The 114,448-nt window shown below is 59.8% G+C and carries 101 protein-coding genes, 1 tRNA gene and 1 pseudogene (2 of these 103 only partly in view); 53 read left to right on the top strand and 50 right to left on the bottom strand.

Annotated elements, in window-relative coordinates; translation table 11 throughout:
* The 6 genes from AC0Z4S_RS04495 to AC0Z4S_RS04470 all read left to right on the top strand — a co-directional run.
* Positions 1–155, top strand: the final stretch of a protein-coding gene (locus AC0Z4S_RS04495) for an ABC transporter substrate-binding protein (protein WP_485622212.1). It extends 598 nt beyond the left edge of the window; 155 of the gene's 753 nt are visible here — the last part of the coding sequence; its start codon lies beyond the left edge, outside the window; its stop codon occupies positions 153–155.
* A gap of 77 nt (positions 156–232) precedes the next feature.
* On the top strand, positions 233–925 hold the full coding sequence (locus tag AC0Z4S_RS04490; RefSeq protein ID WP_329513909.1) for an ABC transporter permease: 693 nt from the start codon (positions 233–235) through the stop codon (positions 923–925).
* Positions 925–1,614: an ABC transporter permease gene (locus tag AC0Z4S_RS04485; RefSeq protein ID WP_485622211.1), complete on the top strand. Its 690-nt coding sequence runs from the start codon at positions 925–927 to the stop codon at positions 1,612–1,614. Before AC0Z4S_RS04490 ends, AC0Z4S_RS04485 begins: the two co-directional genes overlap by 1 nt.
* Positions 1,595–2,830, top strand: coding sequence for a methyltransferase (locus AC0Z4S_RS04480; protein ID WP_485622210.1), 1,236 nt, complete (start codon positions 1,595–1,597; stop codon positions 2,828–2,830). The genes AC0Z4S_RS04485 and AC0Z4S_RS04480 overlap by 20 nt, the downstream gene beginning before the upstream one ends.
* A gap of 343 nt (positions 2,831–3,173) precedes the next feature.
* Positions 3,174–4,010, top strand: coding sequence for an FkbM family methyltransferase (locus tag AC0Z4S_RS04475; RefSeq protein WP_485622209.1), 837 nt, complete (start codon positions 3,174–3,176; stop codon positions 4,008–4,010).
* A gap of 75 nt (positions 4,011–4,085) precedes the next feature.
* A tRNA-Thr gene (locus AC0Z4S_RS04470) sits at positions 4,086–4,161 on the top strand.
* Positions 4,162–4,311: 150 nt separating this feature from the next.
* On the opposite strand, the pseudogene AC0Z4S_RS04465 reads toward AC0Z4S_RS04470, so the two are convergent.
* The 5 genes and pseudogenes from AC0Z4S_RS04465 to AC0Z4S_RS04445 form a co-directional block, all read right to left on the bottom strand.
* Positions 4,312–4,887: pseudogene (locus AC0Z4S_RS04465) on the bottom strand (hypothetical protein); the annotation flags it as partial.
* A 193-nt stretch (positions 4,888–5,080) separates the two neighbouring features.
* Positions 5,081–5,506 carry a type II toxin-antitoxin system HicB family antitoxin gene (locus AC0Z4S_RS04460; RefSeq protein WP_485622208.1) on the bottom strand — a complete coding sequence of 142 codons (426 nt, stop codon included), beginning with the start codon at positions 5,504–5,506 and terminating at the stop codon, positions 5,081–5,083.
* A gap of 31 nt (positions 5,507–5,537) precedes the next feature.
* Complete coding sequence (locus AC0Z4S_RS04455) at positions 5,538–5,720, bottom strand: type II toxin-antitoxin system HicA family toxin (RefSeq protein ID WP_485622207.1); 183 nt, start codon at positions 5,718–5,720, stop codon at positions 5,538–5,540.
* 149 nt (positions 5,721–5,869) lie between these two features.
* Positions 5,870–6,535: an RES family NAD+ phosphorylase gene (locus AC0Z4S_RS04450; protein ID WP_485622435.1), complete on the bottom strand. Its 666-nt coding sequence runs from the start codon at positions 6,533–6,535 to the stop codon at positions 5,870–5,872.
* An 11-nt stretch (positions 6,536–6,546) separates the two neighbouring features.
* A complete protein-coding gene (locus AC0Z4S_RS04445) occupies positions 6,547–6,954 on the bottom strand; it encodes an MbcA/ParS/Xre antitoxin family protein (RefSeq protein WP_253498020.1) in 408 nt (135 codons plus the stop codon).
* Positions 6,955–7,275: 321 nt separating this feature from the next.
* Between AC0Z4S_RS04445 and AC0Z4S_RS04440 the strand changes: the two genes are divergently transcribed.
* A complete protein-coding gene (locus AC0Z4S_RS04440; RefSeq protein ID WP_016772151.1) occupies positions 7,276–8,202 on the top strand; it encodes a LysR family transcriptional regulator in 927 nt (308 codons plus the stop codon).
* Here the strand turns inward: AC0Z4S_RS04440 and AC0Z4S_RS04435 are convergent.
* From AC0Z4S_RS04435 to AC0Z4S_RS04395, 9 genes are all read right to left on the bottom strand, one after another.
* On the bottom strand, positions 8,119–8,436 hold the full coding sequence (locus AC0Z4S_RS04435; protein ID WP_024011198.1) for an AzlD domain-containing protein: 318 nt from the start codon (positions 8,434–8,436) through the stop codon (positions 8,119–8,121). The genes AC0Z4S_RS04440 and AC0Z4S_RS04435 overlap by 84 nt on opposite strands.
* Complete coding sequence (locus tag AC0Z4S_RS04430) at positions 8,415–9,131, bottom strand: AzlC family ABC transporter permease (protein WP_485622205.1); 717 nt, start codon at positions 9,129–9,131, stop codon at positions 8,415–8,417. Before AC0Z4S_RS04430 ends, AC0Z4S_RS04435 begins: the two co-directional genes overlap by 22 nt.
* Positions 9,128–9,505 (bottom strand): GNAT family N-acetyltransferase, encoded by a 378-nt coding sequence (locus AC0Z4S_RS04425; protein ID WP_042608609.1) that lies wholly within the window; start codon positions 9,503–9,505, stop codon positions 9,128–9,130. Before AC0Z4S_RS04425 ends, AC0Z4S_RS04430 begins: the two co-directional genes overlap by 4 nt.
* A gap of 79 nt (positions 9,506–9,584) precedes the next feature.
* The gene (locus tag AC0Z4S_RS04420; protein ID WP_485622204.1) at positions 9,585–10,331 is read right to left on the bottom strand and encodes a 2OG-Fe dioxygenase family protein; all 747 of its coding nucleotides are present in this window, start codon (positions 10,329–10,331) and stop codon (positions 9,585–9,587) included.
* Positions 10,332–10,562: 231 nt separating this feature from the next.
* Entirely contained in the window at positions 10,563–11,849 is a 1,287-nt protein-coding gene (locus AC0Z4S_RS04415) for an OprD family porin (protein ID WP_485622203.1), read from the bottom strand.
* A 458-nt stretch (positions 11,850–12,307) separates the two neighbouring features.
* On the bottom strand, positions 12,308–12,520 hold the full coding sequence (locus tag AC0Z4S_RS04410) for a hypothetical protein (RefSeq protein WP_253498010.1): 213 nt from the start codon (positions 12,518–12,520) through the stop codon (positions 12,308–12,310).
* Between the two features lie 244 nt (positions 12,521–12,764).
* Positions 12,765–13,871 (bottom strand): agmatine deiminase, encoded by a 1,107-nt coding sequence (gene aguA, locus AC0Z4S_RS04405; protein WP_042608605.1) that lies wholly within the window; start codon positions 13,869–13,871, stop codon positions 12,765–12,767.
* Complete coding sequence (gene aguB / locus AC0Z4S_RS04400; protein ID WP_429507219.1) at positions 13,871–14,749, bottom strand: N-carbamoylputrescine amidase; 879 nt, start codon at positions 14,747–14,749, stop codon at positions 13,871–13,873. The genes aguA and aguB overlap by 1 nt, the downstream gene beginning before the upstream one ends.
* Positions 14,750–15,055: 306 nt before the next feature.
* Positions 15,056–17,968: an aminotransferase gene (locus tag AC0Z4S_RS04395; protein WP_485622202.1), complete on the bottom strand. Its 2,913-nt coding sequence runs from the start codon at positions 17,966–17,968 to the stop codon at positions 15,056–15,058.
* A gap of 211 nt (positions 17,969–18,179) precedes the next feature.
* On the opposite strand from AC0Z4S_RS04395, the gene AC0Z4S_RS04390 reads away from it, so the two are divergent.
* From AC0Z4S_RS04390 to AC0Z4S_RS04370, 5 genes are all read left to right on the top strand, one after another.
* Positions 18,180–18,704 (top strand): DUF3916 domain-containing protein, encoded by a 525-nt coding sequence (locus tag AC0Z4S_RS04390; RefSeq protein ID WP_485622201.1) that lies wholly within the window; start codon positions 18,180–18,182, stop codon positions 18,702–18,704.
* An 82-nt stretch (positions 18,705–18,786) separates the two neighbouring features.
* The gene (gene rfbC, locus AC0Z4S_RS04385) at positions 18,787–19,332 is read left to right on the top strand and encodes a dTDP-4-dehydrorhamnose 3,5-epimerase (RefSeq protein ID WP_471878310.1); all 546 of its coding nucleotides are present in this window, start codon (positions 18,787–18,789) and stop codon (positions 19,330–19,332) included.
* A 42-nt stretch (positions 19,333–19,374) separates the two neighbouring features.
* Positions 19,375–21,183, top strand: coding sequence for a sensor histidine kinase (locus AC0Z4S_RS04380; RefSeq protein ID WP_485622200.1), 1,809 nt, complete (start codon positions 19,375–19,377; stop codon positions 21,181–21,183).
* On the top strand, positions 21,180–22,562 hold the full coding sequence (locus tag AC0Z4S_RS04375; protein ID WP_485622199.1) for a sigma-54-dependent transcriptional regulator: 1,383 nt from the start codon (positions 21,180–21,182) through the stop codon (positions 22,560–22,562). The genes AC0Z4S_RS04380 and AC0Z4S_RS04375 overlap by 4 nt, the downstream gene beginning before the upstream one ends.
* A complete protein-coding gene (locus AC0Z4S_RS04370) occupies positions 22,559–23,014 on the top strand; it encodes a YiiD C-terminal domain-containing protein (RefSeq protein WP_485622197.1) in 456 nt (151 codons plus the stop codon). Before AC0Z4S_RS04375 ends, AC0Z4S_RS04370 begins: the two co-directional genes overlap by 4 nt.
* Before the next feature lie 204 nt (positions 23,015–23,218).
* Here AC0Z4S_RS04370 and cysQ read toward each other — a convergent pair whose 3' ends face one another.
* Positions 23,219–24,046 (bottom strand): 3'(2'),5'-bisphosphate nucleotidase CysQ, encoded by an 828-nt coding sequence (gene cysQ / locus AC0Z4S_RS04365; RefSeq protein WP_485622434.1) that lies wholly within the window; start codon positions 24,044–24,046, stop codon positions 23,219–23,221.
* Between the two features lie 7 nt (positions 24,047–24,053).
* The gene (gene nudE, locus AC0Z4S_RS04360; RefSeq protein WP_253497988.1) at positions 24,054–24,623 is read right to left on the bottom strand and encodes an ADP compounds hydrolase NudE; all 570 of its coding nucleotides are present in this window, start codon (positions 24,621–24,623) and stop codon (positions 24,054–24,056) included.
* An 88-nt stretch (positions 24,624–24,711) separates the two neighbouring features.
* Here nudE and yrfG point away from each other — a divergent pair, with 88 nt between their 5' ends.
* On the top strand, positions 24,712–25,374 hold the full coding sequence (gene yrfG, locus AC0Z4S_RS04355; protein ID WP_071174081.1) for a GMP/IMP nucleotidase: 663 nt from the start codon (positions 24,712–24,714) through the stop codon (positions 25,372–25,374).
* A gap of 97 nt (positions 25,375–25,471) precedes the next feature.
* Here yrfG and lysM read toward each other — a convergent pair whose 3' ends face one another.
* The gene (lysM, locus tag AC0Z4S_RS04350; RefSeq protein WP_471878315.1) at positions 25,472–25,912 is read right to left on the bottom strand and encodes a peptidoglycan-binding protein LysM; all 441 of its coding nucleotides are present in this window, start codon (positions 25,910–25,912) and stop codon (positions 25,472–25,474) included.
* Between the two features lie 137 nt (positions 25,913–26,049).
* Between lysM and AC0Z4S_RS04345 the strand changes: the two genes are divergently transcribed.
* The 4 genes from AC0Z4S_RS04345 (at position 26,050) to AC0Z4S_RS04330 (ending at position 31,028) form a co-directional block, all read left to right on the top strand.
* On the top strand, positions 26,050–26,928 hold the full coding sequence (locus tag AC0Z4S_RS04345) for a LysR family transcriptional regulator (protein ID WP_253497984.1): 879 nt from the start codon (positions 26,050–26,052) through the stop codon (positions 26,926–26,928).
* 101 nt (positions 26,929–27,029) lie between these two features.
* Entirely contained in the window at positions 27,030–27,869 is an 840-nt protein-coding gene (gene fdhD / locus AC0Z4S_RS04340; protein ID WP_485622196.1) for a formate dehydrogenase accessory sulfurtransferase FdhD, read from the top strand.
* Positions 27,866–30,214, top strand: coding sequence for an FdhF/YdeP family oxidoreductase (locus tag AC0Z4S_RS04335; RefSeq protein WP_485622194.1), 2,349 nt, complete (start codon positions 27,866–27,868; stop codon positions 30,212–30,214). The genes fdhD and AC0Z4S_RS04335 overlap by 4 nt, the downstream gene beginning before the upstream one ends.
* A gap of 331 nt (positions 30,215–30,545) precedes the next feature.
* Complete coding sequence (locus tag AC0Z4S_RS04330) at positions 30,546–31,028, top strand: glycine zipper domain-containing protein (RefSeq protein ID WP_471878319.1); 483 nt, start codon at positions 30,546–30,548, stop codon at positions 31,026–31,028.
* A gap of 55 nt (positions 31,029–31,083) precedes the next feature.
* Here the strand turns inward: AC0Z4S_RS04330 and AC0Z4S_RS04325 are convergent, their stop codons facing one another.
* From AC0Z4S_RS04325 to AC0Z4S_RS04315, 3 genes are all read right to left on the bottom strand, one after another.
* On the bottom strand, positions 31,084–31,515 hold the full coding sequence (locus AC0Z4S_RS04325) for an acyl-CoA thioesterase (RefSeq protein ID WP_485622193.1): 432 nt from the start codon (positions 31,513–31,515) through the stop codon (positions 31,084–31,086).
* A 144-nt stretch (positions 31,516–31,659) separates the two neighbouring features.
* Positions 31,660–32,886 (bottom strand): 3-hydroxyacyl-CoA dehydrogenase, encoded by a 1,227-nt coding sequence (locus AC0Z4S_RS04320; protein ID WP_485622192.1) that lies wholly within the window; start codon positions 32,884–32,886, stop codon positions 31,660–31,662.
* A 208-nt stretch (positions 32,887–33,094) separates the two neighbouring features.
* Complete coding sequence (locus tag AC0Z4S_RS04315) at positions 33,095–35,023, bottom strand: RecQ family ATP-dependent DNA helicase (RefSeq protein ID WP_485622191.1); 1,929 nt, start codon at positions 35,021–35,023, stop codon at positions 33,095–33,097.
* Between the two features lie 272 nt (positions 35,024–35,295).
* Between AC0Z4S_RS04315 and AC0Z4S_RS04310 the strand changes: the two genes are divergently transcribed.
* The 4 genes from AC0Z4S_RS04310 (at position 35,296) to nadS (ending at position 37,796) form a co-directional block, all read left to right on the top strand.
* A complete protein-coding gene (locus tag AC0Z4S_RS04310; RefSeq protein WP_485622190.1) occupies positions 35,296–36,438 on the top strand; it encodes a hypothetical protein in 1,143 nt (380 codons plus the stop codon).
* Positions 36,439–36,785: 347 nt separating this feature from the next.
* Entirely contained in the window at positions 36,786–37,085 is a 300-nt protein-coding gene (locus tag AC0Z4S_RS04305; RefSeq protein WP_485622189.1) for a hypothetical protein, read from the top strand.
* 106 nt (positions 37,086–37,191) lie between these two features.
* Complete coding sequence (locus tag AC0Z4S_RS04300) at positions 37,192–37,506, top strand: type II toxin-antitoxin system RelE/ParE family toxin (protein WP_065615365.1); 315 nt, start codon at positions 37,192–37,194, stop codon at positions 37,504–37,506.
* A gap of 2 nt (positions 37,507–37,508) precedes the next feature.
* Positions 37,509–37,796, top strand: a complete 288-nt coding sequence (nadS, locus tag AC0Z4S_RS04295; protein ID WP_016772178.1) for a NadS family protein — start codon at positions 37,509–37,511, stop codon at positions 37,794–37,796.
* A gap of 114 nt (positions 37,797–37,910) precedes the next feature.
* On the opposite strand, the gene AC0Z4S_RS04290 is transcribed toward nadS, so the two are convergent.
* Positions 37,911–39,452 (bottom strand): phosphoenolpyruvate carboxykinase, encoded by a 1,542-nt coding sequence (locus AC0Z4S_RS04290; RefSeq protein ID WP_485622188.1) that lies wholly within the window; start codon positions 39,450–39,452, stop codon positions 37,911–37,913.
* A gap of 181 nt (positions 39,453–39,633) precedes the next feature.
* Positions 39,634–40,536 (bottom strand): Hsp33 family molecular chaperone HslO, encoded by a 903-nt coding sequence (gene hslO, locus AC0Z4S_RS04285; RefSeq protein WP_042608585.1) that lies wholly within the window; start codon positions 40,534–40,536, stop codon positions 39,634–39,636.
* Between the two features lie 106 nt (positions 40,537–40,642).
* Between hslO and AC0Z4S_RS04280 the strand changes: the two genes are divergently transcribed.
* Positions 40,643–41,443 carry a phosphatase PAP2 family protein gene (locus AC0Z4S_RS04280; protein WP_253497952.1) on the top strand — a complete coding sequence of 267 codons (801 nt, stop codon included), beginning with the start codon at positions 40,643–40,645 and terminating at the stop codon, positions 41,441–41,443.
* 89 nt (positions 41,444–41,532) lie between these two features.
* On the opposite strand, the gene AC0Z4S_RS04275 is transcribed toward AC0Z4S_RS04280, so the two are convergent.
* Complete coding sequence (locus AC0Z4S_RS04275) at positions 41,533–41,937, bottom strand: RNA-binding S4 domain-containing protein (protein WP_253497949.1); 405 nt, start codon at positions 41,935–41,937, stop codon at positions 41,533–41,535.
* Between the two features lie 116 nt (positions 41,938–42,053).
* On the opposite strand from AC0Z4S_RS04275, the gene rimA reads away from it, so the two are divergent.
* The 3 genes from rimA to rimK are packed head-to-tail and all read left to right on the top strand — an operon-like array spanning position 42,054 to position 44,232.
* The gene (rimA, locus tag AC0Z4S_RS04270) at positions 42,054–42,833 is read left to right on the top strand and encodes a S6 modification regulatory phosphodiesterase RimA (RefSeq protein WP_471878325.1); all 780 of its coding nucleotides are present in this window, start codon (positions 42,054–42,056) and stop codon (positions 42,831–42,833) included.
* A 17-nt stretch (positions 42,834–42,850) separates the two neighbouring features.
* Positions 42,851–43,330 (top strand): retropepsin-like aspartic endopeptidase RimB, encoded by a 480-nt coding sequence (gene rimB / locus AC0Z4S_RS04265; protein WP_485622186.1) that lies wholly within the window; start codon positions 42,851–42,853, stop codon positions 43,328–43,330.
* Entirely contained in the window at positions 43,327–44,232 is a 906-nt protein-coding gene (gene rimK / locus AC0Z4S_RS04260) for a 30S ribosomal protein S6--L-glutamate ligase (RefSeq protein ID WP_024011184.1), read from the top strand. The genes rimB and rimK overlap by 4 nt, the downstream gene beginning before the upstream one ends.
* 88 nt (positions 44,233–44,320) lie before the next feature.
* On the opposite strand, the gene AC0Z4S_RS04255 is transcribed toward rimK, so the two are convergent.
* Both AC0Z4S_RS04255 and ompR read right to left on the bottom strand, forming a co-directional pair.
* The gene (locus AC0Z4S_RS04255) at positions 44,321–45,634 is read right to left on the bottom strand and encodes an ATP-binding protein (RefSeq protein ID WP_253497944.1); all 1,314 of its coding nucleotides are present in this window, start codon (positions 45,632–45,634) and stop codon (positions 44,321–44,323) included.
* A gap of 113 nt (positions 45,635–45,747) precedes the next feature.
* Positions 45,748–46,488 carry an osmolarity response regulator transcription factor OmpR gene (gene ompR, locus AC0Z4S_RS04250; protein ID WP_253497942.1) on the bottom strand — a complete coding sequence of 247 codons (741 nt, stop codon included), beginning with the start codon at positions 46,486–46,488 and terminating at the stop codon, positions 45,748–45,750.
* A 359-nt stretch (positions 46,489–46,847) separates the two neighbouring features.
* On the opposite strand from ompR, the gene AC0Z4S_RS04245 reads away from it, so the two are divergent.
* The 7 genes from AC0Z4S_RS04245 to tauD all read left to right on the top strand — a co-directional run bounded on the left by AC0Z4S_RS04245 (position 46,848) and on the right by tauD (position 55,251).
* Positions 46,848–49,172, top strand: a complete 2,325-nt coding sequence (locus AC0Z4S_RS04245; protein WP_485622184.1) for a Tex family protein — start codon at positions 46,848–46,850, stop codon at positions 49,170–49,172.
* Positions 49,172–49,555, top strand: coding sequence for a PaaI family thioesterase (locus tag AC0Z4S_RS04240; protein ID WP_485622183.1), 384 nt, complete (start codon positions 49,172–49,174; stop codon positions 49,553–49,555). Before AC0Z4S_RS04245 ends, AC0Z4S_RS04240 begins: the two co-directional genes overlap by 1 nt.
* Positions 49,556–49,801: 246 nt before the next feature.
* Positions 49,802–51,385 carry a glutamate--cysteine ligase gene (gshA, locus tag AC0Z4S_RS04235; RefSeq protein ID WP_485622182.1) on the top strand — a complete coding sequence of 528 codons (1,584 nt, stop codon included), beginning with the start codon at positions 49,802–49,804 and terminating at the stop codon, positions 51,383–51,385.
* A 265-nt stretch (positions 51,386–51,650) separates the two neighbouring features.
* Positions 51,651–52,628 (top strand): taurine ABC transporter substrate-binding protein, encoded by a 978-nt coding sequence (gene tauA / locus AC0Z4S_RS04230; protein WP_485622181.1) that lies wholly within the window; start codon positions 51,651–51,653, stop codon positions 52,626–52,628.
* 16 nt (positions 52,629–52,644) lie between these two features.
* Entirely contained in the window at positions 52,645–53,439 is a 795-nt protein-coding gene (tauB, locus tag AC0Z4S_RS04225) for a taurine ABC transporter ATP-binding subunit (protein ID WP_485622180.1), read from the top strand.
* On the top strand, positions 53,436–54,269 hold the full coding sequence (gene tauC / locus AC0Z4S_RS04220; RefSeq protein ID WP_485622178.1) for a taurine ABC transporter permease TauC: 834 nt from the start codon (positions 53,436–53,438) through the stop codon (positions 54,267–54,269). The genes tauB and tauC overlap by 4 nt, the downstream gene beginning before the upstream one ends.
* A gap of 139 nt (positions 54,270–54,408) precedes the next feature.
* Positions 54,409–55,251 (top strand): taurine dioxygenase, encoded by an 843-nt coding sequence (tauD, locus tag AC0Z4S_RS04215; RefSeq protein WP_065615359.1) that lies wholly within the window; start codon positions 54,409–54,411, stop codon positions 55,249–55,251.
* A 115-nt stretch (positions 55,252–55,366) separates the two neighbouring features.
* Here tauD and mgrA read toward each other — a convergent pair whose 3' ends face one another.
* From mgrA to AC0Z4S_RS04200, 3 genes are all read right to left on the bottom strand, one after another.
* Entirely contained in the window at positions 55,367–56,404 is a 1,038-nt protein-coding gene (mgrA, locus tag AC0Z4S_RS04210; RefSeq protein WP_485622177.1) for an L-glyceraldehyde 3-phosphate reductase, read from the bottom strand.
* 72 nt (positions 56,405–56,476) lie between these two features.
* Positions 56,477–57,796 (bottom strand): LLM class flavin-dependent oxidoreductase, encoded by a 1,320-nt coding sequence (locus tag AC0Z4S_RS04205; RefSeq protein WP_485622176.1) that lies wholly within the window; start codon positions 57,794–57,796, stop codon positions 56,477–56,479.
* A gap of 1 nt (position 57,797) precedes the next feature.
* Positions 57,798–60,023 (bottom strand): TonB-dependent receptor, encoded by a 2,226-nt coding sequence (locus tag AC0Z4S_RS04200; RefSeq protein ID WP_485622175.1) that lies wholly within the window; start codon positions 60,021–60,023, stop codon positions 57,798–57,800.
* 202 nt (positions 60,024–60,225) lie between these two features.
* On the opposite strand from AC0Z4S_RS04200, the gene AC0Z4S_RS04195 reads away from it, so the two are divergent.
* Entirely contained in the window at positions 60,226–61,263 is a 1,038-nt protein-coding gene (locus tag AC0Z4S_RS04195) for a LacI family DNA-binding transcriptional regulator (RefSeq protein ID WP_485622174.1), read from the top strand.
* Positions 61,264–61,452: 189 nt separating this feature from the next.
* Positions 61,453–61,713: a hypothetical protein gene (locus AC0Z4S_RS04190; RefSeq protein ID WP_485622173.1), complete on the top strand. Its 261-nt coding sequence runs from the start codon at positions 61,453–61,455 to the stop codon at positions 61,711–61,713.
* Between the two features lie 24 nt (positions 61,714–61,737).
* On the opposite strand, the gene betT is transcribed toward AC0Z4S_RS04190, so the two are convergent.
* Positions 61,738–63,699 (bottom strand): choline transporter BetT, encoded by a 1,962-nt coding sequence (gene betT / locus AC0Z4S_RS04185; RefSeq protein WP_160768576.1) that lies wholly within the window; start codon positions 63,697–63,699, stop codon positions 61,738–61,740.
* Positions 63,700–64,093: 394 nt separating this feature from the next.
* Positions 64,094–65,020, bottom strand: coding sequence for a serine O-acetyltransferase EpsC (gene epsC / locus AC0Z4S_RS04180; protein ID WP_039756411.1), 927 nt, complete (start codon positions 65,018–65,020; stop codon positions 64,094–64,096).
* Between the two features lie 190 nt (positions 65,021–65,210).
* Here epsC and AC0Z4S_RS04175 point away from each other — a divergent pair, with 190 nt between their 5' ends.
* From AC0Z4S_RS04175 to AC0Z4S_RS04125, 11 genes are all read left to right on the top strand, one after another.
* Complete coding sequence (locus AC0Z4S_RS04175) at positions 65,211–66,203, top strand: D-cysteine desulfhydrase (protein WP_485622172.1); 993 nt, start codon at positions 65,211–65,213, stop codon at positions 66,201–66,203.
* A 283-nt stretch (positions 66,204–66,486) separates the two neighbouring features.
* Positions 66,487–67,287, top strand: coding sequence for a cystine ABC transporter substrate-binding protein (gene tcyJ / locus AC0Z4S_RS04170; RefSeq protein WP_485622171.1), 801 nt, complete (start codon positions 66,487–66,489; stop codon positions 67,285–67,287).
* Positions 67,287–67,952: a cystine ABC transporter permease gene (tcyL, locus tag AC0Z4S_RS04165; protein ID WP_485622170.1), complete on the top strand. Its 666-nt coding sequence runs from the start codon at positions 67,287–67,289 to the stop codon at positions 67,950–67,952. Before tcyJ ends, tcyL begins: the two co-directional genes overlap by 1 nt.
* Positions 67,953–67,956: 4 nt before the next feature.
* On the top strand, positions 67,957–68,706 hold the full coding sequence (gene tcyN, locus AC0Z4S_RS04160; protein ID WP_042608565.1) for an L-cystine ABC transporter ATP-binding protein TcyN: 750 nt from the start codon (positions 67,957–67,959) through the stop codon (positions 68,704–68,706).
* Between the two features lie 456 nt (positions 68,707–69,162).
* Positions 69,163–69,927: a hypothetical protein gene (locus tag AC0Z4S_RS04155; protein WP_485622169.1), complete on the top strand. Its 765-nt coding sequence runs from the start codon at positions 69,163–69,165 to the stop codon at positions 69,925–69,927.
* Between the two features lie 262 nt (positions 69,928–70,189).
* The gene (locus AC0Z4S_RS04150) at positions 70,190–71,431 is read left to right on the top strand and encodes an SfnB family sulfur acquisition oxidoreductase (RefSeq protein WP_485622168.1); all 1,242 of its coding nucleotides are present in this window, start codon (positions 70,190–70,192) and stop codon (positions 71,429–71,431) included.
* Between the two features lie 26 nt (positions 71,432–71,457).
* A complete protein-coding gene (locus AC0Z4S_RS04145; protein WP_485622167.1) occupies positions 71,458–72,651 on the top strand; it encodes an SfnB family sulfur acquisition oxidoreductase in 1,194 nt (397 codons plus the stop codon).
* The gene (locus AC0Z4S_RS04140; RefSeq protein WP_485622166.1) at positions 72,651–74,042 is read left to right on the top strand and encodes an LLM class flavin-dependent oxidoreductase; all 1,392 of its coding nucleotides are present in this window, start codon (positions 72,651–72,653) and stop codon (positions 74,040–74,042) included. The genes AC0Z4S_RS04145 and AC0Z4S_RS04140 overlap by 1 nt, the downstream gene beginning before the upstream one ends.
* Before the next feature lie 86 nt (positions 74,043–74,128).
* A complete protein-coding gene (locus AC0Z4S_RS04135; RefSeq protein WP_485622165.1) occupies positions 74,129–74,938 on the top strand; it encodes a MetQ/NlpA family ABC transporter substrate-binding protein in 810 nt (269 codons plus the stop codon).
* Positions 74,939–74,940: 2 nt separating this feature from the next.
* The gene (locus AC0Z4S_RS04130; protein ID WP_485622164.1) at positions 74,941–76,062 is read left to right on the top strand and encodes a methionine ABC transporter ATP-binding protein; all 1,122 of its coding nucleotides are present in this window, start codon (positions 74,941–74,943) and stop codon (positions 76,060–76,062) included.
* On the top strand, positions 76,052–76,696 hold the full coding sequence (locus tag AC0Z4S_RS04125) for a methionine ABC transporter permease (RefSeq protein WP_485622163.1): 645 nt from the start codon (positions 76,052–76,054) through the stop codon (positions 76,694–76,696). The genes AC0Z4S_RS04130 and AC0Z4S_RS04125 overlap by 11 nt, the downstream gene beginning before the upstream one ends.
* Before the next feature lie 109 nt (positions 76,697–76,805).
* On the opposite strand, the gene AC0Z4S_RS04120 is transcribed toward AC0Z4S_RS04125, so the two are convergent.
* The gene (locus tag AC0Z4S_RS04120) at positions 76,806–79,625 is read right to left on the bottom strand and encodes an RHS repeat domain-containing protein (protein ID WP_485622162.1); all 2,820 of its coding nucleotides are present in this window, start codon (positions 79,623–79,625) and stop codon (positions 76,806–76,808) included.
* A gap of 109 nt (positions 79,626–79,734) precedes the next feature.
* A complete protein-coding gene (locus AC0Z4S_RS04115) occupies positions 79,735–82,638 on the bottom strand; it encodes an RHS repeat-associated core domain-containing protein (RefSeq protein WP_485622161.1) in 2,904 nt (967 codons plus the stop codon).
* 601 nt (positions 82,639–83,239) lie between these two features.
* On the opposite strand from AC0Z4S_RS04115, the gene AC0Z4S_RS04110 reads away from it, so the two are divergent.
* Together AC0Z4S_RS04110 and AC0Z4S_RS04105 are read left to right on the top strand one after the other, a co-directional pair.
* Positions 83,240–83,596, top strand: coding sequence for a DUF6124 family protein (locus AC0Z4S_RS04110; RefSeq protein WP_485622160.1), 357 nt, complete (start codon positions 83,240–83,242; stop codon positions 83,594–83,596).
* 105 nt (positions 83,597–83,701) lie between these two features.
* On the top strand, positions 83,702–84,328 hold the full coding sequence (locus tag AC0Z4S_RS04105) for a class I SAM-dependent methyltransferase (RefSeq protein ID WP_485622159.1): 627 nt from the start codon (positions 83,702–83,704) through the stop codon (positions 84,326–84,328).
* A 1-nt stretch (position 84,329) separates the two neighbouring features.
* Here AC0Z4S_RS04105 and AC0Z4S_RS04100 read toward each other — a convergent pair whose 3' ends face one another.
* The 4 genes from AC0Z4S_RS04100 to AC0Z4S_RS04085 form a co-directional block, all read right to left on the bottom strand.
* Complete coding sequence (locus tag AC0Z4S_RS04100) at positions 84,330–86,582, bottom strand: glycoside hydrolase (RefSeq protein WP_485622158.1); 2,253 nt, start codon at positions 86,580–86,582, stop codon at positions 84,330–84,332.
* Between the two features lie 89 nt (positions 86,583–86,671).
* Complete coding sequence (locus AC0Z4S_RS04095; protein WP_253497875.1) at positions 86,672–89,734, bottom strand: efflux RND transporter permease subunit; 3,063 nt, start codon at positions 89,732–89,734, stop codon at positions 86,672–86,674.
* Complete coding sequence (locus AC0Z4S_RS04090) at positions 89,731–90,795, bottom strand: efflux RND transporter periplasmic adaptor subunit (RefSeq protein WP_485622157.1); 1,065 nt, start codon at positions 90,793–90,795, stop codon at positions 89,731–89,733. The genes AC0Z4S_RS04095 and AC0Z4S_RS04090 overlap by 4 nt, the downstream gene beginning before the upstream one ends.
* Complete coding sequence (locus tag AC0Z4S_RS04085) at positions 90,792–91,895, bottom strand: efflux RND transporter periplasmic adaptor subunit (RefSeq protein ID WP_485622156.1); 1,104 nt, start codon at positions 91,893–91,895, stop codon at positions 90,792–90,794. The genes AC0Z4S_RS04090 and AC0Z4S_RS04085 overlap by 4 nt, the downstream gene beginning before the upstream one ends.
* Positions 91,896–92,089: 194 nt before the next feature.
* Here AC0Z4S_RS04085 and AC0Z4S_RS04080 point away from each other — a divergent pair, with 194 nt between their 5' ends.
* A complete protein-coding gene (locus AC0Z4S_RS04080) occupies positions 92,090–93,250 on the top strand; it encodes an AAA family ATPase (protein ID WP_471878351.1) in 1,161 nt (386 codons plus the stop codon).
* Positions 93,251–93,361: 111 nt separating this feature from the next.
* Here the strand turns inward: AC0Z4S_RS04080 and AC0Z4S_RS04075 are convergent, their stop codons facing one another.
* From AC0Z4S_RS04075 to AC0Z4S_RS04020, 12 genes are all read right to left on the bottom strand, one after another.
* A complete protein-coding gene (locus AC0Z4S_RS04075; RefSeq protein ID WP_485622155.1) occupies positions 93,362–94,234 on the bottom strand; it encodes a transporter substrate-binding domain-containing protein in 873 nt (290 codons plus the stop codon).
* A complete protein-coding gene (locus AC0Z4S_RS04070; RefSeq protein WP_485622153.1) occupies positions 94,231–95,013 on the bottom strand; it encodes an amino acid ABC transporter ATP-binding protein in 783 nt (260 codons plus the stop codon). The genes AC0Z4S_RS04075 and AC0Z4S_RS04070 overlap by 4 nt, the downstream gene beginning before the upstream one ends.
* Positions 95,010–95,669 (bottom strand): amino acid ABC transporter permease, encoded by a 660-nt coding sequence (locus AC0Z4S_RS04065; protein WP_485622152.1) that lies wholly within the window; start codon positions 95,667–95,669, stop codon positions 95,010–95,012. The genes AC0Z4S_RS04070 and AC0Z4S_RS04065 overlap by 4 nt, the downstream gene beginning before the upstream one ends.
* Positions 95,650–96,315, bottom strand: coding sequence for an amino acid ABC transporter permease (locus tag AC0Z4S_RS04060; protein ID WP_485622150.1), 666 nt, complete (start codon positions 96,313–96,315; stop codon positions 95,650–95,652). Before AC0Z4S_RS04060 ends, AC0Z4S_RS04065 begins: the two co-directional genes overlap by 20 nt.
* A 535-nt stretch (positions 96,316–96,850) precedes the next feature.
* Positions 96,851–97,648 (bottom strand): MetQ/NlpA family ABC transporter substrate-binding protein, encoded by a 798-nt coding sequence (locus AC0Z4S_RS04055; protein ID WP_471878356.1) that lies wholly within the window; start codon positions 97,646–97,648, stop codon positions 96,851–96,853.
* Between the two features lie 254 nt (positions 97,649–97,902).
* Positions 97,903–98,823 (bottom strand): sigma 54-interacting transcriptional regulator, encoded by a 921-nt coding sequence (locus AC0Z4S_RS04050; protein ID WP_485622149.1) that lies wholly within the window; start codon positions 98,821–98,823, stop codon positions 97,903–97,905.
* Positions 98,824–98,874: 51 nt separating this feature from the next.
* Positions 98,875–99,456, bottom strand: a complete 582-nt coding sequence (locus AC0Z4S_RS04045; protein ID WP_485622148.1) for an alpha/beta hydrolase — start codon at positions 99,454–99,456, stop codon at positions 98,875–98,877.
* Positions 99,457–99,743: 287 nt separating this feature from the next.
* The gene (locus AC0Z4S_RS04040; RefSeq protein ID WP_007972930.1) at positions 99,744–100,145 is read right to left on the bottom strand and encodes an ExbD/TolR family protein; all 402 of its coding nucleotides are present in this window, start codon (positions 100,143–100,145) and stop codon (positions 99,744–99,746) included.
* Between the two features lies 1 nt (position 100,146).
* Complete coding sequence (locus AC0Z4S_RS04035; RefSeq protein WP_042608544.1) at positions 100,147–100,872, bottom strand: MotA/TolQ/ExbB proton channel family protein; 726 nt, start codon at positions 100,870–100,872, stop codon at positions 100,147–100,149.
* A 45-nt stretch (positions 100,873–100,917) separates the two neighbouring features.
* Positions 100,918–101,727, bottom strand: a complete 810-nt coding sequence (locus AC0Z4S_RS04030; RefSeq protein WP_485622147.1) for an energy transducer TonB — start codon at positions 101,725–101,727, stop codon at positions 100,918–100,920.
* A gap of 271 nt (positions 101,728–101,998) precedes the next feature.
* The gene (locus AC0Z4S_RS04025) at positions 101,999–103,342 is read right to left on the bottom strand and encodes an aryl-sulfate sulfotransferase (RefSeq protein ID WP_485622146.1); all 1,344 of its coding nucleotides are present in this window, start codon (positions 103,340–103,342) and stop codon (positions 101,999–102,001) included.
* 22 nt (positions 103,343–103,364) lie between these two features.
* Positions 103,365–105,725 carry a TonB-dependent receptor gene (locus AC0Z4S_RS04020; protein WP_485622144.1) on the bottom strand — a complete coding sequence of 787 codons (2,361 nt, stop codon included), beginning with the start codon at positions 105,723–105,725 and terminating at the stop codon, positions 103,365–103,367.
* 165 nt (positions 105,726–105,890) lie between these two features.
* Here AC0Z4S_RS04020 and AC0Z4S_RS04015 point away from each other — a divergent pair, with 165 nt between their 5' ends.
* Together AC0Z4S_RS04015 and AC0Z4S_RS04010 are read left to right on the top strand one after the other, a co-directional pair.
* Positions 105,891–106,835, top strand: coding sequence for a LysR family transcriptional regulator (locus AC0Z4S_RS04015; protein WP_485622143.1), 945 nt, complete (start codon positions 105,891–105,893; stop codon positions 106,833–106,835).
* A gap of 215 nt (positions 106,836–107,050) precedes the next feature.
* On the top strand, positions 107,051–108,667 hold the full coding sequence (locus AC0Z4S_RS04010; RefSeq protein WP_485622142.1) for an alkaline phosphatase family protein: 1,617 nt from the start codon (positions 107,051–107,053) through the stop codon (positions 108,665–108,667).
* A gap of 197 nt (positions 108,668–108,864) precedes the next feature.
* Here the strand turns inward: AC0Z4S_RS04010 and AC0Z4S_RS04005 are convergent, their stop codons facing one another.
* Entirely contained in the window at positions 108,865–109,773 is a 909-nt protein-coding gene (locus AC0Z4S_RS04005) for a TauD/TfdA dioxygenase family protein (protein ID WP_485622141.1), read from the bottom strand.
* Between the two features lie 182 nt (positions 109,774–109,955).
* Between AC0Z4S_RS04005 and AC0Z4S_RS04000 the strand changes: the two genes are divergently transcribed.
* On the top strand, positions 109,956–110,876 hold the full coding sequence (locus AC0Z4S_RS04000) for a LysR family transcriptional regulator (RefSeq protein ID WP_212615023.1): 921 nt from the start codon (positions 109,956–109,958) through the stop codon (positions 110,874–110,876).
* Positions 110,877–110,954: 78 nt separating this feature from the next.
* On the opposite strand, the gene AC0Z4S_RS03995 is transcribed toward AC0Z4S_RS04000, so the two are convergent.
* Positions 110,955–111,968 (bottom strand): ABC transporter substrate-binding protein, encoded by a 1,014-nt coding sequence (locus AC0Z4S_RS03995; RefSeq protein ID WP_485622140.1) that lies wholly within the window; start codon positions 111,966–111,968, stop codon positions 110,955–110,957.
* A 396-nt stretch (positions 111,969–112,364) separates the two neighbouring features.
* Between AC0Z4S_RS03995 and AC0Z4S_RS03990 the strand changes: the two genes are divergently transcribed.
* Entirely contained in the window at positions 112,365–113,963 is a 1,599-nt protein-coding gene (locus AC0Z4S_RS03990; RefSeq protein WP_485622139.1) for an ABC transporter permease, read from the top strand.
* Positions 113,960–114,448, top strand: partial view of an ABC transporter ATP-binding protein gene (locus AC0Z4S_RS03985; protein ID WP_485622138.1) — the 5' portion only. The gene runs 327 nt beyond the window's last position; 489 of the gene's 816 nt are visible here — the first part of the coding sequence; it begins with the start codon at positions 113,960–113,962; the stop codon falls past the right edge of the window. Before AC0Z4S_RS03990 ends, AC0Z4S_RS03985 begins: the two co-directional genes overlap by 4 nt.

Genomic DNA, 114,448 nt, shown 5'->3' with positions numbered 1-114,448 from the left:
GCGACCCGGTGGTAGAAAGCGACAAGATCGGCATCGCTGTGCGCAAGGATGACAACGAACTGCGCAACAAGCTGAACGCCGCACTGAAGGAAATAGTCGCTGACGGCACCTACAAGAAAATCAACGACAAGTACTTCCCGTTCAGCATCTATTGATCTGACCTGTGGGACCGGCGCCGTGATCAAGCGGCGTCGGCTCCCGACTTTGCCTGCCGCAATTTGAACAGAAACCCATGATTATCGACCTCTACGGATTCGGCCCGGCGCTCGCCGCTGGCGCGCTGATGACCGTCCAACTGGCGCTCACCGCCCTGTGCCTGGGCCTGGTGCTCGGCCTGCTCGGCGCCTTGGCCAAGACTTCCCCGTACAAGCCGCTGCAATGGCTTGGCGGTACCTATTCGACGCTGGTGCGCGGCGTCCCGGAATTGCTCTGGGTGCTGTTGATCTACTTCGGTACGGTCAACCTGATGCGCGCCCTCGGTGAGTACTTCGGCAACCCCGACCTGCAACTCAACGCCTTTGCCGCCGGTGTGATCGCACTGGGCCTGTGCTTCGGCGCCTACGCCACGGAAGTGTTTCGCGGCGCCCTGCTGGCCATTCCCAAGGGTCACCGTGAGGCCGGCCAGGCCCTGGGCCTGTCGAAGTGGCGGATCTTCACCCGGTTGATCATGCCGCAGATGTGGCGCATCGCACTGCCGGGCCTGGGCAACCTGTTCATGATCCTGATGAAAGACACCGCGCTGGTATCGGTCATCGGTCTGGAAGAAATCATGCGTCACGCGCAGATCGGCGTGACCGTATCGAAACAACCATTCACCTTCTATATGGTCGCGGCGGTCATGTACCTCGCCCTGACGGTGCTGGCGATGACCGGCATGCACTTCCTGGAAAAACGCGCCGCTCGCGGCTTTGCGAGGAGCGCCTGATGGACTGGGAAGTCATTATCAAGTGGCTGCCGAAACTGGCGCAGGGCGCGACCCTGACCCTCGAACTGGTTGCCATCGCAGTGATTGCCGGCCTGCTGCTGGCGATTCCGCTGGGCATCGCCCGATCTTCGAAGCTGTGGTACGTGCGCTCGCTGCCTTACGCCTACATTTTCTTTTTCCGTGGTACGCCGCTACTGGTGCAGCTGTTCCTGGTCTATTACGGCCTGGCGCAGTTCGACGCCGTGCGTGAAAGCTCGCTGTGGCCGTACCTGCGCGATCCGTTCTGGTGTGCAACCGTGACCATGACCCTGCACACAGCGGCGTACATCGCCGAGATTCTGCGCGGTGCGATACAGGCGATTCCGCCGGGTGAAATCGAAGCCGCACGGGCGCTGGGCATGTCCAGGCCGAAAGCGATGTTCTACATCATCCTGCCGCGTGCAGCGCGGATCGGTCTGCCGGCGTACAGCAACGAAGTGATTCTGATGCTCAAGGCCAGCGCTTTGGCCAGCACCGTGACCCTGCTGGAATTGACCGGCATGGCCCGCACGATCATTGCCCGCACCTATTTGCCAGTGGAGATTTTCTTCGCCGCCGGCGTGTTCTATCTGGTCATGGCTTACGTGCTCGTGCGCGGCTTCAAGCTGCTGGAGCGCTGGCTGCGCGTCGATGCCTGCCAGGGCCGCTGAAACTTCCCACGTGCTGACGGGCGAGGACTTACTCGCCCGCTTCAAGGCGCTGGATGCTTTTCTGATTGAGCATCAGGCGCTGTGGAAACCTCGACCGTTTACGCATCTTTCCCTTGCGTGGGAAACCAGTCATCCCGAATTGTCTTCCTGGCTGCGCGGGCGATCGCTGGAAGATGCAGAACGCGCGCATAACCACCCTGCTGATATGACCGATGGGCCCGAGCCGTTTGCCTCATTGGCGAAATTGTCGGCCCAACTGAGTGCAGTCGGTGAGTTGCCAAGGCACGCGCTTGAGGCTGCCGGGCATCGCTTGAACGTCGATGTGCCGGGGCGTAAGTGGCAGCAGATCGAGGCGTTTGCCAGTTGTCTGTCTTTCGCCTCGCAGCCGACGCATTGGCTGGACTGGTGTTCCGGCAAAGGGCATCTGGGACGACGATTGTTGAGTGAAGGACAGCAACTGACTTGTGTCGAATATGATCCTTTGTTGGTTACGAGCGGCCAGGCTCTGAGTCAGCGTCATGACTTGCATGCGTTGCATGTGGAGCAGGACGTACTCGCGGCGAACGCCTCTGCCGTGGTGAGCGCTACGCACACACCCGTCGCCCTGCACGCCTGCGGCGATCTGCACGTACGCCTCATGCAATTGGCGAGTGCCGCAGGATGTCAGCAGATGGCGATCGCGCCATGTTGCTATAACCGGATCAATCGCAGCGAGTATCAGCCACTGTCTTCTGAGGGCTTGCGATCAGCCCTACGGCTATCACTGGAAGATCTGGCTCTGCCGATGAGCGAAACCGTCACCGCCGGTGCGAGGGTCAAACGCCAGCGCGATACCTCGATGGCCCGACGCTTGGCTTTCGATTGGCTGCAACGGCAGTTGCGCGGTGCTGACGAATACTTGCCCACCCCATCACTGCCGAGCGCCTGGCTGGATAAACCCTTCGCTGACTACTGTCGCGATCTGGCCGCACTGAAAGAGTTATCCACAGTTGGACCGACAGATTGGGAAAAACTGGAAGCTACCGGTTGGCAGCGACTGGCCGAGGTACGCAATCTGGAATTGCTGCGCGGATTGTTCCGACGGCCACTGGAAATCTGGCTGAATCTGGATCGGGCGCTTTTTCTGACCGCGCAAGGCTACAACGTGCGCCTCGGTACTTTCTGCGAAGCACCGCTCACACCGCGCAACTTGCTCCTGTTGGCCGAACGCGAATAAACGGCCAGCGGCCTGTGGATAAATCTGTTGATAAAGATTTACTGGATCCAATATCCATGCGTGTTTCATGGCATTAACAGCCTTGGACATTTTTCGTTCACACAGATAAAAAATTGGCAAAACAGTATTTTGCGTACCAAATGAGAACACTTCAGCAAAAACAGGCCTAAGCGTCCCATCGAGCCAGCGTGTTGTGCATAAGCGGCCAATCAAACGACATAGCCGCCGAATCGACAGCCCGCCATATCGATTATTTGCGACCGTGCGTCAGCCTTGCTATACAAAGCCTGAACGCGCCGCCGGCGTACGCAGAACAAGAAAAACTGACCGACAGGAAGCGACCGTGCCGTTCATCTCTTTTGCACAGAACTTTGAAGATGTCCGCCTGTGGCGTGCGCTCAAGCAATTCGAACACGGTTTCTACATCGACGTGGGCGCCAACGATCCGAGCCACGACTCCGTCACCAAAGCGTTCTACGACCATGGCTGGCAGGGCATAAACATCGAGCCGATGCAGAATTACTACGCCGCGCTCTGTCAGCAACGCCCACGCGACGTCACCGTACAATGCATCGCCAGCGACCGCCCTGGCGAAGTGACTTTTTACGGTATTCCCGGCACAGGTCTTTCCACCGCAGACGCCGCCATCGCCCAGCAACGCAAAGACCTCGGCATGGATGTGCGTAGCCTCACGGTCAAGGCACGCACGCTCACCTCAATCTGCGAAGAGCACGCCGCTGATCGAGCGATCCACTTTCTGAAGATTGATGTCGAAGGGCACGAGGAAACTGTCCTGCGTGGCATGGACTTCAGCCGCTTCCGTCCATGGATCATCGTCATCGAAACTCCATGGCAACGCGACCACACCTGGGAACATCTCGTCACAGAGGCGGGCTACCAATCGATACTGTTCGACGGCCTCAACACCTGGTTCCTCGCCGATGAACACATGAGCCTCAAACCCGCCTTCGATATCCCGCCATGCAATCTGGACAACTTCCAACTGTGCCGAGGCCACGCCCTCGCCCACCCGCTCAGCGCGGGCGAACACGACACCGCCCAACAACTCGCCACTGCCCTGCGCCGCGCCGAACAGGCCGAAACGCAGTTGCAAACACTGCAAAACAGCCGCACCGTGCGCATGCTGCAAAAGCTGCGTAACACCCTGCGCAGGGCTTGATTAGCGCTGCGACAAAAATAGTCTGAATTCAGGGGTTTACAGAACCAACCCAATCGCTATAATCGTCGCCCACACGCCGGTATAGCTCAGTTGGTAGAGCAACTGACTTGTAATCAGTAGGTCCCGGGTTCGACTCCTGGTGCCGGCACCATACAAAACAAAGCCCCTGCAGAAATGCAGGGGCTTTGTTGTTTCTGAAGCGTCCGTTTTTGTCCACGCGATGGAATCTGCAGGAGTGAGGCTGCTCCCGATGAGGCCGCTAAAGCCACCGACGACCAGCGATCAAACCATCGGGGACGTGCGCTTCGATCGTTTCCACATCACATACCGACTCGATCGAGTGGTCATCAATCGTCTGAGTGTGACTCTGGAACTGCTCGCGATTAGTCAGAGCTTCAACCTCTCGGTCGATTGCTTGATCCAGAATCTTGCCGTCGGTCTGGCATAACTTGTTGCCGTCGACGTCGACCCGCTGTTGGGCGGCAGCTCTGTGCTGCCACACCTGATCAACTTTAGGCGCCTTCGGCATGCTCAGCTCGTGCGGCAAGATCGATTGGATGCAGGACTTGTTCAGCAGGCCGTACGCGAAACACACCGCCAGGGTGCCCTCCTCCGGAAACGCATAAATACCCATTTGCTCGCCTCCAGTGGAGAGCGGCAGCGGAATGCTGGTAAGCGCCTGCATGGCTGAGTCGGGCTCGTCGTCGGTGCCTAGCACTTCATGTTCCACGGCGTAGTGCGGCCGAACGTCGCCGCATAATTCAACGTCCGCCAGCGCGTCGGCAACGGCGACCACCTGGGTAAATCGCGGCAAGTGATAGCCAGCAGTGAGTTCGCGGAATTGGCGCTCTATAGCGCGGCGGATTGCGTCGTCCATCGGTGGGCCATCTGGTCATTGGCGAAAGCCACCCTGGTGACGCACGCCACCTTGTTCCTTGCCGAAAAATCCTGTGTCCCTTTTAGGCTGAATTATGAACTGGCAATAATTATGGCGAGCACATAAAAAGATGTAATGGGAGTATTGGCGACAGACCACGTTTTTCAATTAATAGACAGAGCCGCTACCTGATTTATGCAGCTTCAACCGAAAGCGAAATCCGCCGCCCAAGCTGCTGCAACGCACGCTCAACATTCTCGATCTTGGAGTGATGCAGGAAATCAACCAGCCGGTCGACCTGCGGCCGTTGCACGCCAAGACGACGCGCCAGTTCGGCTTTGCTGACACCGGACTCCAAAAGCGTATTCCACAGCGCAACCTTCGCGGCAGTCAGTGCAGGAAGACGCAATACGACATCGTTTTCCTGTTCTCCAGCATGACCAGTAGGGATCATCCGGCGGTCATCCACATAGATGGAGAGTGCTGTCTCGATCGCATCGATGGCGGTAGCCAACGCTTCCCCGAGGGTATCGCCGACCGCGTGCATCTCTGGAATCGCCGCACAAGTCAGCCACACGCTGCCCGGCTCTTCGTGAACCTCCAAGGCATATTCGAACATCACGCTTCCTCTTATGGGGTACAGCAGAGCCTCAATCCTTGAGGCTCAACTGTTTTATTATCGTTTTTCTCAACCCTTCGCCCATTTCCTTGGCTCCGTGGTCGGGAAACACAGTTGATTTGCCATTCAACGAAACCTTGAAGTGGCTGCCCTTGCCGGCTTGGAACTCAACGCCCTGGGCCTTCAACCATCGCCGAAACTCGCTGTACTTCATGTGCATCACTCGCTGTTTCGGTAGAGCGAATGTGCAACATATTTGATGCGCATGCAACACAAGTGTTGCACTGGCACCCAGGACGCTCAGGCTACCATCTGATTACGAGTTCGCACTCGGCCCTCGTTGACGCTACGGTTTTCTGCGTTTCAGACCTGACTAACCTCAAACACAAACGAAATCCTCTGCTGACTCGCACTCCACACATACCGCAAATGCTTGCCCTGCTTCGGAATCGAAACCGCCGGGGGCCGAAACGCCGCAACGCATTCATGCCCCGCCAATCTCACGCTGTTATAGAGCAAGCCCCACGACTCGGCGTCGCGCAGCTCCCGCGCGAATACTTGGGATGGCCCGTAGGCTTGCGGATCAGGCTGATGCAAGTGTTCGAAGTCATGGCGAACGTCATGCAGCGGCTTGATCACCCGGTTGACGTAAGTTCGCATGGTCAATTCGAGGTCGGCTTCCTGGGTCGCAGCGAGAAATCGCTCCTGATGAAAGCAAGTCTCAGCAATCGCCGCAGCCTGGCTGCTGGCAGCGTAGTAGACGCCAAAGGTGCCGTCGCTGAACCGGCTGCGTTTGCCGACATGAGTGAACGCGGCCATCACTGGGCTGGAACCGGGGCCCGACAGGCGATCTTCGGGGCGCACCCGGGAAAGCACGCCGGCCTGTTCGATCAAGCGATCATTGGTCAGCGCTTCGATGGCGTAGGCGACTTCGAGGTCTTCGGGGTCGAGGACATCTTCAAATAGCGCAATCGGCGGGAAGCTGCTGTTGACGATACGATAGGCGCGCGGCCATGGCACGTCGACCAGCGCCGGCGCTCTCAACCGCGGACTCCATCGAGGTAGCGGCGCACATCGGCGATGTCCACCACCCTGCCCGCCAGCATGTAATCCAGCGCCGTTTTGCCATTGAACGGCGCTGCCGTGTTCGGGCTGCTGACCCAGGCGTAAGCGCGCTCACGACTGTTGCTGAAGATGATGCTCAACGCCTTGTGAATGCCCATCAGGTAGGAGATGCGCTCAAGGGTGTCGTGCGGGAGACGTATGTTCGGCAGGTGTTTGTACTTGTAGAACGTGGTGTTGCCGACGCCACCAAGCAGGGTGCGTTGCTGCTCGGCATTACAACCCCAGTGTTCCATTAGGTTGAAGAAGAACTTCAACGCAACGCGACCGGCCTCGGGGACGTCGAGTTGTTCACGCGGATTTATTGCAGGAAATGAAGCTGGCATTAGCCGCCTCCTTAAAATCGTAGATGCAGGCAGCGTAGTACAGATATGTATTCTTAACAAAGATTAGTACATAAATGGAGTCACGCGTTGATTAACCAAGCCAGTCGCGTTTATCGAAATCCTGCCCGTTTTTTTAATCCTATTACCGCCGTCCCGCCAAAAACCCCGATCCTCTGTCAGCCTCCAGCCATCGGCGGGGGAATCAATTCGCTACTAAACCCGCGACAACTATGCTCAGGTGCAGGAATATAGCCGGCATATGGCGCCGTTTCGGTCGTTTCGTAAACAACAATACCCAGCCCACTTCAGAGGGCATTACCCATGGATAGCAGAACCTTACGCAACCTCATGCGCATCGTGCAGACCGGCTCGTTGTCGGCCGCAGCCGAGCATTCGTGCCTGACCGTGCAGGCGTTGGCCGCACAGTTGAACAAGGTCGAAGAGCAGTTCGGTTTCCGCTTGTTTCGCCGTTCCAACAAGGGACTGACGCTGACGCCGCAAGGCACGGAGCTCACGCCCTACATCGATAAAGTGTTGATCGCCACGCGACAGATGGAGGAAAAGGTCGAGGCGCTGAAAGTGCCGGGGCAGCGAACGTTGAAGGTGGCGTTGAACAACACGCTGTCGCCTGACTTCAACCGGCGCATGATCGGCCGGCTGATCGAGGTATTTCCCGATTACCAGATGGAATTCAGCTATGCCGAGTCGATGGAGAATCTCAGCAAGCTGAAGAACGAGGACTTTGACCTCGCAGTGTTGATCGGCCCGCAGCGACCGGGTTTGCCGAGCATCGTGCTGCCGGATGTGCAGGTACAGGTGGTCGGTGCGCATTGCGGTCAGGAGAACGATCCACTGACTTTGCTGGGCAACAAGTTCCAGGTGCGTCCTGCGGAAGATTGTCCGTATTCCCACAGCTTTTTGCGTTTTCTCGACGCTGGGCTAGGCAATCACGAGAACGGCCAGCGCATGGTTTATTCGTGCAGTGAAACGTTGACGCTGTCGCTGATCACGCAGATGGACGCGGTCGGCATGGTTTCGCGTGAAGCCGCGCAGAAAAACGGCCTGACGATTTTCCCCGGTTTCGAGGATTTCCTCGAAGTGCGCCTGGCGGTTAACAACCCGGAGCTGTCGCACCAGGCGCTGAACGATGTCGTCGATCTGCCGCTACATGAACGAGCCGAGCGCAATGTACGCAGCCGTCCCCACCGCCACACTGAGAAAGAGGTTTTTGCTGAAATACGCACATAACAACGTCGGAATTGCGGCATAGAATTCCGGGCGATCGAGCTGGATCTGCCGGTCCTTGATCAACAAGGGCGTCAGGCTGATCGCAGCGACGATCGCCACCGGCAAATATTCCAGAGCCCGCGCCACGAAGGGCGGCCAGTGCTCGGTGTTGATCTGCAGCGGCAAGGCACGTGGCAGAAAGGTCACGGCCATCATCAATACCACCACCAGAATCAGGAACGTTTGGTCAGGCATACACCCACTCCGCAGCCCACAAACGTGGCGATAAATACGTTGAAGGGCGAACTGCCGATCAGGCTCAACGCGCCCATGCAGACCACGGCCGCAGCGGCGGCGATCAGTTTGTTGCGCGTATTGCACAGCGAGACCAGCACGTAGAGCATCATCGCCGTCAGCGCATAGTCGAGCTGATATTTGATCAGGTGCGCCGCGTACTGCGCGCAGACCGCGCCGAGCAAACCGCCGAGCACCCACGAGGTGTGGCAGAACAGGTTGAAACCGATCAGATAACGCACATTGACCGGCGCGCCGGTGCCGAGCTTGACGCTGTGAAAAGCGAAGGATTCATCCGTCAGGCCACCGGCGTAAGCCCAACGCTCCATGCGGCTCAAACCCAGCGCACGCAGAGCCTTGGCCATGTAAACCGACATCAGCATGTGCCGCGCGTTGATCAGGAATGTGGTCAGCACAATGGTGGTCAGCGACGCACCGCTGGAGATCAGCGCCAGCGCGGCGAATTGCGATGCGCCGGCATAGACGAACAAGCACATCGCCACCGGCAGCCACATCGGCAAACCAGCGTTGACCGCCATCAGCCCGAAGACAAACGACACGGTGAAGTACCCGGCGACCACCGGGCTGGCTTCGGCAAACGTACGCGACGGCTGATGGTCGACCATCAGCGGCGCGCTGCCCGACCTTTCATTCATAGATCCCTCTCAAATGTCCGTTCGCCGTGAGGTTCGCAAAAACCCTGGGCGGTCCAGAATCGCTTGCCCGCGAGGTTAGCATCGTCGACGAACAGAAACATCCGCAGCACCCCGACCCGCTTCATGTCGGATGACGCGGCTTCGACCAAGCGCTGTCCCACGCCCTGGCTGCGGTAGCGCGGGCTGACGGCCAGATGATTGATCGTGCCGCGGCTGCCGAGCATGCCGCCCAGCACCGCGCCGACGATCTCGCCGTCGACATCGAACGCCAGGTACGCCGTGGTGGTTTTCTGGATCAACACGCCGCGCAGGCATTTGGCGTCCTGCCATTCGCAGAACGACACTTCGTCGAACTGGCGGAAGAAGCGCTCCATGCGCTGCGCATCCTTGGCCGTGGCGCGGCGCAATACCACTGGCGTCGAGCACTCGACGCCGTCGATTGGGGTGATCTGATTAGCGAACAATGTCGAAAGCGGTCCCGGGCCGCGAGAAGGAAATCGCCAGAATCTGCCGGTACGCCATGGCATGGGTGTGGGTATTGCGCGCCGGGGTCACGTAGTGGCGCATATCGCGGTCGAGAAAGTAGGTGGTGTCGAGAATTTCCTCGTAGGTAGTCGCCGCCAGTTGCTGCTGGTGGGTGTCGTACAAACGACTCTCTGCCCCCTCGACATTATTGCGTCCCCAGAAGTGCACGCCGCTGAACGGATAGCCGTCGCAGTGAATGCCTTCAGGGGTGATTTCCAACTGCTTGCCGGGTTTGATCTCGATGCGGATCTGATGGATCTGGCACTGCCAGATTTCTTCGTGCAGTTCTTCTGGCAGCACGCTTTTATACACTTCGAAATCAGTGTCGATCAGGCTGCGCATCACCGGCGAAGTGATCACTTCCTCGGAAAAATCCTGAAAGTGCCGAACGACTCCGCCGACATAGGCGTTGTTCTCTTTGGACTGCACATAGGCGCGGTGCTCAAGTTGTTTGAGTTCACGGGTTTTCGGGTTGTATTCAAAGTCGCTGTAACGACGGTAGCGCATGCCGGCTTCGGCCTGACCGTAATAGCTGTCAGGTTCCATATTTTCCCAGCTCTTGGTCAGTCTGACGAAGTCGGCGAAATGACCGTAGAGATTGAAGTCACCACCCTGGACGTTGACAAACTTGTCGCGCCGTAGCGATTCGCCCACTTCTCTGTTCAAAACGATCATTACCAGATTCTCCGCTGCGTTGAACGCCCTAATCTATTAGGTGGAGAATTTGCGTCCATGAGAAAGAATTTCAGGCATTTGAAGTGCTGTTTGAAACGAAACCTGCAGGGCATCGAAAACAACTTTTACATGACAAAAACACTCGTTATTTCCGGTTTCGGCTGAAAAACCGTCGAAAAAAAACCCCGAACGGATCGGGGTTTTCTCATTTTTCTTACAGCATTTCGATCATCAGAAGATATTGATCGGATAGTCCACGAATACTCGCACTTCGTTACCGCTGACGTTGTACTCGCTGGATTTCTGCGAGACGCGCAGGATTGAACTGCGCAGCTTCACGCTGAGATCTTTGGCCGGACCGCTTTGCACGACGTATTTGAACTGGTTGAAGATCTCGCGCTCGGTGCCGCCTTCGCTGGTAGACGTGGTGATGTTGTCGCCACGTACATAAGCGAAGTTGTAGCTCAGACCCGGTACGCCGAACGCGCCGAAGTCCAGGCCGTAGCCCAGCTGCCAGCTGCGTTCGTCCTCGGCGTTGAAGTCCGACCAGTAGGAGTTGGCCAGATAGATGGTGTTACCACCATCGCCGACACGACCCTGATCTTTCTGATAACCGCCGTAGGCATAACCCAGGTTGCTGTCGCCAGTGGAACGCTGGTGCGCCACGGTGAACGAGTGCGGACCGGTGGCGAAGGTGGCTGCCAGGCTCCAGATCTTGTTGTCGTCGCCGGTTACACCATTTTCGCGGACATAGGAGTTGTCCAGCTTGGTGCGATAGCCGTTGAAGTCGAGGGTCAGCGACTGATCCTTGTTGAACGGGATCACGTAGTTGGCGTTCACGTACTGTTTCTTCAAGACGTCTTCAACGTCGGAGGCGTACAGGGCGCCTTTGAAGTGTTCGGTGAACTGATAGCTGCCGCCCAACACGTTGATCGATTTCAGACCACCGCTGTCACGGCCTTCATCGCTCTTGCGCGATTCAGCGGTAAAACGACCGGCATTCAACTCCAGACCTTTGATCTCACGGGAAGTGATCAAAGTACCGGTGTAGCTTTCAGGCAACAGGCGCACGTTGTCGTAACTCAGCACCGGCAGGGCCGGCATCTGGTCGCCGTAGGTCAGCACGGTGTTGGAGATGCGGAATTTGACCGCTGCGCCGCCCTTGGCGATGTCGTGGTTGGCGCGACCGTCGTTTTCCTGCTTGAAGAAGTCGATGCCTTGGGCGCCGGTGCGTCCCTTGCCACCGTCCAGACGCAGTGCGTACAGACCAAAGGCGTCAACACCGACACCCACGGTGCCTTGGGTGAAGCCGGACGAGAACGTCCCGATCGCCGCCTGACCCCACTCGGCTTTGTCCGGGCGTCCGTCTTTGTAATCACGATTGATGTAGGCGTTGCGCAGCAGCACTTTGAGGCTGCTGTCTTCAACGAAACCCTTGGATTCGGCCTGGTCGTTAGCCATGGCCTGTGTTGCACTCAACATCCCCAGTGCGATCAGACTGATTCGCTTGTTCAACATTTTGTTTTCCTTATTACGGGTTGAAACGCGCTGTGTCGAACGGCTGAAACGGCGCTTTTGCACTCTTGTATTCACCCCGAAACAAAAAGACCCGCCGACGACAAGTCATGGCGGGCCTGCTCCTTATTTTGAGTCATGGCGGTTAGCCACAGGCGTTGGGCGGAATCGTAGCCGCGCCCTTAACAGTGTGTCAATTTCAAGAATCGTCTTTAAATAGGCGAAAAACGTCTAAGAAACGTAAATTCTTAGCTGGGCGATTGCAGGAAAATGAGATTAAGCAGGGAGTTTGAACTGTGGGAGCGAGCTTGCTCGCGAATGGGTGGATCGGCAGTGAAAGCAGCGAATGACACAGCGCTTTCGCGAGCGAGCTCGCTCCCACATTGAACCGAGGTGCACAAATGTCAGGGCAAAAAAAAGCGCCGCCATCCCGGCAGCGCTTTGATCAATCCCTGTGACTCCTATCCTTCCATCACATCCCATAACGCTTCCAGTTCGGCCTCGCTGAACAGCCCAGCGGGGTAGCGCTCGATCATCATCCGGCGCGGATCAGGTTCTCTGATCTGACGCGTTCCATTGGACTTCAACCAGTGCGCGACAAGCTGGAGCGATTCGCCATTGACGGCCATGGGATGCACAGTCCGCTCGCTGACTACGTTCATTTCGGCGTTCATTTCAGCGCTCTCCCCCGTTCATGAGCGGCTAAGTTATCCAAGGTTTGTGACAGAACTGTTGAAGTTCCCCGCCCTCCCTAGTGCAACAGAAGCAATACAAGAGCTATGCCAAAGCGCGCCCCACAGCGACCGGCGGATACAAACAAGCCCGCGGTCCTGACGGGCTGCGGGCTTGCTTTCATGCGTAGCGAGCTAATCATTGCCAGGCTGATTTGTTAACCAACTCAAGCTGTTACGACTCAACTCACTCTTTGTGCGGCGCCGGCTGTTGCTGGGTAAGGCAGTGGATATTGCCGCCGCCCAGTAACAGTTCGCGGCCCGGCACCATCACCACTTCGTGCTGCGGGAACAGCTTCTGCAGGATTTCCTTGGCTGGCGCGTCCATCGGGTCATCGAAGCTCGGCGCGATGATGCCGCCGTTGACGATCAGGAAGTTCACGTAGGAACCGGCCAGGCGCACGGACGGATTACGCTCCTGCGAGCCGTCCACCGGATCGACCCCGGCGCACTCTTCCTCGGTCGCATACAGCGGCCCCGGAATCGGCATTTTGTGCACCGTGAACGGGCGGCCCTTGGCGTCGGTGCTGTCTTGCAGCACGCGCATTGCGGCCTGGCAGCGTGGATAGTTCGGATCCTGCGGATCATCGGTCCACGCCAGCAATACTTCCCCCGGGCGCACGTAGCAGCAGAAGTTATCCACATGGCCGTCGGTTTCGTCGTTGAACAGACCATCCGGCAGCCAGATGATCTTGTCCACGGACAGGTTGTCACTGAGCACCGCTTCGATTTCTTCGCGGCTCAGGTGCGGGTTGCGATTGCGGTTGAGCAGGCATTCTTCGGTGGTGATCAAAGTACCTTCGCCGTCGACATGAATCGAACCGCCTTCGAGCACGAAACCTTCGGTGCGGTAGCGCGGGCTGCGCTCGATTTCGAGGATCTTGCCGCCGACCTGCGAATCACGGTTCCACGGCGCATACAGGCCGCCATCGAAACCACCCCAGGCGTTGAAATCCCAGTTCACACCGCGCACTTCGCCACGGTTGTTGATGACGAAGGTCGGGCCGCTGTCGCGAACCCAGGCGTCGTCGCTGGACATTTCCACCACGCGGATATTCGGCACATCGAGGCGCGCGCGGGCGTTTTCGTACTGGCCGGCGGAGACGGCAACGGTCACTGGCTCGAAACGGGCGATGGCTTTGGCTACCGCGACGTGCGCGGCCTGTGCCGGTTTACCCCCCAGACGCCAGTTGTCCGGGCGCTCGGGCCAGATCATCCAGGTCTGGGTTTGAGGCGCCCACTCGGCCGGCATGTAGAAGCCGTCGGCGCGTGGGGTACTTTTCAATGTGGTCATCAGGACTCCAGGGAACCGTCGAGGGTTTTCAACGCGCCGTACAGATTCGGCCGGCGGTCGCGGAATGAACCCCACGCGCTGCGAATATGTTCCAGCTCGTCGAGGTTGAACGTGTGCACAAGAATACCTTCTTCGGTTTTATTCAGCTCCTGCACTTTTTCGCCGAACTGGTTGGCGATGAACGACGAGCCGTAGAACGTGATGTCGTAGCCATCCTGTTCTTCGTTGCCGATGCGGTTACTGGCGATCAGCGGCATCAGGTTGGCGCCGGCATGGCCCTGCTGCACACGTTGCCAGTGATCGCGCGAAGAAATGGTGTTGTCGTGTGGCTCGCTGCCAATGGCGGTCGGATAGAACAGGATTTCCGCGCCTTGCAGCGCCATGCTGCGCGCCGCTTCCGGGAACCACTGGTCCCAGCAGATGCCGACGCCAATTTTTGCGTAACGGGTGTTCCACACTTTGAAACCGGTGTCGCCCGGGTTGAAGTAATACTTCTCGTGATAGCCCGGGCCGTCCGGGATGTGGCTTTTACGATAAATCCCGAGGTTGCTGCCATCGGCGTCGATGATCGCGATGCTGTTGAAGCGCGCCCGCCCGGCCAGCTCGTAGAAGCTGATCGGCAGCACCACTTGCAGTTCTTGGGCGATTTTCTGGAAATGCCTGATGGCGACGTTTTCTTCAACGGTCGTTGCCAGTTGCAGGTAATCCGGATTCGGCTTCTGGCAAAAGTACGGTGCCTCGAACAGCTCCTGAATCAGGATGATCTGCGCGCCTTTGGCGGCGGCTTCACGCACCAGCCTTTCGGCAGTTTCGAGGTTGGCTTCCAGGTCCCACGAACAGGCCATTTGCGTGGCGGCAACGGTAACGATACGGCTCATGAATCATCTCCGGGCTAGTGCTTTGACGGTCGAAGAATTCAACCGAAAAGAAAACGCGCGCACCGGACAAGAGATCGCCAAGGCCGGGGCAATGGCGACTTTATAACCGATAAATATCGGCTTTAAAACCTATAAATCAGAAAATACGCTATTTAAACGCTTAGTAAATCGATACAAATCGAACTTTAGACCGAATACAAATGTGGGAGCGAGGCTGCTCGCGAATGCGGTGTGTCTGTCACCGCATGTGGCGACTGATACACAGCTTTCGCGAGCAGGCTCGCTCCCACATGGGATGTGCCTTGCTTACAAACCTTCGGTAAGCACCCGATCCAGCATATCGACGAAGAAATCCACGCTCTGACGCGACGTCACCATCGGTGGTTTGATCTTGAGAATATTCAAGTCATCACCGGTCGGCTGCATGAAGATTCCCAACTCGCGCAGGCGATCGCACAGCAATGCAGTTTCGGCCGTCGCCGACTCCAGCGTCTGGCGATTGCGGATCAGCTCCAGCCCCAGATAAAACCCGGAGCCGTGCACCGCGCCGACCAGCGGATGTTTATCGATCAACGATTCGAGCCGCGCCTTGAAGTGACCGCCGACCACCTGGGCGTTTTCCCAGAGCTTTTCTTCTTCCATGACATCGAGCACCGCCATGCCGATCTGGCAACTGACCGGACTGCCGCCCGCCGAGGAAAAGAAATAGCCTTCGGTTTCCAGCGCCTCGGCGATTTCCCGGCGAGTGATCACCGCGCCAAGTGGCTGGCCGTTACCCATGCCTTTGGCCATGGTGATGATGTCCGGCACCACGCCCTGCTCTTCGAAGCCCCAGAAAAAATGGCCCATGCGCCCGTAACCGACCTGCACTTCGTCAGCGATGCACACCCCGCCCTGCGCGCGAACCCGTTCATACACCTGTTGCAGATAACCCGGCGGCAAGGAGATACCACCGGCGTTGCCGTACACCGGCTCGCAAATGAAACCGGCCAGTTGCCGCTTCTGCTCGGCAAGTTTTTGCAGATGATGTTCGACGCTGCGTACGTAATCCGGCGCCGAGTCGGGGCCACGGAATTCGCCGCGATAGGTGTTCGGTGCGGTCACTGGATGCACCCAGTCCGGGCGACTTTCCAAGGCCTTCGGGTTGTCGGCAATCGACGTCGACACCGCATCGGCGCCGACCGTCCAGCCGTGATAGGCCTCGAGCACGCTGATCATGTCGCGCCCGCCGCTGTAGGCCCAGGCCAGACGAATCGCCAGGTCATTGGCCTCGCTGCCGCTGTTGACCAGGAAAACTCGATCCATGCCCTTTGGTGCGAGCTTGAGCAAGCGTTCGGAAAACTCGGCGACCGCCGCGTAGTTGAAGCGCGAATTGGTATTGAGCAACGACCACTGCCGCGCTGCGACCGCCGCCATGCGCGGGTGGCCATGGCCGAGCACCGCGACGTTGTTGAGCATGTCCAGATACGATCGGCCGTGCATGTCGATCAGATGATTGCGCCAGCCGCGTTCAATGCGCGGTGGATCAACGTAATAGTGTTTTTGCGTACGGGCGAAACTGGCATCGCGGCGTTCGAGCAGGGTTTTCGCGTCCAGCTCTGGCTCCGCATCGCAGGCCAGCCCGAGTAATGTCGCGGGCGACGGGCAAAGCGCCTGCCAGGCCGGAGCACGGGACGGCGTGCAGAACAGCGGCGCGTCGAGCTCTGCTTCCCGGCACAATTGCACAATCAGCGGCCCAGTGACTTCACCGAGTTTCTGGCCTTTATCCAGTGTCGCGCCATGCTCAAGGATTGCCGTCACGCCCCAGAGACGAACATTGAACAGCGGGCCACAGAGTTGCAGCGCACCGTCCGCCGTTTGACTCAGGACGCCCGCGAACGGTGCTTGCACTTCGCTTCCAGTCGGCGCGCGCAATTCGACATGCAACGGGAACGTATCCGGTTCAGTCGCACTGTCCGGCCGGGTGCGTGACAAGCGGTACTGACCATAACGCGTGGCCGCCAGCCCATGCACCGCTGCGGCTTCTGACAGCAAGCGTTGATCGATGCCCTGCTGCTCCCAGTTGCCCGCCTCGAAGTGCGGGCTCAACACGCCCAAGTCGATCAGGGCAAATTCGCGCCCGACCAGTCCGGGCAACAGCGGCGCAAATTCTGCCTGTTCGTCCTTCGCCAAGGTCTGGCCCACGGCGGTGAGAATTGCCGCCTCCATCAGCGCCAGTGGCACCGAGGTCGCGACGCGGAAGATTTCCCACTCATGACTGAGGTTGTCGCGGCTGTAGGTATTGCCCGGATCGATGCTCACTTGCTGCTCGCCACTGAGCACCAGCACCGCCGCCCGTGCCACGATCAATGGCCACAATGCTTGCAGCTCTTCGTACTGCAACGGGTTGACCGCGTGATAAGCCTTGACCGCCGGCAGGATCACGAACGGATCGCCATCGGCGTGATGCAACAAAGCCGCACAGGTCACCGACAGATCGGTGATGCGCCAGGTGCGCACCAGATCACCAAAATCGATCACGCCCTGCAGCTGCCAATGCCGCTGGGCATCGCGCGCCCAGACGACGTTGTCATCGGTGATATCCATGTGAATCGCCTGCACCGGCAGCTTGTCCCGCAACGGCAGCAACCGACGCTCGGCCTGCTCGGCAGCCACGCTGATCGCCGCACGCTGCTGCGCGTCTGTGATTACCGGCATCAGATGACCGATCAAAGCGTTGGCGTGACGCGCGTCCCACTGCAACGTGCGCTCGAGGCCCGGGTGATCGAAGCCTGCCAGCGCCAGATCCATCTCGCCACAGAGCCGGCCAAACCCGGCAACCACGTCCTGGCTCAAATGATCGAAATCGGTCAACGGCTGGCCGTCGATGTACTCCAGCAACCGCACATGCAGCGCTTCGCCATTGGCTTGCAGCGACAACAGGTCTTCACCGTTATTGGCAGCGATCACGCGGGGCACCTTGATCGCCGAGTGCTCGGCCAGATACTTGAGGCCGGCGTGCTGGGCTTGCAGCTCCACAAGCGCGTAATCGCCACGACAGACTTTCAGCACGAAGCGCCCACGCGCACTGTCGACGCGATAATTCAGGTCCTGCTGACTGCCCAGGGCCTGCAACGTGCCGACAAGTCCGTAATATTCGGCCAGCCATTGCAGCGCCTGCGCCTCTGAAACCTGCGGACCGGGCAAACTGGCGCGATGAATCAACGTGGCGAGCGGCATGAAACGACCCCTGAGATTTTATTAGGCGCTTATATCGCCATTGCTCCCGGCGATACGCAACCCTTTATAACGAAGACCGACCAGAAGAAGGCCGCCCTGCCGTCGCGAAAGCCTTCCAGTCAAATTTTCCTACAAGAGTTTCAGATTGTGTTTCAGCGCCGCTCTGTGCAATCTGCGCCCCGAATTCACAGCACGGATGCAAGTCCAGGTCATGTCCCATCGTCGCCTCGCCCTTACCGACAAAAAAGTTCGCAACATCCCTCGCCGCTTACGTGCTTTGGCTGCTTGGGCCACCGATTTCGAGGGATACTTTCCAGCCGACCTCACTCTCGAAGATAAATACTGCAACTGGAAAATTCCGATTCACATGGCGATGGTCGAAGGAAAACAGGCAACAACCGATCTGAAACGGCAATGTGCCCAGAACCTGATCGACGCGGCGCAGCATCTACGCTTGGCTCGCCCGGAGCATGCGCTTGACTGCCGGGTAGTCGCAGCCATTTGTATTCCCGGCATGTTTTCCAGCGAAATCTGTATCTATACGGATCTGGAATACCACCGCGGTCATATCCCGGCCTCCGACAGCGAATATGTCGAAACCGGCAAAAGCCTGGCTCAAGAATGGGGGCTTGTGTTGCCACAGGGCATGCGCGAACGAGGTTTGCGCTACGAGGTTGAAGGCTGGGATGGGCAGACTTATGAAGAGGAACGCTGGTATTTTGGCGAGGTCGATTGACGCTCCGGCGTAGTCCGCACTCGCGCCCCGCAGCACTTTGCGCAAGAATGTCGCCCATTCACACCTGTCTATGGAAATCCTCATGAATGTCATCACCACCGATCTGCCCGGTGTTCTGATCATCGAACCCAAGGTGTTCGGCGACGAGCGCGGTTTTTTCTACGAGAGTTTCAATGCCAAGGCGTTTCAGGACGCCACGGGTCTCGATACGCAGTTTGTTCAGGACAACCATTCGCGCTCGCAAAAAGGCGTGCTGCGCGGTCTGCATTACCAGTTGCAGAACACTCAGGGCAAACTGGTTCGCGTGACCGTGGGTGAAGTGCTTGATGTGGCGGTGGACATCCGTCGCAGTTCGCCGCACTTCGGCAAATCGGTGGCGGTGCGCCTGTCGGCGGAAAACCATCGTCAACTGTGGGTGCCGGAAGGTTTCGCCCACGGTTTTGTGGTGCTGAGCGAGTTCGCCGAGTTCCTCTACAAGACCACCAACTATTACGACCCGTCTTCCGAGCGCAGCATTCGCTGGGACGACCCGGCGCTGGGCATCGACTGGCAACTGGACGAAGCACCGAAACTGTCGGCCAAGGATCAGACAGCCGCGCTGCTCAAGGACGCTGACGTCTTCGACTGAGGCCGGGCATAATGCGCCTGTCTCTACAGGCGCATTCGGCTTATGAAACCAACACTTCCCCGCAGACCTCGCTGGCGCAGCCTCGCGCTGTTGGCCCTGTGCCTGGCGCCGCTGCTGTGGCCGCTGGAACATCTAGCCGAACGCTATTACCGCAGCGAACTTGCCGGGCAGAATCGCCAGACCCTCGACCTCTACGTCGCCAACCTGCTCGGCACTCTGCATCGTTATGAGGTGTTGCCGCAGATTCTCGGTGACCTGCCGGCCCTGCGTGCGGTGCTCGGTGCGCCGGATGACGGCGTTACGCAAGGCAACGCCAATCGCCTGCTGAAAAACATTGCCGCGCAGACCGGTGCTGAAGTCATGTACCTGATGGATACGTCCGGCCAGACCCTGGCGGCGTCGAACTGGGACAAACGCGACAGCTTCGTCGGCCGCAATTTCGCCTTCCGCCCGTATTTCAGTGAGGCCATGGCCGGACGCCTGGGACGCTTCTTCGGGCTCGGCACCACTTCGGCCAAACGCGGTTACTTCTTCGCCGCGGCTGTGCGCAACGGCGAAAAAATCATCGGCGTGCTAGTGATCAAGGTCGATCTCGACCACACCGAAAGCCTGTGGGGCAAAACCCCGGAACAACTGCTGGTGACTGACCACAATGGCGTGGTCATCCTGACGTCGCGCCCGGAATGGCGCTTCCGCGCCACCCGTGAGCTGAGTGAAACCGAGCGCGCCGCGATCACCGCGATCCAGCCCTACCCGACCCGTGAACCCCGACCGCTGAACCTCAGTTCCGACGCGTGGCTCACGCAGACCCACGACATCGCCGAAACCGGCTGGAGCGTGAGCATCCTCGCCCCGCGCACGTTGATCGACCGCCCGGTGCGCACGGTGGTCGCGATCGGTGGCGCCACGTTGTTGGTGGTCATGCTGCTGGTGGGTTTGATGATGCAGCGGCGCCGGCATTATCTGGAGCGCATCGCCTTCGAGGCCAAAGCGCGCCGCGAACTGGAAGGCCGGGTGGCCGAACGTACCAGCGATCTGGAAGGGCTCAACCGCCGCTTGAAACAGGAAGTGCTCGAGCGTGAGCACGCGCAGCAGGAGCTGGTGCGCGCCCAGGACGATCTGGTTCAGGCCGGCAAACTGTCGGCGCTCGGCACCATGTCAGCGAGCATCAGCCATGAACTCAATCAGCCGCTGGCGGCGATTCGCAGCTATGCAGAGAACGCCGAGGTGCTGCTCGATCATCAGCGCACCGACGACGCGCGCGGCAATCTCAAGCTGATCAGCGAACTGACCGGACGCATGGCCTCGATCATCGCTCATCTGCGCGCCTTCGCCCGCCGTGATCGCCACGCACCGGAAAGCGTCGCCCTGCAACCGGCCCTGGACGATGCGCTGGCGTTGCTGGCCAAACGTCGGCGCAGTATGGAAGTCGAACTGATCCGCGATCTGCCCGCCGCGACGCTGTGGGTCGAGGCCGGCGAAACCCGATTGCGCCAAGTGCTCGGCAATCTGCTGGCCAACGCGCTTGATGCGCTGACCGAAAAAGGCCCGCCGCGTAAATTGTGGCTGAGTGCCGAAGCCACCGCCGAGGGCGTCAATCTGTACATTCGCGACAACGGCCCGGGGTTCTGCATGGAAGCCCTTGGCCGCGCCAGCGAGCCCTTCTACACCACCAAGACCCGCACGCAAGGCCTGGGTCTGGGGCTGGCCATTTGCGAAACGCTGATGCGCGCCTTCGGTGGTGAGCTGTCGTTCGCCAACCACAAGCAGGGCGGCGCCCTGATCACCCTGCGCCTGCGCGCCGGCGCGCCCGGAGTCAGCCTGCAACCGTCCGAGGACCGAAGTGCATGACCATCGACAATCGCATCCAGGTAGTGTTGATCGACGACGATCCGCACCTGCGCCAGGCTCTCGGCCAGACCCTGGACCTGGCCGGCCTGAAAATTCTGCCGCTGTCCGAAGCCAAGGGCCTCGCCGCACAGCTTGAGCGTGACTGGCCAGGTGTGGTGGTCAGCGACATTCGCATGCCGGGCATGGACGGCCTCGAACTGCTCAATGAATTGCACGCGCAAGATCCCGAGTTGCCGGTGCTGCTGATCACCGGCCATGGCGACGTACCGCTGGCGGTGCAGGCGATGCGCGCCGGCGCTTACGACTTTCTGGAAAAACCCTTTGCCAGCGATGCGCTACTCGACAGCGTTCGCCGCGCCCTCTCGCTACGGCGACTGGTGCTGGACAACCGCAGCCTGCGTCTGGCCTTGAGCGACCGCAACGAACTGAGCGCGCGACTGGTTGGCCACTCGACACCAATGCTGCGCCTGCGCGAGCAGATCGGCGCGCTGGCGGCGACCAAGGCTGACGTGCTGATCCTCGGCGAAACCGGCGCCGGTAAAGAGGTCGTCGCCCGTGCACTGCATGACTTGTCGAGCCGCCGCAACGGCCCGTTCGTGGCGATCAACGCCGGCGCGCTGGCGGAATCGGTGGTGGAAAGCGAATTGTTCGGTCATGAGCCCGGCGCCTTTACCGGCGCGCAGAAGCGCCGCATCGGCAAATTCGAGTTCGCCAACGGCGGCACGCTGTTTCTCGACGAAATCGAGAGCATGAGCATGGACGTGCAAGTGAAATTGCTGCGCATGCTGCAAGAGCGGGTCGTCGAACGCCTGGGCGGCAATCAGTTGATCCCGCTGGACATCCGGGTCATCGCCGCGACCAAGGAAGACCTGCGCCAGGCGGCGGACCAGGGCCGCTTCCGCGCCGACTTGTATTACCGCCTCAACGTCGCGCCGCTGCGCATCCCGCCGCTGCGCGAACGCGGCGAAGACGCCTTGGTGCTGTTCCAGCATTACGCCGACGAAGCCAGCGCTCGCCACGGTTTGCCGCCCCACGAGCTGCAACCGGCGCAACGCGCACTGCTGCTGCGCCACACCTGGCCGGGCAACGTGCGCGAATTGCAAAATGCCGCCGAGCGTTTTGCGCTGGGCCTGGAGCTGGCATTGGATAGCAGCGCTGACGGCAGCGGCGCCGCGCCTGTTGAAGTGGTCAACGGCGGCCTCAGCGAGCAAGTGGAAAACTTCGAAAAATCGTTGATCGCCGCCGAACTGGCGCGTTCGCACAGTTCGGTACGCAGCCTCGCCGAAGCCTTGGGTATTCCGCGCAAGACCCTGCACGACAAGTTGCGCAAACATGGGCTGAATTTCGGCGACAGCAACCACGGGGAAGAGAGCGAATGAGCAGCGCAAGCGATTACCTGCAAACGGTGCTGCATCACGACATTCCGCTGACCGCTGAAATGGGCCTCGAGGTGCTCGAGTGGCACGAGCAGCAATTGAGCCTGCACCTGCCGCTTGCGCCCAACGTCAATCACAAGAGCACTATGTTTGGCGGCAGCCTTTACTGTGGCGCCGTGCTCGCCGGTTGGGGCTGGTTGCTTTTGCGTTTGAAGGAAGAAGGGATTGCCGACGGACACATCGTCATCCAGGAAGGGCAGATCAGTTATCCGCTGCCCGTCACCGGGGACGCCGTGGCGATTTGTCCGGCGCCGGATGCAGCAGTGTGGAAGCGGTTTTTGGCGATGTATCGGCGTCATGGGCGGGCGCGGTTGACGCTGGAGACGCGGATACTGAATGCGGGAAGTGAGGACGAGGCGGTGAAGTTTACCGGGCAGTACGTTTTGCACAGCTGAAGATCAAAAGCCCCTCACCCTAACCCTCTCCCGGAGGGAGAGGGGACTGACCGAGGTGTCTTGCGTTATACAGCGACCTTGAATACCGCAGCGATTGCGGATTCAGCAAAACTCGACCAGGTCGGCGCGGCTCCACAATATCCCTCGGTCGGCTCCCTCTCCTGGGGGAGAGGGCTGGGGTGAGGGGAATTCCGGCTCAGAACATTAACCTCGGGCCAACTCCAACAATCGCGCACGCCACGCAGCCTTCGCCGGCAGCGCCAGGAAGAACTCGTTCAACAGCGATTCCCGCGGCGGATAACTGAACGCCTCGCCGCGCAGATCCAGCACCTCGCCCCCCGCCCCTTCCAGCACGCCCTGAGCTGCCGCCGTGTCCCACTGCGAAGTCGGCGCCAGGCGTGGGTAGCAATCGGCAGCACCTTCGGCCAGCAGGCAAAACTTCAAGGAACTGCCGATATTGGCCAGTTGCAGCTCACCAAGACTGGCGCTCAACCCGGCCAGCAAACGCTCTTGCTCAGGACTTGAATGTCGGCGGCTGGCAACCACGGTAAACGCCTCGCCCGGGGCTGGCACGTCGCGCACCTGAATCGGCACCGGCGTTGCGCCCTTGTAGCCACGCCAGGCACCCAGTTTGGCGCCGCCGACGTAAAAACGACCGTTGGTCGGCATCGCCACCACGCCAAACACCACCCGGCCGTTTTCGATCAGTGCGATGTTGACGGTGAACTCCTCGCTACCGCTGATGAATTCCTTGGTACCGTCCAGCGGATCCACCAGCCACCAGCGCTGCCAAGCGGCGCGAACGCTCTGCGGAATATCGGCGTCCTCTTCGGACAGCACTGGAATGCTCGGATCCAGCGCCGTCAGCCCGGCAACGATAAGGTGATGGGCGGCCAGGTCGGCGGCCGTGACCGGCGAGTCATCGGACTTGGCCGTGACTTCAACGCCGGCACGCCAGAACGGCAGAATCGCCTCGCCGGCCTGTAAAGCCAGCTCAACCACCGGCGCCATCAACGGATGGGGGAAATTCATCGACGTCTCACTCATAGCTGAATACCCCGCGCTGGCTCAGCAGATCGCGGGTCAAATAAAGCGCCGCCAACGCACGGCCCTCGGAAAATTGCGGATTGAGCGCCAGCGCCGACAATTCGCGCAGATTGACTTTGTCGACCCGCATCGGCTCCGGCTCATCGCCCTCCAGCCGCTCTTCGTAGAGATCGGTAGCGAGGACAACCTGAATCTTCTGGCTCATGTAACCGGGCGACAGCGACAGCTCGGTCAGATGTTCAAGTTGGCGCGCGCCATAACCAGCCTCTTCCTTGAGCTCCCGCTCGGCCGCCGCCAGCACGTCTTCGCCCGGCTCGATCAAGCCTTTGGGCAGAGACAGTTCGTACTCGTCGGTGCCGCCGCAGTATTCTTCGATCAACACCGCATGCTCGGCGTCGAGCATCGCCACAATCATCACCGCGCCATAGCCTGCGCCCTTGCCAACCAGACGCTCATAAGTGCGCTCCACGCCATTGGAAAATCGCAGCTTGAGTTCTTCGACGCGAAACAGACGACTGGTGGCGACGATCTCACGGGCGAGTACGGTGGGTTTCTGGCGCATGCAAAGCTCCTTGGCGTGAACGCGCTACTATAACGCGGCTTTCCCGATTGTTTGCGTCGGATATCCTTTCACCGTTCGAGACGTTGCCATGCCTTCTTTACCGTGGTCCGACATCGATACCGTTCTGCTCGACATGGACGGCACGCTGCTGGATCTGCACTTCGACAACCATTTCTGGCTCGAGCACCTGCCCCAGCGCTATGCCGAACTGCACGGCATCAGCCGGGCCATGGCCGAACTGGAATTGCAGCCGTTGTTCGAACGCCACGCCGGCCAGTTGCAGTGGTACTGCCTGGATTTCTGGAGCGCGGAGCTGAAGCTGTCAGTGCGCGAACTGAAACAGGAGACCGCGCACCTGATCGCCCTGCGTGCGGATGCCGATACCTTTCTCGACGCAATCAAGCGTGCCGGCAAACGGGTGATCATGATCACCAATGCGCACCGCGATTCGCTGTCGTTGAAACTGGAACGGATCGAACTGGCGCCCTACTTCGAGCGGCTGATCAGCTCGCATGACTATGGTTATCCCAAGGAGAACCCGCAGTTCTGGGATGCCTTGCAGGCGGACATCGGTTTCGATCCGGCACGTAGCCTGTTCATCGACGACACTTTGCCGATCCTGCGCAGTGCGCGGGATTTTGGCGTGGCGCATTTGCTCGCGGTGAAAGAACCGGACAGCCGCAAAGGGCCGAAGGACACAGCGGAGTTTGCCGCAGTCGAAGATTACCGCGATTTGATTGCAGGGCTTTGACCCCTGTAGGAGCTGCCGAAGGCTGCGATCTTTTGATCCTGGTTTTAAAAATCAAGGTCAAAAGATCGCAGCCTTCGGCAGCTCCTACAGGACTGCGTTATTTTGGAATGCGCAGTTTTTGTCCCGGATAGATCTTGTTCACATCCTTGAGCATCGGTTTGTTGGCTTCGAAAATCTTCTCGTACTGGTTGGCATTTCCATAGACGCGCAGCGAAATCGCACTAAGCGTGTCACCTGCCTTGACCTCGACAAACTCGGCGGCCACCACAACCGGGCCTGTCACGGTGATCTGATCATCGACGCTGCCTACGCCCGAAATGTTGCCTACCGCAAGCAGGATCTTTTCCTTTTCTTCCTGGCTCGCCACTTCACCGGTGACCGTCACCTTGTCGCCATCCACGGTCGCCTGCACGTTAGGATTGCCCAGCCCGACCTTGCTGATATGTTCCTTCAACTGCTCACTGGCGTTGGCATTGCCCGGGGTCAACAGATCGATCAGCTTCTCCCCGGCCTCTTTCACAAAGCTCAACAGACTCATAGCGCACACTCCTTGATTTAGGTTCCAGTCGTCCAAGACTAGACCACCCCAGCCAAACCCGGTTCCAGTCCGACCAATGACGCTGCCGCGCCGCAGGCGGTAGAATCTCCACACCCCGCCAACCGCCCGGAGCGAAGATGGACATCAAGCAGCTGAAATTCCTCATCGCCCTCGACGAAACCCGCCATTTCGGCCAGGCCGCCGCGCGCTGCCACATCACCCAGCCGACCCTGTCGATGCGCTTGCGCAGCCTCGAAGAAGAACTTGATCTGCCATTGGTCAACCGCGGCCAGCGCTTCGAAGGCTTCACCGCGCCAGGCGAGCGTGTGCTGGCGTGGGCGCGCACGGTGCTGGCGGCTTACGATGGCCTGCAGGCGGAAGCGGCAGCCTGTCGCGGCAACCTGATCGGTACGCTGCGCCTGGGTGTGGTACCGCTGTCGAGTTTCGATCCGTTGCCGCTGATGCAACGTCTGCACGCAGCGCACCCGGAACTGCGCTTCGAGCTGTCGTCGCTCAGCTCCGAGCAGGTGCTCGAACACTTGGCCAATAACCGCATCGACATCGGCGTGTCGTATCTGGAACGCCTGGACGGCGAGCGTTTCGATTCGCTGGCCTTCAACGAGACGCGCATGGGCCTGCTGTATGACGAGCGTTCGTTCAGCTTCGGCGAAGAACCTCTGAGCTGGGAATCGTTGGTCGAACTGCCGCTGTGCATGCTCACCAGCGGCATGCACTTTCGCCAGTCCATCGACCACAACTTCCACAGCCGCGGCCTGACGCCGCAGCCGCTGCTGCAAACCGACGCGGTGCATCAACTGCTGCAAGCGGTACATGGCGGCTTTTGCTGCGCGATCATGCCGCTCGACGGCGGCGCGGAAAACCTCGCCGATCACCTGCGTCTGCAACCCATCGAGAATGCCCATACCCTCGCGCCGCTGGGCCTGATCATGCGCCGTGGCGCGCCGCGCTCGGCACTGGCCGAAGCCTGTTTCGCGCTGTATCAAAAATCGCCATAAGACGCTTGATCGACAGCGTCTATCGGTAGATCGGTAATAGCGATTAGACGCGACAAGTTGCCGCGCCTAGTCTTAACCCTGATCAAACCGTCGGTGATGCCATGAACGCCAAGCGCCCAGCCTGCGCGGCGCCAGCAATCGAAACGCCCGCGCCTGCCGCCAGCCAGACCTACAGCTACAGCGATCTACCCTTCGAGGCATCGGCCTGCACCGCGCTGGCCGAGGAAGTCGCGTTGGCGATCGCCTACAACGGCATCAGCCAGGCAGTGATGCTGGTCACCCCGACTGACCTCGAAGATTTCATCGTCGGGTTCAGCCTTGGCAGCGGCATCATCGAAGACGCCAGCGATATCTACGATCTGCAACTGAGCGGTGCCGGCTCGGCGCAATACGCGCAAGTGACAATTGCCAACCGGGCGTTCTGGAACCTCAAGCAGCAACGTCGGCAGTTGGCCGGCACGAGTGGCTGCGGGCTGTGCGGTGTCGAAGCGGTAGAACAGGCACTGCCTGATCTCAAAGTGTTGGCGGGCGCAGCCTTGCCACCGATCGAGTGGCTAGATGGCCTGCGCCAGCGCATCGGCGCGTTCCAGCCGCTCGGTCAGCACTGCGGCGCGGTGCACGCGGCGGTGTTCATGGATGCCAGCGGTGAATTGCTGCTCGGCCGCGAAGACATCGGCCGACACAACGCGCTGGACAAGCTGATCGGCGGGCTGATCCGCCAGAAGATATCCACTGAAGGCGGGCTGGCGATTGTCACCAGCCGTTGCAGCCTCGAACTGATCCAGAAAGTCCTGCGTGCCGGCATCCAGACCCTGGTCAGCCTGTCGGCACCCACCGGCCTGGCCGTGCAATGGGCCCGGCGCCACAACCTCAATCTCATCCACCTGCCGCAGAAAAGTGCGCCGCGGGTGTACAGCCCCGCGATGGAGAATCAAGCGTGAGCCAACATCATCAAGCCGACCAGAAACCTGTTCCGCGCTACAAGCCTTACAAAGGTGCCGCCGGCGGCTGGGGCGCCCTGATCAGTGTGGCCCAGGCCTGGTTGACCAGCGACAACGCCCTGAAAAACCTGCGCATGATGCTCAAGACCAACCAGAACGGCGGCTTCGACTGCCCAGGTTGCGCCTGGGGTGATTCGCCGGAAAGCGGCATGGTCAAGTTCTGCGAGAACGGCGCGAAAGCGGTGAACTGGGAAGCGACCAAACGCCGCGTCGATGCCAAATTTTTCGCCAAACACAGCGTGACTGCGCTGCTTGAGCAGAGCGATTACTGGCTGGAATATCAGGGCCGTCTGACCGAGCCTATGGTTTACGACGCTGAGTCAGATCACTACAAGCCGATCAGCTGGGAAGATGCCTTCGCTCTGATCGGCAAGCACCTGCGCAATCTGCCGAGCCCGGATCAGGCCGAGTTCTACACCTCCGGCCGCGCCAGCAACGAAGCGGCGTATCTGTATCAGCTGTTCGTGCGTGCTTACGGCACCAACAATTTCCCTGACTGCTCGAACATGTGCCACGAGGCCAGCGGCGTGGCATTGGCGCAGAGCGTCGGTGTCGGCAAGGGCACGGTGACCTTTGACGACTTCGAACACGCCGATGCGATTTTCGTCTGGGGCCAGAACCCCGGCACAAACCATCCGCGCATGCTCGAGCCGTTGCGTGAGGCGGTGAAACGCGGCGCCCAGGTAGTCTGCATCAACCCGCTGAAAGAGCGCGGTCTGGAGCGCTTCCAGCATCCACAGCACCCGATCGAAATGCTCACCAACGGCGACAAGCCGACCAACACTGCCTACTTCCGCCCGGCACTCGGCGGTGACATGGCGGTGCTGCGCGGCATGGCCAAGTTCCTCCTGCAATGGGAACGCGATGCGCAAAAGGCTGGTGAGCCAGCGGTGTTCGACCACGATTTTCTCAATGCCCACAGCACCAATGTGCTGGAGTATCTAGGCATCGTTGACGACACGTCGTGGGAGCAGATCGTCGAGCAGTCCGGTCTGACGCTGGTCGAGATCGAGCAAGCCGCGCGCATGTACGCCAAAGGCAAGAACGTGATCATGTGCTGGGCCATGGGGATCACCCAGCACCGTCATTCGGTGCCGACCATTCAGGAGATCGCCAACCTGATGCTGCTGCGCGGCAATATCGGCAAACCTGGCGCCGGTCTGTGCCCGGTGCGTGGTCACAGCAACGTGCAGGGCGACCGCACCATGGGCATCAACGAGCGTCCACCGGTGGCGTTCCTCGATTCGCTGGAACGTCGCTTCCAGTTCAAGGTGCCGCGCCACAACGGGCACAACGTGGTCGAAGCGATCCATGCGATGGCTGAGGGTCGCGCCAAGGTCTTCATCGGTCTGGGCGGCAACTTTGCCCAAGCCACCCCGGACAGTTCGCGCACTTTCGAAGCGCTGCGCAACTGCGACCTGACCGTACAGATCAGCACCAAGCTCAACCGCAGTCACCTCGCTCACGGTAAAGACGCGCTGATCCTGCCGTGCCTGGGCCGTACCGATATCGACATCCAGAGCGAAGGCGCGCAAGCGGTGACCGTGGAAGACTCGTTCAGCATGGTCCACGCCTCCAACGGCCAGTTGCAGCCGCTGTCGAACCAGATGCGCTCGGAGCCGTCGATCATCGCCGGCATCGCTGCCGCCACGCTGGGCAGCCAACCGGTGGACTGGAACTGGCTGGTGGCCGATTACGGGCGCATTCGCGAACTGATCGCCGACACCATCCCGAACTTCAAGGACTTCAACGACAAGATCAAAAACCCGGGCGGCTTCTATCTGGGCAACTCGGCTGGTGCCCGCAAGTGGAACACGCCGTCTGGCCGGGCCAACTTCCGCGCCAACCAGTTGCCGAAAGATCTGGTTCACGAACGTACCCGTGCCACCGGCCAGGTGCCGGATCTGATCCTGCAATCGATGCGTTCTCACGATCAGTACAACACGACGATTTATGGTCTCGACGACCGCTATCGCGGCGTGAAGGGCCAGCGCGACGTGCTGTTCGCCAATGAGGCCGACATCATTCGTCTGGGCTTCCGTCCGGGGCAAAAGGCCGACATCGTGTCGATCTGGGATGATGGCCGCGAGCGTCGAGTGAAGGGCTTCACGCTGCTGGCATTTGATATTCCAGCCGGTCAGGCGGCGGCTTATTACCCGGAAGTGAATCCGCTGGTGCCATTGGAGAGCACCGGGGATGGCAGTCATACGCCGACATCGAAGTTCATTGCGATTCGGTTGGAAGCGGCGAGTGAGACGGGATTGATCATGGCTAAATCCGCCTAAAGCGGTGTCAGTACCGGCCTATTCGCGAGCAAGCTCGCTCCCACATTGGAATGCAGTTCAAATGTGGGAGCGAGCTTGCTCGCGAAGGCGGTAGGACATTCAATACACTTCTTCCGGCTAGCACTTTTCAAACGTCCACAAAAAAGGCCGTTTTTGTATAAAAACGGCCTGTCCGAAGTAGCTAAAGACCGGCGAAAATCGGTTAAGTTCCGGTGAAAAAACAGTAACTTGCAATATTGTATACAAGTCGTGTTATTCGTCGGATTTTGATTGTCACGCCCAATGCAGAGCCTCAGGATCGGCGCCGTCATCCCTTTGAGGCTCATCCTCTATGAAGTTCTCCTCGATTCTCTTGTTGTCCCTTGGCCTGGTCAGCGGCTTCGCTTCTGCCGGAGGCACCACCGAAGCAGGTGTGGGCGGCGCATTGGGCGGGGTTCTTGGCTCGGTCGTCGGTCAATCGTTAGGCGGCAATACAGGTTCCACCATCGGCGCAGCCCTGGGCGGCGCGGGTGGCAGTGCGGTCGGCGCAGACAAGCGCAGCCGTGGCGAAGCGGCCATCGGCGGTGCACTGGGTGCAGCCGGCGGTAACGTTGTCGGCCGCAGCCTTGGCGGCACCACCGGCAGCCTGATCGGCTCCGCCGCTGGTGGCGGCGCAGGTGGCGCGCTGGGTAACTACATGGGCAACAAGAGCGACGACGATGATCGTCGTTATGACCGCCATGATGATCGCCGCTACTATCGCGACCGTGGTCATCCAGGTCGCGGCCATGCCTACGGCCACCGCAAGCATCACAAGTACTATCGCCACCGTTAAGGCGAAGGCTTGAATGAAAATCGCAGCCCCTGGGGCTGCGATTTTTTTTGCGTGATCAGATGACCAACCGTTCCAGGGCCTCGCGCAAACCGGCAGGAATCGGCACCGGCTGATTGCTCGCCCGATCGACAAACACATGCACGAACCGCCCCGCCGCACACGCCTCGCTTTCGCCGACCTTGAACACAGCCAGTTCGTATTGCACCGAACTGTTGCCCAGCTTGCCGACCCGCAGCCCGATCTCGATCAGATCGGGGAAAGCGATCGAGGCAAAATAATCGCAGGCAGAACTGACCACGAACCCCACCACTTCGCCGTCATGGATATCCAGGCCACCGACCTGAATCAGATAGGTGTTCACCGCCGTGTCGAAGAAGCTGTAGTAGGTAACGTTGTTGACGTGACCGTAGGCGTCGTTGTCGTGCCAGCGTGTGGTGATGGGCTGGAAGTGGGGGTAGTCGGTGCGTTGTGGTGTCGGGTTGGACATTGATCAGCAATTCCCAAGGCTATTTTGGCGAGTCTAATTCAAAATATCGGCACAGCTTTCGCGAGCAGGCTCGCTCCCACATTGGAATGCGCCAACCTGTGGGAGCGAGCCTGCTCGCGAAGACGTCAGCACGGCCGACAAGTGTCAACGATCGGCAAACCCCTTCCCCTGCGCCGCCAGCTCGCCAATCAGCCGCGCCGGCTTCCACTGATCGCCCTGGCGCGTCTCCAGCGCCAGCAAGCGCTGATGGATATCCGCCAGCCCTTGCTGATCCGCCCAGGCCATCGGCCCACCCTTTTCCGCTGGAAAACCATAACCGTTCAAGTACACCAGATCGATGTCACGGGCCGAGCCGGCGATGCCTTCCTGCAGAATCTTCGCGCCCTCATTGACCAGCGCCAGCAAACAACGCTCAAGAATTTCTTCGGGGCCGATCTCGCGCCGTTGAAACCCAAACTCTTCGCTGACCCGCAGCACCAGCGCATCCACTTCAGGATCATGCTCGGCCTGTCGACTGCCCGGCTCATAGTGGTAATAACCGTTACCGGACTTCTGCCCGAACCGGCCCAGCTCGCACAGGCGGTTATCCACCTGAACCTCGGGCGCATCTTGCCCCTTGCCAGCTAGCTCCCGAGCACGCCATTCCAGATCTATGCCGACCACGTCGTACATGCGAAACGGCCCCATGGCAAAGCCGAAGCCTTGCAGGGCAGCATCCACCTGCTGTGGATAAGCGCCTTCGAGGAGCATCTTGCGCGCTTCAAGAACATACGGATGCAGCATGCGGTTGCCGATGAAACCGTGGCAATTTCCCGACACCACGCTGACCTTGCCCATGCGCTTGCCGAGTGCCAGCGCTGCCTCCAGCGTCGCTGGCGAGGTTTGCGCACCGCGCACGATTTCCAGCAGTTTCATGATGTGCGCCGGGCTGAAGAAGTGCAGACCCAGCACCTGCGCCGGGCGCCGCGTCGCAGCCGCGATGGCGTCGATATCCAGCGCCGAGGTGTTGCTCGCCAGCAGAGCCTCAGGCTTGAGCAAACCATCCAGCTCACGAAAGATCTTCTGCTTCAGCTCGAGGTTTTCGTACACCGCTTCGATCACCAGGTCGACATTACGAATCGCTGCGTAATCCGCCGCCGCAGACACACGAGCAATTCGCGCATCCGCTTCGGCCTGATCGATGCGGCCCTGACGCACGCTGTGTGCATAAGTTTCGGCGACGGTCGTCAGCGCCTGCTCAAGCATCTGTGGATTGTTATCCACCCACTGCACGCTCACGCCGGCATTGGCCAGGCACATGACAATGCCCCGGCCCATGGTGCCCGCGCCGATCACCGCAGCTTGCTGGATTTCGAAGGATGTCTGGCTCATGTTGTTCTCTTGTGGGTGGCCCGAAGACAGATTCCAACCTTAGTCAGGCCACGACGCTTTTTGAAGTTTATTAGCGTGATGATCGACATTCAGCGGATGGATGCAGCGCCTGCCTTGATGACCCCTGTAGGAGCTGCCGAAGGCTGCGATCCTTTGATCTTGAAGAAATCAACATCAAAAGATCGCAGCCTTCGGCAGCTCCTACAGATCAGAGGTGCTCTTGCGCCCACTCGCGGACTTCAGCGTAGGGATACTCTTCCAGCGCCGCGAATCCTGGAATCGCGCGTGCCTTGAGCTTGGTGAACAACGGCACGCTGATACCGCACAGGAACCGCGTCAGGCGTTCGACCGATGGAATACGCCCTGTGTGCTGCTCATGCCTGTGGATAAATTCACCACATAATTCTGCGAAGTTTTTATCCACAAGCGCCGGCAGCGCTGGCGGCTCAGGCAACCGGGCGACATGGCCATGACACACCGAACAATGGCCACAACGCTCGGGGGCATTGTGATCACCGAAATATTCGGCCAGGCGATAACCCAGGCAGCGTTGGGTGGCGAACACCTCAAGCATGGCGTGAATCCGCGCCACCTCAGTCTGTTCGTGGCGGGTGAAATACTCGTGCAGCTCAGCGCTCAGGGCGTCGCTGGCAAAATCACAGTGCAGCAGGCTGTAAACCTCGGTCATCTGCTTGCTCTCCAGCTCGACCCAGCCCTTTTCCTGGAAGTAATCCAGCGCTGTCACTACGCGATTGCGCTCGGCGGAATACTGCGAATACATCGCCTCGAAATCTACCGTGGCCCAGGTGCGTGCTCGCGCGGACGTTCTGATGATCGCCGCAACGAAATCCCTGCGTTCGCCTTCGAAGCGCTGGAGCAGTGCCTCCGGCTCGAGCAAATATTTGAAGCGATACTCCGCGTAATAGGCGTAACGCGGAGCAATCAGGCCGCGCAGTTCCAGCTGCACCAGCAAGGTCTTTAACGGCAGCGAGCGAATATTGCTCTGATCGGCGAGTGGCCCGAGCAGAAACTCCCATTGTCCGTCCGGCACTGAGGCTTTCAGTTCGTCGAGCACATAGCGAATTCCGTCGCGCTCGGGCGTGTCGCCGTAGACGAAGTTCTCAAGCACATTGAGGCTGTCGCGGTTGGCCAGTACCAGGCAATCCGAGGGCTGACCGTCACGCCCGGCGCGACCGATTTCCTGGCTGTAGTTTTCGATGGATTTGGGCAGGTCGAAATGTACGACGTTGCGAATGTCGCTCTTGTCGATGCCCATCCCGAAGGCGATGGTGGCAACGATGCAATTGGACTGCCCGGCCATGAAGCGCCGTTGAATGCCATCACGCTGATCGTGGGGCAAACCTGCGTGATAAGCCTCGGCCTGGATAACGTTGCGTTGAAGATGCTCGGCGATTTGCTCGGCGGTCTTCTGCAACGTGACGTAGACAATGCTCGGTTGCCCGGGACGCTCGGTCATCCATTCGACCAGACGTCGGCGCTTGTCCTGGCCACGCACAGGCTCAACCAGCAGGTTGAGGTTGGGCCGATAGAAACCGGTGGTCACTACATCCACCGGGGCGATCGCGAATTTCTCCTGCATGTCGGCAATGACTTTCGGTGTGGCTGTGGCAGTCAGCAGCAGAGCCTGCGGGATGTTGAACTGGCGCTGGTAGTCCGGCAATTTCAGGTAATCGGGCCGAAAATTGTGGCCCCATTCGGAAATGCAGTGGGCTTCATCGACCACCAGCAACGAAATCCGTACCTGCTGCAAGAAGTTGCGGAAGCGCTCGTTTTTCAGGCGTTCGACCGAGATCATCAGAATTTTCAACTCACCCGAACGCGCACGGGCCATGACATCGTTAGCATCCTCGCGGCTCTGTGCCGAATCGATGCTGCCCGCCGAGATACCGTGGCGCTTGAGAAAGGCCAGTTGATCCTGCATCAACGCCAGCAACGGCGAGACCACCAGCGTCAGGTGCGGCAGCAGCAGTGCCGGCAGCTGGTAGCAAAGTGATTTACCGGAGCCGGTGGGAAAGATCGCTGCCGCCGAGCGCCCCGCCAGCACCGCGCTGATTGCGGCCTCCTGACCGGGTCGAAATTGTGGATAACCAAAAACCTGTTCCAGGGTGTGGTGCATTCGCTGTCACTCCTTTGACTGCTGCCATGCCGAAAGCCTAGCGGGCGATTGCAGCAAGTCGAGAAAAGGTCGGGATTGAATCAATACTGAATGATACATGGGAAGCGAAACGAAGCGCGTAACAATCGAAACACCTCAACAAACTTTCGAAAAGCTCAACTACATATACATAACACACTTCAAAGTACAAACGCGGATACAACAGCGCGCTTTATTTATAACGACCTCTCAAACTAACTTGGCCGCTCTTATTCATAAGCAAGAGCAACGAAATGACAACTTTAACAATCTTTTTCTGCGGCACCGGCTCCAACAAGTTTGATGTCCACCATAAAAACTTCTGGGATGGCGAAATTGTTTCGACACTCGCGGCAAACCACACCGGCCGCGAGTTCGCTGACTGGATCGTGGTGGATGGCCCGGGCAGTGGCAATCTGCAAGCCGATGATCTATTTACCAAAACCAAGGCCTACGGGCTGTCCGGGACGCTGTTTGGTAAAGGCTGGGACGAAAACGTACAGCACGCCATGAACATCATCAAAGGCAAGTGCGACTGGCAACGCATTCAACTGACTGAAAAGGAATATAACCGCCTGAAAAGCGCAGGCATTCCGATTGAAGATGTGAAAGTCGAGGGTTCCTGGTTCTGGCGCAAATATAACTATGGCGATCGCAGCATCACCCAACAGAAGTTACAGGAGCAAATCATCAGGACTTTCCGCAAGGGCGGAGTAATTCCTGCACGGATCAATCTTGTTGGCTGGAGCCGCGGCGGAGTCAGTTGCCACATGTTGGCCAATGCAATGTTCAAGGACGCTGCACTCAAGCATATTCCAGTGAATATCTTTGCAATTGATCCGGTTCCGGGGATCGGCAACTTTCAGGAACACCGCGTCAAACTCCAATCCAATGTCAAGGAGTACATTGCGTTCTATGCCCGTGACGAACGCTCCAAAGGGTTCAGTTGCGTGATCCCGCAGACTGCTACAGGCACGCAAACCTCGATTTATCCAATGGCTGGTCGCCACGCTACCCTCGCCGGCAACGCCACCGCACTCGGGGGCGAGCCGACCAGCAGCAGCGACCTCAATGCGCTGATCGAACCAGGCCGCATCGTTCGCCATCTGGCGGAAACCTGCCTCAAACGCTGGGGCGTGCCACTGGCCAAAACCCTCAACCTGAGCGATGCCGACCTGCGACGCTTCACCGGCGCAATCGTTAGCAACGAAGCACGTTACAAGAAGATGCACAATCAGTCCTACACCTGGTTCACCGAGCTGGACAAAGGTGAGCGCTCTGTCTCGCTGGGCAGCAAGGGTGTGCCCTTCTCGGCAGTGAAAGGCACGATCTACCGGCCAGCAACCGGACTCACCACGAGCCTGCTGGACATTTCCGGCTACCAGCATCTGCGTTGAAAAACGTTGAAGAATCGATAGCAACTTCCGGCAAATAGTTCGTCCCGTTCCTACTTCACGTGACGCCTTGTCGGCTATCGCGAGCTGGCGGTGCGAACCTATAGTCGTGGCTGTCGCTGTCTGTTCAGCGACTTGGGCTTGGTCACCCATATTAGATGTGCATTCACAGTCGTTGTATGCTGCTGGCGCTTTTTGTGTCAGCACGCTTTATGGCGGCTGTGTTCGGGACGCCCTCGGGCGTGCCGGTTGTGAATGCCTCATCGGTTGACCAACCCGAACGCAGTCCGCCACCTATCGCTTGGTCACGGTGGGTGCGGATTCTCATGACGCAAAACGAGGCAAAGCCAATGAAAACCTGGAATCAATTCACCGCCGATCGCTACCGCCCACTCGAATCAAATCTCACCGACAGCAAGCCGCTGATCATCGACACGCAAGCCAACCCGCAAGACATCCTCGAGTGCGCCGTCCAGCGCCTGCGCGCCTCCAGCGACCTTCTGCAAACCCTGTACTGCCTGAGCTTCAAACAAGCCGACGTCGAAGACATCCCCCACATCACCCACGCCCTCTATCTACTGACCCAGGACGGCTGCGACCTGCTGCAAGTCGCACAGACACAAATGCTCAACTGGAAAGCGCCGGCCTAAGCCGAGCAGCCTGATCACCGCCGATCATCTGTCGGCGACCGGGCACCAGTCCTCGTTATCAACACTTCAGCATTGCCTGAAAGTAAGTCACTGGCGTACATTGACCATGATTTTTATTGAGACTTCTGTCTTCACCCGCCGAGTAAGAGAGTTACTGGACGACGATGCCTACGCCACCTTTCAAAAGCAGCTGGTCGCAGACCCGTCTATTGGCGATGTAATCGAAGGGACTGGCGGGGTGCGTAAAGCACGAGTCGCCTCCAAAGGCCACGGCAAACGAGGTGGAGCACGGGTTATCTACTACCACTTCGTTTCAGCATCACAGATCGCGTTCTTGATGATTTATTCAAAAAATGAGCAGCAGGATCTTACCCATGATGAACGGAAAGCACTGAAGGCTATGATTGGAAACTGGAGGTAACCATGAGCAAGTTTTTTGATGAGCTGATGGAAAGCGTGCAGGAAATGGATGAGATTCTCCGGGGTGAAAAAAAACCTTCCCGCGAATTTTATGTGGATGCATTACAGGTTAAACAGATTCGCAAAGCGACGGGAATGACGCAGGCAAAGTTCGCAGCCTTGATTGATGTCCAGCTCGGGACGTTACGCAATTGGGAGCAAGGTCGTCGTCAGCCGACGGGGCCGGCAAAAGCGCTACTCAAGGCAATTCATAACGATCCTGTCCATGTGCTGAGTGCACTGGCTGATTGACAGGTTCTGAAGAAGTAACCAAGCCAAGTCTTTGAGGCCAACCGAGCTGCATTTCAAATCGAAAATAAAAAACCGCCCCAAAGGGCGGTTTTTTCATTCACTGCAAACCAATACTTACAACTTCGGCCCAGCCGCCTTGATCGCGTCGCTCACTTCGAACTTCTTGAAGTTCTCGATGAACAGACCGGCCAGGGCTTTCGCTGCCTCGTCATACGCAGCCTTATCAGCCCAGGTATTGCGTGGGTTGAGCAGGTTGGTGTCGACGCCCGGTACGGCCAGTGGCACGTCGAGGTTGATGGTGTCGAGGTGTTCGGTGGCTGCGCCGATCAGCGCGCCGCTCTGGATCGCGGCAATCACTGCGCGGGTGGTCGGGATGTTGAAGCGTTTCCCGACGCCGTAGCCGCCGCCGGTCCAGCCGGTGTTGACCAGGTAGACCTTGGAGCCGAAGCCGCGGATGCGCTTGATCAGCAGCTCGGCGTATTCGCCAGCCGGGCGCGGGAAGAACGGTGCGCCGAAGCAGGTGGAGAACGTCGACTTGATGCCGCTGCCCGAACCCATTTCAGTCGAGCCCACCAGTGCGGTGTAGCCGGACAGGAAGTGGTAGGCCGCTTGTTCTTCGTTGAGGATCGACACTGGCGGCAGTACGCCGGTCAGGTCGCAGGTCAGGAAGATCACCGCGTTTGGCTCGCCACCGAGGTTCTTCTCGGAACGCTTGGCAACGTGCTCCAGCGGATACGCGGCGCGGCTGTTCTGGGTCAGGCTGACATCGGCGTAGTCGGCGTGCTTGGCGTCGTCGATAACGACGTTTTCCAGCACCGCGCCGTGCTTGATGGCTTTCCAGATGACCGGCTCGTTCTTCTCGGAGAGGTCGATGCACTTGGCATAGCAACCGCCTTCGATGTTGAACACCACGCCTTCGCCCCAGCCATGTTCGTCGTCACCGATCAGGTAACGGCTTTCGTCGGCGGACAGGGTGGTTTTACCGGTGCCCGACAGACCGAAGAACAGGGTCACGTCGCCATCTTCGCCGATGTTGGCAGCGCAGTGCATTGGCAGCACGTCAGCGGCCGGGAGCAGGAAGTTCTGCACCGAGAACATGGCTTTCTTCATCTCACCGGCGTAACGCATGCCGGCGATCAGCACTTTCTTCTGCGCGAAGTTGATGATCACGCAGCCGTCGGAGTTGGTGCCGTCACGCTCAGGCACGCACTCGAAGTTCGCGACGTTGAGCACTTGCCATTCTTCGCGGCCAGCCGGGTTGTACTGGGCCGGGTTGATGAACAGGCAACGACCGAACAGGTTCTGCCAGGCAGTCTGCGTGGTCATTTTCACGGCCAGGTAGTGATCTTCCGCCGCGCCTACATGCACGTGGGACACGAAGTGCTCTTGCGCGTTGTTGAAGGCCTCGACGCGAGCCCACAGCGCATCGAACTTGTCGGCCGGGAACTTGCGGTTGATCGGGCCCCAGGCGATAGCGGCCTGGGTGGAAGGCTCTTCAACGATGAAACGGTCGACTGGCGAACGGCCGGTGCGGTGACCGGTGCGAACAACCAGAGCGCCGGTATCGGCAAGCTCGCCTTCACCGCGATTCAGGGCTTCTTTTACCAGATCATCAACACTCAGATCGGTGTACACGGCGTTATTGGCTTGCGTCATGAGGTTCCCCGTCGGCCAGTGGCCGAGTGTGCTCCAAACGTTTTGTAGTAGAAAGTCGTGCACTACTACCGCGAAAAAAGTGGGCCGGATTATGCCAGAAAAGCCCAAAAAGAGTAGGGTCCTCCCGTCGTAACGGCGATATTCCGTCATTCCGCAGTGAATTTACCTGCGCTGAACCGTTTTAGTGACGGGTATCTGACGGCGTATCGACGCCCGCGCCAGCGAACAATTGAGCAATATCGGCCGCATCGAACAGGTACTGCTGATTGCAGAACTGGCAATCGATCTCGACTTTGCCGCCCTGCTCGGCTGCCAGCGCCAGCGCATCTTCCAGCCCCAGACTGACCAGCGCATTGCCGGAGCGTTCCCGCGAGCAGCTGCAACTGAAACGCAGATGCTGCACATCGAACAGGCGCACTTGCTCTTCGTGGTACAGGCGATGCAGCACGGTTTCGTTGTCCAGGCTGAGCAGTTCATCGGCGCTCAGAGTGCTGGCCAACGCGGTGAGGTGCTGCCAGCTGGCGGCCCGTTCTTCTTCGTCTTTCAAGCGATCGGCGGGCAATTGCTGCAGCAGCAGGCCACGGGCACGACGACCGTCGGCGAACAGCTTGAAGCGCGTGCCGACTTGCTGCGACATGACGAAATAATTGGTGAAGCAATCCGAGAGGGTTTCGCCGTCGAGGTCGACGATACCCTGATAGCGCTGGCCCACAGTCGGATCGACAGTCAGGGCGAGAACGCCGTTCGGCATCAGGTCGCTGAGGGTGGCGTCAGCCGCGATCTGCTCGGCGTCATAGCGCGCCAGGCCACGGATTTCGCGCTCGCTGGAGCACTCGATCATCAGCAGCGGAATCGGCCCTTCCGAACGCGCCTGCAAGATCAGCAGGCCATCGAACTTGAGCGTGCCGACCAGCAACGACGCGGCCGCCATCAGTTCGCCGAGCAACTGCGCGACCGGCTCCGGGTACGGGTGTTTGGCAAGGACTTCGGCGTAGCTGCGCTCCAGCGCTACCAGTTCGCCGCGAGTGTCGCTGTCATCGAAGATGAAGCGTTGAGTGAAATCGGTATCCGCTAGGTCGGTCATAGGTCTGGGTATCTGAATGTGATGACAAAATGGTTACAAAACGTGAAAATTTGCGCTTGCTGGCACTTTTTTTGGTGCCGGCGCTTTTCGCCATGGGAGGCATTTTATGAACAATCCGGGTTTGTTCCAATCAAGGTGGAACCTCGGCCGGCTGGTTCTGTGTAACGTAGTGCCGTTGGCGCTACTGGCTTTCTGGTTATGGCCTACGGGCCAGATGCTGTGTGTGATTTTCGACGAGTGGCTGTTCCGCTCGCTCAATGCACCACTGGCCAGCAACCCGATATGGCTCCACATCTGGGCAATTGCAAGTCTGCGCCCGTTCGACATCGTCGTCGGACTCATTTTGCTGACGCTGCTGATCAAGGGCGACTGGGTCTTCAGGGCGATCGACGTGCGCCGCGCATTCTTCGGTTTTTTCTCGATCCTGCTGTTGATGGTGGTGATTCGCGCGCTGTTTTCCAAATTCGCCGATCACATGGGCTGGCAGCACAGCAGCCCGTCGATGGTGATCGAGGGTGCTGTGCACATCAGCGATTATTTTCCTCACCTGGAAAAAACCTGGGAGCTGAAGGACCGTTCGGGCCAGAGCTTTCCCGGGGATCATGCTTCGGTGCTATTGATCTGGGCGCTGTTCATGGGCGTGTTCAGCCGCACCGTAGGCCAGTTTTTGACGGTCTGGGGTCTGGCAGTGCTGTTCATGTTGCCGCGTCTGGTGGCTGGCGCGCACTGGGGCCAGGACGACTACATCGGTGGCGTGCTGCTGGCGGTATGGGCGTTGGGCTGGGGTTACTACACGCCGTTTGCCTGGCACGCGTCGAACTTCTGGTTGAAGCTGACCGCGCCGGTTTTCGCGCTGTTGGGCAAGTTGCCGCTGGTGTCGCGGATGAGTGTAATTTCCGCCCGGTAAATGGTGGAACCTCGAAAAGATCGCAGCCTTCGGCAGCTCCTACTGGGATCGCATTCCAACTGTAGGACCTGCCGCAGGCTGCGATCTTTTTACTCGTCGTTGCTACCGCGAAACTTGAACAGATCGCGCCGCTGCTTCTTGCTCGGCTTGCCATCGGTGCTCACGCCCAACGACCCTGCCTTGCGCATCGCCGCAGCCGCTTCACGCTTGGCGATACTCGCCTCGGTCTCGGCATACAGGGTCTGCGCCTCGGGTGCGCCACGACGCACGATCGACAACGCTTCGACCCTCACGGTGCGCACTTCGAAGCCGGTGCGAATCTCGAACTCATCGCCTATGCGTGGCTCCTTGCCCGGTTTGCAGCGTTCGCCGCGACAATGCACCTTGCCACTTTCAATCGCTGCTTTGGCCAGGGCACGAGTCTTGTAGAAGCGCGCCGCCCATAGCCATTTATCGAGACGGACCTTGTCGTCCTCCTCCTGTTTCTGCGCCATATGAATTCCTCGTTCAGCCAGTAGTCGGAACTGTACTACCGTTTCTGTCGGGCGCAAGAACCCGGCCCACCAGATAGACTGTGATCTTCGCCGCATGACCGGCCTGGAGTGACCGAGTGACAAAATTTCCGACTTCATTGACCTCGCCCAACGGCGGTTGCCAGGGCTGCCAGCAAAGCGAGCCGCTGGACTTCGATTTTGCCTTCGCCTTCCAGCCGATCGTCGACCTGCGCGATCAGTCCGTGTTTGCCCACGAAGCGCTGGTGCGAGGCGTGGCAGGAGAAGGCGCACTGTCCGTGTTAAATCAGGTTACAGAAGACAATCGCTACCGTTTCGACCAGCTCTGCCGGACCCGCGCCATCGAAGGTGCGGCGAACCTTAATATGCAGACACACTTGTCGATCAACTTTTTGCCCAACGCCGTCTACCGTCCAGAGCTGTGCATTCGCAGCACGCTGGAGGCCGCTCGTAAACACAACTTTCCGATCGACCGGCTGATTTTCGAAACCCTGGAAATCGAGCACGTAGATAATTATCGCCATTTGACCAATATTCTGCGTGAATACCGCGAATTCGGCTTCAAGACCGCCATCGACGATTTCGGTGCCGGCTATTCGGGGCTCAATCTGCTGGCGGATTTCCAACCGGACCTGATCAAACTCGACATGGCGCTGATCCGCGATGTCGATCAAGACCGTGTCCGTCAGGTGATCGTGCGGGGGATTGTCACAATGTGTGCGGAGTTGGACGTTACAGTCATTGCCGAAGGCATCGAGAGCGTCGGGGAACGGGATTTCCTCGCGGACTGTGGAATATTTCTGATGCAGGGCTACTGGTTCGCCAAACCTGCTTTCAAAGCGTTGCCCCAGGTGCCGGACGAGGCCTGGAAGCGTTAACCCCTTGGTTTTTTTCATTGAAGACATTTGATCATTTGACCGTTGTCGGTCTGCGCGAGTGGGTGGCGCTCCCTGGCCTGGGAGTCGCCGGCCTGCGCGCGAAAATCGACACCGGCGCCAGCACTTCCAGCCTGCACGCCACCGACATCGAACCGTTCGAACGCGACGGCGAGAAATGGGTGCGCTTCACCGCGCACCTGGGCACGGTGGTGCAATTGCGTCACCGCCGCTGCGAAGCACCGCTGGTCACGCGCAAAACCATCAAAAGCTCCAATGGCCATGCGCAGGTGCGCTACGTGATCAGCACCACGCTGGCCCTGGGTGATCGGGTCTGGCCGGTGGAATTCACCCTGGCCTGCCGCAAGTCCATGCGCTATCGCCTGTTGCTCGGCTCCAAAGCCCTGATCGATGGCCAGTTGGTGGTCAATCCGGGCGTCAAGTATGTACAAGACAAGCCGGTGTTCCCGGTATCTACCTCCTCCACAGGTGTTGCATGAAGATCGCTGTGCTGTCGCGTAATCCGCGTCTGTATTCCACCCGCCGTCTGGTCGAAGCCGGAATCGAGCGCGGGCATGAAATGGTGGTGATCGACACCTTGCGCGCCTACATGAATATTGCCAGCCACAAGCCGCAGATCCATTACCGCGGCAAACCGCTGGAAGGTTTTGACGCGGTGATCCCGCGGATCGGCGCGTCGGTGACGTTCTACGGCTGCGCGGTGTTGCGTCAGTTCGAGATGATGGGTGTGTTCCCGCTCAACGAGTCGGTGGCGATTGCCCGTTCGCGGGACAAATTGCGTTCGCTGCAGTTGCTGTCGCGGCGCGGGATCGGTTTGCCGGTTACCGGTTTTGCTCACTCGCCGGATGACATTCCCGACCTGATCGCCATGGTCAACGGCGCACCGCTGGTGATCAAGGTGCTTGAAGGCACTCAGGGCATCGGCGTGGTGCTGTGCGAAACAGCCACGGCGGCAGAATCGGTGATCGAAGCGTTCATGGGCCTGAAGCAGAACATCATGGTTCAGGAATACATCAAGGAAGCTGGCGGCGCAGACATCCGCTGCTTCGTGGTCGGCGACAAGGTGATCGCGGCGATGAAGCGTCAGGCCAAGCCGGGCGAGTTTCGTTCCAACCTGCACCGTGGCGGCAGCGCCAGCCTGATCAAGATCACTCCGGAAGAACGCATGACCGCGTTACGCGCCGCCAAAGTCATGGGCCTGGCGGTGGCGGGTGTGGATATTCTGCGTTCCAATCACGGCCCGCTGGTGATGGAAGTGAATTCGTCGCCGGGACTGGAAGGGATTGAGACCACCACCGGGAAGAATGTGGCCGGGATCATCATCGAGCATCTTGAAAAAAATGGCGGGCCGAATATGACCCGCACCAAAGGCAAGGGTTAGAAGCAAAAGATCGCAGCCTTCGGCAGCTCCTACAGGGGAATGCATTTCCAGTAGGAGCTGCCGAAGGCTGCGATCTTTTTTTCAGCCGTTACACAGCATCCCGGGGCAACATCAACCCCAACGGCAATCTCACCCGCGCCTCAAGCCCACCGCCGGACCGGTTGCGCAATTCAACATTGCCGCCATGCATTGCGGCAATCCGCTTGACGATCGCCAACCCCAACCCGGTGCCCTTGCCACCGCGAGCCCGATCACCTCGGGTAAACGGGTTGAAAATCGCTTCGAGCTCGGACGGATCAATCCCGGCGCCACGGTCCATTACGCTCAGCACCACATACGGCGCGCTGACGTCACCGGAAACATAAGCCGCGACTTCAACGCTGCCACCGGCATGGTTCAAGGCGTTGCCGATCAGGTTGTTGAGCAAACGCTTCATCGAAACCCGACGCAGCGGGAAAGGCTGGATCGGTTCCAGGCGCAGGCGCACTTTCTCTTCGTTCTGGTTGTACGGTGCGGCCACTTCACGCACCAGATCGCTGAGGTCGACTTCTTCCACCGACTCGTCGCGACCGTCGCGAATGAATGCGAGAAACTGATCGAGAATCGCGTCCATGTCTTCGATGTCGCGGACCATGTCGTCGGTGAGGTCGGTGTGGTCGCCCATCAGTTCCAGCGACAGGCGCAAGCGTGTCAGCGGCGTACGCAAGTCGTGGGACACCCCCGCCAGCATCAGCTCGCGTTCGCGCCCGGCCTGTTCGACGTCTTCGGCCATCTGGTTGAACGCGCGGTAAACCTCGGTCATTTCGCTCGGCGTGTCGCTGATCGGCAGGCGCACGCTACGGCCCTGGCCAAGTTGCCGCGCGGCATAGACCAGACGCTTCAATGGCTGGTTGAGCTGGCTGACGAAAATCCATGCCGACGCTGTCGACAAGAGGCCGATGGCAAGGAACCAGCCGAGCACGTTCCAGATTTTCTGGCCGCGCAGCGGATGTGGATACAACGGTACTTTCAGCCAGCCATCACCCAGACTGGGTGCGCGAACCCACAGTGCCGGTGGTGAGTGCATGCGCAACCGCACCTCGGTGTCGGCACCCAGTTCCGCCTGCATCTGACGCTGATAGATTTCGCTGTAAGGCCAGTGCTGTTCGCCTTCCGGCACACCGGCGCCGACCACCCGAATCAGGGTCGCGGCATCGGCAATTTTTGCGCGGTTTTCTTCGTCGGCGGCCCAATAGGCGCGCAGCGTCAGAGCGACGCCGTGACTGTATTGGCGATCCACCAGCACGTCCTCGTTCATCAACAGATAAACCAGGGTCAGCGCCTTGGAAAACAGCACGACGATAAGCACCAGCCAAAGGGTGCGAGAGAAAAAGCTTTGGGGGAACCAGACGGGGGTTTTCATCTTTAACCGCTACACACTTGCAGGAGCGAGCAATGCTCGCATATTGCGGATTGCGAGTCTGTGGCAATGGTCAGGCGACCAGAGCCGGCAGACCCGCTCCTACAAATCACCGATCACTTGGTGGCGGCGCCATCCGGTACGAACACGTAACCCACGCCCCAGACGGTCTGGATGTAGCGCGGTTTCGACGCATCGGGCTCGATCATCCGGCGCAGACGCGAGATCTGCACGTCAATGGAACGCTCCAACGCATCCCACTCACGGCCACGAGCCAGGTTCATAAGCTTGTCGCGGGTCAGCGGCTGACGCGCGTTCATCACCAAAGCCTTGAGTACAGCGAACTCACCGGTGGTGAGCATGTGCACTTCGTCGCCACGCTTGAGTTCGCGGGTGGCCAGCGACAACACGTAATCACCGAAGGTGACGTTTTCGTCTTCGCTGCCCGGCGCGCCCGGTACCGGTGCGGCCTGACGGCGCAAGACCGCTTTGACCCGCGCCATCAGCTCGTCCGGGTTGAACGGCTTGGCCAGGTAATCATCGGCGCCCAGTTCAAGGCCCTTGATACGGCTCAGCTCATCGCCCTTGGCGGTGAGCATGATGATCGGAATCTGGTTGTTCGCGCCACGCAGGCGGCGGCAAGCGGTCAGGCCGTCTTCGCCCGGCAGCATCAGGTCGAGAACGACCAGATTGAACACTTCACGCGCCAGCAGACGATCCATCTGCTCGGTGTTCGGAACGGTACGGGCACGGTAGCCCTTGCTGACGAAGAAACGCTCCAGCAGGCTGCTCAGCCCCGGATCGTCATCCACGATAAGAATTTTTTCGCCTTCAGCCGTTTGTGCAGTGCTGCTCATTGGATGCTCCTTTTAGCTCGGCGCGCATTATGGCGTAGCTGCCGTTATACGCACCGTGTGCATTGTTAGCAGATTTTTCCTTCACTGCCAGAAAACCGGGGTTTATGCCTACAGACTGCGACGCCCCCGAATGACAGAACGCTGGTTATAATGCGCGGCGTTTTGCGCCAGGCAACGTCTGAATCGTTACCGTAAGTGGCCGGTATTTTTTCCGGCCATGTGCAGCAACTGTTCGATTTCACGGGTCAATGGGCAGCCTCTTGATCCAGGCAGCGGCAATCTTTCAGCCGCTCAATCAGCCTCCAGGCCTTTATCTGCGTGCCTGTGAGCCTGCTTTTCATACTATGTCAGGTGGTTTTATGGACAGCATCAACAGCCGCATCGCCGAGGAACTCGGCGTACGCCCACAACAGGTCGAAGCGGCCGTCGCGCTACTCGATGAAGGTTCTACCGTTCCCTTCATCGCCCGTTACCGGAAAGAAGTGACCGGCAGCCTCGATGACACTCAGTTGCGTCATCTGGAAGAGCGCCTGCGCTACCTGCGAGAACTCGACGAACGGCGCATCAGCATCCTCGCCAGCATCGAAGAGCAAGGCAAACTCACCCCGGCCCTCGAGCGTGACATCAAGTTCGCCGACACCAAGACGCGCCTCGAAGACCTGTACCTGCCGTACAAGCAGAAGCGCCGCACCAAGGGCCAGATCGCCCTCGAAGCCGGCCTCGGCGAACTGGCCGACGGCTTGTTCAACGACCCGAACCTGTCGCCGGAAACCGAAGCCGCGCGCTTCGTCGATGCCGAAAAAGGCGTGGCCGACGTCAAGGCTGCGCTGGAAGGCGCCAAGTACATTCTCATGGAGCGTTTCGCCGAAGACGCCGCCCTGCTGGAAAAACTGCGTAATTTCCTCAAGCAGGAAGCGATCCTCAGTGCCCGCGTCATCGCCGGCAAGGAAGAGGAAGGCGCCAAGTTCCGTGATTACTTCGAACACGACGAGCCGCTGAAAAGCATGCCGTCGCACCGCGCCCTGGCGATTTTCCGCGGCCGCAACGAAGGCATCCTCAGCTCCGCGCTGAAGGTCGGCGATGAATTGCCCGGTACCATGCACCCATGCGAAGGCATGATCGGCCAGCAGTTCGGCATCCAGAACCAGAACCGCCCGGCGGACAAGTGGCTCAGTGAAGTGGTGCGCTGGACCTGGAAGGTCAAGCTCTACACCCACCTGGAAACCGACCTGCTGGGCGAGTTGCGCGACGGCGCCGAAACCGAAGCGATCAACGTTTTCGCGCACAACCTGCATGACCTGCTGCTGGCCGCTCCGGCCGGCCCGCGCGCAACCTTGGGCCTCGACCCGGGCCTGCGTACCGGCTGCAAGGTGGCCGTGGTCGATTCGACCGGCAAGCTGCTCGACCACGCCACGGTTTACCCGCACGTGCCGCACAACAAATGGGATCAGACCATCGCCATCCTCGCCGCGCTATGCGCCAAGCACTCGGTTGACCTGATCGCCATCGGCAACGGCACCGCCAGCCGTGAGACCGACAAGCTGGCGATCGAGCTGATCAAAAAATATCCAGCGATGAAGATGACCAAGGTCATGGTGTCCGAAGCCGGCGCCTCGGTGTACTCGGCGTCGGAACTGGCAGCCAAGGAATTCCCGGATCTCGACGTGTCGATCCGTGGAGCCGTGTCGATCGCCCGTCGCCTGCAGGATCCGCTGGCCGAGCTGGTGAAAATCGATCCGAAATCCATCGGTGTCGGCCAGTACCAGCACGATGTCTCGCAGCTGAAACTGGCGCGCGGTCTGGACGCCGTGGTCGAGGACTGCGTGAACGCCGTCGGTGTCGATGTGAACACCGCATCCGTGGCATTGCTGGCGCGGATTTCCGGCCTCAACGCGACGCTGGCGCAAAACATCGTTGCTCACCGTGACGAACACGGCGCGTTCAAGACCCGTGCAGCGCTGAAGAAAGTCGCGCGACTGGGCGAGAAAACCTTCGAACAGGCCGCCGGTTTCTTGCGCGTGATGAACGGCGACAACCCGCTGGACTCCTCGGCGGTGCACCCGGAAGCCTATCCGCTGGTGCAGCGCATTGCTGCGGAAACCGACCGCGACATCCGCTCGCTGATCGGCGATGCCGCGTTCCTCAAGCGCCTGGATCCGAAGAAATTCACCGACGAAACCTTCGGTCTGCCGACCGTTACCGACATCCTCCAGGAACTGGAAAAACCCGGTCGCGATCCGCGTCCGGAGTTCAAGACCGCCGAGTTCCAGGAAGGCGTCGAGGACCTCAAGGATCTGCAACTGGGGATGATCCTTGAAGGCGTAGTAACCAACGTGACGGCGTTCGGTGCATTCGTCGATATCGGCGTGCATCAGGACGGTCTGGTGCACATCTCGGCGCTGTCGGAGAAGTTCATCAAAGATCCGCGTGAAGCGGTGAAGGCCGGTGACGTGGTGAAAGTGAAGGTCATGGAAGTCGACATCCCGCGCAAACGCGTCGGCCTGTCGATGCGCATGAGCGACACTCCGGGCGAGAAGATCGACGGCGCCCGTGGCTCGCGTCCGGGCTCGGCACCGCGCCAGTCTTCGGGCAACGCGCCGCGCAAGGAAACCGCGACCGCCGCGCCGGTGAACAACGCGATGGCCTCGCTGTTCGCCAACGCCAAGCAGTTGAAGAAACGCTGATGGAAATGCCGGCCGGGCTCGTCGAGAGCGCGTTTTTCAAACTGCTGGGCTGCCGCCTGCACAGCATCGAAACCGGGGTGGCGCAAGTCGCCCTGGCGCTTGAGCCCGAACTGCGCAACCGTGGCGGCAAACTGCATGGCGGCGCACTGTTCAGTCTGGTCGACATTGCCATGGGCCTGGCTTGTTCCAGCAGCCATGGCTTCGATCAGCAGAGCGCAACCATCGAGTGCAAGATCAACTACATCCGCGCCGTTTCCGACGGCGAGGTGCTGTGCACGGCCCGGGTGATCCACCCGGGCCGGCGCACGCTGGTGGTCGAAGCCGAGGTCATGCAGGGCGACAAACTGGTCGCAAAAGCGCAAGGCACCTTCGCTGTCCTGTAGATGTTGCTCATCATTTTGAGTTAATTTCGGCGCAACGAATCCTGTGGGAGCTGCCGCAGGCTGCGATCTTTTGATTTTGTTTTTCGACAGCAAGATCAAAAGATCGCAGCCTGCGGCAGCTCCTACGGGTTATGTGTGCGGCTGACAGGCTAGAAAACCAGGCGATAACGCCAGTTTCAACTTCACCCTTGTAGACCGTCCTGCCCACCCCCATATTGGGGCGACTGACGCGTGAAGGAATCCAAATTGAGCGAACTTCTCAACCGCCGCCTGGCTCTGCTCGGCGAGCGCGCCCACCTCTCTCTGCTCAAGCAGTGCCTGCACGGTATCGAACGTGAATGCCTGCGTGTGACCAGTGAAGGTCGCCTGGCGCAAACGCCGCACCCCGAAGCCCTGGGTTCCGCGCTGACCAACGAACAGATCACCACCGACTACTCCGAATCGCTGCTGGAATTCATCACACCCGCCCTGCCGGATCCTGCCGACACGCTGGCGAGCCTGGACAGGATTCACCGCTTTGCCTACAGCAAGCTCGGCAACGAGTACCTGTGGAGTCCATCGATGCCGTGCCCGTTGCCGGCCGAGGAAGATATTCCGATCGCCTATTACGGCACCTCCAACATCGGTCAGCTCAAGTACGTCTATCGCAAGGGCCTGGCCCTGCGCTACGGCAAGACCATGCAATGCATCGCCGGGATTCACTACAACTTCTCCCTGCCGGAACAGCTCTGGCCATTGCTGCGCGAGGCCGAAGGTTTCGTCGGCACCGATCGCGATTTCCAGTCGGTGTCCTACATCGCGCTGATCCGCAACTTCCGCCGCTACAGCTGGCTGCTGATGTACCTGTTCGGCGCATCGCCGGCACTGGATGCCGGTTTCCTGCGCGGGCGTTCGCATCAGCTCGAACAGCTCGATCCGGACACGCTGTATCTGCCGTACGCCACCAGCCTGCGCATGAGCGATCTCGGTTATCAGAGCAACGCTCAGGCCGGCCTGACGCCCTGCTACAACGATCTGGCCAGCTACACCGACAGCCTGCGCGAAGCGGTGGCCACGCCTTACGCGCCGTACGTTGAAGTGGGCACGCACAAGGATGGCGAGTGGGTACAGCTCAACACCAACATCCTGCAGATCGAAAACGAGTACTACTCCAACATCCGCCCGAAACGCGTGACCTACACCGGCGAACGGCCGATCCAGGCGCTGATGGCGCGCGGCATTCAATACGTCGAAGTGCGCTGCCTGGACATCAACCCGTTCCTGCCGATGGGCATCGACATCACCGAGTCGCGCTTCATCGACGCCTTTTTGCTGTACTGCGCGCTGAACGACAGCCCGCTGCTGACCAACACTTCGTGCGGCAACGCCACCTCGAACTTCCTCAGCGTGGTCAAGGAAGGCCGCCGTCCAGGCCTGCAATTGCAGCGTGACGGTCAGCCGGTCGAGATGAAGCAATGGGCGGCCGAGCTGCTCGAGCAGATTGCTCCGCTGGCGGCGATGCTCGATCAGAGCGTCGGCGGCGATGCCCACAGCAAGGCGCTGGATGCGCAACTGGCCAAGGTCAACGACCCTTCCCTGACGCCCTCGGCGCAGGTGCTGGCCGCCATGGCCGAGCACAAGGAAAGCTTCGCGCAGTTCTCCCTGCGCCAGAGCCAGGCGCATGCGGAGTTCTTCCGCAGCGAACCGCTGGCGGCTGACGAGCAAGCGAAGTTTGAAGAACTGGCCCGGGCATCCCTGGCACAGCAGACCGAGCTTGAGCAGAACGAAGTCGGCGATTTCGACGTGTTTGTCGGCGCGTATCAGGCGAGCATCCTGGCGATCAGTAACTAAACATTGTCAGTAAAAAGATCGCAGCCTTCGGCAGCTCCTACAGGTTCAACATCAGTCCAATGTAGGAGCCGCCGAAGGCTGCGATCTTTGCTTTCGACGCGGAGCGTCATCGGCTGCATTCCCACGCAGAGCGTGGGAACGATCAGTCACCTGCTTAGATTTTTCCGCTCATAAGCTCATTCGAAAAAGTTATTTATTTCTCGATTCTTAGATCATTTAGTCTCCTTTCACGCCGACATTCGGTCGCCTGATCTGGAGCTCCCAATTGAAACTGAATTTCCCGCTTCGCCTGCTTGCCGCCGCCTCGCTGGCCGCTGCAAGCTTCCTGGCCCAGGCGGCCGATCTCACCGTTGCCTACCAGACCACCGTCGACCCGGCGAAAGTCGCTCAGGCCGACGGTGCCTATGAGAAAGCCACCAAGGCCGACATCAGCTGGCGCAAGTTCGATAACGGTGCCGACATCATTGCCGCCATCGCCTCCGGGGATGTGCAGATCGGCTACCTCGGTTCGAGCCCGTTGACCGCCGCGATCACCCGCAAAGTGCCGGTGGAAACCTTCCTGATTGCCACGCAGATCGGCGCCGCTGAAGCGCTGGTTGCGCGCGACGGTTCCGGCATCAAAACGCCGCAGGATCTGATCGGCAAGAAAATCGCCGTGCCGTTCGTGTCCACCGGGCATTACAGCCTGCTCGCCGCGCTCAAGCACTGGAACATCGATCCGTCGAAAGTCACCGTGCTCAACCTCGCGCCGCCAGCGATCATCGCCGCGTGGAAACGCGGCGACATCGACGCCACTTACGTGTGGGATCCGGCACTGGGTGTGGCCAAGGAAAACGGCAAAGTGCTGATTACTTCCGGCGAGCTGGCCAAGTTCGGTGCGCCAACCTTCGATGCGTGGATCGTGCGCAAGGACTTCGCCGAGAAGCATCCGGAAATCGTCACCGCGTTCGCCAAGGTCACCCTCGACGCCTACGCCGACTACCGCAAAGACCCGAAAGCGTGGCTGGCGAGTCAGTCCAACGTCGACAAGCTGGTCAAACTGTCCGGCGCCAAGGCCAGCGACATCCCGTTGCTGCTGCAGGGCAACGTCTATCCGCTGGCGGCGGATCAGGTCAGTGACCTCGGCGCGCCGACCATCAAAGCGATCACCGACACCGCTGCTTTCCTCAAGGAGCAGGGCAAGGTCGAAGCCGTGCTGCCGGACTACGCGCCGTACGTCAGCGCCAAATACATCACCAACTGATCGGGAGATAACAGCGATGGCCTTGCTACAGCTGGAGCGCATCAGCGCACAGTACCCGGGCAGCCCAAAGCCGGTGCTGGCGGATATTTCTCTGACCCTGGGGCCACAGCAGTTGCTGGTCGCCCTCGGCCCGTCCGGCAGTGGCAAGACTTCGCTGTTGAACCTGATTGCCGGTTTCGTCGGGCCGAGTGCCGGGCGCATCACCCTTGACGGCGTGCCGGTCAAAGGCCCGAGCGCCGAACGCGGCGTGGTGTTTCAGGACGATGCCTTGCTGCCTTGGCAGGACGTGCTGGCCAACGTTGCCTTCGGCCTGGAACTGGCCGGTGTCGGCAAGGACAAGCGGGAAAAAATCGCCCGGGAAATGCTCGTACTGGTCGATCTCGCCGGTTTTGAAGACCGGCGCATCTGGCAATTGTCCGGTGGCCAGAAACAACGCGTCGGCCTCGCCCGCGCCCTCGCCGCCGACCCGCGCGTGCTGCTGATGGACGAACCCTTCGGCGCCCTCGACGCGTTCACTCGCGAACAGATGCAGGAGCTGTTGCTGCAAGTCTGGCAACGCACGGCCAAGCCGGTTTTCCTGATTACCCACGACATTGAAGAAGCGGTGTTCCTCGCCACAGACCTGATTCTGCTGGCACCCAATCCAGGGCAGATCGTTGAGCGTCTGCATCTGGATTTCGGTCAGCGCTACGCCGCTGGCGAGTCGGCCCGCGCGATCAAATCCGATCCGCGTTTTATCGAAACCCGCGAACACGTGCTGAGCAAAGTCTTCTCGCAACGCAGCGCCGTACCCCGGCAGGAGCGCGCATGAGCAGTTACGACGTTTCCGCTGCGGCGGTGAAAACCCCTTCGGTGAGCATTCCGGCACGCCGTAGCCTCAGCACGCGCTGGATCAGCCTGCTGACCCTGTTCGGCCTGTTGGCGATCTGGTGGGCGGTGACCGCTACCGGCCTGATCGAACCGCTGTTCCTGCCGCCACCTTCTGCCGTGTTGCAAAAGGGCTGGCTGCTGGCGACTTCCGGATACATGGATTCGACGTTGTGGCAGCACTTGGGCGCCAGCCTGAGCCGCATTGGTCTGGGCCTGGCTTTTGCCATCCTGACCGCCGTGCCGGTGGGCATCGCCATCGGCGCCAACCGCATCGCCCGTGGCGTGCTCGATCCGCTGATCGAGTTCTATCGCCCGATCCCGCCGCTGGCGTATCTGCCGCTGATCGTGATCTGGTGCGGCATCGGCGAGTTGTCGAAAGTGCTGCTGATCTATCTGGCGATTTTTGCGCCGATTGCCATCGCCACCGCGACTGGCGTGCGCACGGTTGATCCGGCAAAACTGCGCGCGGCGCAGTCGTTGGGCGCGACCCGCGCTCAGCTGATTCGCCATGTGATTTTGCCCAGCGCCTTGCCGGACATTCTCACTGGCGTGCGCATTGGCCTGGGAGTTGGCTGGTCGACCCTGGTCGCCGCTGAACTGATCGCGGCCACCAGTGGCCTTGGCTTCATGGTGCAGTCGGCCGCGCAATTTCTGGTCACCGACGTGGTGGTGCTGGGGATTCTGGTCATCGCCCTGATCGCCTTCGCCATGGAAATGGGCCTGCGCGCCTTGCAGCGCAAACTGGTGCCGTGGCACGGCCAGGCGCACTGAAGCATTTTTGAATCACACATGTAGGAGCTGCCGAAGGCTGCGATCTTTTGACTTTGATTTTTACCAAAACAAGATCAAAAGATCGCAGCCTTCGGCAGCTCCTACAAAGGGTGGTTTCACCGAATTGAAGAGAAAGACCATGAGCACCCTCAACATCACCCCGTTAAGCTCGGCCCTCGGCGCGCAGATCAGCGGCGTCGACATCAGCCAGCCGCTGAGCCTGGAACACCGCGACGCCATCGAGCAGGCGCTGCTCAAGTATCAGGTGCTGTTCTTCCGCAACCAGCCGATCGAGCCGGCACAGCAGGCACGCTTCGCACATTATTTCGGCGACCTGCACATTCATCCGATCTACCCGAACGTGCCGGAGCAACCGGAAGTACTGATCCTCGACACCGCCGTCACCGACGTGCGCGATAACGCGATCTGGCACACCGACGTGACCTTCCTGCCGACGCCGGCGATGGGCGCCGTGCTCAGCGCCAAGTTGCTGCCGGAATTCGGTGGCGACACTTTGTGGGCGAGCGGTATCGCCGCGTATGAAGCGTTGTCGGCGCCGATGAAAACCCTGCTTGAAGGGCTGACCGCCACCCATGACTTCACCCGTTCGTTTCCACTGGAGCGCTATGGCAATACGCCGGAGGCGCTGGCCCAGTGGGAAGAGGCGCGGCGCAAGAATCCACCGCTGTCGCACCCGGTGATTCGCACGCACCCGGTGAGCGGACGGCGCTCGCTGTTCGTCAGTGAAGGGTTTACCTCAAAGATCAATGAGCTCTCGGAAACCGAGAGCGAGGCGATCCTGAAGTTTCTGTTTGCCCACGCGACCCGGCCGGAATTCACCATTCGCTGGCGCTGGCAGAAAGACGACATTGCGTTCTGGGATAACCGCGTGACCCAGCATTACGCGGTGGACGATTACCGCCCGGCACGGCGGGTGATGCAGCGCGCGACGGTGTTGGGGGATGTGCCGTTTTTTCGGTAATTACCGACATCTTCATTACCTGAACCGGCTCCTTCGCGAGCAGGCTCGCTCCCACATTGGAACGCATTTCCCTGTGGGAGCGAGCCTGCTCGCGAAAGCTTTTTGAGCTTGAAACTTATTCCGCCGTCGAAGGCTTCTCCCAAAGATTGATCCCGCCCTCCTGGGCAAACCGATCGATCTCCGCCAGCTCTGCAGCGCTGAAATCCAGATTCTTCAGCGCGCCGACGTTCTCGATAATCTGCTCCGGCCGGCTCGCACCGATCAACGCCGAGGTTACCCTTGGGTCACGTAGCGTCCACGCCAGCGCCAGTTGCGCCAGGCTCTGGCCGCGACGTTTGGCGATTTCATTCAATGCGCGCACATGGGCAATGTTCGCTTCGGACAAATGCGACGCCTGCAACGAACCGCCGCCCGGGCGATTGACCCGTGCATCGGCCGGCACGCCGTTGAGGTATTTGTCGGTGAGCAAGCCCTGTGCCAGTGGCGTGAAGGCGATGACGCCCGTGCCGAGCTCATCGGTGGTATCGAGCAGATCCTTTTCCACCCAGCGATTGAGCAGGTTGTACGCCGGTTGATGAATCAACAGCGGCACCTTCCACTCTTTCAGCAGCTCAGCCATTTGGCGGGTTTTCACGCCTGAGTAAGACGAGATACCGATGTACAACGCCTTACCTTGCTGCACGGCAGTGGCGAGGGCGCTGGCGGTTTCTTCCAGCGGGGTGTCCGGGTCGAAGCGATGCGAATAGAAGATATCCACATAGTCCAGACCGAGGCGTTGCAGGCTCTGGTCGAGGCTCGCCAGCACGTATTTGCGCGATCCGCCGCCCTGGCCGTACGGGCCAGGCCACATGTCCCAGCCAGCCTTGCTGGAGATGATCAGTTCGTCGCGGTATTGCTTGAAGTCTTCGCGCAGCAGGCGCCCGAAATTGACCTCGGCGCTGCCGTACGGCGGGCCGTAGTTGTTGGCCAGATCGAAATGGTTGATGCCCAGATCGAACGCGGTGCGCAGCAAGGCGCGCTGGGTGTCGATCGGTGTGCTGTCACCAAAGTTGTGCCACAGGCCCAGCGACAAGGCCGGCAGCACCAGACCGCTGCGGCCGACGCGGCGGTAGGGAATGGAGTCGTAGCGGTTTTCGGCAGCGGTGTAGGTCATCGAATCCTCTCTTGTCTGTCTTGAAATGGGTGTCGATTGCTCGTGTGGGAGCGAGCCTGCTCGCGAAGGGTGTTACGCAAATCTATTGCCGGGTCGAGTCAGGCCCAGGTTCTGCCGCAACGTGCGGCCTTCATATTCAGTTCTGAACAAGCCACGCCGTTGCAGTTCCGGCACTACGCCGTTGGCGAAATCTTCGAGCCCGCCCGGCAGGTGCGGCACCAGCACGTTAAAGCCGTCCGCCGCGCCTTGCTCGAACCACTCCTGCAGGCGATCGGCAATCTGCACCGGCGTACCGACCAGGCTGTAATGCCCGCGCCCGCCGGCGATCCTGCGACCGAGTCCGGCAAGGGTCAGCTTCTCTCGACCCGCCAGTTCGGTCAGCAGTTTCTGTCGACTCTGCTGACCGCTGTCAGTCAGCGGCAACTCTGGCAATGGCCCGTCCAGCGGGTACTTCGATAAGTCGAAGTTGCCCAGCATACGCCCAAGCAGCGCGACGCCCACCTCGGGTTCGACCAATTGCTGAAACGTTTCACACTTTTCCTGCGCTTCGGCCTCACTGGCACCGACCACCACAAAAACCCCAGGCATGATTTTCAGCGAATCGGCACTGCGTCCGAACCTGGGCAAGCGTCCCTTGATATCGGCGTAAAACGCCTGAGCGGCGGCCAGCGAAGTCTGTGCGGTGAACACCACTTCAGCGGTTTGCGCGGCCAGCTCACGCCCGGCTTCGGACGATCCGGCCTGGACAATCACCGGCTGCCCCTGTGGCGAGCGCGCGACATTCAGCGGGCCTTTGACCCGGAAATGTTCACCGACATGATCGAGCACATGCAGCTTCTGCGGATCGTAATAGGCGCCGCTGGCCTTGTCGCGGTGGAAGGCATCGTCCTCCCAACTGTCCCAGAGCCCGGTGACCACCTGATGAAATTCGCGGGCGCGGCTGTAGCGTTCGGCATGGCCGATGTGTGCGTCGCGGCCGAAATTCAGCGCCTCGGCGGCGTTGTCCGAAGTCACCAGATTCCATCCGGCACGTCCGCCCGACAAATGATCGAGCGAGGCGAACTTGCGCGCCACATGGTACGGCTCGTTATAACTGGTGGTGGCCGTGGCGATCAGGCCGATGTGCTCGGTCACCGCGCTCAGTGCCGAGAGCAACGTCAGCGGCTCGAAGTGATCGGAGCGCGCCATGCGGCTGGCGATGTCCTGGGTCGGTGCGGCGACGCTGTCGGCGACAAACAGCGCATCGAACTTCGCCGCTTCGGCGGTTTGCGCCAGACGTTTGTAATGGGCGAAATCCAGCCCCGCATCCGCCGGCACATCCGGGTGCCGCCACGCTGCCACGTGGTGCCCGGTGGCCATGAGAAAGGCACCAAGTTTCATCTGTCGGCTCATCTCAGAAATCCTTGCGCAGTTGCACGCCAAAGTAGCGTTCGTCATCGCGCGGCACGGCGCGATAGATGTAGCTGCCGCCACTGGCCAGCAACGGCGAATAGGATTTGTCGGCGAGGTTCTTGCCGAGCAGGGCGACGCGCCAGCCGTTGCTGTAATCGGCCAGGGCGACGCTGGCGTTCCACAGCCCATAGGCGCCCTGCTTGGTATCGGGGTTCTGGCTGATGTCGTACTGCACTTCGCTTTGCCAGCTGTAGTCGGTACCCAATTCAATATCGAGGCCATTGTCGAGTGGGATTGTGTAGTCGGCGCGCACGTAGCTTTTCCAGTCCGGGCTGAACGGCAGTGGTTTGCCGTTGACGTTGCACGACGCCGCCGCGCCGGCCGGGCAGGCGAATTCGTCGATGCGTGCGCGGGTGTAGGCCAGTGCGCCGGAGAGTTTCAGCTGCTGGGTGGCTTGCAGGGCGTAATCGAGTTCGACGCCTTCGCTGGTGACGCTGCCGGCGTTGATCAACCGCGTCACCACTTGCCCGGCGACGGTGTCGAAAAAGTTCGCCTGATAGTTGTCGTACTCGCTGTGGAAGATCGCCAGATTGGTGGTCAGGCGATTGTTCCACGAAGTGGCTTTGATCCCCGCCTCCCAGGTATTGGAAGTCTCCGGTTTCAGGGCTTCGGTATCGCGCGGTTGCGTGTTGAAGAACACGTTGTAGGCCGGGCCTTTGTAACCGCGCGAATAGGTCAGGTAAGTGGTGACGGTATCGCTCAGGTCGTACTGCAAACCGAGGCGACCGGACCAGCCGTCTTCGTCCACCGAGCCTGAACTGCTCGTCGCCGGTTGAATGCCGCTGACCGTGGTGGCCGAGGTGGATACGCGACGGTGATCGTATTCCAGATCATCGTGGGTATAGCGCAGGCCGGCGATGCCGCGAAAGTCCGAAGTGAAGTTCAGTGTGCTCTCGCCAAACACCGCGTAGCTGTCGCTGGTGGTGCTGTAGTCGGCGACGCCACGGTCGGTGCGAGTCGTGGTGGTCAGGATGCGCCGGTAGGTCTCGTCGTCCTTGCCATGCATGTAGAACAGGCCGCCGACGTACTCGAGAAACTCACCCTTCGGTGAGGCCAGACGCAACTCTTGCGAATACTGGTCGAAGGCCAGATCGCCCTTGTCTGCGGTGCCGGGGAACGCGGCAGTCACGGTGCCGAGGCGATCGCCATCCTGATACTGGGTGTTGTCCCAGCCACGCCACGCCGTGATCGACGTCAGCGTGTAATCACCCAATTGCCAGTCGAGCTGGCCGGACAGGCCTTTGTTGATGTCCTCGATGTGAGAGCGGGTGTCGGTGTTGATATTGCGGTTGTGGCTGGTCGCATTCACCGGACTCAGCGCGTTGGCGAAGGCCGGGGTCAGCGCTTGGCTGACGACGCCATTGGGCGCGTCGTCGTGGGACTGCATGTAGTCAGCGATCAGGGTGAAGGTGACGTCATCGTTCGGGGTGAATTCGAGTTTGCCGCGCACGCCGCGATGGTTGTAACCGTTGACCTCGTGGCCGTTGTGCTGATTGTCGACGTTACCGTCGTAGGTGCCGAACAATGTGCTGATCGAGCCCTTCAGCGTATCCGGAATCAGGCTGCCGCCGAGGCCGAAACGGGTGCGGCTTTCGTTGCCGCTGTAGTACGACTGATCGATGTAGCCGTGGGTCTCGGCGGTCGGTGCTTTGCTGGTGATGTTGAGTACACCGGCCGAGGCATTCTTGCCGAACAGCGTGCCTTGCGGGCCGCGCAGGACTTCGACGCGCTCGAGATCAAGCAGATCAAGCGTGGCCTGACCGGGCCGCGCATACACCACGCCATCGATCACCGTCGCCACGGTCGGCTCGACGCCGGGTGAGGTGGAAATGGTGCCGACGCCGCGCACGAATAACGAGGTGTCCTTGTTCGAGGCGCCGGTGCGGAAATTCAGTGACGGCACTTGCTGAACGATGCTCGCCACGCCGTTACGGTTGTCGCGTTCGAGCTGTTCGCCGTCGAGCACCGAAACTGCCACCGGTACTTTCTGCAGCGACTCTTCCCGGCGAGTCGCGGTCACCGTGACGGATTTCAGCGTCGGTTCCTGATCGCTGCTGTCAGCGGCAAACGCCGTGGGCAGCGGCAGCGCCGCCAGCCCGGTGAAAATCCAGCCCGCCGCGCGAATCGACTGCGTCTGTGTGTGTGGTGCCCCAGGAAAATTGCGCATAGGTATCCGCTCGAAAAATGGCCCTGAACCGCTGCCGTTCTGCGACGACAGCGCCTGAATCTGTCTTGGGCATTCGCTCGAGCGAGTAGCAGACAACGCGCTTTGTTAGCGCTAACATCGCCAGTATTGGCACCTGTGCATAGAGCGTCCAATACTGAAAAATTACTTTTATATGCGATTTGGTTTTTACAAGGATCGAGTCTTGAGCGACGAGAAAACGCGTAAACGCCGAGGCGCCGGCCGTGTCACGTTGAACGCCGTGGCGCGGGCGGCCGGGGTGTCGGCGATTACCGTCTCGCGGTATTTCAATCAGCCCGAACAGGTTTCGCCTGAGCGTCGCGAGCGCATTGCGGCAGTGGTCGCCGAGTTGGGCTACGTGCCGAATCTGGTGGCGGGCGGCCTGGCCTCGGCGCGCGGGAAAATTGTCGGCATGATCATTCCGAACATCTCCGGGCCGATCTTCGCCAACACCATCCAGGGCTTCAGCGACACCCTCAGTCGACACGGTTATCAGCTGTTGCTGGCGTCGAGTTATTTCGATATCGAGCAGGAGGAGAATGCCGTGCGTGCGTTTCTCGGCTGGTCGCCGGCAGCGCTGGTGCTGACCAGCCACTTCCACAGCGCAGGCACCGAGAAGATGCTCGCCGAGGCGGATATCCCGGTCATCGAAACCTGGGATTACCAGCCGGAACGCGAGCCGATGCAGATTGGCTTTTCGCATTTCGAAGTGGGCGTTACAGCTGCAAGACACTTGCTGGAGAAAGGCTATCAACGCATCGCTTTCGTGCAGAACAGCGCACCAGGCGACTTCAGTGCCCTGGAGCGCCGCGATGGTTATGCCGCCACTCTGCGAGGCGCAGGGAGGGAGCCATGGGCCTTCGCCCCGGACGCCGACCGCACACCGTTCGAGGCCGGCAAGCAAGCGATGGAAGCCCTGATGAACGCCTCGCCACGCCCCGACGCGATCATCTTCGCCAACGACAACCTCGCCGCCGGCGGCCTCCTCGCCGGACAACGCGCAGGCATCAGAATCCCCGATGATTGCGCCGTGCTCGGCTTCGGCGATTACCCGTTTGCCGAGATGCTCTTGCCCAGCCTGAGCACGATCAAACCGCCGGCGCTGGAGATTGGCGTACTGGCGGCAACACGGGTGCTGGAAAGTCTTGGCGTGTTGCCTGGCAACGAGGTGCAGCGGCTGAATCTGCTGCAATGCCAAGTGATCGAGCGTGAGAGCACCTGATGAATATCGCGGCGGCTGGATTGGCTATGCTCTAAAGGACACAGAGGTGGCCCTTTCGCGAGCAGGCTCGCTCCCACAGGGATTTCCTGTGTACATGAAATTTATGTCCAGCCGAGATCCAATGTGGGAGCGAGCCTGCTCGCGAAGGGGCCCTTCCCGGCACTGCACCTCCATCAGGCAGAACGCACCATGCACACCACCATCATCATTGTCTTCGGCCTGGCCCTGCTCGCGCTGATGCTTTACATCGGCGAGCACATCGGCTTCAGTCGTCACACGCAGGCCTACGCTTTCGCGGCGCTGTGGCTGGCGTTGACGCTGATCAATGGTGCGGTGGGGGTAGTGCATGCTGGCCATTCCGTAGGATCGGAAATAGCCATTGGCAGTGCGGTATTCGGCGTGCCGATGGCAGCGATGGTTTTGTTCATGGTGCTGAGCGCCGAGGCGTGAATCTTCCCGGCGCTCAGTGGCCATTCAACGCACCAGATGCAGGAACTGCATGTGCCTTTCGTACTGGTCGAGGATGTCGTTGATGATCTGCTCTTTGGTGTAGCCGACCAGATCGTAGTCCTGACTGCCCTCGCTCAGGTGCACTTCGGCGCGGTAATAGCGACGATTGTTGAGTTGCTTGGAACCCATGCCGCCCCGCGCGAATGATGGCGTGAAGTAGCCGCGCATCTGCACCTGATAGATGAACGGATGCTGTTCGCCATGGCCAATCTCCAGGCTGACGTTGTCATGCGCCGGATCCGGCTGGGTGACCACGTGCAAACCTTTTTCCACAAACACGGCGGTTACTTCCTCGATCGCCGGGCGCACCGTGCTCTCCATGAAACGGTACACCTCGTCGCGGGACGGGAAGTGCACCGCCTGACTCAGGCGCTGGCGCCAGCCACCGGTGCCGCGCCGCGAACCGGACACCGGCGCCAGCGAATGCAGCTGCGCGATCTGCTTCTGCGATTCCAGATAGAACGCCTTGTGCAGGCCCCACATCATCAGCAGCAGAATCAACGAGAACGGTAACGAGGTCAGCACCACCGCCGACTTCAACGCGTCGATGCTGCCGGAAAACAGCAGCGCACTGGTGATCAGCGCAGTCATCGCGCCCCAGAACACCCGCAGCCATTTCGGCCCGTCTTCGTCCGGGTTACCACCCTTGGCTGACAGCGTCGAGAGGACCACGGTGCCGGAGTCCGCCGAGGTGACGAAGAACACAAAGCTGATGAATACCGTCACGGCGATGACGGTCTTGCTCCACGGGTAGGTTTCCAGCAGCAGATAAATACTCATCGACGGATTGTCGATGGCCGACATCCCCAGCGCACTCATGCCGTGATTGAGCACCTGATCCAGGGCGCTGTTGCCGAAGATCGACATCCACGCCAGGGTGAAACCGAGCGGGATCAACAGCACGCCGAAGACGAATTCACGGATGGTGCGGCCACGGGAAATCCGCGCGATGAACAGGCCCACGAACGGCGACCATGCGATCCACCAGGCCCAGTAGAAAACGGTCCAGCCACCCAGCCAGTCGCTCGGTTTGTCGTAGGCGTAGAGGTCGAAACTTTTCATCGGCAAGGCGCCGAGGTAGTCGCCGACGTTCTGGATCAACGTGTTGAGCAGGTGCTGAGTCGGCCCGGCAAACAAAACGAACAGCAGCAATCCGCAGGCCAGCAGCATGTTGATATCCGACATCACCCGCACGCCTTTGTCGACGCCAGAGACCGCAACGATGATCGCTGCGCCCATCATCAGCGTGATCAGGCCTACCTGAATCCACTGGGTGTGGGCGATGCCGAACAAGTAGTCCAGACCGGAATTAAGATGCAGCACGCCGAAGCCCATGTCGGCACCCAGACCGAACACCGTGGCGATGATGCCGAAGCCGTCCACTGCATAGCCGATCGGGCCGTTGATGCGCTTGCCAATCAGCGGGTATAGCGCCGAACGCAGGGCCAGCGGCAAATTGTGCCGATACGCGAAATAGGCCAGCGCCATGCCGACAAACGCGAACACGCCCCAGCCATGCAGGCCCCAGTGCAGAAACAGAATCTGCATCGCCTGACGCGCCGCATCGGCGGTACCGGCCTCGCCTTGCGGCGGCTGCAGCATATGCGTCAGCGGTTCGGAGACGCAGAAGAAGAACAGCGTGATGCTGATCCCGGCGGCGAACAGCATGCCGGCCCACGACAGATAACTGAATTCGGGCTCGTCGTGGTCGGCACCGAGCTTTATCTTGCCGTAGCCGGATAACGCGGTGACCACCACGAAGACCAGATACAGCGTCATCGCGAGCATGTAGTACCAGCCGACCGTATTGGCCGCCCAGTTTTGCGCTTCCAGCAACCAGGCGCCGGCCTGTTCAGGGATGGCGATGACGACGAGACCAAACAGCAGGATGACCGTCGCGGCGAAGTAGAACACCGGCGGATTCATGCGCACCAGACCGCTGGCGGGGGTAGACGATGCACTCATGAAACGTGCACCTCGAGGGGTTGAAACGTGGCTGAAATGATCGGACTCAGCAAAGGCAAGCCTCCTGTTGTGAGCGGGCAGCGAACCACCGGTTTAACTTGAATGAACGTTCAAGTTAAACATGAATGCGGTGGCAAGGACTAATCGCAGGGCTGGGCGGTAGGTTTCCTACAGCGCCCGAAGAGCTGTATGACGCGGGTCTGAGTGGATTTGTTCAACAGCAAAATGCCTGATGCCCGAACCTGTAGGAGCTGCCGAAGGCTGCGATCTTTTGATCTTGATGTTTAAAAAGCAAAAATCAAAAGATCGCAGCCTCGTTTCACTCGTCAGCTCCTACAGGTCGCATGTTTGCAGGCTATTTTTGCGTCCCGTCATCATGCTGCAGATTTGCCTGCGTCAGATTCGCCCCCGCCGGCACGCTGCGCGTCAGCCACACGTTGCCGCCAATGGTCGAGCCCTTGCCGATGGTGATCCGGCCGAGAATCGTCGCCCCGGCATAAATCACTACGTCGTCCTCAACGATCGGGTGGCGCGGGTGGCCCTTCTGCAACTGGCCGTCCTCATCCGCCGGAAAGCGCTTGGCGCCCAAAGTGACTGCCTGATAAATGCGCACCCGCTCGCCGATGATCGCGGTCTCGCCAATCACCACGCCAGTGCCGTGATCAATGAAGAAACTACGACCGATCTGCGCGCCCGGGTGAATATCGATGCCCGTCGCCGAATGGGCAATTTCCGCGCTGATCCGCGCCAGCAGCGGCAGCCCGGCACGATACAGATGGTGCGCGAGACGATGGTGAATCACCGCGAGAATGCCCGGATAGCACAGCAGAACTTCATCAACGCTGCGTGCTGCCGGGTCGCCGTGGTACGCCGCCAGCACGTCGGTGTCGAGCAGCGTGCGCAGCCCCGGCAACGCGAGAGCAAAATCCTGCACGATCTGAATCGCCCGAGCCTCGACTTCACTGTCATCCTGCGCGCTGTGCCGGGCGACGTAACGCAACTCCAGCCGTGTCTGCGCCAGCAAGGCATTCAGTGCCACATCAAGTGTGTGACCGACATAGAAATCTTCACTTTCCTCACGCAGATCCACCGGACCCAGACGCATCGGGAACAGCGCGCCGCACAACGCCTCGAGGATTTCCGCCATCGCCGCCCGCGACGGCAACTCGCGGCCACCCTGCTCTCCTGAAGCCCGGCCATTCTGTGCACGCCACTGATCCCGCGCGCTGCGCAGCTGGCTGACGATGGTCTGCAATTGCCAATGGCTGGAACGCTCGCTCACGGTGAAGTCTCCTTACGGGCGGCCGGACTGTCTGGCCGCGTCAACGGCGCCTACTTTACGGCATGCCTTTGCTGGCGAATTAAGAACTGATAGTGCTGGGTTAAGTCCATTTGGCTATAAGCGATTGGCGGTTGCCCGGGCAAAAGCGCGTGCCTATAGTCCTTCCATTCTTCTGCGCCAGTACGGACTCATGATCAAACAACAGCTGCAACGCTTTCCCCGTCTCGACCTGCTGAGCCATCCCACGCCGCTGGAAAAACTTGAGCGCTTGTCCGCCTGGCTCGGCCGCGAGGTGTACATCAAACGCGATGACCTGACGCCACTGGCCATGGGTGGCAACAAACTGCGCAAACTCGAATACCTGGCCGCCGATGCGCTGGCACAAGGCGCCGACACGCTGATTACCGCAGGCGCGCTGCAATCGAACCACGTGCGCCAGACCGCTGCACTCGCCGCCAGACTTGGCCTTGGCTGTGTGGCGCTGCTGGAAAATCCGCTGGGCACTGACGACAGCAATTACACCGGCAACGGCAACCGCCTGCTGCTGGATCTGTTCGATACCAAGGTCGAGCTGGTCGACAACCTCGACAATGCCGACGAACAACTGGCTGCCCTCGCCGCGCGCCTGCGCAGCAACGGCAAAAAGCCGTATCTGGTACCGATTGGCGGGTCCAATGCGCTCGGTGCCCTGGGTTATGTGCGCGCCGGGCTGGAACTGGCTGAGCAGATCAGGGACAGCGGCATCGATTTCGCCGCAGTGGTGCTGGCCTCCGGCAGTGCCGGAACTCACAGTGGTCTCGGATTGGCGCTGAGTGAGGCGCTGCCGCAATTGCCAGTGATTGGTGTGACGGTCTCGCGCAGTGAGGAAGATCAGCGGCCGAAGGTGCAGGGTCTGGCCGAACGCACGGCAGAATTGCTGGGCGTCGAGTTGCCGGGCAGTTTCAAGGTCGAGCTGTGGGACGAATATTTCGGCCCGCGTTATGGCGAGCCGAATGCCGGCACACTGGCGGCGGTGAAACTGTTGGCCAGTCAGGAAGGTCTGTTGCTCGACCCGGTCTACACCGGCAAGGCCATGGCCGGTCTGCTCGACGGGATTGGCCGGCAGCGCTTCGATGATGGTCCGATAATCTTTCTGCACACCGGTGGCGCGCCGGCGTTGTTTGCCTACAAGGATTTTTTATAAGAGCAGTTCAACAGATCGCCGCCTTCGGCAGCCCATACCTGGGATCACCCGTAGGAGCTGCCGAAGGCTGCGATCTTTTAAGAAGCCACACATATTCCTTAAATGAATAACAGTTTCAATATTAAGTATTTTCAAGTCTAAAACAGACATCTTATAGTCTCGCCGCAGGCGAATTTCGGGCGAGACGCTTAAGCTGCATTAAGGCAGGATAGCGCTGTCGTCCAAATCACGAATTTGCCTATATTCCTTAAGCGTCTTCCATAAGAAAACACAGGGGCTTGTCATGAATTTTTCCGCACTACGTCGCACTCTGCTGGTCGGTTCGCTGGGTCTTGCGCTCAGCGCCGGCCTGATTGGCCAGGCAGTGGCCGGTGAGCAGTTGCAACAGATCAAGGACAAAGGCGTTCTCAACGTCGGCCTGGAAGGCACTTATCCTCCGTTCAGCTTCGTCGACGAGAACGGCAAGCTGTCCGGTTTCGAAGTCGAGCTCTCCGAAGCGCTCGCGCAGAAACTCGGCGTCAAGGCCAAGATCCAGCCGACCAAATGGGATGGCATCCTCGCTGCTCTGGAATCCAAGCGTCTGGACCTGGTGATCAATCAGGTGACTATCTCCGACGAGCGCAAGAAGAAGTATGACTTCTCCGAACCGTACACTGTCTCCGGCATTCAGGCCCTCGTGCTGAAAAGCAAAGAGTCGGCGCTGAATATCAAGACCGCCGCTGACCTGTCCGGCAAGAAGGTCGGTGTCGGCCTGGGCACCAACTACGAGCAGTGGGTCCGCGCCAACGTGCCGGGTGCTGACGTGCGCACCTACGACGATGATCCGACCAAGTTCGCCGACCTCAACAACGGTCGCACCGATGCCATCCTGATCGACCGTCTGGCTGCTCTGGAATACGCCAAGAAAGCCCCGAAAACCGTGGCTGCCGGTGAGGCCTTCTCCCGTCAGGAATCCGGTATCGCCCTGCGCAAAGGCGAGCCTGAACTGCTGGCTGCGGTGAACAAGGCGCTGGACGAACTGCGTGCCGACGGCACCCTTGAGAAACTGTCGAAGAAGTACTTCAACGCAGACGTCACTAAATAATGGAAGAGGCTTTCCAACTCGCGCTGGATTCCGCGCCCTTTCTGTTGAAGGGCGCGTACTACACGGTAGTCCTCAGCCTCGGCGGGATGTTCTTCGGTCTGCTGCTGGGCTTCGGCCTGGCACTGATGCGCCTGTCGCGCTTCAAATCGGTCAGTTGGCTGGCCCGCATCTACGTGTCGTTCTTTCGCGGCACGCCGTTGCTGGTGCAGCTGTTCGTGATCTATTACGGCTTGCCGCAACTGGGCATGGAGCTGGATCCGCTGCCCGCTGCGCTGATCGGCTTCTCGCTGAACATGGCCGCCTACGCCTGTGAAATCCTGCGTGCCGCGATCGGTTCGATCGAGCGCGGTCAGTGGGAAGCTGCTGCGAGCATCGGCATGACCCGCGCGCAGACCTTGCGGCGGGCCATCCTGCCGCAAGCGATGCGCACGGCATTGCCGCCGCTGGGCAACAGCTTCATTTCGCTGGTCAAGGACACCGCGCTGGCCGCGACCATTCAGGTGCCGGAGCTGTTCCGCCAGGCGCAGTTGATTACCGCCCGGACTTTCGAAGTCTTCACCATGTATCTTGCCGCCGCGCTGATCTACTGGATTCTGGCCACGGTGCTTTCGCACTTCCAGAACAAGCTGGAAGTGCGGGTCAATCGGCATGACCAGGAGTCCTGACCCGATGATTGTCGTGGAAAAACTGACCAAGCAATTCAAGGGTCAGGTCGTGCTCAACGGCATTGACCTTGAGGTAAAGGAAGGCGAAGTCGTCGCGATCATCGGCCCCAGTGGCTCGGGGAAAACGACGTTCCTGCGTTGCCTGAATTTCCTCGAAGAACCCACCAGTGGCCGGATCAAGGTCGGCGATATCGAGATCGATACCGGCCGCCCGCTGAACCAGCAGCAGAGTCTGGTGCGCAACCTGCGCCAGCACGTCGGCTTCGTGTTCCAGAACTTCAACCTGTTCCCCCATCGCACCGCATTGGAAAACGTCATCGAAGGCCCGATCGTGGTCAAGAAGATGCCGCGCGACCAAGCGGTTGCCTTGGGCAAAAAGCTCCTGACCAAAGTAGGGCTTGCTGGCAAGGAGGACGCTTATCCGCGTCGTCTCTCCGGTGGTCAGCAACAGCGTGTAGCGATTGCCCGGGCGTTGGCGATGGAGCCGGAAGTGATTCTGTTCGACGAACCGACCTCGGCGCTCGACCCGGAACTGGTTGGCGAAGTGCTGGCGACCATTCGCGGCCTTGCCGAAGAAAATCGCACCATGGTGATTGTCACCCATGAAATGGGTTTCGCCCGTGACGTGGCCAATCGCGTAGTGTTTTTCGATAAGGGCGTAATTGTCGAGCAGGGTGAAGCTAAAGCGCTGTTTGCCAATCCAAAAGAAGAACGCACCCAACAGTTTCTCAGCAAGTTTCTGAATCACGCTTGAGAACTTCGCTTGCAACAACCGTCAACTTCCACGGATGGAAGTTACGTCTCCTTCAAGACCTGAATTACTTAAACACTCATCAATAACGTGCGCAGATATACATTGCGCAACGCTTGCGCACATCCTCGAATCGTCATATTTCCATACGTTTGCCCGCGGACAAACCCTCAAAAAACGCCACGGAATCGGCGCTTTCATGTAGCTGGTTTCGCACTTGAGGCCAGGTTTAGTGCCTCAGTGACGTAGGAGCTTTCTGATTAACTTGTAATTTGCGGATTAACTAACCACCTCTATTGACACCCCTCTCCGCAGACTTTTATCTAGTCGACAACCGGCGCCACTTAGTTCAACAGCGCACAATAAAAACGAGCCCCTACTTGTCGCTTTTATTGCCAGTTGATTCGCGCCTTTTTTCCAGAAACGGATTTCGCTGCAAGGCTTCAAGGAGAGAAACCGATGACCCGCACTTCGCACACCCCCGAACTTGCAGCGCCAACGCTGGCATGCGCACAGAAAACCGGCATCAACCTGGCAACAGCAGCCCACCTGCTGATCGATGTGCCGCCCTATTGCGGCATGGACGTTGGCGATCTGATCGAACTGTTCTGGAACAAATGTTATGTCGCTTCGAAAGTTCTGAGCGCTAGCGACATCGGAGCGTCAGTCAGCCTGCGCGTGCCGGAGAGTTTCATCGCTAATGGCACCGCGCGTATTCACTACCGCGTGATGCAGGTTGGCCAAGGTCCGGCCTTATCAGCAGCGACGCGGGTGCAGGTCAAACTCGATTGCCCCGGTGGTCAGCCCCCGGCGCAGTGCGAAGACGAAAACCAGCAACTGGCACCCGTGATCATCCCCGAAGCGATTCGCCGTCAGGGCGTAAACCCCAACCAGATCAAACGCGGCGTGCCGCTGACCATCGAGCCCTACCTGAATATGGCCGAAGACGACGCCATCACGCTGCGCTGGGGCGACGTGCGCATGGACCTGGCGCCGGTCACGGCTGCGGATGTCGGGCTGCCGATTCAGGTGTGGGTGCCACCGGCGGTCATCGTCGAAGCAGGCGAAGACCTGCGGCTGGACGTGACGTACTGCATCCTCGACCGGGTCGGCAACAACTCACGCTGGGCGCCGCCGCGCACATTGAAAATCGGTTGCGTGAACCCGTATGTGAAAGTCCCGTTGAAGACCGGATTCAAGGCCGCCGAATCGCGCACCAAGTGAGACCTGCTCAGGACGGGAGGTTAGCTACCTCTCACCTGAAAGTCTGCAACCAACGCTGACACCCCCCTTCTATGCATATTCCTAAAAGTTAGTTTATTTAATTTTTATACGCGCTTAGGGTATATGCACCGGACCACCGGACATTCTTTCAATCGTCGCACTTCGCGGCGTTTTTCATGAGATGTGAGGTAGGTATGGTCCGGAACACAATCACCCCAGTGCAGATCGCCAGGGCATTGCGTGCAGCCAGGGAGCGGCACTGATGTCCAGTCTTGCAGATGCCAACGTGCAGTCCGATCTGGACATCGCCCCGCTGTTGTTGCCCGCGCAAGTGCTGCGCAACGATGCTCAAGCGATCAAGGCCGCCCATGACCTGGCGCAGGTTGCCCGCGTGCAGGCGGCCAAACGCGACCGCCAGCGCAAGCTGCCGTGGTCGGAAATCGAACAGTTCACCCGTAGCGGTCTGGGCAGCATTGCCATCCCCCGTGAATACGGCGGCCCGCAGGTTTCCTTCGTCACGCTGGCCGAAGTATTCGCGATCATTTCCGCCGCCGACCCGGCGCTCGGGCAGATTCCGCAGAACCAGTTCGGCATCATCAATCTGGTCCTCGGCAGCGCCACCGAAGCGCAGAAAAAGCAGCTGTTCCAGAGTGTTCTGGAAGGCTGGCGCATCGGTAATGCCGGCCCGGAACGCGGCACAAAAAATACTCTGGAACTGAAAGCGCGCATCAGCGCCGATGGCGACGACTACGTGATCAACGGCCAGAAGTTCTATTCCACCGGCGCCCTGTTCGCGCACTGGGTCGCGGTGAAAGCGCTCAACGATGACGGCAAGCAAGTGCTGGCTTTCGTCCGTCGCGGCACACCGGGTTTGCGCATCGTTGATGACTGGTCGGGCTTCGGCCAGCGCACCACCGCCAGCGGCACGATTTTGCTGAACAACGTGCGCGTCGAGTCGAGCCTGGTCATCGACAACTGGAAGATCAACGAGAAGCCGAACACCCAAGGCGCAGTGTCACAACTGATTCAAGCGGCCATCGACGCCGGCATCGCCCGTGGTGCCATCGATGACGCCATCGACTTCGTCAAAACCCGCGCACGGCCATGGATCGACGCCAAGGTCGAGCGCGCCAGCGATGACCTCTATGTGATCGCCGATATCGGCAAACTGAAAATCGAACTGCACGCTGCCGAAGCACTGCTGCGCAAGGCCGGCAAAGTACTCGATCAGGTCCACGCCGCACCGCTGAATGCCGAATCCGCTGCTCGTGCTTCGATCGCCGTGGCCGAAGCGAAAGTGCTGACTACCGAGATTTCGCTGCTGGCCAGCGAAAAGCTGTTCGAACTGGCCGGCAGTCGCGCGACCCTCGCCGAGTTCAATCTCGACCGCCACTGGCGCAACGCCCGCGTGCACACCCTGCACGACCCGGTGCGCTGGAAGTATCACGCGATCGGCGCTTATCGCCTGAACGGCACATTGCCGGCCCGCCATTCCTGGATCTGAGACGACCAGTCATCTGGAGAACCCCTATGACGCTATCCCATCACGTCGCGGTCATCACCAGCGATGAGCAAGCCCTGATCGTCGCCAGCGACCTGGCCGAAGATTTCAAGCGCGACAGCGCCCTGCGCGACCGCGAACGCCGCCTGCCATTGGCAGAGCTCGAAGTGTTTTCCCGCTCAGGCCTGTGGGGCATCAGCGTGCCGAAAGAATATGGCGGCGCTGACGTATCCAACGTCACCCTGGCCAAAGTCATCGCGCTGATCGCCCAGGCCGACGGCTCGCTGGGACAGATTCCGCAGAACCATTTCTACGCGCTGGAAGTGCTGCGCGTGAATGGCAGCGACGAACAGAAACAGCGCCTGTATGCCGAGGTCCTCGCCGGGCAACGCTTCGGCAATGCCTTGGCAGAACTGGGCACCAAAACCGCTCACGACCGTGTCACCAGCCTCACCCGCGACGGTAACGGTTATCGCATCAACGGTCGCAAGTTCTACTCGACCGGGGCGATTTACGCGCAGCGCATCCCGACGTCGGTGGTCGATGAAAACGGCGTACAGCAACTGGCCTTCGTCCCGCGCGAGAGCAAAGGCCTGACGGTGATCGACGACTGGAGCGGCTTCGGCCAGCGCACCACCGGCAGCGGTTCGGTGGTGTTCGAAGATGTGTATGTGGCGGCTGAAGACGTGCTGCCGTTCCAGAGCGCTTTCGAACGCGCGACCACGGTCGGCCCGCTGGCGCAGATTCTCCACGCCGCCATCGACACCGGTATTGCCCGCGCCGCTTACGAAGATGCCTTGCACTTCGTGCGCAGCAAGACCCGTCCGTGGATCGATTCCGGCAACGACAAGGCCACCGAAGATCCGCTGACGCTGAAGAGCTTCGGCCACTTGAGCATTCGTCTGCACGCCACCGAAGCCTTGCTCGAACGCGCCGGCGAATTGCTTGATGCCGCGCAAGCTGAAACCAATGCTGACACTGTCGCTGCCGCATCGATCGCGGTGGCCGAAGCACGCGCAATCAGCACGGAAATTTCCCTCGCCGCTGGCAGTACGTTGTTCGAACTCGCCGGCAGTCAGGCGACCCTCAGCGAACACGGCCTCGACCGGCACTGGCGCAACGCTCGCGTGCACACCCTGCATGACCCCGTGCGCTGGAAATATCACGCGGTGGGCAACTACTACCTCAACGATGAAAAGCCGCCGTTGCGGGGGACCATCTGATGGTCGCCGCGAAAAAGAAGATCCTGCTCAACGCGTTCAACATGAACTGCATCGGCCATATCAATCATGGCCTGTGGACACATCCGCGCGACACCTCGACTCGCTACAACACCATCGAGTACTGGACCGAACTGGCGCAGTTGCTCGAGCGCGGGCTGTTCGACGGCTTGTTCATCGCTGACATCGTCGGCGTTTACGACGTCTACCAGGCCTCGGTGGACGTGACGCTGAAAGAGTCGATCCAGTTGCCGGTCAACGATCCGCTGCTATTGGTTTCGGCGATGGCCGCTGTCACCAAAAACCTTGGCTTCGGCCTGACCGCCAATCTTACTTACGAGCCGCCGTATCTGTTCGCCCGGCGCATGTCGACGCTCGATCATCTGAGTCGCGGTCGCGTTGGCTGGAACATCGTCACCGGTTACCTGGACAGCGCCGCCAAAGCCATGGGGCTGCGCGAACAGGTCGAACACGACCGTCGCTATGACCAGGCCGAAGAATATCTGCAGGTGTTGTACAAACTCTGGGAAGGCAGCTGGGAAAACGGCGCGGTGCTCAACGACCGGGAGCAGCGCATCTACGCCAACCCGGAACAAGTGCACAAGGTCGAGCACAGAGGCGAGTTCTATCAGGTCGAGGGTTATCACCTCTGTGAACCATCACCGCAGCGCACGCCGGTGCTGTTTCAGGCTGGCAGCTCCGATCGCGGATTGCTCTTCGCCGGGCGTCACGCCGAATGCGTATTCATCAGCGGCCAGAACAAACCGTCGACCAAGGTGCAGGTCGATAAAGTCCGCGCCAGCGCGGTCGAGGCCGGGCGCAATCCGCAAGACATCAAGGTGTTCATGGGCCTCAACGTGATCGTTGGCGCCACTGAAGAAGCGGCGTGGGCCAAGCATGCCGAGTACCTTAGTTACGCCAGTGCCGAGGCCGGCGTGGCGCACTTTTCCGCGTCCACGGGCATCGACTTTGCCCAATACGAGATCGACGAACCGATCCAGTACGTGAAGAGCAACGCGATTCAGTCAGCGACGAAAAACCTGCAGAACAATGACTGGACCCGGCGCAAATTGCTCGACCAGCACGCCCTGGGTGGCCGTTACATCACCGTGGTCGGTTCGCCCGAGCAAGTGGCGGATGCGCTGGAAGCGTGGATCGTCGAAACCGGGCTGGACGGTTTCAACCTGACCCGCATCGTTACCCCGGAAAGCTATGTCGATTTCATCGAACTGGTGATTCCCGAGTTGCAGCGGCGCGGCTCGTACAAGACCGCGTATGACCACGGCACCTTGCGCGAGAAGCTGTTTCACGGGGAGGCGCAGCTGCCCGAGCAACACAGCGGATCTTCGTACAGGCATCAGAAGCTTCGCGAGCAGGCTCGCTCCCACATTTGAAATGCGTACCCCTGTGGGAGCGAGCCTGCTCGCGAAGAGGCCCTCCCCGACTGCAAAAATTCATGCACTGACTGGAAAAAACCATCATGACCAAGAAACGCCTGTCCCACCCAGTCAAAGCACTGGCCCTGGCCTTCGGCCTGTTCAGCTCGGCGGTATTCGCTGCCGATGCGCCGCTGAAAGTCGGCACCACCGCCGCGTTTGCCATTCCGCTGGAAGCCGCCGTCGAAGAGGCCTCCAGGCAAGGCCTGAAAGTCGAGCTGGTGGAATTCACCGACTGGATCGCGCCCAACGTCAGCCTCGCCGCTGGTGATATCGACGTGAATTACTTCCAGCACATCCCGTTCCTGGAAAATGCCAAAGCCGCGTCCGGTTTCGACCTGGTGCCGTTCGCACCGGGGATCATCAACAACGTCGGCCTGTATTCGAAGAAATACAAAAGCTTCGATGAGCTGCCCGAAGGCGCCAGCGTCGCCATCGCCAACGATCCGATCAACAGCGGTCGCGGTCTGCAATTGCTCGCCAAGGCCGGGTTGATCACCTTGAAACCGGGGGTCGGCTACAAGGCCACCGAGGACGACATCGTCGCCAACCCGAAGAAGATCAAGATCCTTCAGGTCGAAGCTGTGCAACTGGTGCGCGCCTATGACGACGCCGATCTGGTCCAGGGTTACCCGGCCTATATCCGCCTGGCGAAGACCTTCGATGCCGGCTCGGCGCTGCTGTTCGACGGTCTCGATCACAAGGAATACGTGATCCAGTTCGTCATCCAGCCGAAGAGCAAAACCGACCCGCGCCTGATCAAGTTCGTCGACATCTATCAGCATTCGCCAGCCGTTCGCGCGGCGCTGGATAAAGCCCACGGCAAGCTCTATCAGGCCGGTTGGGAAAGCTGAACATGACTGCCGCGATCCAACGGCGACTGGAGCTTCCAGAGCCACACAATGCTGAACAAACCGAGCTGCACCCCGAGTTTAATCGCGCCCACGTACGCTTTATCGGCCTGGGCAAAACCTACAACGGCCGGCAAGGCCCGGTCGCGGCTTTGCAGGGCATCGACCTGGCAATCCAGCGCGGGGAAGTGTTCGGCATCATCGGCCGCAGCGGCGCCGGCAAGTCGTCGTTGATCCGCACGATCAATCGTCTCGAGCAACCGACATCGGGCCGCGTGCTGATCGATCAGGTCGATATCGGCGAGTTCGATGAAGACCGCCTCGTCGCCCTGCGCCGACGCATCGGCATGATCTTCCAGCACTTCAATCTGATGTCGGCCAAAACCGTCTGGCAGAACGTCGAGTTGCCGCTGAAAGTGGCCGGTGTGCCGAAAGCGCAACGCGAGAACAAGGTCTGCGAACTGCTCGAACTGGTCGGCCTGCAAGGCAAGCACAAGGCATACCCGGCGCAGCTTTCCGGCGGGCAGAAACAGCGCGTCGGCATCGCCCGCGCACTGGTGCATGACCCGGACATTCTGCTCTGCGATGAAGCGACGTCAGCGCTGGATCCGGAAACCACGCAGTCGATCCTTGGTCTGTTGCGCGAGATCAACAAACGCCTGGGCCTGACCATTGTGCTGATCACTCACGAGATGGCGGTGATTCGCGAGATCTGCGACCGCGTCGTCGTGCTCGAGCATGGCCATGTGGTCGAGCAAGGGCCGGTGTGGCAAGTGTTCGGCAATCCGCAACACGCAGTCAGCCAGACCCTGCTGGCGCCGCTGCAGCACGCCCTGCCGGAAGAATTGCAAAGCCGTTTGCAGGCGCAATCCACGGCTTCTGATGCGGCGGTGGTGTTGCGTTTGCAGTTCACCGGCAGTGCGGCAGACGAGCCGGATCTGGCCGCGTTATTCGCTGCATTGGGTGGCCGGGTGAAGCTGCTTCAGGGCGGTGTCGAACGCATTCAGGGTCATGCGCTGGGGCAGCTGTTGCTGGCCGTCAGCGGCTCGACTTTCAGCGCCGAACAATTGCGTGAACGCGCCGGACACTGGGCGCAACGGGTGGAGGTATTGGGTTATGTGGTTTGATCGCTTGCTGCAGGGTTTTATCGACACCTTTTTGATGGTCGGCGTGTCGTCGCTGATCGCGCTGCTGGCGGGCATTCCCATGGCGGTGATTCTGGTAACCAGTGACAAGGGCGGGATCTACCAAGCGCCGGTGTTGAATCGTGCGCTGGGTGCATTCGTCAATCTGTTCCGCTCGATTCCATTCCTGATCCTGATGGTCGCGCTGATTCCATTCACCCGCCTGATCGTCGGTACAACTTACGGTGTATGGGCGGCTGTGGTGCCGCTGACGATTGCTGCGACGCCGTTCTTTGCACGAATTGCCGAGGTCAGTCTGCGCGAGGTCGATCATGGCCTGATCGAAGCCGCGCAGGCCATGGGTTGCCGGCGCTGGCACATCGTCTGGCATGTGCTCTTGCCCGAGGCGCTGCCGGGGATTGTCGGCGGCTTCACCATTACCCTGGTGACCATGATCAATTCGTCGGCGATGGCCGGGGCAATTGGCGCTGGCGGACTGGGGGATATCGCCTATCGCTACGGCTATCAGCGCTTTGACAGCCAGATCATGTTGACGGTGATTGTGTTGTTAGTGGCGTTGGTGGCGGTGATTCAGTTGGGTGGGGATCGGTTGGCGCGGGGGCTCAACAAACGCTGAGTAAAGGGTTAGCTTCCTTCACCGGTGGGACCGATCTTTCATCTGTGCCGCCCCCCGGGGCGGACTTCCGCTGCATTTCGTCAATTAGAAGCTTGAGGCAATGGCGGTTTTAGCCATTGATCAAGTTGTAAAACAAACTGCTGTTTTCCTGCCTCGCCCGATAAAGCTGACTCATACTTTTTGCCGCAAAAACAATGCTGTCCGCGTTATTGAGTGCCATTTGCGCGCGCATATGAGGAGCCTCATTAAACATGGAAATCGAAGTTTCAAGATCCAGCATACCTGGAAGCCCCATATAATTCTCAACGGACGTAATGAAGTCACGATGGGACGCCGGATACCTTTCTGAAAACTCTGAATTTAAACCACCATTCATAATAGCTTCTGAAATCCCTCTAGCCGGGAGTTCGTACTGCATCACTGGATAGTTCAAGATTTCCGGACTTCTGGAATTCAAATAGAAATTATCCACCGCATTCGGCCCAACAGCGCTAATTCTGTTAACCCTGTTCAGATGCAATAATTCGTGCCCCAAAACCATTGCAAAATCACCATCGACCCTAGATAAGTTAATAGCAATTCGTCCATAAAAATCGTCTGGTCTGACCTCCGCGTTTGAGTGCCTCTGAGGTCCCGGACCGCCTACAAAACCTAAAAACTTCCCTCTTGCTGCCTGTCCGCCATAAGCATTTGTCATATCTAACCCACGCATCCAAACGTGTGAAAGCTGATTTTCTACTGTCCTGTATTCAGGTCCAAAATAACTTTGTAAAACTGCCGGAGATTCTGTAAAGCCTTGGGCTAATGCATAAATCGCTTCAGAAAACACTTGTCCCATTTCGGGTAGCTGTGAGCTTATGATGGCTGATAGATGCATAGGAAACTGATCAAGTCCGCGTGACACAATCCGCTTACCTGATTGAACGAGAGATATTTCAATAAAATCATTTTCGCCTTCATAAAACCACCTCCCATCCAGATCATTATTAACGACAGGCTTATTCGCAACAAAACAAAATAAATTCAATCCATTAACTGCTCCTGCAGGATCGCCACTTATCCAGCGCTGCAACCACGACGCATAATATCGATATCCGTAATAGTAAAGCCCGGTAGCATCGCGTTCTTTTCCGGAATAGCGAATCGTTTTATTTTTCGCCGCCAATGCATTTTTACCCGCCCAGCACGCCGTACCTCCAAACGGATAATAGTGCTCCTGACTCAATAGCCCGGCGTCCTCATCCAATTCGAGTGTGCTGGAAGCGAGATGATCGCTGAGGCTGTACCGCACCTGATCGACTTCTACCTCGCTTGCCCAATGCAGTACTCGTACCTGATTGCGCCCTGCGTCGACATTGATTACATGGCGTTCGACACCTTCGACCTCGTGATGAATTTCGAGACCCGACAGATACCGGACCTCTGCTTTCAGGGTCCGCTCGGACGCTAGAGTGACCGTTGTTTTACGCAGCCGATGGCCAGGCTCGTCGTAGCCATAACATTCGTAGTCATCGATCTCATTCGCGCGTTGCACCAGCACAACCCGGTTTAACTCATTGCGTATGTTCCACGTCATGGCCTGTCCGCGCTGCAACTCCAGCTGATTACCCACTGCGTCAAATCCCAGCGCTATCTCCGCTTCTCCGGGCAACGAACCATCGTCGCGCTGCGCCAGGCTTCGATTGCTGTAAGCCGAAGTGAACATGGAAAAGGCCAGCGCACCGCTGTGGTGACGAGTGATGAGATTACCCGCCGCGTCGTAAGCAAATGTCTGCGTGTAGTTGCGCCGTTGATTGGGATCCAGCGGCGTTGGCAGCAGATCCGGCAAGGCCGGACCATGGCTGGGCTGGCTGACTTCCCAACCGCTTGCCTCGACCAGTTGATAACGGCTGTCGTAGCGATACCGACTGACCGGATCGATGCGTTGATTGTTGAACCAGGACACGACTTGAGTCTTGTCTTCCAGGCTGACGATGTTGCCTACCGGATCGTAGATGTAATTCAAATCCTGCAACGGCTTTTGCGCGCCGACACTGGCGAGCAGTCTGAGCAAACGGCCGTCATCGCGGCTGTATTCGGCACGGGCGATGACGCCGTTGCCGGCCGTTTCGCTTTCGATCTGACCCTGCGCGTTGTAGCGAATCGCGCTGACCAGGCACTTCGGCTGCCTGCCCTCGCCGGCCTGCAACAGCCAGGTCGCGCAAGCTTGCCCGGCGATGTTGTAATGCTGGGTCCGAAGGTTGCCTACCGCGTCGGTGTGATGCTGCAAGTCGCCGGTTGGAGTGAAAGTCTGCCGGGTGACGTAGGTGGTTTCCTCGAGGCAGGCATCCCGCCGATCGGGATCGAGTGGCCAGTCAGGTGTCTCGAGTTCGATCAAAAACCGTCGCGACTCCACCACCACTGCACCGCCGAGGCCGTAATCATCGAAGTGCCGATTGCCGGCCGGGTCGTCATGGCGGATCGGTCGACCGCACTGGTTGTGCAGCGCGCGATCATCGGTGGCTTTTGCATAGATCCAGCGCTCGACCACGCGAGACTGCCCGTCGTGCGCTTGCTCGGTGAGGGCTAGCGGTCGCTGCAGATCATCGTATTGGCGATGACTCTGGCTGCCCCGCGCATCCCAGCCAGAACACATCGAACCCGCTTCATTCAACAGCAGCACCTGCCAGCCGGCGTCGACGCTGTCTGTGAGTAACTCTTGACCGCTCAATGCGTAGAGTGTGGCCAGATTCGGCTTGGGCGCAACGCCGTACAAACGCGGATCCCACGAGGCTACCTGACGCCCCGCCTCATCAAAGATCTGCCGGGTGATGCGCGATTCGATGTCGGCTTTATGCGGGTGTCGGTAATAGGCAACGCTGCGAATCGCCAGTGCGCGCGGGTCAATGACCGACAAAGTCGGAGTGTTGGTGTCATGGCGAGTGCCCATTTGGAGCGAGTCCTTGGCATCTTTGACACCAAGACTGTGCTTATTCTGGTCGCGCCGCTACTGTAAAAACTAACAGGTCAACTTCTTCCAATGACTCAACCGCCAGGATTCAGGAAAACCATTTTTTGAAAAAACCCTGTTTGTGGGGCTTTTCGTAATAAGCGATGAAGTTGGCGATGGATCGGACGGGCGATCCTTCTTCAGGCCTTCTGTAAAGCAATTCGTCGTGTGTTCCAACCACGCCGATTCCCGCCGAATGACCACCATCAAGGTTCACCGACCATCCACCAGCACCGTTCATCCTCTCGATCCTGGCCATTACCCTGGACCATTCGGGCATCGTATAGCCAGTCGCTGTCTCGCTGCGCCCGGTGCTACCGCCCCATGCCAAACGCGTACGCTGCCCGTTATCTGTTCCGCCAGGCAAACTTATGCCGGAGCGAATGTTAGGTGAACCTGCATGACCCAATTTCCCAGGCTGATTATTCCTGGGGTTGAAGAGAAATTTAGTGAGACCCAACAGGCTTTCTGGAAAAACAGCTTCTCCGCGTTGCGAAAGCAAAGGCCCGGATTCAATCCTCGATCCATCTCCCATTCGGACTGTCACGAAATGCTTTCGGTAGTCTGAAGGCACCGGCGCGTAAACCTGACTTTTACCGCCGATCTTGGTTGGGCCAATCGGCGCAAATGGGGAAACACTTCTGCGGGCCTGATTCTGCATATTAAAAAAACCGCCGTTGATGTAAGCAACGACACCTGCGTCCGGAGTTGCTGCTTGCGCCTTGATATTTTGTCCCGACGCCGTGTTCAGACGAAAGCCTGTCTCCGCTCCCGCTACTTTGCTTCGCAAGGTCGAATCAAGCGACAAGTAGGCAAGGCTTCTATCACCCACGACACGTCGAGTCATATTCATCCCCATCCGATTGAACAATGCATTACCGCCGACAATATCGACTGCCACAATTCCCCGCGCCACCGTGCGTACCCAGACACCGTCTCTTGACGCCACTACTCCTGCATAAGCTCTGCGCCAACGATCCTGCGCATCACTTCGCTCCAGACCGTCGGGGTCAACCAGATTTGTCGGGTTGTTTGCGACCATTGCGTACACATTCAATCCGTCCCTCTGCGGATCCGCACTTATCCATCGCTGTAGCCAAGGCGCGTAATAGCGGTAACCGTAGTAATAAAGCCCCGTTGCGTCTCGCTCCTTGCCAGAATATCGAGCAGTTTTGTATGTCGCCGCCTCCGCATTTCTACCAGCCCAACAGGCAGTTCCTCCAAAGGGATAATACTGCTCCAGTGTCAAAACACAGCCTTCATCATCCAGCTCCACGGTGGAGGAGCCAACGAGATCGTCATAGCTGAAACGCAGTTGGTCCGGGTGTCTGGCGCAAGGCCAGTGCAACAGCTTTACAGAAGCTCGACCGATTCCGATTTCGATCACTTGATACTCTTCACCTCCGGCACGTCGGTGCAATTGGAGACCGGAAAGGTAGCGAACCTCACTATCCAGAATTCGCACCGCAGTCTGTCGGATAAACACTTTGCGCGAACGATGTCCGGAAATGTCATAACTAAAGCATTCGTAATCGTCGACCTCTGCCTCGCGTTGAACCAGCACTACGCGGCTCAGCTCATTGCGCACGTTCCACGTCATGGCCTGTCCGCGCTGCAACTCCAGCTGATTACCCGCTGCGTCAAATCCCAGCGCTATCTCCGCTTCTCCGGGCAACGAACCATCGTCGCGCTGCGCCAGGCTTCGATTGCTGTAAGCCGAAGTGAACATGGAAAAGGCCAGCGCACCGCTGTGGTGACGAGTGATGAGATTACCCGCCGCGTCGTAAGCAAATGTCTGCGTGTAGTTGCGCCGTTGATTGGGATCCAGCGGCGTTGGCAGCAGATCCGGCAAGGCCGGACCATGGCTGGGCTGGCTGACTTCCCAACCGCTGGCCTCGACCAGTTGATAACGGCTGTCGTAGCGATACCGACTGACCGGATCGATGCGTTGATTGTTGAACCAGGACACGACTTGAGTCTTGTCTTCCAGGCTGACGATGTTGCCTACCGGATCGTAGATGTAATTCAAATCCTGCAACGGCTTTTGCGCGCCGACACTGGCGAGCAGTCTGAGCAAACGGCCGTCATCGCGGCTGTATTCGGCACGGGCGATGACGCCGTTGCCGGCCGTTTCGCTTTCGATCTGACCCTGCGCGTTGTAGCGAATCGCGCTGACCAGGCACTTCGGCTGCCTGCCCTCGCCGGCCTGCAACAGCCAGGTCGCGCAAGCTTGCCCGGCGATGTTGTAATGCTGGGTGCGGAGGTTGCCAACCGCGTCGATATGATGCTGCAAGTCGCCGGTTGGAGTGAAAGTCTGCCGGGTGACGTAGGTGGTTTCCTCGAGGCAGGCATCCCGCCGATCGGGATCGAGTGGCCAGTCAGGTGTCTCGAGTTCGATCAAAAACCGTCGCGACTCCACCACCACTGCACCGCCGAGGCCGTAATCATCGAAGTGCCGATTGCCGGCCGGGTCGTCATGGCGGATCGGTCGACCGCACTGGTTGTGCAGCGCGCGATCATCGGTGGCTTTTGCATAGATCCAGCGCTCGACCACGCGAGACTGCCCGTCGTGTGCCTGCTCGGTGAGGGCTAGCGGTCGCTGCAGATCATCGTATTGGCGATGACTCTGGCTGCCCCGCGCATCCCAGCCAGAACACATCGAACCCGCTTCATTCAACAGCCGCACCTGCCAACCGGCGTCGACGCTGTCTGTGAGTAACTCTTGACCGCTCAATGCGTAGAGTGTGGCCAGATTCGGCTTGGGCGCAACGCCGTACAAACGCGGATCCCACGAGGCTACCTGACGCCCCGCCTCATCAAAGATCTGCCGAGTGATGCGCGACTCGATGTCGGGTGCATCCGGATGCCGGCAATAACCGACGCTGCGGATCGCCAGCAAACGAGGGTCGATGACTGAAAGCGTCGGCGTGGCGGTGTCGTGGTGAACATTCATGGTCACAAGCGCCCTTGCTCATCTTTGGGTGAAGAATGAGCGTTTTTTCCGAGTGTCGATACTGTAAGAACTATCAGGTGCTGCCATCTGTTCATCGCAAGTGCTCGCCGGCCTCTTGGCTGTATTGCGCGAATCCCGGTTGTCAGTGAACGCTGGGCCAGACTGGCGCGCGGACTGAATAAGCGCTAAGGTCGATAGCGGCAGGTGGCCACCACCTGCTGAGCAGGTGATCGCACAAATCAAGGCAACGCCCTTAGCAAAATTCAGATACTTCCTACACAGGTTTTATCGTTTCGCCAGCCCGAACCACGCGGGTTTGCAGGACGATTCCTAGAATATTTTGCCCGCTTGTACCCGAAATATCCGGTAGCTAATCTCCGCTCGTCACTGTTTTGCAGTGACCGGATTCCGTTGTCCGGATTCGCTGGGCGTGCAGTCAGGCCTGACCTCGGCAGAGGCTTTGAGCTATCCGATTGGCTGTGCGCAGTGCACTTTCGAGTGCGCCGATAACTGGCGGCCGGCGACTGATCTGCGTGCAGCCGCCGTCCTGCTCGTTTAGTCGCGAAATGGTTGGCTCCCACTTGAAGTCAGGAGTTTACCCATGGAAAAAAATCTTGCCGATCCGCCACTCAGCCTTACCTCCAGCAAGCGGTTCACCGAGGATTTGCTCAAGGATCGCTCTGCACTGTGCCGCGCCGTCGACTCGCATCTGGCCGGCAATCAGGTCACGTCGCAGGGACAGAAACGCGTCTACAGCATCAGCGAAGATGTGACGCTGGAGGACGCCCAGTTGTATGTTGCCGATCTGCTGCGCTGCGCTTCGGTGACCGTCCATCAATGCGGTGACCAGCTCGGGGGCGCGGATCGAGCCATGGTGTTCTCGGTCTGGCATCTGCTGGAAATGGCCAAGGCGATGATGGACCGTTCGATCGACTGTCTTGGAGCGAAGCAGCACTGAGGCCTGGCCACCATCGCCGCCTGTGCTGTCGCTAGCGCAGGCGGCGTTTTTTTGCCGGTGAAAAAGCTTATAGTCCGCTCTCTCATCGCCAATACAGCATCAATCATGAAGCAGACGCCCAGCGACCTCGAACACATCACCGCCACGACACTGGGTCATTACAACTCGGTGGCCGAGGATTTCCGTGAAGGCACTCGCGATCACGATGTCAGCCAGAACATTGAAGCCTTGCTGCGCCATATCCCCGGCGCGGCGCCTTTGACGATTCTGGATTTCGGCTGCGGTCCGGGTCGGGATTTGCAGACTTTCACGCGCATGGGCCACGTCGCGATCGGCCTCGATGGCTCGCAGGAATTCGCGCGCATGGCCCGCGAGGACAGCGGTTGCGAAGTCTGGCAGCAGGACTTTCTCAAGCTTGATCTGCCGGCGGAGCGCTTCGACGGGATCTTCGCCAATGCCGTGCTGTTTCATGTGCCGTTGCAGGTTTTGCCGCAAGTGCTACGGCAACTGCACGGCACCCTGAAACCGGGCGGCGTGCTGTTCAGCTCCAATCCGCGCGGGGACAACCGGGAAGGCTGGAACGGCCCGCGTTACGGCTCTTATCACGATCTGGAAGCCTGGCGTGGGTTGCTGACGACGGCGGGTTTTGTCGAGCTTGAGCATTACTACCGCCCCGCCGGGTTGCCGCGTGAGCAGCAGCCGTGGCTGGCGAGCGTATGGCGCAAAGTCTGAGTCAAGGCGCCGCCTGGACCTGATACTGGCTGTCGCTACCGTCCGGTAACAGCGCAGTCAGGCTTTGTGCCAATAACGTCCGGCCCTGCCAATTGCGTGGAGCGGCGTCGAAATTGGCCAGCAGTCGCGTGCCGTCGGCAAACGTCGTCTGCTGTAGCAGGCGATCCTCGCTCAACCAGTCAAAAGCTGTCAGCGCTTGCGTCGCCAGCCGTTCGTGCAGCGGACGAAAGAAATGGTTCTGACGCACAATCAACGGCAAGCGCTGATCAAGGCTGGCCGCGCTCAGGTGGTACAGCGGCGGTACGTTGTAGAGCAGTTGGGTGAGTTCGTTTTCCACCCGCACGTCGCTCAGCTTCAGGTTATCGAACAACCAGTGATGACTGGTGATGACAGAACCGTGGAATACCGCCTGATACAGCGGTAGACGGCTGGCGGGAGCGAAATGAACGCGTCGGTAGTCAGCCTTCAGCCGGGTCGACTTGAAAAACACCGCCGGCTGCTCCGGCGGGTACCACCGACCGACGAAAAACTCCGATTGGCCCGGCTGGCTCATTTCGCTATCGCCCCAGCCGATTACCGGTGTCTGCATGCCATGGGCGAACAGCAAACCCTGAGCGGTGACCGCATTGCCGTCCTCGGAACCGCTCGGCAGTTGCAATACATGGTTGATCCAGCGCGATGCAGCCACGTTGCCCTCGGCATTCTGCGCCTGGGTCATCGGCGCGCCGGGACGGTAACTGTCGAACAGCATGCCAGCGGCGTAAGCGTCGAGAAACCAGCTGTTGAATCCTACGGACTTCTGGATCGCATTGATGCGCCGCTCCAGCAACGGTCGTACACATCGCGGATCGGTGTAGTGACCGGATTGCTGAAACCCCCTTTTGAGCGCGCCGCTTTGCAGCATGATCGCGCATTCGGTATTGGCAAGGTCGCCCAGGTGCGCGGTCGTCCAGTGCGGATTTTCGTCTCGGCGCAGGGCGGTTTCATAGGAGTCATACGGGGCGATCAGATACCCCGCCGCGACGGCAGCGCGAATTGCCTCCGGGTGCCAGAGTCCACCTTCCCAGCCCTCGCCGAGTCCCAGCCATAAACGCGACAGCCCGGCGTTCTGTAATCGTTCGATGGTCAGGCGCGACAAGGTGCTGCCCCAGCGCGAGGCATCAGACGTCAGCGCATCCTTCAGAACAACCGCCAGTTGCGCGCGCACATCAGCATACCCGTTGGCCAGCGCCTGCATGTCCGGGACCGCGCGCGCCTGCCAGGTTTTGCGCGCCTGAGTGTTCAACGCCTGATTCAGGCCGCGCAACAGCAAAGTCTGCTGATACCGATTGAGTACGGTTTCGCTGGCGACCAGCCGCAGCGCTTCGCCATCCATCGCCGTACGAAGCTCACTGACCAGCAGCCCCGGGCCGCGCAGTCGGGCAATCAGCAGTGGCCAATTACGCACATCATCGCGGCCGAGCAGATCGGTGCCCCACAGATAGACATGCGCCGCACCGATCAGCTTCGCGGCCTGCGGGGTCTTGACCAGCTTGCTCTGTAAGGTTTCATACTGACCGGTTTCGACCAGCCACTGTTTGTAGCGCTTCGCGCCGGCCAACGGATCCGCGCCACCGAGAAACAGCCTGAAGGTCAGCGGCGTCGACGGTTCAAGCGAAGTGAAACGATGCCTGGCTGACAACCCCAAAGCATCACCCGCTGCCTTGAAACGCAGCTGATTGTTGTAGGGATTGGTCAGCAGCCAGTGCAGGCTGAAGTCCGCGTATTCCATGCCCCATAGCGGCAGACTCAGATCCTGGGTGGTATTGAGCACGCCTTGCGCGAGCAGGAATTTTTGCCACACCGCATCACCGCGCGGCACATAGCGTCCTTCGGCAAGCGGCCAGATGAGCGCTTGCCCCATTGCACTGGCGGGCTGATGAATAAACTCGATTTCCGAGGGCGCCCGGGCCGTGATCGAAAACGACAAGTCACGCTGCTCAAGAACAACGCGAAGCGCCCAGCGCCCGTCGTCCCACTGCCAGTCGATACGATTGCCGTGCCTGACCAATCCACCGACCTTGTGCCGCAACACTCCAGCCGATGCTTGCACTGCCGGACGGCCGGCGGGCTCTACGCGCACCGCCAGCGTCGCGGGATCGATCCGCACCCGCCACAGATCGTTTTCCAGCAGCACCTCGGCCAGCGCCACCGGCGACAGGCTTAACAATGCGAGCAACAGCAGTCCGCGTAATTTGCCGGAACCAGTCGACATCGGGCGTCCCTCCACGAATGAAGGAGGGACGTTAGCGCAGTCCTCTCACGCTGTAAGTCAGACCTTTCCCAAAGATGCGAGGATCAACCTCACTGCGCCGGTTTTTCGTCTTTCTGCGGCTCGCGAATCTTGTACCAGGCCACATACAGCGCCGGTAGAAACAGCAGCGTCAGCAGCGTCGCCACGACAATCCCGCCGATCATCGCGTAGGCCATCGGCCCCCAGAACACTTCCCGGGCGATAGGGATCATGCCCATGCTCGCCGCTGCGGCGGTAAGCAAGATGGGTCGGCGTCGGTGTTCGGTGGCTTCGACCACCGCGTCCCACGGCGCATAGCCTTTCTGCTCGAACTCGTCGATCTGGGTCACCAGGATCACCGAGTTGCGGATGATGATGCCGATCAGCGCGAGAATCCCGAGGATCGCCACAAAGCCCATCGGCGTGCCGGTCGGCACCAGCGCCAGGACTACGCCGATCAATCCGAGCGGCGCGACACTGGCGACCAGAAACATCTTCTGCACGCTGTGCAACTGGATCATCAGGAACGTCGCCATCAGAAACAGCATCAGTGGCAGCACCTTGGCAATCGGCCCCTGGGCCTTGCCGCTTTCCTCGACCGTACCGCCGGTGGCGACCTTGTAGCCGACCGGCAGTTTCGAGGCAAAAGCGTCGATCGACGGCTTGAGCAGTTTCACCAGATCGGTCGGCTGAATCTCGTCGCGCACCGAGGCCTTGATGGTAATGGTCGGCAAGCGGTCACGACGCCACACCAGTGGCTGCTCCAGTTCATAGCGCACGGTGGCGAACGCCAGCAGCGGAATCGAGGTGCCGCTCGGCGTGACGATCTGCAGGTTCTGCAGGGTTTCCGGGGTACCGCGCTCGGAGTCCACCGCGCGACCGACCACGTTGATCAGGTAGATGTCGTCATCGACCTGGGTCAATGGCGAGCCGCTGACGATGCTGTTCATCAGGTTGGCGACGTCTTCGGATGACAGCCCGAGTTGCCGCGCCTTGTCCTGGGCGATGTCGATGCGCAGGACTTTGCCCGGTTCGTTCCAGTCGTAAATGATCTCGCCGATGTGCGGGTTCTTGTCCAGCTCGGTGGCCAGGTCGATGGCGTGTTTGCGCACCTGATCGACGTCCTTGCCGCTGACTCGATACTGGATCGGACGCCCCACCGGCGGGCCCATTTCCAGGGCCTGCACGTAGCTGCCGATGCCGACGAAGTCTTTGTGCAGCCGCTCACGCAAGCGCTGGCTGAGGGCCTCGCGGGCTTCGAAATCCTTGCTGACGATCACCAGTTGCGCGTAGTACGGGTTCTGCAATTGCTGATCGAGGGGCAGGTAGAAACGGATCGCGCCCTGACCGATGTAAGTGCTCCAGCGCACGATGTCCGGATCGCCCTTGAGCGTTGCTTCGAGCTTGTCCACCGCTTTGCGGGTTTCATCGATCGAGGCGTTTTGCGGCAGGTTCAGGTCGACGAGTATTTCCGGGCGGTCGGATGCCGGGAAAAACTGGTTCTGTACGAAGCGCATGCAGAACACCGCCAGCACGAACAACAGCACGGTGACGCCGATTGCCCACCAGCGATTGCGCATGGCCCACAACAGGCCGCCGTTGAACGCTCGGCCAACGCGACCCGGCTCGGCATCATGGGCCTTCACCTTGTCGCTGAGGATGTGCACGCCAATCACCGGCGCGAAAAACACCGCCACCACCCACGAGACGATCATCGCCACCGCGATCACCGCGAAAAGCGTGAATGTGTACTCACCGGCAGAGCTGGCATTCAAGCCGATGGGCACGAAACCGGCGACGGTCACCAGCGTACCGGTGAGCATGGGGAACGCCGTCGAGGTGTAGGCGAAGGTCGCCGCCTGCTCCTTGCTCTCGCCCATTTCCAGGCGCGTGACCATCATTTCCACGGTGATCATCGCGTCGTCCACCAGAAGGCCGAGGGCGATGATCAGCGCGCCGAGGGAAATCCGCTGCATGGTGATGCCGCTGTATTCCATGAACACAAACACCATCGCCAGCACCAGCGGAATCGAACAGGCCACCACCAGGCCGGCGCGCACGCCGAGGCTGATGAAGCTCACCACCAGCACGATGATGACCGCTTCGAACAATGCGCTGGTGAAACCGCCAACGGCCTCTTCCACCACCACCGCCTGATCGGAAACCGTGTGCACACCGACGCCGACAGGCAAGTCGGCGGTGAGCTGGTCGATGCGCTCGTGCAGTGCTTTACCGAATTCCTGAACGTTGCCGCCCTTCTGCATGGCAATCGCCAGGCCAATCGCCGGTTTGCCGTCGAAGCGGAATTCCGGCGTCGCCGGGTCAACGTAGCCACGGCTGATCTCGGCAATGTCGGCCAGACGATAGAAGCGATCGTTGAGCTTGAGATTGACCTCGGCGAGGTCTTTTTCCGAAGCGAACTGGCCCGAGGTGCGTACGGAAATCCGCTCTGGCCCCGCCTCGATCACCCCGGCCGGGGTCACGGCGTTCTGCGATTGCAGGCTCTGCACCACTTGGCGCTGGTCGATACCCAGCGCTGCGAGTTTGCGCGTGGAGAAATTCAGGTAAATCGTTTCGTCCTGCTGGCCGACCATTTCGATCTTGCCCAGCCCCGGCACGTTGCGGATTTCCGCACGCGCCTGTTCCACGTAATCGCGCAACTGGCGCATGGTCAGGCCGTCGGCAGTGAAGGCGTAGACCGAGCCGTACACGTCACCGAATTCATCGTTGAATCCCGGCCCTTGGATCCCTTGGGGAAACTGGCCGCGAATGTCGTCGATCTTCTTGCGCACCTGGTACCAGATTTCCGGGATGTCCTTGGCACTGGTGGTGTCGCGCAGGTACACGTATACCGTCGATTCGCCGGGGCGCGTGTAGCTTTTCACGTAATCAAGGGAATCGAGCTCTTCGAGTTTTTTCTCGATGCGGTCGGTGACCTGTTTGAGGGTCTCCTCCTGCGTCGCGCCCGGCCATTTGGTCTGGATCACCATGGTCTTGATGGTGAAAGACGGGTCTTCCTCACGGCCCAGATTGAAGTAGGAAAAAACACCCATCAGCAACCCGACGAACATCAGGTACCACACGAAAGACTGGTGCTTGAGGGCCCATTCGGAGAGGTTGAAAGAGCCTTTCATTGACTGTCCTCGTCAAGTTTTACCGATTGTCCGGGTTTGAGACTGTTGACGCCGGCGCTGACCACGCGCTCGCCGTTTTGCACGCCGCCAGCGAGTACCACACTGTGGTCGCCACGGCTGACCACGCTGACGTCTCGCGGGTTAACGGTTTTGTTTTGCGTGTCGATCACCCAGATCCGGGTTTTGCCATCGACTTCCTGCAACGCAGTGAGCGGCAGTTCGATGCGCGGTTTGATTGCCGAACTGAGGGTTACGCTGATCGCGGTGCCGAGGCGGAAACCGTCCGGCGTATCCGACAACGTCAGGCGAGCGCGGCGGGTGCGCGTCGCACTTTGTGCCTGGGGCTCGATCTCGCGGATGATCGCCGTGGTGTTGATGCTCGGGTCGAGTTGCGCAGCCACCGAGAACACCACGTCGCTGGGCAACTGATCGACCAGCGTATCGGGCAGATCGATCACGGCTTCCTTGATGTCCGGTTGTGCCAGGGTCACCACTTGTTGCCCGGCAGTTACCACTTGCCCGGCTTCGGCGTTCCACGCAGTGACCACGGCTTTGTGATCGGAGCGCAGCTCGGTGTAGCTCAGTTGATCCTTGCTCTGGCTGACCGCCGCGCGCGCCTGATCGAGCGAGGCCTGGGTGGTTTTCAGATCGGTGTTGGCGACGTCCAGTTGCGCCTGCGCACCGACGCCGCGATCGAACAGCGCTTGCTGACGGCGTGCGTTGGCCTGGGCGTTGATCAGTTGCGCCTGGATTCTCGCCAGATCGCCTTGGGCCGAACGCAACTGATTCTGCTGGTCGGACGGGTCGAGGGTGGCGAGCAAAGTGCCCTTCTGCACCTCGGCGCCGACATCGACGTTACGCCGGGCGATCCGGCCGCCGACGCGGAAACCGGTGTTGCTCTCATAGCGCGCCTGAATGCTCCCGGCAAAGCGCCCGAGGCTTTCTTCGTTCAGCGCTTTGACCGTGACCGACAGCACCGGGCGTACCGGTTCCGGTGGTTTTTCCTTTTCCGAGCAGGCGCCCAGCAGCAGCGCCATGCACAACAGGCCGAGACGCTTCATGGCTGCGCTCCCGGTTGCAGATCCTTGTAGGTGTTTTCGGCAATCTCGACTTTCATCCCGGGGTGCAGCAACTGACCGCCAGCGACGATGACTTTTTCGCCGCCCTTGAGGCCTTCGCTGATGATCACTTTGCCGGTCAGGTAACGACCGACCGTAACCGTATGCAACTGCGCTTCGCCCTTGTCATCGACCAGCCATACCGCCGGGTCGCTGATGTTTTTCGTCAGCGCCGACCATGGCAGTTCCACCGCCGATTTGCCGGTGCCTTTGGCGGTGGCGCTCACGACCGAACCGAGCTGCATGCCCGGCGGCAGTTTGTCGAGGCTGACCTTGACCTGCACGGTGCCCGATTGCGCCGACACCGAGGGGGTAATTTCACGCACCGTGCCCGTGGTCTTGATCTCGGGGTTGTCGAGCAGGCTGACCACGATCGAGCGATCAGACGGACGCTCGGCCAGCAGCGATTCGTAGACATTGAACACCGCGTCGCGGTCGCCATCGCGGGCAAGGCTGAACATCGGTGCGGTGGCCTGTACCACCTGGCCGACTTCAGCCTGGCGCTCGGTGATCACGCCCGGTGCATCGGCGATGAGTGAGGTGTAGCTGAGCTGGTCCCTGGCGTTGGCCAACTGCGCCTGCGCCGCGCTCAATGCGCTCTGGCTGCTGCGCAGCGCCGCTTGCGCCGAATCGTATTCGCTCTGACTGGTGTAGCCCTTGGGCAGGAGTTTTTGCTGACGGACGAAGGCCGCTGCTGCCTGCTTGACGCGGGCCTGTTCAGCGACGACCTGGGCCTGAGCGGAATCGACGTTGGTCTGCAGGTCTTTCGGATCGAGTTTGGCCAGCACCTGTTTGGCCGTGACCCGGTCGCCGACATCGACCATACGCTGAATGATCTTGCCGCCGACGCGGAACGACAGCTGCGTCTGCACCCGCGCCTGCACATCACCGGTGAGGGTCACCGCTGCGGCGTAGTTGGCCGGTTCGACCGCTTGCACAAAGACCCGTGGCAGGTATTCCTGAGCAGGTTTCTTGTCGCCGCAAGCGGTGAGCAAAGTGAACAGACTCAGCATGACCGCTGTTTTCATTCCGGGACTTGCCATGCAGACTCCTTCCTGTGTACGAACGTGCAAGTGACGATACGACTGTGAGCTTAGAACAGGGTTCAACGTTCGCCTGAGCGATCACAACATTTCCGTGCAGGAGCTGCCGAAGGCTGCGATCTTTGCTTTTTCAAGATCAAAAGATCGCAGCCTTCGGCAGCTCCTACAAGGGCCGCCCGAAGATAAGGAATTCCATGCTTCATACCCTGGCAGTGGCCAATTACCGCTCGATCAACAAACTGGTGATTCCGCTCGGGCGGCTGAACCTGATTACCGGGCCCAATGGCAGCGGCAAGTCCAACCTCTATCGCGCCTTGCGCCTGCTGGCGGAAACCGCGCAGGGCGGCGTGGTCAATGCGCTGGCGCGTGAGGGCGGGCTGGAATCGACGTTCTGGGCCGGGCCGGAAACCATCAGCCGGCGCATGCGCAACGGCGAAGTGGCGATCGAACCGACGGTGCGCCAAGGGGTGAAGCGGCTGCGCCTGGGATTTGCCGGCGAGGATTTCAGTTACGCCATCGGCCTGGGCCTGCCGGAGCCGAGCCGTTCATGTTTTTCTCTCGATCCCGAAATCAAACGTGAATGCATCTGGGCCGGCCCGGTGTTTCGCCCGGCGAGCCTGCTGGTCGACCGTAACGGCCCGATGATCCGTGCCCGCGAAGGTCGCGCCTGGGATGTGCTGGCGCAACACACGCCGAACTTCGACAGTCTGTTCGATCAGGTCGGCAATCTGCGCAGCTCGCCGGAGGTGTTCCAGATGCGCGAGTTCATCCGCCGCTGGCGCTTCTATGATCACTTTCGCAGCGATGCCGACGCGCCGGTGCGTCAGCCGCAATTGGGCACGCGCACGCCAGTGTTGCACCACGACGGTCGCGATCTGGCAGCAGCCTTGCAGACGATTATCGAAATCGGCGACCCGGATGCCTTACGCGCAGCGATCAGCGATGCGTTTCCCGGTGCGCGGCTGAATATTGCGCCGTTGGCTGGTGGGCGTTTCGCTATCGAGTTTTATCAGGAAGGCTTGCTGCGTCCGTTGTCGGCGGCAGAATTGTCGGACGGGACCTTGCGCTATCTGCTGCTGGTCGCTGCACTACTGACTCCGCGACCGCCATCGCTGATGGTGCTCAACGAACCGGAAACCAGCCTGCATCCGGACCTGCTGCCGGCGCTGGCGCGACTGATCATCCGCGCTTCAGAGCAATGCCAGGTGTGGGTAGTGTCCCACGCGCGGCGGCTGATCTCGGCATTGCAGGAAGATCCGCAGTGCAATTGCATCGTGCTGGAGAAGACGCTGGGGCAGACCGGGATTGTCGGGCAGCGGGTGCTGGATGAGCCGGCGTGGCATTGGCCGGATTGAGAGGTGCCTTAAGAATTCGCGAGCAGGCTCGCTCCCACAATCGTACACGGTCGAATGTGGGAGCGAGCCTGCTCGCGAAAGCGATTCAAGCGTCACCGCTGGATCCAATAACTAGCCCTGCCACTTGCCCCCTTCAACAATCACACTCTCAGGCCGGGTGTCATCACTCAGCTCTTTGCGCACATATTGGTCATAGAGCTTGAGCAGGTATTTCTCCTCGCCCAGTTTGGCCAGCTCGCTGTTGACCCAGTCACGTAACTCCAGATTGCCCTTCTTCACGGCCGGCGCAATCGGCGCCTCGGCGCCCAGTTTTTCCTCGAGCACGCGATACCCCGGATTCTGTTTGGCCCAGCTGAACAGCACCAGATTGTCCTGCGCATAGGCATCGCCGCGACCATTGGCCAAGGCTTGCAGCGATTCGGAGTTCTTCTCGAACTTGAGCAGTTTCCAGTCCGGGTGGTTCTTGGTCAGCCAGATATCAGCGGTGGTGCCGGTGGTGACAATCGTGGTGCGCGTCGCCAGATCATCGAGTTTTTTCACCGAACTGCCCTGCGGCACCAGCGCCTGCACGGCGACCTTGAGGTTCGGGTTGGTGAATTCCACCGCTTGCTTGCGCTCCGGGGTCACGGTCATGTTGGCGAGGATCAGGTCGACCTTGTCGCTTTGCAGAAACGGAATGCGGCTGGCCGGCTCGACGGCAACGAACTCGACCTTGTTTTCATCGCCGAGCAGATCCTTGGCGAAGCGCCGGCCGATGTCAGTGTCGAAGCCGACGTAACGCCCGGCCTCATCGACGAAACCGAACGGTGGCTTGTCGGTGAAGACGCCGACAATCAGTTTGTCGCGGGCCTTGATCTTGTCCAGATAACCGGCAGGCGCGGCGCTTTCGCTGGCGACCTTCGGCTTTGGCGGCTCCTCGGTTTTGCCGCAACCGGCAAGCAAGGCGAGGCTGAGCAGAGGCATTAACAGAGCGGCAGTTTTCATAGCGGTTCCAGTTCCTTTGTCGGATTCGTTTCTGGCAGTGTGGCAACGAAGGAGAACTTCTCCAGAAACTGCTGCGCGCGTGCGGTTTGCGGGTTCGTAAAGAAAATCTCGGGCGGGGACTGTTCAAGGATGCGCCCGGCATCCATGAACACGATGCGGTCGGCCACCGCGCGGGCGAAGGCCATTTCGTGGGTGACGATCAACAGGGTCATGCCTTCGCGGGCCAGGCCCTGAATGACCTGCAGCACTTCCTTGACCATTTCCGGGTCGAGGGCGGCGGTGACTTCGTCGAAGAGCATGACCCGTGGATTCATGCACAGCGACCGGACAATGGCGATGCGTTGCTGCTGGCCGCCGGAGAGCTGACGCGGAAAGGCATCGCGCTTGTCCAGCAGGCCAACACGCTCAAGCAAGGCTTCGGCCTGCTGTTGCGCTTCGCGGCGCTGACGCTTTTGCACCTTGAGCGGGCCGAGCAGCAGATTGTCGAGCACGTTCATGTGCGGGAACAGGTGATAACTCTGGAACACCATGCCGATCTGCTGACGGATTTCGCGCCAGTCAGTGGCTTTGTCCAGCAGCTCCCGGCCGACGAATCTCAGGCTGCCGCTGTGCGCCTCTTCCAGGCCATTGAGGCAACGCAGCAAGGTGCTTTTGCCACAGCCGCTGGGGCCAAGAATGACGATCACTTCGCCGCTCTGCACGTGCAGGTCGATGCCGTTGAGCACCTGCTGCGCGCCATAGAATTTGTTGAAGCCGTGAAACTCGATCAGTGCGCTCATGCTTGCGTCCAGCGCCGCTCCAGCACGCGCGAGGCGGCCGACAACGGGTAGCAGATGAAAAAGAAAAACAGGAACAGCGCGCCGTAGATCAGTACCGATTCGTAAGTGCGCTCGATGATCTGTTGGCCGACCTTGATCACATCGACGACGCCGATCAGCACCGCCAGCGAGCTGGTCTTGATGATCCGCGTGTAAACGTTGATGGTCGGCGGCGTCATGCGCTTGAGCGCTTGCGGCAGCAGCACGTAGCCATACAGTTGCGCAGCGTTCAGACCGATCGAAAGCCCCGCTTCGCGCTGCCCGCGCGGTAATGAATGCAGCGCACCGCGCGCCACCTCGCCGACCTCGCTGGCGCCCCACAGCGACAGCACCAGCACCGCGCACCAGAAGCTCGGCAGGCTCAGGCCGAAAAAAATCGGCAGACCGAAGAACAGCAGATACAACCAGACCAGCACCGGGATCGCCCGGAACAACTCCAGATAGATGCGCAACATCGCGTTCAGCCACGTTACGTTCAACGTGCGCAACACGCCGTAAAGCACGCCGCCGACCGTACTGATGGCGATGCTCAGAAACGAGATCGACAAGGTTTGCCCGGCGCCTTTGGCCAGTTGCGGCAACGACACCCAGAGCAGTTCAAGACCCGAACTGGCCATGCTGGAGCCTCCTTTCCAGACGGCTGAGCAACAGCGACAGCGGCAGGAACAGCAGCACGCAGATCAGCGTCAGCACGGCGAGCATTTCGTAGGTTTTGTAGTAGAGCGCAATGTAGCTCTTGGTGGTGTAGAGGATTTCCGGCACCGCGACCGCCGAGACCACGGTGGTTTCCTTGAGCAGAAAAATGAAATTGGCGAACAGCGACGGCAAGCTGAGAATCCCCGCCTGCGGCAGGATCACATAACGCAGCAATTGCCCGTGCGACAGACCAATCGAACGGCCGGATTCCAGCTGCGCCTGGGGGACTGCATCGACACCGGCGCGCAGCACTTCGGTGAGGTAGGCACCGCCAAGGAAGGTCATGGTGATGATTGCCGCAGTGAAACCGGAAACCTGGATCCCCACTGCCGGCAAAGCGAAGTAGACGAAGAACAGCTGAATCAGCAGCGGCGTGTTACGCGCCAGCTCTACATAGAGGCTGACGAGTTTGCGCAGGTAAGGCGTGCGGAACACCAGAATCGTCGCGTTGAGCAGCGCCACCAGCAGCGAAGTGCCGATCGCGATCAATCCGACCTGCAGGGTCACACCGACGGCCTTGAGAAAGGCCGGCAGGGTGCTGAGGATAAAGGCGTAGTCAAAAGTCATGAGCGTCCTGACGCTGCTCGGTAAGCGGCGGTGATGCAATCCATGGACGGCGGGTGGCTGTCCGGCAGGCACTGACTTTATAGGTATAAAAACAAGAATTTAAATACCGTTAAAGCATATTGATATCACCCAAAAAACTATCCTGTGGGTTTGCCGGGAAAGAATAAGAAGGCTATTTTTCTTTGCGCTGTAGGACGGATCTTTTTTTCACGAAAGACCTCCAAGGACCCACAGCTTTTGGCCAGACTCTCCGGCCCATTCATCACAAGGAAGAAAGACATGGACGTAAAAGTGCCGCAGCGGCTGGATCCGCAGGACATTGTGAAATTGTTGGTGGCGTTGCGCCGGGCGCTGCAGGCGCAGGTGGCCTGAAGTAACGGCAAGATCAAAAGATCGCGGCCTTCGGCAGCTCCTACAGGGGAACGCGGTCTCCTGTAGGAGCTGCCGAAGGCTGCGATCTTTTTTTGGGCACGCACAAAAACGCCGATGCCCATCACTGGCCATCGGCGTTTTTACATCAGATCAAAGCGTCAGATCAGAACGCCGGCAACACCGCGCCGCTGTACTTCTTCTCGATGAAGGCTTTGACTTCCGGACTTGTCAGGGCCTTGGCCAGTTTCTGGATCGCGTCGCTGTTCTTGTTGTCCTCACGGGCCACCAGGAAGTTCACGTACGGCGAGTCAGCGCCTTCGATCACCAGCGCATCTTTCTGCGGGTTCAGCTTGGCTTCCAGCGCGTAGTTGGTGTTGATCATGTCCAGATCAACTTCTTTCAGTACGCGCGGCAGCAGGGCCGATTCCAGTTCCTTGAACTTGAAGTTGTGCGGGTTCTTGGCAATGTCTTTTGGCGTTGCCAAAGCGTTTTTCGGGTCTTTCAGTTCGATCAGACCGGCCTTCTGCAGCAGGATCAGCGCACGGCCGCTGTTGCTGCCTTCGTTAGGGATGGCGATGGTCGCGCCGTCCGGCAGTTCAGCCAGGGTCTTGTACTTGCTCGAGTAGCCACCGAACGGCTCAACGTGGACGCCCTGCACGGTCACCAGGTACTTGGATTTGTCGTCCTTGTATTTGCCCTGGTTGAAGCTGTTCAGGTACGGCAGGGTCTGGAAGTAGTTGGCGTCCAGACGCTTCTCGCCAACCTGTACGTTCGGTTGCACGTAGTCGGTGAAAACCTTGATTTCCAGGTCCACGCCTTCTTTGGCCAGGGTCGGCTTGATCAGCTCGAGAATTTCAGCGTGTGGCACCGGCGTTGCGGCAACCACCAGTTTCTCGCCGGCGTTGGCCAAAGAAGCCGTGAGCGCAGCCGCCAATGCGGTAAACAACAGAACCTTTTTCATGCAGTGTCCTTATCGAAAATCACGGTCGTCATCGACGACGGCATTAATACGTGTGCCAGTGAAGTGATATCGCTGGCGTGAGGCGGACAATACCCGGATTTTTTATTCCCGGACAATAACGTTTATTCAGCTTCATATTCCATTTTGTTCATACAGCTCTACCTCACCTGTAGGAGCTGCCGAAGGCTGCGCTCTTTTGATTTTCAAGGCTTTGAGACAGCTGAAGATCAAAAGATCGCAGCGTGCCGCAGCTCCTACAGGAGTTTGGCGTTCGCCAGAAGTTGCTTCAGAGCGGCTTGGTCAGCGGTGGAGCCGGTGGTCAGGATCTGTTTGATCTGGCTTTCGATCTGCGTCAGCACCGGCGGCAGGTTCAGATGCTCCGGCAGAATCTCGTCACCTGTGCTGACCAGCAGAGCGAAGTGAATGACGTTTTCCAGTTCGCGGGTATTCCCTGGCCAGCTGTGTTGTTCGAGTACACGCTGCGCGGCTTCGCTGATCAGCGGCACGGGCAGGTCGAGACGCTGGCTATAGATGCCGAGAAAATACTCGGCGAGCGAGAGGATGTCGCCGGTGCGCGCGCGCAACGCCGGCAGCTCCAGATGACCCTCGCTGAGGTAGTGATAGAGCCGCTCGTGGAATTTTCCGGCGTCCACGGCCTGGGCCAGATCGATACTGGTCGCGGCGACCAGGCGCACATCCACCGGGCTCGGCTGATGCGCACCGACGCGGGTGACTTCGTGGTTTTCCAAGGCTGCGAGCAACTTGATCTGGATCAGTAGTGGCAGGTCGCCGATCTCATCCAGGTACAAGGTGCCGCCGTTGGCCGAACCGAACCAGCCGGCGCGGCTGCTGGCCGCACCGCTGTAGCTGCCGGCGGCGTAGCCGAACAGTTCGGCATCGGCGTAGGTCGGGCTGATCGCGCCGCAATTCACCGAAACGAACAGACCGCTGCGGTCGCTGGCGCGATGGATATGCCGCGCGAGCAGCTCTTTACCGGTTCCGGTCTCACCGCGGATCAGCACGGAAATCGAACGGGTCGCCAACTGCTCCAGTTCCTCGCGCAGCTGACGCGAGCGCGGGTCGACAAATACCAGCGCCTTGGCGCGAATGCTCAGGGGGCTTTTTTCCGCGTCGGGAAAGGTCAGCAATGGCTGACCGAAGGTTTCGAAACTCATGGCAGGCTCCCGCCCAAAACCGCCAGCCGACGGGGGCGTTGAAAAATAAGGTCAGGCGCGACGGCGGGCGTGGTGTTCCAGACGGTTTTGCAGGCGATAGAGGTAGGCGAAACCCTGCTCCCAACGCTGATGCCCGGACTTGACGTTGATGTGCCCGGCCCCGGCGAGAATCCCCGCCTCCGCGCCCCAGTTGCGCGCCAGCTCCAAAGCGCGCGGCGTACTGACGGCGGCGTCGTTGTCGGAGCTGACGACCTGGCTGGGGAACGGCAACAGATCCGTCGGAATCGGTGCGAAATTGCGCAACGCCGGGGCGCAAGCAGGACGCTCGACATCGGCCGGCGCGACCAGTAACGCCCCGCGCACCTGACGCAGGTATTGCAGCGGCGCCGTCGCCGCCCAGTGGGCAACCGTGATGCAGCCCAGGCTATGAGCAATCAAAATCACCGGCGTGCTGTCGGCGGCAACCGCTTCGGCCAGCGCGGCGACCCAGTCCTCACGGCGCGGTGTCAGCCAATCGGCCTGTTCGACCCGCGCGCTGTTCGGCAGGCTGTTCTGCCAATGGGTCTGCCAATGATCTTCTGGCGATCCTTGCCAGCCCGGCACAATCAGATAACGGATTGATTCGTTGCGCATGGGGAGCTCTCCTGCGTCGTGTCTGTTCCGGGTCGAGTATAGGGAGAGGAGTTATATTCGTTAAGGAATAAGAAGATATTTATTAAGACCTATAATGCATATGACACATGAAGCCTGTGGGAGCGAGCCTGCTCGCGAATACGGTGCATCAGTCGACGATGATGTTGTGGCGAATGGCGCCTTCGCGAGCAGGCTCGCTCCCACATTGGAAATGTGTCGTGGGCAAAAAATGCAAAAAAAAAGGGCCGCACCCTGCCAAGGAGACGGCCCCGGAAAAACAAAATCTGTCACCGCGCAGTGATCACCGACAATTTGGTAATCCCTGCCCGTTCGATCGAAGCCATGGCCCGCGCCACTTCGCCGTAGTTCACCCCGTCATCGGCCTGCAATTGCACGCGCACTTCCGGGTCCTTGGCTTTGGCCGACTTGAGGTTGAATTCGAGCAGGTCCGGCTGAATCTCGTCCTTGTTGATAAACAGTTTGCCGGCGCCGTCGATGCTCACCACCAGCGGATCCTTCTGCTCGACCGGCGCCACCGCTTCGGTCTTCGGCAGGTTGATCGGTATCGCATTGGTCAGCAGCGGCGCTGTGACGATGAAGACCACCAGCAGCACCAGCATCACGTCCACCAGCGGCGTCACGTTGATCTCGCTGAGCACCTCGTCCGTGTCTTGCGTGGAGAAGGCCATGTCAGGATGCCTCCTTCACTTTTGCCGCGTTGCCCGGCGTCGCCACCTTGTGCGCGGTCGGGTGGATCAGTACGCGGAATGCACTCTTCTGCGCCAGGCTGTAGAAGTCGTGGGCGAAGTCATCCAGATCCGCCGCGGTCAATTTCAGACGCCGCAGAAAGTAGTTGTAAACCAGCACCGCCGGCACCGCGACGGCGATCCCCACACCGGTCGCGACCAGTGCCGCGCCGATCGGGCCTGCCACCGTTTCCAGGCTCGCCGAACCGGCAGCGCTGATGCCTTTCAAGGCCTCCATGATTCCCCACACCGTGCCGAACAGACCAATGAACGGCGAAGTGCTGCCAATACTCGCGACCACTGCCAGACCTGTTTCCAGCGAGCGCCGTTCACGCACGATCTGCTGGCGCAAGGCGCGCTCGAGGCGATCCTGATGGTTGATCGCCTGGCTCAGATCATTCGCCTGCGGCGCCTCGCCCACCTGGATTGCCGCGTAACCGGCCTGCGCCACCCGTGCTGCGGCACCGGGCTGGGTTTCGCTCAATTCGGCGGCGGCATCAAGACTCGAAGCCGCCCAGAAACGTTTATGAAAGCGCCGATCCTGCGCCTTCAGACGGCCGAACTGCACAGCCTTGAGCAGAGCCAGGCCCCAAGTGGCAACAGAAAAAACCACCAGCAGCCAGATCACCGCGCTTTCGATGGATTCCAGTGGAGATGCCAGTAACGTCATGATGTGTTCCCTCGTGTAAACATTTCGCGCGAATTTGGTTTCGGTTTAATGAATCTTGAAATCGATGGGCACGCTGACCCAGCCGTCCTGAGCGACATCACCCTGCTTGGCCGGCACGAAACTCCAGCGCTTGACAGCGTTCAGCGCGGCGTCGTCGAGCTGCTGGCGGCCGCTGCTTTTGGCAATCTGGATCTCGCCCGGTTTACCGCTGGCCAACACATGCACCCGTAACAACACCGTGCCTTCCCAACCGCGACGCTGGGCCAGCGACGGATACTCTGGCGCCGGGTTTTTCAGGTACGCAGCATTGGCTGAAGCCGGAGTAACAGGCGCAGGTGCCGGTGGCGCAGGAGGCGCTGGCGCGGCGACCGGGGCTGCCGGTTTCGCTGGAGCTGGTGGTTGCTCCACCGGCCTGGGCGCGGGTTTGGGCGGCGCCTTGACCACCGGTTTGGGTTTGGGAATCGGCTTGGGCGGCGGCGGTTTCACTGCCAACTCGTCCTCCACTGGCGGTGGCGGTTCTACCACCGGCGGCGGTGGTGACGGCGCAACAACCGGCGGCGCTGGCGGAGCCGGACGCGAAAACTCGATGGTCATCGGCGGAATTTCCGGCGGTACCACCGGCAGCACTGGCGTCGGTTTCTGGCTCAACCAATAAATCACCGCGCCGTGCACGACCAACGCGAGCACACCGAGCAGAAGGGTTTCGCGCCGGCTCAAAATGCCCTTGGGTGCACGCTGCAAACGCAACTGCCCCAACGGCACCCGATGCGGCCGGCCAAGATCGACCAGCTCGCCGCTCGGCGTTTGCCGCCACAGCAATTCCCCTGCGCTGGCGGCGGTCTGGACATTGCCCATTGTTCAACTCCCTGCGGTCTCTTTCGTTCTACTAACCAAAGCGATCGACTCGCCATTCGTGATGCCCCCACGGCGTAGTCGACGGGGCAATCATTGGGCCTGAACGCTTATCACCGAAAGTAATCTTTGAAGTTATGTATAGATCTGCATGGAATATGCAAATCGGCCTTCTTCACAGAGGCCGCGCGCCACAAGGGCTGCAGCGATCAGCCGTAAATCGCATGCCTTTGCGGCATGAAAAGTATTCGTCCACGGCATCCGCCAGCGCCTCTCAACGACTGGCATTGGCTTGCTGAACGCCGATCGCGGGGGCGATTACCGCCGTCTCCGACCGTGGCGTACCGACCGGCACCCAGTCGTAGCTCACCGGCAGCGCTCGATACACCCTGTTGCTGATCGCGTCCCCACCCGGCGCTTTGCCCAGATACGGGCTGACATACTCCCAGACGTTTTCACCGCTGGCGGTCACCTGGAAAAACCGTCCGTTCATGCCTTCGTCGATCAGCGTGTTGCCGTTGGGCAAACGCCGCGCGCTGCTGATGAACGAGCTGTAGAACGCCCAGCCCGGCTGCTTCGAATTGGCGGCGCTGTACTGCCAGACGATTTCATTTTTCTGCGGGTCGATTTCCAGCACCCGCGATCCGGAAATCAAGCCAAGGGTGACGTTCGGATAGCCCGCCGAACCCTGGTTATCGAACACCAGCAGATTGCCGGCCCCGGGCAGCCCGGCGGGGATGATGTGCGCGTCGTGCTGGCCGACAAACTGATCGACCGGACGCGGCAGTTCCTGCGCGGTTTTCGGATTGATCAGCGGCAGGTTCGGCCCCAGCCGCCAGACCACTTTGCCGCTGCTTTTGTCGATGATGGCGATGAAATTGGCGTTGCGTGAATCGATCAACAGATTGTCCGGATTGAAGCGCTTGTCACCGGCGTCGAACCACTTGTTCGGTCCGACCAGACTGAGGTTGTTGATGTGCAGGTAATCCGGGTTGTCACTGGCGCGTACCAGTTTCAACTGCTCGGCGCTGAAACCGAATTCGCCCAGATGATCAGAGGCGAGCCACTGCCATTTCACCGTACCGCCGGGGCTGACTTCATAGATCACATCGTCGATGACCTGCGGTACTTTGAAGCCTTTGACCTTGTGCACCTTGTTCGCCAGCACCACGGTGTTGCCATTGCTCAAGCGGCGCTGATCGTGATGCTGCTGCGCCGCACCACCGGGAGCCTTGTCGCCCCACTGCCAGACCACTTTGCCGTCCCAGTCGAGTTCGCCGACGCTCTGATTGCCCAGACCATTGCCCGCCGAGCCAAGCTTGCCGGGGTCCTTGTCACTCAGTTGCAGCAGCACATGCCCACGCTTACCGCCGACCAGTTGCGGGTCGATGATGGCGGACGGGAAACCGGCCTGCGGCCAGGTCTTCACTTCGTTGCCGTTCATGTCGATCAGGTGCGTCTGTTTGTCGGCACCGCTGAAGATCACGTACTGGTTGAACGCCTTGTCCGGGTCATAACGGGTGACGCCAGTCGGGTACACGCTGGGCGCGGCGAAGGCGCCGCTGCTCAGGACTGCGCCGGACAACAGCAGGGGTAAAGCGCTTTTGATGGGCAACATGGTGCAGCTCCTTGAAGGCAAATCAGAAGTCGTAGCGACCGGTAACGCCGAGGGTCCGTGGCGTGCCGAGCAGGCCCTCATAGCCGCCGTTGCCGCCGGTCCACAGGGTCGTGTAGTAGGTTTTGTCGAAGGCGTTTTTCAGCCACAGCGAAACATCCCACTGGCCCTGATTGAAATCGCCGCGCAGGCCGGTGGAGAGGTTGACCACCGCGTAGCTGGGGATCTGCCCGTAGTCGGAATCCTCGACCGTGCCCACCGCTTTGGAGCGGAACGCATAGCTGCCGGTGACGTAGGGTTCGAAGCCGTTAGCCAGATTCCATTTGTATTCGCCGTTGGCGTTGCCGATCCATTTCGACGCGCCGACCACTTGATGGCCGCTGAGGTCGCAAGAGGCCGGCGCACCCGGGGCCTGGCTGACTTCCGGCGGGCACGGCGCATCCTTGTAGGAGAGATAGCTGACGTCGTTGTACGAGCCGTTGAAATTCAGCGTCAGGCCACGCAGCGGCACCACGGTGCTTTCGAACTCGATGCCGCGCGAGCGCACGGAACCGGCGTTGGTCAGGTATTGCACGCGGTTGGCGGCGTCATAGGCGTTGGTCTGGTAGGCATTGACCTGGGTCCAGAACACGTTGGCGTTGAGTTGCAGGCGGTGATTCCACAGGGTGCTTTTGAAACCGAGTTCGGCGTTATTCGCACGCTCGGTGCCGATCAATAACGAGTCGGCGCCAGCGCTAGGTGCGGAGCCGACCGCAAGGTTGACCCCGCCGGATTTCTCGCCATGGGACAGCGTGGCGTAACCGAGCACGTCGTCGGTTATGCGATAGCTCAGGTTGAGCAGTCCGGAGGGGCTGGAGCTGTACTGATTCAAGTCTCCGGAATCGTAGGCGCCGGCACGCCCGCGGCGCGCATTGGCTGCCGCGCCGGCCACTGCCACACCGCCGAGCGGCGCGTTGCGGCTGACTGAAGCGTTTTTCTCTTCATAGGTGCCGCGCACCCCGGCAGTGAAATCCAGGCGCTCGCTCAGGTGCCAGGTGCCTTGGGCAAACAGGGCAAAACTGTCGGTCTTGATATGCCCCTTGCCGACGCTGGTGACATTGGCCAGGGCGCCGGCCGGGGTGCCGTTCCAGATGTCGGCCTGCGGGCCGTAATAGGCGAAGGATTTGTTGTCCAGATCCGAGCCGAAATAGTAGGCACCGACCACGTAATCGAAGAACTCGCCCTTGGGCGAGGCCAGGCGAAATTCCTGTGAATACTGTTTGTCTTCCACCGACACGCCGGCGTTGTAACTGGCCGGCACATTGAGGCCGTCGTCATTGCGCGGGGTGAAATTCCAGAAGCGGTACGAGCTGACCGACGTCAGGGTGAATTCGCTCGGTAACGTCCAGTTGGCTTCCACCGAAGTGCCGCCCTGATGCACGGTGACGTGCTGGTCGTTGTCGAGATTGACCTTGCGGTGCCGGCCGTTGACCAGCGTCGCCCCGGCCGCACTGGCCCGCGATTCATACAGATTGACGCCGTTGATGGTCGGCCCGGTGTTGTACAGCACGCGGGTGCCGGCGCTGGAATCTTCTTCGTTGTAATCGCCGATCCAGCGCAGATTGAAATCTTCATTGGGCTTGAACAACAGCTGCGCGCGGAAGCCTTCGCGCGAGCCGCCGTTGAGGTCGTGGCCGTCATATTCGTTCTTGATGTCGCCGTCACTGCGCGTGCGGTAAGCAGAAAAGCGCCCGGCCAACTGATCATTGAGCGGCCCGGAAATGGTGCCCTTGGTCTGGAAATAACCGTCCTCGCCGACCGAGGTTTCGATGCTGCGCTCAGGCGTGAATGACGGCGCGCGGGTGCTGATGTTGATGACCCCGGCGGTGGTGTTCTTGCCGAACAGCGTGCCCTGCGGCCCACGCAGCACTTCGAGCTGCTCAATGTCCATCAGATCGAACACCGCCATCCCCGGACGGCCCAGATAGACGTTGTCGATGTACAGACCAACGCTGCCTTCCAGACCATCACTGGCCGGGTTGTTGCCCAGACCGCGGATCGACACGCTGGACTGGCGCGCATGCATGTAGGCGACGTTGACGCTGGGCACCAGTTGCTGCAAATCCTGAATCCGATAGACCCGCTGCGTCTCCAGATTCTGCCCGCTGACCACGCTCATCGGCGTCGGCACATCTTGCGAGCTTTCTTCGCGGCGGCGGGTGGTGACGGTCACCGTTTCCAGCTGCGAACCATTGGCCGCCGCTGTGCCTGCCGGAACCGGCGGCGGCGTGTCGGTTTCGGCGGCATAACCGTGAGTCCAGCTGGCGCTGCCTGCCAGCAACAGCGCCAAAGGCAGGCGTTTGAGCCGTCGGGGTGATGGGGGTAACGCGAGATTCAACGAACTCATGGCGCGGCTCCTGGTCAAAAAACACACAGACATCTTCAGCACTGCATATTCTTTTCAGTTATTTATTTATGGATTTACAAATATTTACTGCATAAGAGATTGCCTTTATAAGGAGTCGACCTAATGCATATCCAATGCATTTCCCGGATATTTTTTATGTGAAAAATGCATATCGACTTGCGCCAACTTCGTCACTTCATCGCTCTGGCTGAACAACGCAGCTTCGTCGCTGGCGCGCAGGCGGTGAACCTGTCGCAGTCAGCATTCAGCCGCAGCATTCAGGCGCTGGAACACAGCGTCGGCTGCCAGTTGGTCGATCGTGGGCGCAAGGAATTGCCGCCGACCAAACAGGGCCAGGTCCTGCTCGAACATGCGCGGCGACTAGTCAGCGGTGCGCAGCAGATGGCCAACGAGATCAGCCAGTTCAACGGCCTCGAAGCCGGGGAATTGCGCTTTGGTTGCGGGCCGGCGCCGGCGGCCGGATTGATACCGCGCGCGATCGGCGCGTTCATCGGCCGCTACCCGAAAGCACGGGTGCAGTTTCAGGTCGATGACTGGCAGAGCCTGAGCAAACGCCTGCTCAGCGAGGAGTTCGAATTCTTCGTCGCCGACACCCGGCAGTTCGAGGCCGATCCGGACTACCAGACCCACCGCTTGCGCGCGCGCAAATGGCATTTCTGCTGCCGCGCCGGGCATCCATTGACGGCGTTTGAACGGATCTCCGCCGAGCAGTTGCTGAGTTATCCACTGGCGGTCAGCATCCGCCCACCGAATCTGCGCAAGGTCATCGTCGACCTCAGCGGTCGTCCGGATTTCACCCCGAATGTGGAGTGCGAAAACGGTTCGAGTCTGTTGAGTGTGGTGCTGCGATCGGAGGCGATCGGGATTGTCGGGGCGTATTCCGATGCGCTGCATCTATCCAAGGGTGAGCTGGTCTGTCTGAAGATCGAAGGCCTCGCCGATGATCTGGAGGAGCTGTACACCCGCTATGGGATTGTCAGTCGCGCCGGGTATCGGCTGTCACCGCTGGCCGAAGCGATGATCGAGCAGATCAAAGTGATTGATCAGCAGGATGAGGAGGTTTGTTCGCTGCAGAATCTCGCTGTCTGATCGGACCTCTTCGCGAGCAAGCTCGCTCCCACGGTGGATTGTGGTGAATGCAGAATTTGTGAGCGCCACTACCCCTGTGGGAGCGAGCTTGCTCGCGAAGGGGCCAGTACAGGCAGCGATGCATCCACTGCATGAAACCCATTCCCCAAATGCACTTGCCGAACACCCACACCGACGGCGAAAACCCTCACCTGTCCCACTGACCGGTGAACCCTATGCCCACCCCGCCCAACCCCGTGCGCAACGTGCTGTACATCATGTGCGATCAACTGCGCCGCGATTACCTGTCCTGCTACGGCCACCCGCATCTGCACACGCCGAACATCGATCGTCTCGCTGCCGAAGGCGTGCGTTTCAGCCGTGCCTACACCCAGGGCACGATCTGCGGCCCGTCGCGGATGTCGGCCTATACCGGGCGTTATGTCAGCAGCCATCAAGTGGCCTGGAACGCCGTGCCCTTGCCGCTGGATGAACTGACGATTGGCGATTACCTGCGGCCTCACGGCATCCGTACCGCGCTGGTCGGCAAGACCCACGCCACGGCCAATGTCGATGCCTTGCAGCGCCTGGCGATCAACCCGCAAAGCGCGCAAGCCGAGTTGCTCAACGAAGTCGGCTTCGAACCGTACCTGCGCCACGACGGCATCTACCCCGACGATCCGTTATTCGACGACAAGCGCGAATCCGCGCCCTATACCCATTATCTGCGCGAACAGGGTTTCGACGGCCGCAATCCCTGGCACGACTGGGCGAATGCCGCCGAAGGCGAGAACGGTGAGATTCTCAGCGGCTGGAAAATGCGTCATGCGAATTTGCCAGCACGAATTCCCGAGCAACACTCCGAGACTGTCTACACTACCAATCGCGCCATCGACTTCATCGCTGAGCAAGGCGAGAAATCCTGGTGTTTACACCTCTCGTACATCAAACCGCACTGGCCCTACATCGTACCAGCGCCATACCACGCATTGTACAGTACGAAATCGATTCTCAAACCAGTCCGCGCGACGCCCTCTGAAGCCAGCAAACACCCCGTATATGCTGCCTTTCGCCAGCATGAGGAAAGCCTGAACTTTTCCCGCGACTCAGTACGATTCACTGTAATCCCCACCTACATGGGCTTGATCAAGCAGGTGGACGATCAGTTGGGGCGGCTGTTCGATTTTCTGCAGAGCAACGGGCGCTGGGATGACACGTTGATCGTGTTCACCAGCGATCACGGCGATTTCCTTGGCGATCATTGGCTGGGCGAGAAGGAATTTTTGCTGGAGCAGGCGGTGGGCGTGCCGTTGATCGTGCGCGATCCTCGGCCGGCGGCGGATGTCACTCGCGGTACAGTTGATGATCGATTGGCGGAAACCATCGATGGGTTGCCGACGTTTCTTCAAGCGCTGGGGTTGCGGGGCGCGGAACACCGGCTCGAAGGGCGTTCACTGATCCCGCTGCTGCACGGAGAAAATCCGGATTGGCGCCGCTATGCGATCAGCGAGTACGACTACGCCTTTCAGGCACCGGCGCGGGAACGACTGGACCAACCCATCGACCGTTGCCGCATGACCATGGTGCGCAGCGAGCGCTGGAAATACCTGGCGTACGACGGCTTTCGACCGCAGCTGTTTGATCTGTTGAATGACCCGCACGAACTGCGTGATCTGGGCGATGACCCGGCGTACGCAGCGGTGCGCGAGGAGCATGCGGGGTATTTGTTTGAGTGGGTGCGGGGGTTGAAACGGCGTACGACGATCAGCCATCAGGAGATCGACTTGCGTGGGCAGCGGTTTCGTTATGGCGAGCCTGAGAGCGAGAAGGTGGTTCAGATTGGGGTTTGGTAGCATCAAGAGCCCCTCACCCTAACCCTCTCCCAAAGGGAGAGGGGACTGATTGGGGGATATTCAGAAGCTGCATCGACATGAAAGTCATGTACCGAATCAATAATCGGCTCGGTCTTTCAGGTCGACGTACAACGCAAGACAACTCGGTCGGCTCCCTCTCCCTCCGGGAGAGGGCTGGGGTGAGGGGCTTTTGATCTTCAGTCACGCCCTTTGATGGTCTGACTGCGCTGCCCATTCACCCCCACCGGCACCTCGCCCTTGAGCGTCACCCGGCGCACCACCCGATCCTGGGTGCCGTAATCATCAATGGCGTAATGCTGCGTCGAGCGGTTGTCCCAGATCGCCACATCACCGGCCTGCCAGCGCCAGCGCACGGTGTTTTCCTGGCGGATCACATGACTCTGCAGCAAGCCGAACAGATGCGCCGAGTCCGCCTGGGAATAACCTTTGATGCGTTTGACGAAATGCCCCAGCAGCAAGCTCTTCTCACCGCTGATCGGGTGCACGCGCACCACCGGATGCTCGGTCTCGTAAACCGTCGAGGTGAAGACTTTGCGATAGCGCTCCAGTTTTACCGCAGAGACGTCCGGCTTCGCCCCGGCGTAGTCGTACTCGTTGCTGTGCACGGCGGTGAGTTTGTCGGCCAGTTCACGCAGCTCGGCCGGCAAGCCGCTGTACGCCGTCGCGGTGTTAGCCCAGAGCGTATCGCCGCCGAAGGCCGGGGCGACCACCGAGCGCAGGATCGAAGCTTTTGGGTAGGCGTCAACGAAAGTCACGTCGGTGTGCCAGGAGTTGGCGCGCTGACCTTCGGCGCCATCCAGCTCAAGCAGATATCGAGTGCCTTCGCGCGACGGCACGGTCGGGTGCGCCACCGGTTCGCCGAGCAGATGGGCGAACGCTTCCTGACGCTGATCGTCAAGCTGAGTCTGCTCGCGGAAGAACAGCACTTTGTAGTCAATCAGCGCCTGCTGGATTGCTTCGACGGTCGCGGCATCCAGCTCTCCGGACAGGTGCACGCCGCGGATTTCCGCACCGATACGCCCGGCTACCGGGTGAATTTCCAACGCGTGAGAAACGGACTTTACGGCGAGTGCGGCATTGCTCATGGGAAGACCCTCATCGACTGCTTGCGGTTTTGACGGCAGCGAAACAACGCTCTATCTATATTCCATTTACATCTAATAGATATTCACATGCTTCGTTGACGGAATAAGAGCTTGCATTTAAAACCTCAAGCAACCCTCGTCGCAAATGCCTTCGAGCTATTTTTAGGATGCCGGAAAAGCATATGGATCTTCGCCAGTTGCGTTACTTCATCGCCCTCAACGAACACCGCAGTTTTGTCCGCGCGGCAGACGCCATGGGCATCACTCAACCGGCGTTCAGCCGCAGCATTCAGGGGCTGGAGCAAGAGTTCGGCTGCGTGCTGGTTGATCGCGGCAACAAGGATCTGCGCCCGACTCCGGAGGGCCAGGTAGTGCTGCAACACGCCCTGAGCCTGGTGCAGGGCGCAGCATTGCTCAGCGCCGAAGTGACGCAGATGACCAAGCTCGACGCCGGTGAAGTGCACTTCGGCTGCGGTCCGGCGCCGGCGGTGAAACTGGTGCCGGACGCGGTGGCGCAATTCATCAATGCGCACCCGAAAGTGCGTACCTGTTTTCAGGTGGATAACTGGGAAAAACTCAGCCGTGCGCTGAGCCGCGAAGAGATCGAATTCTTCATCGCCGACATCCGCCATTTCGAGTCCGACCCGAATTTCCAGACCCAACCGCTGACGCCCAAGCGCGGCGTATTTTTCTGCCGCCCGGGACATCCGTTGCTGGCCAAGGAAAGCCTGTCGACCAACGACATGTTCGACTACCCGCTGGCCGCCACGCTGATTCCGCCGGGCATTCGCAAGCTGCTGGCGAACCTCAGCGGACGCATCGATTTCTCGCCGACCATCGAGACCGAACACTTTCCGGCGCTGGTCAAAGTGGTGCTGCAATCCAATGCCATCGGCGTCGGCACGGAGGAGGCGTTTGTCGAAGATGTCGCCAAGGGTTCGCTGGTGTTGTTGCACTGGCGCAACCTGCCGCAGAACCTCGAAAGCATGAACGCGCGCTGCGGTATCGTCAGCCGCACCGGGTTCCGGCTGTCCCCGGCGGCCAGGGCGATGATCGAGACGCTAGTGGCGGTGGATCGGCAGGATGTCAGCGTCGCTGTCTGAAAGATCGCAGCCTTCGGCAGCTCCTACAGGGGAATGCGTTTTCCTGTAGGAGCTGCCGAAGGCTGCGATCTTTTGCTTCTAGAGCCTGGCCGCTGAGAGTTCAGGCGCCACCCAATCACTGACCTTGAACGGCTTGCGAATCAGCTTCTGCTGCGCCGCCAGATCAACCTTGTCCTGCAGGCCGCTCAAGAACACCGGATCCAGTGTCGACGGGAAAATCTCGCTCAGATTCTGATCTTTCAGATCCTGAGCAAGAATCACCGGTGGATAACTGGCCAGCCCCGATACCAACTGCACATAGGCCTCTTTGTTGCTGTCCTGAGTCAGCCACTCGACCGCCTGCTGCTGCGCCTTGAGCAGTTTCGCGATGACTTCAGGATGCGCGTCGACAAACTTGCCGTTGCCGAGCAAGACCGCCTGCACGCTGCCAGCGCCGCCAAGGTCCTTGGTGTTCAGCGGCAATTCCGCCAGGCCTTTGGCTTGCAAGGCACTCAGCGCGGAGCTGCCCCACGAGGCATCGATCTGCCTGGCCGCGAGTGCCGAGACCGCGGCGTTGAAATCCAGATTGATGACCTTCACGTCCTTCTCGCTCAGCCCCTGGCTGGCCAGCGCCGCATCGAACGACAACTGCGTCGCCGTACCGCGGAAAATCGCCACGCGTTTGCCCTTGAGATCCTGCAGGGTCTTGATTCCCGAGCCCGGCACCACGCCGAGGTACTGCTTGACCCCGCGTGCCGTGGCGCTGAGCAGACGCGTGTCCAGCCCGTTGGATTTGCCGATGATCGCGGCGAGATCGCCGAGATAGGCCAGATCGACCTGGCCGTTGGCAAACGCCTCATTGATCACCGGCCCGGCGCCCTTGAAGAAACTCCACTGAATCTTGATGCCCTGCTCGGCAAAGGCCTTTTCGAAGATCTGTTGATCGCGCAGTACATCGACGATGCCGCCGCCGCTCTGTTGAGTGCCGGCGCTGAGGTCGGGCACGGCGATGCGGATTTCCTTGAGCTCTTCGGCTTGGGCACTGAGCGTGAGAAAGCCTGCAAGCGCCGGGACGGCCAACAGGCTGAGGATTCGTTTGAAGGGAAGGTTCATGGGTACGGCTCCTTGATCGCTGAGGAGCCGAAAGTAGGCTGGATACACACCTTCACTTAAATACTATAAATGCACATTTTTATATCTGTATGAGCTAAGCGAGAGGAGGCGCGGCTTACAGCGCGATATGCATTAACAGCATCGAAAATATTCTTCGAATGCATTGGATGCGCGTAAGCAGGCAAGCCTTAAATGGATTCGCTTATCTCCCGATAGCATCTAACACAAGTTTGTTAGATCAGTTTCATATATGACGAAGCCCAGTGTGGGAGCGAGCCTGCTCGCGAAGAGGCCATGCCAGCCGCCATCAATGCTGCCTGAAACAGCCATTTCGCGAGCAGGCTCGCTCCCACATGAAAAGCGGTTCGCCATGCAACCCGACAACGGAGGTCACCCATGGCCCGTCAATCCCTGCTCAGCCTGCCGCTGGCCGCGCCGCCGCTGAAAAGCCGCCGCTCCTGGCCGAGTCTGAACCACCGTCTGTTGCCTTGGCTGCTGCCCGTCAGCCTGTTCGCCCTGTGGTGGCTGGCCGCGCGCAATCAGTGGATGAGCGAGCAGATCCTGCCGGCGCCATCGCTGGTGTGGAGCAGCGCCGTGGAACTGGCGCAAGGCGAGTTGTGGAGCCATTTGTGGATCAGCCTGCAACGGTTGTTCTGGGGCTTGCTGGCAGGCGTTTCGGCCGGTGCGGTGCTCGGCGCCGCACTGGGTTCCAGCCAACGTCTGGAGCGCCTGGTTTTTCCGACATTCGCCGGATTGGCGCAGGTGCCGACGCTGGCGTGGATTCCGCTGTTCATGGTGTTCTTCGGCATCGGCGAAGTGCTGAAACTGGTGGTGCTGATCAAAGCCATCGTCGTGCCGGTAACCCTGCACACGCTGGTCGGCGTGCGCGATGCGCAACCGAAACTGCGCGAAGCCGCCGCCGTGTTGCGCTTGCCGCCGCGTTTGTTGATTCGTCGCCTGGTGCTTCCCGCCGCGCTGCCGGCATTCATGGCCGGTGTACGCCTGGCCTTGGCCGCGGGCTGGACCTCGTTGCTGGCGGTCGAGCTGCTGGCCTCCAGTGAAGGCATCGGCTATCTGATGGTCTGGGCGCGGCAGCTGTTCATGCTCGACATCGTGTTCGTGTGCATTGTGATCATCGGTCTGATCGGCGTGGCGATGGATCGCGGCATCGGCCTGCTCGACCGCAAACTGGTGCACTGGCCGCACCCGGCCACCGCGCAAATCACTCGCGGCCCGCGCTATCAAGGCTGGCAACGCCTGCAACCGTGGCTACTGCCGCTGGGCTTGCTGGCGCTCTGGCAATTGGCCAATGATCAACAGTGGGTCGATGCGAATATTCTGGTCAGCCCTGCGGCGGTACTGAGCACGACATGGGACGGACTGCTCGACGGCACGCTCGTCAGCGGCATGGCGCTGAGCCTGAGCCGCACCCTCGGCGGTTTGCTGATCGGTGGCGGACTCGGTTTCGCCCTAGGCTTGCTGCTCGGCCTGTCGCGTTTCAGTGAACGCCTGCTCGGCCCGACATTCGCCGCACTGCGGCAGATTGCGATTTTCGCCTGGGTGCCGCTGCTGACCGCGTGGTTCGGCCTAGGCGAACAGGCCAAGTGGGTGTTCGTCGCGCTCGCTGCGTTCTTTCCGCTGTTCGTCGCCACCCAGCGCAGCGTCGCCAACCTGTCGCCGCAACTCAACGAAGCCGCGCAAGTGCTGCGCCTGAACCTCGGCCAGCGGCTGCGCCGACTGGTGCTGCCAGGCGCTGCGCCAGGTATTTTCGCCGGGCTGCGACTGAGCCTGATCTACGCCTGGCTCGGCACCATCGGCGCCGAATATTTCATGCCGTCCAATGGCGGTATCGGCAGCCAAATGATCGGCGCGCAACAGTTGCTGCGCATGGATCTGATCATGGCCGGCATGCTGCTGGTCGGCCTCACCGGCGCCCTGCTCAACCTGATCGGCCAACGCCTGGAAATTCGCGCGACCCGCTGGAGACACGCATGAACGTACCGATTGTCAGCTTCAACCACGTAGGCAAATCCTTCGCCGTCAACGGTTTCGAACTGGAGGCGATCCGTGAATTCAACCTGGACATCGCCGAGGGCGAATTTGTCGCCATTGTCGGTTCCAGCGGCTGTGGCAAATCCACCCTGCTGCGTTTACTGGTCGGCCTCGACACCGAGTTTCGCGGCCAGATCAGCGTCGACGGCAAAGCCGTCAGCGGCATCGGCGGCGAGCGCGGCATCGTCTTTCAGGAACATCGCCTGTTCCCATGGCTGACGGTCGCCGACAACATCGGCCTGGGCCTGGTCAACGAACCGCTGAGCGGGGCGCAGAAACAACAGCGCATCAAGGATTTCATCGAGCTGGTCGGCCTCAGCGATTTCACCGAGGCCTATCCGCATCAACTCTCCGGCGGCATGGCGCAGCGCGTGGCGATCGCCCGCGGCCTCGTCGCCAGCCCACGCATCCTGCTGCTCGACGAACCC

The sequence above is a fragment of the Pseudomonas sp. 1L-B-1-E-C1 genome (genome assembly GCF_057291835.1).
This window is presented reverse-complemented; position numbering and strand designations above follow the sequence as displayed.

Bases quoted from the DNA above. Each gene is read 5' to 3' on its own strand.
- nadS (WP_016772178.1), top strand. From the start codon at position 37,509: ATGAGCAAGTTTTTTGATGAGCTGATGGAAAGCGTGCAGGAAATGGAT.
- AC0Z4S_RS04000 (WP_212615023.1), top strand. From the start codon at position 109,956: ATGGATCTTCGCCAGTTGCGTTACTTCATCGCCCTCAACGAACACCGC.
- rfbC (WP_471878310.1), top strand. From the start codon at position 18,787: ATGAATGTCATCACCACCGATCTGCCCGGTGTTCTGATCATCGAACCC.
- AC0Z4S_RS04490 (WP_329513909.1), top strand. From the start codon at position 233: ATGATTATCGACCTCTACGGATTCGGCCCGGCGCTCGCCGCTGGCGCG.
- AC0Z4S_RS04040 (WP_007972930.1), bottom strand. From the start codon at position 100,145: ATGGCCTTCTCCACGCAAGACACGGACGAGGTGCTCAGCGAGATCAAC.
- nudE (WP_253497988.1), bottom strand. From the start codon at position 24,623: ATGCGCCAGAAACCCACCGTACTCGCCCGTGAGATCGTCGCCACCAGT.
- AC0Z4S_RS04345 (WP_253497984.1), top strand. From the start codon at position 26,050: ATGGACATCAAGCAGCTGAAATTCCTCATCGCCCTCGACGAAACCCGC.
- AC0Z4S_RS04425 (WP_042608609.1), bottom strand. From the start codon at position 9,505: ATGGAGCGCTTCTTCCGCCAGTTCGACGAAGTGTCGTTCTGCGAATGG.
- AC0Z4S_RS04460 (WP_485622208.1), bottom strand. From the start codon at position 5,506: ATGTTCGAATATGCCTTGGAGGTTCACGAAGAGCCGGGCAGCGTGTGG.
- AC0Z4S_RS04100 (WP_485622158.1), bottom strand. From the start codon at position 86,582: ATGTCGACTGGTTCCGGCAAATTACGCGGACTGCTGTTGCTCGCATTG.
- AC0Z4S_RS04075 (WP_485622155.1), bottom strand. From the start codon at position 94,234: ATGAAAACTGCCGCTCTGTTAATGCCTCTGCTCAGCCTCGCCTTGCTT.
- AC0Z4S_RS04045 (WP_485622148.1), bottom strand. From the start codon at position 99,456: ATGCGCAACGAATCAATCCGTTATCTGATTGTGCCGGGCTGGCAAGGA.
- aguA (WP_042608605.1), bottom strand. From the start codon at position 13,871: ATGACCACATTGAAAAGTACCCCACGCGCCGACGGCTTCTACATGCCG.
- AC0Z4S_RS04130 (WP_485622164.1), top strand. From the start codon at position 74,941: ATGACTGCCGCGATCCAACGGCGACTGGAGCTTCCAGAGCCACACAAT.
- AC0Z4S_RS04055 (WP_471878356.1), bottom strand. From the start codon at position 97,648: ATGAAAAAGGTTCTGTTGTTTACCGCATTGGCGGCTGCGCTCACGGCT.
- AC0Z4S_RS04150 (WP_485622168.1), top strand. From the start codon at position 70,190: ATGTCCAGTCTTGCAGATGCCAACGTGCAGTCCGATCTGGACATCGCC.
- tcyN (WP_042608565.1), top strand. From the start codon at position 67,957: ATGATTGTCGTGGAAAAACTGACCAAGCAATTCAAGGGTCAGGTCGTG.
- AC0Z4S_RS04255 (WP_253497944.1), bottom strand. From the start codon at position 45,634: ATGAAAACCCCCGTCTGGTTCCCCCAAAGCTTTTTCTCTCGCACCCTT.
- AC0Z4S_RS04145 (WP_485622167.1), top strand. From the start codon at position 71,458: ATGACGCTATCCCATCACGTCGCGGTCATCACCAGCGATGAGCAAGCC.
- AC0Z4S_RS04310 (WP_485622190.1), top strand. From the start codon at position 35,296: ATGACAACTTTAACAATCTTTTTCTGCGGCACCGGCTCCAACAAGTTT.
- AC0Z4S_RS04005 (WP_485622141.1), bottom strand. From the start codon at position 109,773: ATGAGCAATGCCGCACTCGCCGTAAAGTCCGTTTCTCACGCGTTGGAA.
- AC0Z4S_RS04240 (WP_485622183.1), top strand. From the start codon at position 49,172: ATGGAAATGCCGGCCGGGCTCGTCGAGAGCGCGTTTTTCAAACTGCTG.
- AC0Z4S_RS04305 (WP_485622189.1), top strand. From the start codon at position 36,786: ATGAAAACCTGGAATCAATTCACCGCCGATCGCTACCGCCCACTCGAA.
- AC0Z4S_RS04050 (WP_485622149.1), bottom strand. From the start codon at position 98,823: ATGAGTTTCGAAACCTTCGGTCAGCCATTGCTGACCTTTCCCGACGCG.
- rimK (WP_024011184.1), top strand. From the start codon at position 43,327: ATGAAGATCGCTGTGCTGTCGCGTAATCCGCGTCTGTATTCCACCCGC.
- AC0Z4S_RS04420 (WP_485622204.1), bottom strand. From the start codon at position 10,331: ATGATCGTTTTGAACAGAGAAGTGGGCGAATCGCTACGGCGCGACAAG.
- AC0Z4S_RS04065 (WP_485622152.1), bottom strand. From the start codon at position 95,669: ATGGCCAGTTCGGGTCTTGAACTGCTCTGGGTGTCGTTGCCGCAACTG.
- AC0Z4S_RS04375 (WP_485622199.1), top strand. From the start codon at position 21,180: ATGACCATCGACAATCGCATCCAGGTAGTGTTGATCGACGACGATCCG.
- tauB (WP_485622180.1), top strand. From the start codon at position 52,645: ATGGCCTTGCTACAGCTGGAGCGCATCAGCGCACAGTACCCGGGCAGC.
- AC0Z4S_RS04410 (WP_253498010.1), bottom strand. From the start codon at position 12,520: ATGAACGCCGAAATGAACGTAGTCAGCGAGCGGACTGTGCATCCCATG.
- AC0Z4S_RS04060 (WP_485622150.1), bottom strand. From the start codon at position 96,315: ATGACTTTTGACTACGCCTTTATCCTCAGCACCCTGCCGGCCTTTCTC.
- AC0Z4S_RS04280 (WP_253497952.1), top strand. From the start codon at position 40,643: ATGAACAATCCGGGTTTGTTCCAATCAAGGTGGAACCTCGGCCGGCTG.
- AC0Z4S_RS04485 (WP_485622211.1), top strand. From the start codon at position 925: ATGGACTGGGAAGTCATTATCAAGTGGCTGCCGAAACTGGCGCAGGGC.
- AC0Z4S_RS04435 (WP_024011198.1), bottom strand. From the start codon at position 8,436: ATGCCTGACCAAACGTTCCTGATTCTGGTGGTGGTATTGATGATGGCC.
- AC0Z4S_RS04010 (WP_485622142.1), top strand. From the start codon at position 107,051: ATGCCCACCCCGCCCAACCCCGTGCGCAACGTGCTGTACATCATGTGC.
- AC0Z4S_RS03990 (WP_485622139.1), top strand. From the start codon at position 112,365: ATGGCCCGTCAATCCCTGCTCAGCCTGCCGCTGGCCGCGCCGCCGCTG.
- tauC (WP_485622178.1), top strand. From the start codon at position 53,436: ATGAGCAGTTACGACGTTTCCGCTGCGGCGGTGAAAACCCCTTCGGTG.
- AC0Z4S_RS04070 (WP_485622153.1), bottom strand. From the start codon at position 95,013: ATGAGCGCACTGATCGAGTTTCACGGCTTCAACAAATTCTATGGCGCG.
- AC0Z4S_RS04025 (WP_485622146.1), bottom strand. From the start codon at position 103,342: ATGTTGCCCATCAAAAGCGCTTTACCCCTGCTGTTGTCCGGCGCAGTC.
- AC0Z4S_RS04140 (WP_485622166.1), top strand. From the start codon at position 72,651: ATGGTCGCCGCGAAAAAGAAGATCCTGCTCAACGCGTTCAACATGAAC.
- AC0Z4S_RS04320 (WP_485622192.1), bottom strand. From the start codon at position 32,886: ATGAGCCAGACATCCTTCGAAATCCAGCAAGCTGCGGTGATCGGCGCG.
- AC0Z4S_RS04380 (WP_485622200.1), top strand. From the start codon at position 19,375: ATGAAACCAACACTTCCCCGCAGACCTCGCTGGCGCAGCCTCGCGCTG.
- AC0Z4S_RS04480 (WP_485622210.1), top strand. From the start codon at position 1,595: ATGCCTGCCAGGGCCGCTGAAACTTCCCACGTGCTGACGGGCGAGGAC.
- AC0Z4S_RS04455 (WP_485622207.1), bottom strand. From the start codon at position 5,720: ATGAAGTACAGCGAGTTTCGGCGATGGTTGAAGGCCCAGGGCGTTGAG.
- AC0Z4S_RS04290 (WP_485622188.1), bottom strand. From the start codon at position 39,452: ATGACGCAAGCCAATAACGCCGTGTACACCGATCTGAGTGTTGATGAT.
- AC0Z4S_RS04200 (WP_485622175.1), bottom strand. From the start codon at position 60,023: ATGCGCAATTTTCCTGGGGCACCACACACACAGACGCAGTCGATTCGC.
- tauD (WP_065615359.1), top strand. From the start codon at position 54,409: ATGAGCACCCTCAACATCACCCCGTTAAGCTCGGCCCTCGGCGCGCAG.
- AC0Z4S_RS04015 (WP_485622143.1), top strand. From the start codon at position 105,891: ATGCATATCGACTTGCGCCAACTTCGTCACTTCATCGCTCTGGCTGAA.
- AC0Z4S_RS04330 (WP_471878319.1), top strand. From the start codon at position 30,546: ATGAAGTTCTCCTCGATTCTCTTGTTGTCCCTTGGCCTGGTCAGCGGC.
- ompR (WP_253497942.1), bottom strand. From the start codon at position 46,488: ATGAGCAGCACTGCACAAACGGCTGAAGGCGAAAAAATTCTTATCGTG.
- AC0Z4S_RS04325 (WP_485622193.1), bottom strand. From the start codon at position 31,515: ATGTCCAACCCGACACCACAACGCACCGACTACCCCCACTTCCAGCCC.
- AC0Z4S_RS04430 (WP_485622205.1), bottom strand. From the start codon at position 9,131: ATGAATGAAAGGTCGGGCAGCGCGCCGCTGATGGTCGACCATCAGCCG.
- AC0Z4S_RS04120 (WP_485622162.1), bottom strand. From the start codon at position 79,625: ATGGGCACTCGCCATGACACCAACACTCCGACTTTGTCGGTCATTGAC.
- AC0Z4S_RS04035 (WP_042608544.1), bottom strand. From the start codon at position 100,872: ATGACGTTACTGGCATCTCCACTGGAATCCATCGAAAGCGCGGTGATC.
- AC0Z4S_RS04125 (WP_485622163.1), top strand. From the start codon at position 76,052: ATGTGGTTTGATCGCTTGCTGCAGGGTTTTATCGACACCTTTTTGATG.
- AC0Z4S_RS04245 (WP_485622184.1), top strand. From the start codon at position 46,848: ATGGACAGCATCAACAGCCGCATCGCCGAGGAACTCGGCGTACGCCCA.
- AC0Z4S_RS04415 (WP_485622203.1), bottom strand. From the start codon at position 11,849: ATGTTGAACAAGCGAATCAGTCTGATCGCACTGGGGATGTTGAGTGCA.
- AC0Z4S_RS04110 (WP_485622160.1), top strand. From the start codon at position 83,240: ATGGAAAAAAATCTTGCCGATCCGCCACTCAGCCTTACCTCCAGCAAG.
- AC0Z4S_RS04020 (WP_485622144.1), bottom strand. From the start codon at position 105,725: ATGAGTTCGTTGAATCTCGCGTTACCCCCATCACCCCGACGGCTCAAA.
- AC0Z4S_RS04175 (WP_485622172.1), top strand. From the start codon at position 65,211: ATGATCAAACAACAGCTGCAACGCTTTCCCCGTCTCGACCTGCTGAGC.
- AC0Z4S_RS04155 (WP_485622169.1), top strand. From the start codon at position 69,163: ATGACCCGCACTTCGCACACCCCCGAACTTGCAGCGCCAACGCTGGCA.
- AC0Z4S_RS04275 (WP_253497949.1), bottom strand. From the start codon at position 41,937: ATGGCGCAGAAACAGGAGGAGGACGACAAGGTCCGTCTCGATAAATGG.
- cysQ (WP_485622434.1), bottom strand. From the start codon at position 24,046: ATGAATTTCCCCCATCCGTTGATGGCGCCGGTGGTTGAGCTGGCTTTA.
- AC0Z4S_RS04105 (WP_485622159.1), top strand. From the start codon at position 83,702: ATGAAGCAGACGCCCAGCGACCTCGAACACATCACCGCCACGACACTG.
- tcyJ (WP_485622171.1), top strand. From the start codon at position 66,487: ATGAATTTTTCCGCACTACGTCGCACTCTGCTGGTCGGTTCGCTGGGT.
- AC0Z4S_RS04095 (WP_253497875.1), bottom strand. From the start codon at position 89,734: ATGAAAGGCTCTTTCAACCTCTCCGAATGGGCCCTCAAGCACCAGTCT.
- AC0Z4S_RS04135 (WP_485622165.1), top strand. From the start codon at position 74,129: ATGACCAAGAAACGCCTGTCCCACCCAGTCAAAGCACTGGCCCTGGCC.
- AC0Z4S_RS04370 (WP_485622197.1), top strand. From the start codon at position 22,559: ATGAGCAGCGCAAGCGATTACCTGCAAACGGTGCTGCATCACGACATT.
- mgrA (WP_485622177.1), bottom strand. From the start codon at position 56,404: ATGACCTACACCGCTGCCGAAAACCGCTACGACTCCATTCCCTACCGC.
- aguB (WP_429507219.1), bottom strand. From the start codon at position 14,749: ATGAGCCGTATCGTTACCGTTGCCGCCACGCAAATGGCCTGTTCGTGG.
- AC0Z4S_RS04395 (WP_485622202.1), bottom strand. From the start codon at position 17,968: ATGCCGCTCGCCACGTTGATTCATCGCGCCAGTTTGCCCGGTCCGCAG.
- tcyL (WP_485622170.1), top strand. From the start codon at position 67,287: ATGGAAGAGGCTTTCCAACTCGCGCTGGATTCCGCGCCCTTTCTGTTG.
- AC0Z4S_RS03995 (WP_485622140.1), bottom strand. From the start codon at position 111,968: ATGAACCTTCCCTTCAAACGAATCCTCAGCCTGTTGGCCGTCCCGGCG.
- AC0Z4S_RS04115 (WP_485622161.1), bottom strand. From the start codon at position 82,638: ATGAATGTTCACCACGACACCGCCACGCCGACGCTTTCAGTCATCGAC.
- AC0Z4S_RS04190 (WP_485622173.1), top strand. From the start codon at position 61,453: ATGCACACCACCATCATCATTGTCTTCGGCCTGGCCCTGCTCGCGCTG.
- AC0Z4S_RS04445 (WP_253498020.1), bottom strand. From the start codon at position 6,954: ATGCCAGCTTCATTTCCTGCAATAAATCCGCGTGAACAACTCGACGTC.
- AC0Z4S_RS04440 (WP_016772151.1), top strand. From the start codon at position 7,276: ATGGATAGCAGAACCTTACGCAACCTCATGCGCATCGTGCAGACCGGC.
- AC0Z4S_RS04390 (WP_485622201.1), top strand. From the start codon at position 18,180: ATGTCCCATCGTCGCCTCGCCCTTACCGACAAAAAAGTTCGCAACATC.
- fdhD (WP_485622196.1), top strand. From the start codon at position 27,030: ATGAACGCCAAGCGCCCAGCCTGCGCGGCGCCAGCAATCGAAACGCCC.
- AC0Z4S_RS04085 (WP_485622156.1), bottom strand. From the start codon at position 91,895: ATGGCAAGTCCCGGAATGAAAACAGCGGTCATGCTGAGTCTGTTCACT.
- AC0Z4S_RS04030 (WP_485622147.1), bottom strand. From the start codon at position 101,727: ATGGGCAATGTCCAGACCGCCGCCAGCGCAGGGGAATTGCTGTGGCGG.
- AC0Z4S_RS04080 (WP_471878351.1), top strand. From the start codon at position 92,090: ATGCTTCATACCCTGGCAGTGGCCAATTACCGCTCGATCAACAAACTG.
- AC0Z4S_RS04205 (WP_485622176.1), bottom strand. From the start codon at position 57,796: ATGAGCCGACAGATGAAACTTGGTGCCTTTCTCATGGCCACCGGGCAC.
- AC0Z4S_RS04090 (WP_485622157.1), bottom strand. From the start codon at position 90,795: ATGAAGCGTCTCGGCCTGTTGTGCATGGCGCTGCTGCTGGGCGCCTGC.
- AC0Z4S_RS04315 (WP_485622191.1), bottom strand. From the start codon at position 35,023: ATGCACCACACCCTGGAACAGGTTTTTGGTTATCCACAATTTCGACCC.
- AC0Z4S_RS04300 (WP_065615365.1), top strand. From the start codon at position 37,192: ATGATTTTTATTGAGACTTCTGTCTTCACCCGCCGAGTAAGAGAGTTA.
- lysM (WP_471878315.1), bottom strand. From the start codon at position 25,912: ATGAGTCTGTTGAGCTTTGTGAAAGAGGCCGGGGAGAAGCTGATCGAT.
- betT (WP_160768576.1), bottom strand. From the start codon at position 63,699: ATGAATCCGCCGGTGTTCTACTTCGCCGCGACGGTCATCCTGCTGTTT.
- hslO (WP_042608585.1), bottom strand. From the start codon at position 40,536: ATGACCGACCTAGCGGATACCGATTTCACTCAACGCTTCATCTTCGAT.
- yrfG (WP_071174081.1), top strand. From the start codon at position 24,712: ATGCCTTCTTTACCGTGGTCCGACATCGATACCGTTCTGCTCGACATG.